The sequence below is a fragment of the Pseudomonas sp. R1-15 genome (assembly GCF_051132085.1).
Classification (GTDB): Bacteria; Pseudomonadota; Gammaproteobacteria; order Pseudomonadales; family Pseudomonadaceae; genus Aquipseudomonas.
The window spans coordinates 1,585,095-1,696,054 of sequence record NZ_CP071660.1 but is presented as its reverse complement, the minus strand read 5'-3'; the positions used below and the strand labels follow the sequence as shown (position 1 = coordinate 1,696,054).

Here is a 110,960-nt window from a genome sequence, read left to right as displayed (position 1 = left end):
TTCTCATTCCCCGAGCGCTATCGCCCAGGCGCATGAAAGTGCCCACCACATGGGCGATGGGTTGCGCGGGATCATCCTGGTAGGCAAAACCCCGGCTGAAAATCACGTCCGGCGTGACCCTATAGCACTGGGCGAAACCATAGATGGCTTTATCAGGCATGGCCGCGTGCATGTAATCGATGCGCAGATCCAGGGTCGGGCAGACCTCGAATTGCGGCAGCACGCACAAGGTCGACATGCCACAAGCGGTATCCATCAGCGTGGTCAGCGCTCCGCCATGGACGATGCCTGTCAGCGGATTACCAACGATAGATGGGCTGTAGGGCAACATCACGGTCAAACCTTCGGAATTGGCGCTGTGCAATGTCAGACCCAGCACCTGGCAATGCCTTAGCGCGGATAAGAAGCGTGTCGCACGCTCAAAAACGGAATCCTCAGCCATTTGTGTTAATGCCCTTATGTATGAAGAAGCCCAACAACCACCGTGGGCCATAAAGTTCCGCTGCGCTGCAAAGTTATATATCTAGAGCAAAAGAGGAACTTAACCCGAGGGGGCGCGCTCAAAAGGCCAGTAGTTATATCCATAAGGAGAAACACCCCATGCGTAAGACTTTTGCTATTGCCTTGATGTTGGCCGCCTCCCTCGGTCTCGCTGCCTGCGATAAGAAATCCGAGGACAAGGCTCAAGATGCCAACCAACACGCTGAACAAGCTCAGCAAGACATGAACAAAGCACAGGATAAAGTGAACGACGCGGCGAAAGAAAACGCCGAAGCTGCCAAAGCTCAGTCTGAATCGAACAGTGCCGCCCAGCAGGAACAAGCCCCTGCTACCGCGCCTAAAACCAACTGATACGGTTTCAGTGGTAAAAGAAAACCCGCCTGGTGCGGGTTTTCTTTTGCCTGCGATTTGAGAAAGCTGCGATCAAGCCGCTTCCTTGCCGGTTTCGGGCACCGGCGCTTCGGTAGGCGTGTAGACCATCACGTCCAGCACATCCGAATGAAACTCGCGTTGATACAACACAAACACCACGCCGGCGCTCATCAGCATGAACAGCCAGGGGCTGACGAACCATGCCAGCATGGTCATGCCGAAATAATAGGCACGCAAGCCGAAGTTGAACTGGTTGGCCGCCATCGAAATGACCCGCGCCGCCCTCGAAGCAAAGGCCTTGCGCTCCAGCTCGGACACATGCCGCTCGCCGATCATCGGCGCAGAACCTACCAGGACCGCGGCGAAGTTGTATTGGCGCATGCACCAGCTGAACGTGAAGAACGCGTAGACGAACACCAGCGCAAGACACAGCAGCTTCACTTCCGCCATGCCTTGGGAGGCCTGTTGTACCAACGGCAGGTCCGCAAGCAGCGATACCGCGCGGTCAGACGCCCCGAGCACGGTCAGGATACCGGCCAGGATGATCAGCGTGCTGGAGGCGAAGAACGACGCGTTGCGCTCCAGGTTGCCGATCACGCTGGCATCGGCAATGCGGTTGTCGCGCAGCAGCATGCGACGCATCCAGTCTTCGCGGTACAGGTGCATCACGCTGGCCAGGCACGCCGTGTCGCGGGCCTTCCAGGAGGCGTAACGGGTATAGCCGGCCCAGCAGATGATGAACCAGACGGCGGCGAGCAGATGGATCAGGTTGGCTTGGATGAATGACATGCAGTTCCCTGTGATGAAACAAAACCTGCGGCAATAATATCAGCGAACCCTGTGGGAGCGAGCCTGCTCGCGATAGGGATATAACTTTCGCTTCTATGTCAGCAGTTCGGGCTTTCGCGAGCAGGCTCGCTCCCACAGGTCCACGGAAAAAGACACTGTCCCAATAAAAAATGCCCCGCATCGATTGATACGGGGCATTTCGTTTTACCGATGGGCCTGCTGGAAGCCGCTTACGCCAACGCTTCGCTGCGCTTGCCCAGCAGTCGATCGCAGACCACTGCGACCACCAGGGTCATGACCGAAGGCACCAGCCAGGCCAGGCCCTGGTCGCTCAACGGCAGGTGGGCCAACTGCGTCGGCAGCCAATCCGCCAGCCCGGCGCCCTTGAGGGCGTCGATCAAGCCGAACAGGAACGACACCAGCATGACCGGGCCGACGATGCGCCCCTGCTCATGCCAGAAGTCCTTGCAGAAGCTCAGGGCGACCAATGCGATGCAAGGCGGATAGATCGCGGTCAGGACCGGAATCGAGAAAGCGATCAGCTTGGTCAGCCCGAGATTGGACACCAGCAGCGAAAACGCCGCGAGGATGATCACCAGCGTCTTGTAGGACAGCGGCAGGACGCGGCTGAAGTACTCGGCGCAGGCGCAGGTCAGGCCAACCGCCGTCACCAGGCACGCCAGGGAGATCAGTACCGCAAGGAAGCCGCTGCCCAGGCTGCCGAAGGTATGTTGCACGTAGGCATGCAAGACGGCCGCGCCGTTGGTCGCGCCCGCGGCAACTTCATGGCTGCCCGAACCCAGGCGGAACAGGCTGACATAGACCAGCGCCAGCCCCACCCCGGCGATAAGCCCGGCGATGATGGCGTAGCGGGTGATCAATGCCGGAGACTCGACCCCTCGGGAACGGATGGCGTTGACGATGACGATGCCGAACACCAAGGCACCGAGGGTATCCATGGTCAGGTAGCCATTGATGAAGCCTTGGGAAAACGGCGCCGCCACATATTCGGGAGTCGCCACGCCGATGTCGCCCGCCGGCAGGGCAAACGCGGCGATGCCCAGCACTGCCAGGGCGATGATTTTCAGCGGCGCGAGAAAGCGCCCGACGGTGTCCAGCAAGCGGCCCGGATAAAGCGAGATGAAGAACACCACCAGAAAGTACACCGCGCTGTACAGGAACAACGCCAACGGGCTCTCGCCGGTCAGCGGTGCCAGGCCGACTTCGAACGATACGGTAGCGGTTCGCGGGGTGGCGAACAGCGGGCCGACCGCCAGGTAGCACACCGCTGCCAGCAAACCACCGGCGATCTTGCCGATGGGGCTGCTCAAGGCGTCCATCGCGCCGCCGACCTTGGCCAGCGCAACGACCGTGATCACCGGCAGCCCGACCGCCGTGATGAGAAAGCCCAGCGCCGCCATCCAGACATGAGGCCCGGACTGCAAACCGACGATAGGCGGGAAGATGATGTTGCCAGCCCCGACGAACAGGGCAAATGTCATGAAACCAAGCGCCAGGATGTCCTGGCCTTTCAACACTTTCATTAAGGAAACCACACTACTGAATCGGAATTTAGAGAGGGATTTCCCTTATGGGTGAGGGAAATGCTGCCGATCCGTATGAGACCGACCCGTTTAGCGCGTCGCTTCCTTGTGGGCAGCGGTCGCAAAAATGGCTGCTAGCCTAACGAATTCAAGTGAAAAACGCACTGTTACAGGGCGAACTATCCGATACACGACATTGCTGTGTCGCATTTACGTATCTATTTTTCCAACAAGCCGCAGCAATGCCCCCGTGGCGAGGGAGCTTGCTCCCGCTGGGCTGCGCAGCAGCCCTCATTCAGGCGCCTGTATTTATTCAGACAAAATGCGCTGTCCAGTTTACGACTGCTACGCAGCCGAGCGGGAGCAAGCTCCCTCGCCACAAGAGCGAACCAGAAACGACAAAGGCCACCCGAAGGTGGCCTTTGTTGCTGGAACGAAGGGTCAGCCGAAGCTTACTTCTTCATTTCCCAGCCAGTCAGCTCGGCCAGGGCCTTGCCGATGTCTGCCAACGAACGCACGGTTTTCACGCCTGCGTCTTGCAGCGCAGCGAACTTCTCGTCCGCAGTGCCTTTGCCGCCGGAGATGATTGCACCCGCATGGCCCATGCGCTTGCCCGCAGGGGCAGTCACACCAGCGATGTAGGAAACGACCGGCTTGGTCACGTTTGCCTTGATGTAGGCAGCGGCTTCTTCTTCAGCGGAACCGCCGATCTCACCGATCATGACGATCGCTTCGGTCTTCGGGTCTTCCTGGAACAGCTTCAGGATGTCGATGAAGTTGGAGCCTGGGATCGGGTCACCGCCGATGCCGACGCAAGTGGACTGACCGAAACCGGCGTCAGTGGTCTGCTTCACGGCTTCGTAGGTCAGGGTGCCGGAACGGGAAACGATACCGACCTTGCCTGGCAAGTGAATGTGACCTGGCATGATGCCGATCTTGCATTCGCCTGGAGTGATCACGCCTGGGCAGTTAGGGCCGATCAGGGTAACACCCAGCTCGTCGCACTTGACCTTGGCATCCAGCATGTCCAGGGTAGGAATGCCTTCGGTGATGCAAACGATCAGCTTGATGCCGCCGAATGCTGCTTCCAGGATGGAGTCCTTGCAGAAAGGAGCTGGAACGTAGATCACGCTGGCGGTGGCGCCAGTGGCAGCTACAGCGTCTTTCACGGTGTTGAACACTGGCAGGCCCAGGTGCTCGGTGCCGCCTTTGCCCGGCGTTACACCGCCGACCATCTGGGTGCCGTATTCGATGGCTTGCTGGGTGTGGAAGCTACCTTGCGAACCGGTAATGCCCTGGCAGATAACCTTGGTGTCTTTGTTGATCAGGACGCTCATTATTTGCCCTCCGCAGCTTTGACGACTTGTTGAGCAGCGTCGGTCAGGCTGGTAGCAGCGATGATGTTCAAACCGCTTTCTGCCAGTACTTTAGCGCCCAGTTCAGCGTTGTTGCCTTCAAGGCGCACAACAACCGGGATTTTCACGCCGACTTCTTTCACGGCGCCAATGATGCCTTCGGCAATCATGTCGCAGCGAACGATGCCGCCGAAGATGTTGACCAGTACTGCAGCTACGTTGGAGTCGGACAGGATGATCTTGAACGCTTCGGTAACGCGCTCCTTGGTAGCACCGCCGCCCACGTCGAGGAAGTTGGCTGGCTTGCCGCCATGCAGGTTGACGATATCCATGGTACCCATGGCCAGGCCGGCACCGTTGACCATGCAGCCGATGTTGCCTTCCAGCGCTACGTAGTTCAGTTCGAACTTGGCAGCGTGCGCTTCGCGCGGATCGTCCTGCGACGGATCGTGGAAAGTCTTCAGCTTAGGCTGACGGTACATGGCGTTGGCGTCGATGTTGATCTTGGCATCGAGGCAGTGCAGATCGCCGTCGGCCTTGATCACCAGCGGGTTCACTTCCAGCAGGGCCAGATCGTGATCCTGGAACAGTTTGGCCAGGCCCACGAAGATCTTGGCGAACTGGGCAACCTGCTTGCCTTCCAGGCCCAGCTGGAAAGCCAGCTCGCGACCCTGGAATGGCTGTGCGCCAACCAGTGGATCGATGGTGGCCTTGAGGATTTTCTCAGGGGTGTCGTGAGCGATTTTCTCGATGTCCACGCCACCTTCGGTGGAAGCCATGAACACGATACGACGGCTCGAACGGTCAACGACAGCGCCCAGGTACAGCTCTTTAGCGATATCAGTGCACGATTCAACCAGGATCTTGGTGACTGGCTGACCGTTGGCGTCAGTCTGGTAAGTCACCAGACGCTTGCCCAGCCACTGCTGCGCGAAGGCTTTGGCGTCTTCTTTGCTGCGAACCAGCTTGACGCCGCCCGCTTTACCGCGACCACCGGCGTGAACCTGGGCTTTGACAACCCATTCGCTGCCGCCGATCTTGTCGCAAGCTTCTGCTGCCGCTTCCGGGGTGTCTACCGCGTAACCGGTGGATACTGGCAGGCCGTACTCAGCGAACAGCTGCTTACCCTGATACTCGTGAAGATTCATGCTTATTACCGTCTTCGTTAGGTACTGCGCATTCGGTGCTGCACCGTTGTGGTGCCGCACCACCTGTGACTGCTGCTTGCGTAGCGTTCCGGTTAACCGGTACCGCTACGCAAGACTGCGTCCAGCGGACATTCCGCGGTGAGTCTTGCACGCAAGGCTCGCGACGGGCCGCACCGCCGTGGTTTCTTATTATCCGTTAACGCTTCTTGCGGTTGGCCACGTGGATGGCGCCGCCATTCACGGCCAGGGCCGCTTCGTGCAAGGCTTCGGACAGGGTCGGATGGGAGAAGACCATCATGCCCAGGTCTTCAGCGCTGGTGCCGAATTCCATACCGATCGCGCCTTGCTGTACCAGCTCGGCAGCGCTTGGGCCAATGACGTGAACGCCCAATACGCGGTCGGTCTTGGCGTCGGCGATGACTTTCACGAAACCGCCGGTGTCGTTGGCTGCCATGGCGCGGCCGCTGGCGGCGAACGGGAAGGTGCCGACGTTAACTTCAACGCCTTCGGCTTTCAAGGCCTGCTCGGTTTTACCGACCCATGCGATTTCCGGGTGGGTGTAGATAACCGATGGGATCAGGTCGTAGTTCATCTGGGCCTTGTGGCCCTTGATGCGCTCGACAACCATGATGCCTTCTTCGGATGCCTTGTGCGCCAGCATCATGCCGCGAACCACGTCACCGATGGCGAAGACGCCCGGTACGGCGGTTGCGCAATGGTCATCGACCGCGATGAAGCCGCGCTCGTCGATTTCCACGCCGCAGTCGGCGGCCAGCAGGTCAGTGGTCACCGGACGACGGCCGACCGCTACGATCAGCTTGTCGAACGTGATGGTCTGTTCGCCGTTGGCGTCGGTGTAGTTGACCACGACTTCTTCGCCGTTGACCTTGGAGCCGGTCACGCGAGCGCCCAGCTTGATGTCCAGGCCTTGCTTGGTCAGGGTCTTCAGCGCTTCCTTGGAAACCGCGGTGTCGGCGGCCATCAGGAAGGTGTCGAGGGCTTCGAGCACGGTCACTTCAGCGCCCAGGCGCGACCATACCGAACCCAGCTCCAGGCCGATCACGCCAGCGCCGATCACGCCCAGGCGTTTTGGCACGGTCTGGAATTCCAGGGCACCGGTGGAGTCGACGATGACATTCTGGTCGACCGGAGCCGGCGGGATGTCGATCGGACGCGAGCCTGGCGCCAGGATGACGTTTTCGGCTTCGATCACTTCAACCGAGCCGTCCGGCTTGGTCACTTCGACTTTCTTGCCCAGCAGCAGCTTGCCGTGGCCTTCGATGGAAGTCACGCCGTTGGCCTTGAACAGGGTGGCAACACCGCTGGTCAGGTTCTTGACGATGCCGGCCTTGCGGCCAACCATCGCGGCGACGTCCATTTTCACTTCACCGGTAGAGATACCGTGAACGTTGAAGCTTTCTTTCGCTTCCTTGTATTTCCAGGAGCTGTCCAGCAGCGCCTTGGAAGGAATGCAACCGACGTTCAGGCAAGTACCGCCCAAGGCTTGCTTGCCTTCCTTGTCGGTGTATTTCTCGATGCAGGCAGTGGTAAGGCCCAGTTGCGCAGCCTTGATGGCCGCTACGTAGCCGCCAGGGCCCGCACCAATCACTACCACGTCGAATTTCTGAGTCATGAGTCATTCCTTTTCGAATCAAACCGGACGGTCACTTGTGGTGACCGTCGAGGGACGAAACCGGTTGTTTCAGCAAGAGGCCGGTCAACAGACCGGCCCTCGCGGCGAAAATCAGATATCCAGCAGCAGACGAGCCGGATCTTCAAGCAGGTTCTTGATGGTGACCAGGAACGTCACGGCTTCTTTGCCGTCGATCAGGCGGTGATCGTAGGACAGTGCCAGGTACATCATCGGACGAATCACGACTTGACCATTGATCGCCATCGGACGCTGCAGAATGTTGTGCATGCCGAGGATAGCCGCTTGTGGCGGGTTGACGATCGGGGTCGACATCATCGAACCGAATGTACCACCGTTGGTGATGGTGAACGTACCGCCGGTCATCTCTTCGATGGACAGCTTGCCGTCACGGGCCTTCTTGCCGAAGGTGGCGATGCCGCCTTCGATTTCGGCCAGACTCATCAGCTCGGCGTTGCGCAGTACCGGAACCACCAGGCCACGGTCGCTGGAGACCGCGACACCGATGTCGGCGTAGCCGTGGTAGACGATGTCGGAACCGTCGATCGACGCGTTGACGGCCGGGAAGCGTTTCAGCGCTTCGGTGGCAGCCTTGACGAAGAACGACATGAAGCCCAGGCGTACGCCGTTGTGGGACTTCTCGAACAGATCCTTGTACTTCGAACGCAGGGCCATGACTTCGGTCATGTCGACTTCGTTGAAAGTGGTCAGCATCGCCATGTTCGACTGGGCTTCGACCAGACGCTCGGCAACCTTGGCACGCAGGCGGGTCATCGGCACGCGTTTTTCCACGCGGTCGCCGGCAGCGAACACTGGTGCGGAAGCGGCAGGCGCGGCAGGCTTGGCTGGTGCTGCGGCCGGTGCGGCTTTCTTGGCGGCAACAGCTGCAACCACGTCTTCCTTGGTCACACGACCACCCTTGCCGGTGCCGGCAACGGAAGCGATGTTGATACCGTTCTCTTCAGCCAGCTTGCGAGCAGCAGGGGCAGCGACTGGATCGTCTTCGCCCGATGCAGCAGGAGCAGCGGCCTGAGCGGCAGCCGGTGCAGCAGCAGCGGCTGGAGCGGCGGCGGCAGCGCCGCCCTCTTCGATCGAGCCCAGGACCTGGTTCGACAGAACGGTAGCGCCCTCTTCGGCAATGATTGCACCCAGCACGCCGTCGGCTTCGGCCAATACTTCCAGCACGACCTTGTCGGTCTCGATGTCGACGATCAGGTCGTCACGCTTGACGGCCTCGCCTGGTTTCTTGTGCCAGGTGGCAACGGTGCCATCGGCAACCGATTCCGGGAATGACGGGGCTTTGATTTCGATAGCCATTATCTGTGGGTCCTTAAAATTCGGTTTCAGTCAGCACGAAGGCGTTAAACAGTGAAGGCATCTTGCAGCAGTTTTTCCTGCTGCTCGGCGTGCATCGACGCATAACCACACGCAGGGGCGGCAGAAGCGTCACGACCGGCGTACTCCAGGCCCAGGGCCTTGTTATGGTTGCCGATGCTGCGACGCAGGTGATGCTGGCTGCTGTACCACGCGCCCTGGTTCATCGGTTCTTCCTGACACCACACCACGTGGGTGAGGTTGGTGTAAGGCGCGATGGCCTCCATCAGGTCGTCTTCCGGGAACGGGTAGAGCTGCTCGATACGCACGATGGCAATGTCTTCGCGGCCTTCGGCACGACGTTTTTCCAGCAGATCGTAGTAGACCTTGCCGCTGCACAGGATCAGGCGAGTCACCTTTGCCGCGTCCAGGGTGTCGATTTCCGAGATGACGGTCTGGAAGGAGCCTTCGGCCAGGTCTTCGAGCGTGGAAATCGCCAGCTTGTGCCGCAACAGCGACTTGGGCGTCAGCACGATCAGCGGCTTGCGCAGCGGACGAATGACCTGGCGACGCAGCAGGTGGTAGATCTGCGCCGGGGTCGTCGGTACGCAAACCTGGACGTTGTGCTCGGCGCACAATTGCAGGTAACGCTCCAGACGTGCCGAAGAGTGCTCCGGCCCCTGCCCTTCATAACCGTGTGGCAACAGCATGGTCAGGCCGCAGAGACGACCCCACTTGTGCTCGCCGCTGGTGATGAACTGGTCGACTACCACCTGGGCACCGTTGGCGAAGTCGCCGAACTGGGCTTCCCAGATCACCAGCGCATTCGGCTCGGTGGTGGAATAGCCATATTCGAACGCCAGGACGGCTTCCTCGGACAGCAGCGAATCGTACAGGTCGAAACGTGGCTGGCCTTTGTACAGGTGTTGCAGCGGGATGTAGGTGCTGGCGTCTTTCTGGTTGTGCAGCGCCGCGTGGCGGTGCGAGAAGGTACCGCGGCCTACGTCCTGGCCGGTGATGCGAATCGGGTGACCTTCGAACGCCAGGGTCGCGTACGCCATGGTTTCGGCGTAACCCCAGTTGATCGGCAGGCCGCCGGCTTGCATCTTCTGGCGGTCTTCGTAGATCTTCGCAACCTGGCGCTGGACCACGAAGCCTTCCGGGATTTCCAGCAGCTTGGCGGACAGTTCCTGCAAGGTCTTGAGGTCGAAGCGCGTGTCGTGACGCGCGGTCCAGGCGTGGCCCAGGTAAGGACGCCAGTCCACGAACAGTTCCTTGTTCGGTTCCTTGACCAGGCTTTTTACAACGTGCAGGCCGTTGTCCAGGGCGTTGCGATATTCATCGACTTTTTCCTGGACGCGCGCGGCATCCAGAACGCCGCTCTGGGTCAGGCGATCGGCGTACAGCTCGCGGGTGGTGCGCTGCTTGGCGATCTGCTGGTACATCAGTGGCTGGGTACCGCTTGGCTCGTCGGCCTCGTTGTGGCCGCGACGACGGTAGCAGACCAGGTCGATCACCACGTCGCGCTTGTACTGCATGCGGTAGTCGATGGCCAGCTGGGTCACGAATAGCACGGCTTCCGGATCATCACCATTCACATGGAGAATCGGCGCCTGGATCATTTTCGCGACGTCGGTAGCGTACTCGGTGGAACGCGAGTCCAGCGGGTTGCTGATGGTGAAACCGACCTGGTTGTTGATGACGATGTGAACCGTACCGCCAGTCTTGAAGCCGCGGGTCTGCGACATCTGGAAGGTTTCCATGACCACGCCCTGACCGGCGAATGCCGCGTCACCGTGGATGGAAATCGGTAGGACCTTTTCACCGGTCGGGTCGTTGCGACGATCCTGGCGGGCACGGACCGAACCCTCGACCACCGGGGAAACGATTTCCAGGTGGGACGGGTTGAAGGCCATGGCCAGGTGGACTTCGCCACCGGTGGTCATCACGTTGGACGAGAAGCCCTGGTGGTATTTCACGTCACCGGAACCCAGCTCGACCTTCTTCTTGCCTTCGAACTCGTCGAACAGCTCGCGCGGGTTTTTGCCGAAGGTGTTGACCAGTACGTTCAGGCGACCACGGTGGGCCATGCCGATGACGACTTCCTTGGTACCGTAGGAGCCGGAACGCTGGATCAGCTCGTCGAGCATCGGAATCAGGCTTTCGCCGCCTTCCAGGCCGAAACGCTTGGTGCCCGGGTATTTGGTACCCAGGTATTTCTCCAGACCTTCACCGGCGGTGACGCGCTCGAGCAAGTGGCTCTTGATGTCGGCGGAGTACGTCGGACGGCCACGAACGCTTTCCAGACGCTGCTGGAACCACTGGCGCTGCTCGGAATCGGTGATGTGCGTGAATTCAGCGCCGATGGTGCGGCAATATGTCTGCTGCAACGCTTCGTGAATTTCGCGTAGGCTCGCTTCCTCTTTGCCGATGAACAGGTCGCCGGCACGGAAGGTCGTATCAAGATCGGCATTGGTCAAGCCGTAATGAGTGATCGACAGGTCTGCAGGTGCAGGACGCTGCCACAGCCCCAGCGGGTCCAGCTGGGCTGCCTGGTGGCCGCGCATCCGGTAGGCCTGGATCAGTCGCAGTACTTCAACTTGCTTCTTCTCGTGCTCGGAGCTCACGCTGCCGGCAGACACCGGTTGGGCGCGGCGCTGGTTCTTTGCCAGCAGCACGAAATGATCGCGAATCGTCGAGTGCGAAACATCGGTGGCAGAGTTACCGTCAGCCGGCAACTTCTGAAAGTAGGTGCGCCATTCTTCTGGCACAGCGTTAGGGTCGTGCAGGTAGAGCTCGTAGAGCTCTTCCACATAGGCAGCGTTACCACCGGAGAGGTGGGCACTGTTCCACATGCGCTGCATCACGCTTTCTTGCATGCTTGGTCACCCTCGATTAGGGGAACACCACCGGCGAAAACACCGAGCAAACTTGCAGAAGTCCGAGTGCAGCGACTAAAACAAGCCACTTAGGATCACGCTGATAGTCCGGGTACCAGCCCGGATGCCCCTGCTTGTCTCATTTCTTCAAAATAAGAACGGCCGCTTTGTGAGTGGCTGTTCTGGTTATAGCCAGGACGTGGGTTGAAGCCCACGCCCTCGCCTTTACGGGTACAGCGGTTCTACGGGTACAGCAGCTGAATCACACGCCGTTTTGCAGCAGCATGTTACGTACGTGACCGATGGCCTTAGTCGGGTTCAGGCCTTTCGGGCAGACGTTGACGCAGTTCATGATCCCGCGGCAGCGGAATACGCTGAACGGGTCATCCAGTGCGGCCAGACGCTCGGACGTCTTGGTGTCACGGCTGTCTGCCAGGAAGCGATACGCTTGCAGCAGGGCGGCCGGGCCCAGGAATTTGTCCGGGTTCCACCAGAACGATGGGCACGAGGTCGAGCAGCAGGCGCACAGGATGCACTCGTACAGACCGTCGAGCTTTTCACGCTCTTCAGGAGACTGCAGACGCTCGATGGCCGGAGCCGGCGTGTCGTTCTGCAGGAATGGCTTCACCTTCTCGTATTGCTTGTAGAAGATGCTCATATCGACGACCAGGTCACGGATGACCGGCAGGCCTGGCAGCGGCCGAACGATCAGCTTGTTGCCCTTGACCACGGCCGACAGCGGCGTGATGCAGGCCAGGCCGTTCTTGCCGTTGATGTTCATGCCGTCGGAGCCGCAAACGCCCTCGCGGCACGAGCGACGATAGGAAAAACCTTCGTCCTGCTCTTTGATCAAGGCCAGCACGTCCAGCACCATCAGGTCTTTACCACCGGTATCGACCTGGAAGTCCTGCATGAACGGCGCGGCGTCCTGATCAGGGTTGTAGCGATACACACTGACTTGCAACATAGCGGTCACCCTTAATAAGTCCGGACTTTAGGTTCGAAAGTCGGAACAGTCTTCGGCGAGAAGTTCACGGCACGCTTGGTAACGCGCTTATCACCCGGGAAGTACAAGGTGTGGCACAGCCAGTTTTCGTCGTCACGGTCTTCATAGTCTTCGCGGGCGTGGGCACCACGGGACTCTTTACGCACTTCAGCCGCGATGGCGGTGGCTTCGGCCACTTCCAGCAGGTTCTGCAGTTCCAGCGCTTCGATACGGGCAGTGTTGAACGCCTGCGACTTATCGTTGATCTTCACGTTGGCGATTCGTTCACGCAATTGCGCCAGCTGGGCAATACCCTTCTGCATGTATTCGCCGGTACGGAACACACCGAAGTAGTTCTGCATGCAGCTTTGCAGCTCGCGACGCAGGGTGGCGACGTCTTCGCCTTCGGTACGCTCGTTGAGACCGGCCAGGCGCTTGAGCGCCACGTCGATGTCGGTGTCGCTGGCGTCGCGGTATTCGATACCGTCGGTCAGCGCTTTTTCCAGGTGCAGACCGGCAGCGCGGCCGAATACCACCAGGTCGAGCAGCGAGTTGCCGCCCAGGCGGTTGGCACCGTGCACCGATACGCATGCCACTTCACCCACTGCGAACAGGCCAGGGATGATTTCGTCCACGCCTTCGGCGTTCTGGGTGATTGCCTGGCCATGAATGTTGGTGGCAACGCCGCCCATCATATAGTGGCAGGTTGGAACCACTGGAACCGGCGCAACGACTGGATCGACGTGAGCGAAGGTCTTGGACAGTTCGCAGATGCCTGGCAAGCGGCTGTGCAGCACTTCTTCGCCGAGGTGGTCGAGCTTGAGCATCACGTGGTCGCCGTTCGGGCCACAGCCGTTACCGGCAATGATCTCTTTAACCATCGAACGAGCCACGACATCACGACCGGCAAGGTCCTTGGCGTTCGGAGCATAACGCTCCATGAAACGCTCGCCGTGCTTGTTGATCAGGTAACCGCCTTCACCACGGCAGCCTTCGGTGACCAGTACACCAGCGCCGGCGATGCCGGTCGGGTGGAACTGCCACATTTCGATGTCCTGCACCGGCACGCCGGCACGCAGGGCCATGCCGACGCCGTCACCGGTGTTGATCAGGGCGTTGGTGGTGGACGCGTAGATACGGCCCGCACCGCCGGTCGCCAGCACGGTGGCCTTGGCGCGGATGTAGGTGGTTTCGCCGGTTTCGATGCAGATCGCGATCACGCCGACAAAGGCACCGTCCTGGTTCTTCACCAGGTCAACGGCGTAGTACTCGTTCAGGAACGTGGTACCGGCCTTCAGGTTGCCCTGGTAAAGGGTGTGCAGCAGTGCGTGACCGGTACGGTCGGACGCCGCGCAAGTACGTGCAGCCTGGCCGCCCTTGCCGTAGTCCTTGGACTGGCCACCGAACGGACGCTGGTAGATGCGGCCGGTTTCGGTACGCGAGAACGGCAGGCCCATGTGGTCCAGCTCGAACACGGCGGCCGGGCCTTCCTGACACATGTATTCGATAGCGTCCTGGTCGCCGATGTAGTCGGAACCCTTGACGGTATCGTACATGTGCCAGCGCCAGTCATCGTTCGGGTCGGCCGAAGCGATGGCGCAAGTGATGCCACCCTGGGCGGAAACAGTGTGCGAACGCGTCGGGAAGACCTTGGTGATCACGGCAGTCTTGTGACCGCCCTGTGCCAGTTGCAGCGCTGCGCGCATGCCGGCACCGCCACCACCAATGATGATGGCGTCGAAAGAAATCGTTGGAATGTTAGCCATGAATCAGATACCCCAGAGAATCTGCACACCCCAGACGAAGTAAGCGAACATCGCAACGCCGCATACTGCCTGGAAGAGGAAACGTACGGCAGTCGCCGACTTGCCGAACGCCATCTGCGTCAGGTAGTCGGTCGCGATGGTCCACATGCCGACCCAGGCGTGAGCGCCGAGGGCAACAAGGGCCAGCAGACTGAAGATACGCATCCAGTTGTTTGCAAAGAGTTCGTGCCATTGGGCGTAGCCCAGGCCGGGGTTGGCTACCACATATCCGATCAGGAAGATGAAATAAGCCGCGAGAACGACCGCAGAGACACGCTGCGCCATCCAGTCATAGAGGCCCGAACGCGAAAGGTTCGTGACGTTGGTTACCATATCCAGACTCCTGCCAGAACGATCAGCACCGCAGACACGGCGATAATGATTTTCGAGCCCAGCTTGCCGCCTTCCAGCGTCTCACCGATGCCCATGTCCATGATCAAGTGGCGCACGCCGGCTACCAGGTGATACAGCAAGGCGGACAGGATGCCCCAAATCACTAGCTTGGCTAGCGGACTGGTCAGACACGCTTTCACCTGACCGAAGCCTTCTTCCGAATCGAGCGACTTGTCCAATGCATAAAGCATGATGGCCAGGCTGACGAAGAGGATGACACCGGAAATACGGTGAAGAATGGACGTGTAAGCAGTGACTGGGAGTTTGATGGTCCTTAGGTCTAGGTTTACAGGTCGTTGGCTTTTCACGGCTTTTTTTTCACACTGAAGAGCCCCTAACAATCAGGGCAAAGTTGTTGGGGCGCGCACTGGTCAGGTACTCACCACCCAGGGAGTGACGACCCCCAAGAAAGCAGGCCCAAAAGCCCCTGGCGGTCGGTGGCCGAGTATAGACAGTTAGGCTACTAATGACAACGCGTTCACCTTCCCCTAATAGCGCATTGCACATGCAGGGCAAAAGGCGTAAACGGCAGGCAATTTCGCGGAAAAAGTCCGGTTAAAGCCTTCTGGAGCAAGACTTTAGGCAAATTGACATTCGGATTTATCTCACTATAGTGGTGCGGGCCCTGCGTGGGGGGTCTGTCTGATGATTCCAAGCATTAATAGGAGGCCACATGGCTGACAAAAAAGCGCAGTTGATCATCGAGGGCGCAGCCCCCGTCGAGCTGCCCATTTTAACCGGCACCGTTGGTCCCGATGTAATCGACGTACGGGGCCTGACGGCCACGGGCCGTTTCACCTTTGACCCAGGTTTCATGTCGACCGCCTCGTGCGAGTCGAAAATCACCTATATCGACGGCGACAACGGCATCCTGCTGCACCGCGGCTACCCGATCGAGCAACTGGCTGAAAAATCGGACTACTTGGAAACCTGCTACCTGCTGCTCAACGGCGAGCTGCCAACCGCAGAGCAAAAGGCCCAGTTCGTCAGCACCGTGAAGAACCACACCATGGTTCACGAGCAGTTGAAGACCTTCTTCAACGGCTTCCGTCGCGATGCTCACCCGATGGCCGTCATGTGCGGTGTTGTCGGCGCCCTCTCGGCCTTCTACCACGACTCCCTGGACATCAATAACCCCCAGCATCGCGAAATCTCCGCGATCCGCCTGGTGGCGAAGATGCCGACCCTGGCAGCCATGGTCTACAAGTACTCCATGGGCCAGCCCATGATGTACCCGCGCAACGACCTGACCTATGCAGAGAACTTCCTGCATATGATGTTCAACACCCCGTGCGAGATCAAACCGATCAGCCCGGTGCTCGCCAAGGCCATGGACCGCATCTTCATCCTCCATGCCGACCACGAGCAGAACGCCTCCACGTCCACCGTGCGCCTGGCCGGCTCGTCGGGTGCCAACCCGTTCGCCTGTATCGCCGCCGGTATCGCCGCGCTCTGGGGCCCTGCCCACGGCGGCGCGAACGAAGCGGTACTGACCATGCTCGATGAAATCGGCGATGTCTCGAACATCGACAAGTTCATCGCCAAGGCCAAGGACAAGAACGATCCGTTCAAGCTGATGGGCTTCGGTCACCGGGTCTACAAGAACCGCGACCCGCGCGCCACCGTCATGAAGCAGACCTGCGACGAAGTGCTCAAGGAACTGGGGATCAAGAACGATCCGCAACTCGAACTGGCCATGCGCCTGGAAGAGATCGCCCTGACCGACCCGTACTTCATCGAGCGCTCGCTGTACCCGAACGTCGACTTCTACTCGGGGATCATCCTCAAGGCGATCGGCATCCCGACCAGCATGTTCACCGTGATCTTCGCCCTGGCGCGGACCGTCGGCTGGATCTCCCACTGGAAGGAAATGCTCTCCAGCCCGTACAAGATCGGCCGCCCGCGCCAGCTTTACACCGGCTACGAGTCGCGTGACATCACCAAGCTGGAAGACCGCAAGTAAGGCTTGCCTTGCAGTAAGTCTCAAGCTGCACCGGAACAGCCCTGCTTCTTATAAAGAGCAGGGGCTGTTTTGTTTATGCCTTCAAAAAGCTTAGTGTCAGGACCGGCCTCTTCGCGAGCAGGCTCGCTCCCACAAGGATCGCATACCACTGTGGGAGCGAGCCTGCTCGCGAAGGCGTCCTCACAGACAACGCAAACATCACATGCAAAAAAATACCCCGGCCTCTCGACCGGGGTATTTCTTCAAACACAACGCTTCAACTTGAAGCTTTCAACTTGCAGCTGCCTCAGTGATTCACCGCCCCACTCGCCCCCAGGCCAGTCTGCGAACGCACGAATTGCGGGAAGAACAGCGCCCGCTCGTTTGCACCTTCAGCCGACTTGTCGGTGATGGAGAAGAACCAGATGCCGACGAACGCAATGGCCATCGAGAACAGCGCTGGGTATTCGTATGGGAAGATCGCCTTCTCGTGACCCATGATCTGCACCCAGATGGTCGGACCGAGCACCATCAGGCCCACGGCACTGACCAGGCCCAGCCAGCCGCCGATCATCGCGCCACGGGTGGTCAGTTTCTTCCAGTACATCGAAAGCAGCAGTACCGGGAAGTTGCAGCTCGCCGCGATGGAGAACGCCAGGCCCACCATGAACGCGATGTTCTGCTTCTCGAACAGGATGCCCAGGCCGATCGCCAGCACCGCCAGACAGATAGTGGTGATTTTCGAAACCCGAATCTCATCCTTCTCGTTGGCCTTGCCTTTCTTGATCACGCTGGCGTACAGGTCATGGGACACCGCCGAGGCACCGGCCAGGGTCAGGCCCGCTACCACCGCCAGGATGGTCGCGAACGCCACCGCCGAGATGAAGCCCAGGAAGATGCTGCCGCCAACCGCGTTGGACAGATGCACCGCCGCCATGTTGTTGCCGCCCAGCAAGGCACCTGCCGCGTCCTTGAAGGCCGGGTTGGTGCTGACCAGCAGGATCGCGCCGAAGCCGATGATGAAGGTCAGGATGTAGAAGTAGCCGATGAAGCCGGTGGCATACAGCACGCTCTTGCGAGCTTCCTTGGCGTCGCTCACGGTGAAGAAGCGCATCAGGATATGGGGCAGGCCAGCGGTACCGAACATCAGCGCCAGGCCGAGGGAGAAGGCCGAGATCGGATCCTTCACCAGGCCGCCAGGGCTCATGATCGCTTCACCTTTAGGGTGAACCTTGACCGCTTCGGCAAACAGCATGTTGAAGTCGAAGTTGACGTGCTTCATCACCATCAGCGCCATGAACGAAGCACCCGACAGCAACAGGACGGCCTTGATGATCTGTACCCAGGTGGTGGCCAGCATACCGCCGAACAGCACGTAGAGGCACATCAGGATACCGACCAGGATCACCGCAACGTGGTAGTCCAGGCCGAACAGCAGCTGGATCAGCTTGCCGGCACCGACCATTTGCGCGATCAGGTAGAACGCCACCACCACCAGCGAGCCGCAAGCCGACAGGCTGCGGATCTGGGTTTGCCCGAGGCGATAGGACGCCACGTCGGCAAAGGTGTATTTACCCAGGTTGCGCAGGCGCTCGGCGATCAGGAACAGAATGATCGGCCAGCCCACCAGGAAACCGATGGAGTAGATCAGGCCGTCATAACCGGACGTGAACACCAGCGCGGAAATACCCAGGAAGGATGCCGCCGACATGTAGTCGCCGGCAATCGCCAGGCCGTTCTGGAAGCCGGTGATCTTGCCGCCGGCCGCATAGTAGTCGGCCGCCGAGTTGTTTTTCTTGGATGCCCAGTAGGTGATGTACAGAGTCGCGCCGACGAAGGCCACGAACATCAGGATAGCCGCGACGTTGAGGGGTTGTTTCTGCACAGCCCCCGCCACGGCATCAGCCGCCCAGACGCTCGGTGCGAACGCAGCGATGCTCAAAAGAGCCAGTAGACGCCGGATCATTGCTGAGCCTCCTTGAGAATCGCATTGTTCAGGTCGTCGAACTCGCCATTGGCGCGTCGTACGTAAATGCCGGTCAGCACGAAAGCCGAGAGAATCAGGCCGATCCCGATGGGAATGCCCCAGGTGATCGTTCCCTCAGGCGTGATCTTGGCGCCGAGAATATGCGGCCCGTAGGCAATCAGCAGGATGAATCCCGAGTAAAGCCCTAGCATGATCGCCGAGAGAATCCAGGCGAACTTTTCCCTTTTACTCACCAGCTCCTTGAAGCGCGGGCTGTTTTGTATCGAGAGGTAAATGCTGTCGTTCATTGTTTTTATCCTCGCAGCACAGATTTAAGTTGGAACGACCCTACTCTATGCGGCTCAAGGCCAGGTTCCAGACGACCTTAGTATTAGAACGACATGACGGTTTTGCCAGTTTCCCGGATATTTTCGCAATTGCCCCTGCCCTCTGTGGGAGCGAGCCTGCTCGCGAAAGCTGCTTGCGGGTCAAATGCAGGGTTAGCTGGCAGATCGCTTCGCGAGCAGGCTCGCTCCCACAGGGGTGCGTCGAATTCAAAAATCGCGGGCACAAAAAAACCGCATGAACAACTCATGCGGTTTTTCGGAACAGTCAGACCAGGCCGATTACTTGCCGGTCCACTCCTTCACGCGGTCCGGGTGCTTGGCAACCCAATCCTTCGCGGCGGCGTCCGGCTTGGCGCCTTCCTGGATCGCCAGCATGACTTCGCCGATTTCGTCTTTCGAGGCCCACTGGAACTTCTTCAGGAACTCGACCACTTCCGGCGCCTTGGTAGCCAGCTCCTTGCTGCCGATGCTGTTTACGGTTTCAGCCGCGCCGTAGACACCTTTTGGATCTTCTAGGAAGCGCAGTTTCCACTTGGCGAACATCCAGTGCGGCACCCAACCGGTGACGGCGATGGACTCATTCTTTTTCTCGGCACGGGTCAGCTCGGCGATCATGCCGGCGCCGGAGCTGGCCTTGAGTTGATAACCGGTCAGGTCGTAGTCCTTGATCGCCTGTTCGGTCTTGAGCATCACGCCTGAACCGGCGTCGATGCCGACGATGCGTTTCTTGAAGGAATCGTCGGTCTTGAGGTCTTCCAGCGACTTGGCCTTGACGTACTCTGGCACGATCAGGCCGATCTTGGCGTCCTTGAAGTTCGGGCCGTAGTCGACCACGTTGTCCTTGTTTTTCGTCCAGTAGTCACCGTGAGTCACCGGCAGCCAGGCCGAAAGCATTGCATCGAGCTTGCCGGTGGCCACGCCCTGCCACATGATCCCGGTCGCCACCGCTTGCAGCTTCACGTCATAACCGAGTTTCTGCTTGATCACTTCGGCCGCCACATGGGTGGTCGCGACGCTGTCGGACCAGCCGTCGACATAACCAATGCTCAGGGTTTTGGTTTCGGCGCTGGCCAGGGTGGAGCTGATCGCCAGTACCAGTGCGGCACCTGCGCCCAAGAGTCGTCGCATCTTCATCGTTACTTCCCCGAAAGTGCTGCGCCCGACGGATGCCGAGCAGCGTCAACGTATTGTTATGGTGCACAGCGCCCCCATCACGCTCACCTGCAAACCGGTTCGAACGCCAGTGGAGTACTGACAGGCTGATCATCAACCTGCGCCGATCTGGAACCTGCTCTGTCTGCGACGCTGAGGCAGCGAGAAACGACATCAGAAAGCCAGCAAGCCAATCCAGGCGTTTCAGACCGCGGATTTCGATCAAATCTTGCATGCCTGAACCAGGCGAGCCGCCAGGTCACTAGCGGTCACCACGCCTCAACGTGTATCGTCCCGCTACTATCGCGACCCGTCCGCGCTTGTTTTGCAGCCGTCATGGCACTTGGCTTCACTTCGGTGGTCATAGGCTGCGAACTTCATTCGGCACCTTCCTCTTAAGGGATCCAGACATGCTCCGTTCCTTGCGCTTCGCTGCCCTCGCCGGCGGCCTTATCCTGAGTGCGTCCGCGCTGGCGGTGGATGTCGACGCCGCCAGCTATGGCTACCCCTTGACCAACCCGTTCGAGGCGACCATCGCCACCACGCCGCCGGACCTGCGCCCGGAGCTGCCGCTCAATGAGGACATCAACCAGTCGGACCAGAGCCTGACCCTGCGTCCGGAGCGCGAATTCATCCTGCCGGACAATTTCTGGCCGGTGAAAAGCCTCACCTACCGCATGGCTACCCAGGACAAACCCGCGCCGCTGATCTTCCTGATCGCCGGCACCGGCGCGCGGTATGACAGCACGCTCAATGAGTATCTGAAGCGCCTCTACTACAAGGCCGGCTACCACGTGGTGCAGTTGTCCTCGCCCACCAGTTTCGATTTCATGAGTGCCGCTTCGCGCTTCGCCACGCCAGGCATCACCAAGGAAGACGCCGAAGACATGTACCGCGTGATGCAGGCCGTGCGCGCGCAAAATCCGAAAGTGCCCGTCACCGAGTACTACCTGACCGGCTACAGCCTCGGCGCCCTGGACGCGGCCTTCGTTGCGCACCTGGACGAGACCCGGCGCAGTTTCAACTTCAAGAAAGTCCTGTTGCTGAACCCGCCAGTGAACCTCTACACCTCGATCACCAACCTGGACAAGCTGGTCCAGACCGAGGTCAAGGGCATCAACAGCACCACGACATTCTATGAACTGGTGCTGAACAAGCTGACCCGCTACTTCCAGCAGAAAGGCTACATCGATCTCAACGATGCGTTGCTCTATGACTTCCAGCAGTCCAAGCAACACCTGACCAACGAACAGATGGCGATGCTGATCGGCACCTCGTTCCGTTTCTCGGCGGCCGACATCGCCTTTACCTCGGACCTGATCAACCGTCGCGGCCTGATCATCCCGCCGAAGTTCCCGATCACTGAAAGCACCAGCCTGACGCCGTTCCTCAAGCGCGCGCTGCAATGCGATTTCGACTGCTACCTCACCGAACAGGTGATCCCGATGTGGCGTGCGCGCACAGACGGCGGCAGCCTGTTGCAACTGGTCGACCAGGTCAGTCTCTACGCGCTGAAGGATTATCTGCAGGCCAGCACGAAAATCGCGGTGATGCACAACGCCGACGATGTGATTCTCGGCCCGGGCGACCTCGGCTTCCTGCGCAAGACTTTTGGCGACCGCCTGACCGTTTATCCACTGGGCGGCCATTGCGGCAACCTTAACTATCGCGTCAACAGCGACGCCATGCTGGAGTTCTTCCGTGGCTAAATACCTCCTGCTTATCGCCGCGTTAATGAGCGCGGGCATGGTCCACGCCGATGACAGCAAGGCCAATGCGCCCGTGGTGGTGGATTCGGACGGCTTCAAGGAGCCGCTGACCAAACTCAAGTTCAACCCCGGCCTGGACCAGCGCGAATTCGAACGTTCGACGCTCAACGCCTTGAACGTCTACGACCCGCTGGAATCGTGGAACCGCCGCGTCTACCACTTCAACTACCGCTTTGACGAATGGGTCTTCCTGCCCGTCGTCGACGGCTATCGCTACGTCACTCCGAGCTTCGTGCGCACCGGCGTCAGCAATTTCTTCAACAACCTGGGGGACGTGCCGAACCTGATGAACAGCCTGCTGCAATTGAAGGGCAAGCGTTCGATGGAAACCACGGCGCGCCTGCTCCTCAATACCACCGTCGGCATCGCCGGACTCTGGGATCCGGCCACGGCCATGGGCCTGCCGCGCCAGAGCGAGGACTTCGGCCAGACCCTGGGCTTCTATGGTGTGCCCGGCGGCGCGTATTTCGTGCTGCCGATCTTCGGTCCTTCGAACCTGCGCGACACGTCGGGCCTGCTGGTGGACTACACCGCGGAATCGGCGATCAACTTCCTGAACGTCTCGGAAGTCAGCTCCAACCACCCGGAACTGCTGCTGTTGCGCGGCGTGGACAGGCGCTACCAGACCAGCTTCCGCTACGGGCAGCTGAACTCGCCGTTCGAGTATGAGAAGGTGCGGTACGTGTACACCGAGTCGCGCAAGTTGCAGATCGCCGAGTAACTTTCGGACACCGCAAAACCCACTGTGGGAGCGAGCTTGCTCGCGAATGCGGCCTGACATTCAACATTAATGTTGCCTGACAGGCCGCTATCGCGAGCAGGCTCGCTTCCACAGTTGCGTTGGCAGACTCAGCCTTTCAGCGCTTTCCAGATTTTGCCCACGACGAGCACACCCGCCAACACGGCCGCACCCGCGACAATCCCCGCCACCGCATTGAGCAGCATCGGCACGATGAACCCGGCGCCGCCGGCACCAGCCGCCACGCCTTCGATCCAGTGATGCACCGCCGGTACGCCATGGGTCAGGATGCCGCCGCCCACCAGGAACATCGCTGCCGTACCGATCACCGACAGGCTTTTCATCATGTAGGGCGCGGCGCGCAGGATGGCGCCGCCGATGCTTTTGGCGGCCTGGCCAGGCTTTTGGGTCAGCCACAAGCCCAGGTCATCGAGCTTGACGATCCCCGCCACCAGGCCGTACACGCCGACAGTCATGACAATCGCAATGCCCGACAGCACGATAACCTGCTGGGTCAGCGGCGCATCAGCGACAGTGCCAAGGGTGATGGCGATGATTTCCGCCGAGAGAATGAAGTCGGTGCGAACCGCGCCTTTGATCTTGTCCTTTTCGAAGGCCACCAGGTCCACCGCCGGGTCGGCCACCGCCTCCACCAGTTGCGCATGCCCGGCCTGGTCTTCAGCCTTGCTGTGAAGGAACTTGTGGGCGAGTTTTTCGAACCCTTCGAAACACAGGTAGGCGCCACCCACCATCAACAGGGGTGTCACCAGCCAAGGCACGAAGGCACTGATTGCCAGCGCCGACGGCACCAGGATCAGCTTGTTGATGAAGGAACCCTTGGCCACCGCCCAGACCACCGGCAGCTCCCGCTCGGCCCGCACGCCGGAGACTTGCTGGGCATTGAGCGCCAGGTCATCGCCGAGCACGCCGGCAGTTTTCTTGGCGGCCATCTTGGTCATCAGCGCCACATCGTCGAGCACGGTGGCGATGTCGTCGATCAAAACCAGCAAACTGCTTCCAGCCATGGAGGGGCTCCTTGAACAATAATGCTGCGCAGCATACCGCGAGCGGCGCCACCTTGGGGCATTCTTGAGCGGCCCGCGAGGCCGGTGCTACCATGCGCCACCGCCAGAACCGGCAAGGAACCCCAGGGTTTATGAGCACTATCCGCGAGCGCAACAAAGAACTGATCCTGCGTGCCGCCAGCGAAGAATTTGCCGACAAGGGCTTCGCCGCGACCAAAACCAGCGACATCGCGGCCAAGGCGGGCCTGCCCAAACCCAACGTCTATTACTACTTCAAATCCAAGGAGAACCTCTACCGCGAGGTCCTGGAAAGCATTATCGAGCCGATCCTCCAGGCCTCCACGCCCTTCAACGCTGACGGCGAGCCGGGCGAAGTATTGAGCCACTACATCCGCTCCAAGATCCGCATCTCCCGCGACCTGCCCTTCGCCTCGAAAGTCTTCGCCAGTGAAATCATGCACGGCGCCCCGCACCTCAGCGCCGACCTGGTCGAACAACTCAACGCCCAGGCCCGGCACAACATCGACTGCATCCAGACCTGGATCGACCGCGGCCAGATCGCCCCCATCGACCCCAACCACCTGATGTTCAGCATCTGGGCCGCCACCCAGACCTACGCCGATTTCGACTGGCAGATCAGCGCCGTGACCGGCAAGGCCAAGCTCGACGAAGCGGATTACGAAGCGGCGGCGCAGACGATTATCCGGTTGGTTTTGAAGGGGTGTGAGGTGGGCTGAATCACCGCGGCGCCCCATTCGCGAGCAGGCTCGCTCCCACAGGGTTTTGCTGTGAATACAGAATCTGCGAGCAACCTGAATCCCTTGTGGGAGCGAGCCTGCTCGCGAAGGCAACGCCTCGGTTTCAAGTCAAAGCCAAATGGCATCCCACAGCGGATAGTCGCCAAGCCGCTTCACCAGGCCTGCCCGCAGTGGGTTGGCGACGACATAGCGCGCCAGCTTGACCAGATTTTCCTCTCGACGGAGCGCCCGATCATGAAATCCGCGCTGCCAAAGGCAGATGTTATTGCCAAGGTGCAGATTCACAGTCTTGGCGGTCAATGATTTGGTCCTTTGCATCAACTCACTCAGGGATCCTTGGCGCAACTCGATCAGCCAATGGAAATGATCAGGCATGACAACCCAGGCCAATGAGTGGGCATAACCCTGCCTCTGGGCTTGTCGAAATTGATCGACGACATGCCGACCCATCCTGAAATCCCTGAAGATTGGTTCGCGACCGAAGGTGTTGGTGGTCAATAAATAGATCCGACTGGATTCGGAGTAGCGGCCGACTCGCAGCCGATGTGAAGCGGATAAGCCAGACATTCCATGTCCCTTCTCGATTAAGTCATGAAAGGCTAGCCGGTCGAATCCCAGTCGTAGCGCAGACTTTTAGCTGGATGTGTCTGCATGATCGCTTTCGCGAGCAGGCTCGTTCCCACAGTTTGGATCTGCGGCATTTGCAGAATGTCTGCCCCCCTCGATCCACCTGTGGGAGATTCTATGGTGCGGGACTAGCCCCTAAATGCCTTTTGGTAAGTATTCGCTCTGGTTCTTCAACAGAGCGAATACCACTCGGGCAAGCTTGCGGGCCAGCGCTACCAATGCCTCGGTTGTGCTGAGCCCTCGGGACCTCAAACCCTCGTAAAATCCCTTCCACGCCGCCGTGCGACTCGCCGACATCGCGGCGTTGTGCATCAATCGGCGTGCCTCCGGATCACCTCGCTTAGACAGGCAGCGGCGTCCCTTCTTTTTTCCCGAGTCCGATATGCGCAGGTCCAGACCCAGAAAAGCGATGAAGGCATCGGCATTTCTGAAATCTCCACGTTGAAACGACGTGAGCAAACGGGCACCGCTTAACAGACCGATGCCTTCGACTTTCATGCAGCGCTTGAGCTGACTGCCCAAACCGGCTGCATCCAACTGCGTCTGGATTGTTTTCTCAAGCAAAATCTCGAGTCTTTGCATTGCCTTTATCTGGTTCTCAAAGGCCGTTTTGAGCAACGGTTCGTTTGACCAGCTTTGCTTGAGGCTGACACGCGCCTGAACCAAGGCTGCCCGTCGCCGGAAAAGGCTTATAAGCCTGCAATACAGGGGCGATGGCGGGGACCAAGGGTGCAACTGGTGGCCTTCGTTGTTCAAGTAGCGAGCCAACAACCGAGCATCCAGCGCATCGGTTTTAGCGCGCACTTTCACACCTTTGCGGTAATGACTGAGTTCGTAACCGCCGATCATATAAATCACACAGCCATGCGCATAAGCCAGATCGGCGAAGTCCTGGTGATAGATATTAGTGGCTTCGATGGCGACATCCACTGGCGCAGGTAATGCCTTGAGCCACTTTTTGATATCAGCTTTGGTGTTGGGGATCGTTTCGAGTCGATCGGATTGGGCGTGATAAATCACCAACTCATCTTTGGCGACATCCACACCTACGATCGGCTGGGCGGTGGCGACGGGCATTGCCATTGAAAATCCTCCGGGCTAAGGTTTGAACACTTGAAGGGTTCACCCAGAGGCGCAGGCTTGTTCCTATCGTCGGTCTAGGCCAGATGCATTCTTTATCGGCGCTTGGGTGAAAGGAGGAGGGGTGAAATCTCCCACGGTCTGTACTGCGGCTAACAGTCAGAATCGAGCCTAGTCCCTCCTCCTCCCTTCAAGTCCTACCATACAAGCGAGCCTGCTCGCGAATACGCCAGTCGATTCAGCACCTAATCAAACAGCAACCCCCGTATCCGCCCTCAATCCCGACAGCTCCACCGCCCTCACCGCCACCTGCTCATCCACATCCGAAACATCCCCGCTGACACCAATCGCCCCCATCACCTTCCCGTCCTGATCCCTGATCAACACTCCGCCCGGCGCCGGCACGACGCTGCCTTGCCCCAAGCCGTTCAAAGCGGCAAAGAACGCCGGGCGCTGCTGGGCGTCCTGGGCCAGCAGGCGTGAGCCCTTGCCCAGGGCGATCGCGCCCCAGGCCTTGCCGATAGCGATTTGCGGGCGCAACAGGCTCGCACCGTCCTCGCGCTGCAAGGCCACCAGGTGCCCGCCGCTGTCCAGGACCGCGACGGTCAAGGGTGCCGCATTGACCTCACGGCCTGCGGCCAGTGCTTGTCCCGCCAGGTTGACGGCAACTTTCAAGGTTAGAACGCTCATGGGTGCTGTCCTTCTTTTGTTATGGGAAAGCCTTGGCGGCTTCACTTTCAGAAAAACCGAACACCACAAATAGAACACAACAATATATATTTTTGTATACAATAATTTACCCAAACCAGCTCTAGCGACAAAAGGCCGCAGCAGAATCAGGTTCCCAACGAATTAAACGCGTGCTTGAGGAAAGGGATTGACCTGCACCATTCGCCATGAATACACTCTGCCGCAAAGCCACTTGTATACAATTACAAAACGTAAGAGGCACAAAACAATGAGCAAAATGAGAGCAATCGAAGCCGCCGTCCTGGTGATGCGCCGTGAAGGCGTAGACACCGCCTTCGGCATCCCGGGTGCCGCGATCAACCCGCTGTACTCTGCCCTGCAAAAGGTTGGCGGCATCGATCATGTCCTCGCTCGCCACGTTGAAGGCGCCTCGCACATGGCCGAGGGCTACACCCGGACCAAGGCCGGCAACATCGGCGTGTGCATCGGTACTTCGGGGCCGGCGGGCACTGACATGGTCACTGGCCTCTACAGCGCTTCGGCCGACTCGATTCCGATCCTGTGCATCACCGGACAAGCTCCCCGCGCCCGCATGCACAAGGAAGATTTCCAGGCGGTGGATATCACCAGCATCGTCAAGCCCGTGACCAAATGGGCGACTACCGTGCTGGAGCCGGGACAGGTGCCCTACGCCTTTCAGAAGGCTTTCTTCGAGATGCGCTCCGGCCGTCCGGGCCCGGTGCTGATCGACTTGCCGTTTGACGTGCAGATGGCCGAGATCGAATTCGACATCGACGCTTATCAGCCGCTGCCCCTGGCCAAGCCGGCCGCCAACCGGGTGCAGATCGAGAAGGCCCTGGCGATGCTGAATCAGGCCGAGCGCCCATTGCTGGTGGCGGGTGGAGGCATCATCAATGCCGATGCCAGCGACCTGTTGGTGGAGTTTGCCGAGCTCACCGGCATCCCGGTGATCCCGACCTTGATGGGCTGGGGCACGATCCCGGACGATCATCCGTTGATGGTCGGCATGGTCGGCCTGCAAACCTCGCACCGCTACGGCAACGCCACCTTGCTCAAGTCGGACGTGGTGCTGGGCGTCGGCAACCGTTGGGCCAACCGCCACACCGGTTCGGTAGACGTCTACACCGAAGGCCGCACGTTCATTCATGTCGACATCGAACCGACCCAGATCGGCCGGGTGTTCACCCCCGACCTGGGTATCGTTTCCGACGCAGCCTCGGCCCTGACCGTGTTCATCGAAGTGGCCCGCGAATGGCAAGCCGCCGGCAAGCTGAAGAACCGCAGCGCCTGGCTTCAGGATTGCCAGCAACGCAAGGCCAGCCTGCAACGCAAGACCCATTTCGACAACGTGCCGGTGAAACCGCAGCGCGTCTACGAGGAAATGAACCAGGTGTTCGGCAAGGACACCTGCTATGTCAGCACCATCGGTCTGTCGCAGATCGCCGGGGCGCAGTTCCTCCACGTCTACAAACCACGCCACTGGATCAACTGCGGCCAGGCCGGTCCCCTGGGCTGGACCATTCCGGCCGCGCTGGGAGTGGTCAAGGCCGATCCGGATCGCAAGGTCGTGGCGCTGTCGGGCGACTATGATTTCCAGTTCATGATCGAAGAACTGGCGGTGGGCGCACAATTCAAGCTGCCCTACATCCACGTCGTGGTGAACAACTCCTACCTGGGCTTGATCCGCCAGGCCCAGCGCGGCTTCGACATGGACTACTGCGTGCAGCTGTCCTTCGACAACCTCAACGCACCGGAGCTCAACGGTTATGGCGTGGACCACGTCGCCGTGGCCGAGGGCCTGGGTTGCAAGGCATTGCGGGTGTTCGAGCCGTCAGGTATCCAGCCAGCGCTGCGCAAGGCCCAGGAAATGATCGAAGAGTTCAGGGTGCCAGTGATCGTCGAGATCATCCTCGAGCGGGTGACCAACATTTCCATGGGCACCGAGATCAACGCCGTCAATGAATTTGAAGACCTGGCGCTGGTGGGCAACGATGCACCCACCGCGATTTCATTGCTCGACTGACCTCCTCCTGTGGGAGCGAGCCTGCTCGCGAAGGCGATCTACTCTTCATTGAATGTTGACTGACATACCGCTTTCGCGAGCAGGCTCGCTCCCACAAGGGAGGCCTGCCAACTATTTACAGGAGACCACCATGCCGCGTTTCGCCGCCAACCTGTCCATGCTGTTTACCGAGCAGGATTTCCTCGCCCGTTTCGAAGCGGCCGCCAAGGCCGGTTTCAGTGGTGTCGAATACCTGTTTCCCTACGACTACAGCTCCGCTGAACTCAAGACCCTGCTCGATGCCCATGGCCTGACCCAGGTGCTGTTCAACCTGCCGGCCGGCGACTGGGCCAAGGGTGAGCGCGGTATCGCCTGCCTGCCGGACCGGGTCGAGGAATTCCGTGCCGGGGTCGACCTGGCGATTGCCTATGCCAAGGTGCTGGGCAATACCCAGGTCAATTGCCTGGCCGGGATCCGTTCGCAGAAGTGCGACGCAGCGCTGGCGGAAAAAACCTTCGTCGCCAACCTGAAATATGCCGCCGAAAAGCTCCAGGGCGCCGGCATCAAGCTGGTGATGGAAGCCATCAACACCCGCGATATCCCGGGTTTTTTCCTGAACAACACCGCCCAGGCCCTGTCGATCCGCGAACAGGTGGGCAGCGCCAACCTGTTCCTGCAATACGACATCTATCACATGCAGATCATGGAAGGCGACCTGGCCCGGACGCTGTCGGCGCACCTGGGCGAGATCAACCATGTGCAACTGGCGGACAACCCGGGCCGCAACGAGCCCGGCACCGGCGAGATCAACTACCGCTTCCTGTTCGAACACCTGGATCGCATCGGCTATCAGGGTTGGGTCGGCTGCGAATACAAGCCGCTGACCACCACCGAAGCGGGCTTGGACTGGTTGAAAAGCCATAACGCGATCTGACCTGACACGAGCTTTTGTGGCGAGGGAGCTTGCTCCCGCTCGGCTGCGAAGCAGACGCATGTTTTTTCACCGATGGATTTCTGGGGCCGCTTCGCGGCCCAGCGGGAGCAAGCTCCCTCGCCACAGAGTCCGCGGGGCACCTTAAACAAGAGAGGATTTTCCACATGGCTAAAATCGGATTCATCGGCACCGGCATCATGGGCCACCCCATGGCACTGAACCTGCAAAAGGCCGGTCACAGCCTGTTCCTGACCCAGCATCACGACGCTGCCCCGGCCGACCTCGTGGCAGGCGGCGCGGTGGCGCTGGCCAACCCGAAGGAAGTTGCCCAGGAGGCCGAGTTCATCATCGTCATGGTCCCGGACACACCGCAGGTCGAGGATGTGCTGTTGCGCGCCGACGGCGTAGCGGCCGGCGTGGGCGCGGGCAAGGTGGTGATCGACATGAGCTCGATCTCCCCTACCGCCACCAAGGCGTTCGCGGCGAAGATCAATGAAAGAGGCGCGCAGTACCTCGACGCCCCGGTGTCGGGCGGTGAAGTCGGCGCCAAGGCCGCGACCCTGAGCATCATGGTCGGTGGCGACAGCGCCGCGTTCGAGCGCGCGCTGCCACTGTTCCAGGCGATGGGCAAGAACATCACCCTGGTGGGCGGCAACGGCGATGGCCAGACCGCCAAGGTGGCGAACCAGATCATCGTCGCGCTGAACATCCAGGCCGTGGCCGAGGCCCTGCTCTTCGCCTCGAAGAACGGCGCGGACCCGGCCAAGGTCCGTGAAGCGTTGATGGGCGGTTTCGCCTCGTCGAAGATCCTCGAAGTGCACGGTGAGCGCATGATCAAGGGCACCTTCGACCCGGGCTTCCGCATCAGCCTGCACCAGAAGGACCTGAACCTGGCCCTGCAAGGCGCCAGGGAGCTGAACATCAACCTGCCCAACACCGCCAACGCCCAGCAAGTGTTCAGCACCTGCGCGGCCATGGGTGGCAGCAATTGGGACCACTCGGCGCTGATCAAGGGGCTGGAGCATATGGCCAATTTCTCGATTCGCGACAAATAGGCCCTGCCCTGCCCCTGTGGGAGCGAGCCCGCTCGCGAAGCGGTGTGTCAGTCAATGCTTGATTGGCAGGTTGACCGCCTTCGCGAGCAGGCTCGCTCCCACAGGTAACCGAGTCGCCTCAGCCAATAATAAAAATCGGGAGCCCGCCATGTCGGTCGATCCGCAACAATTGCTGCGTGAGCTGTTCGCCACGGCCGTCGACGCGGCCCATCCGCAGCACGTCCTCGAACAGTACCTGCCCGCTGACCGCAGCGGTCGGGTGATCGTCATCGGTGCCGGCAAGGCCGCCGCGGCCATGGCGCAAGTGGTCGAGCGCTGCTGGCACGGAGAAGTCAGCGGCCTGGTGGTAACCCGCTACGGCCATGGCGCGCCCTGCGAGAAAATCGAAGTGGTCGAGGCCGCTCATCCAGTACCGGACGCCGCTGGCCTGGAAGTGGCCGGACGGGTGCTCGAACTCGTCAGCAACCTCAACGAAGACGACCGAGTGATCTTCCTGCTCTCCGGTGGCGGCTCGGCGTTGCTGGCCTTGCCGGCGGCCGGCATCACCCTGGCCGACAAGCAATCGATCAACAAGGCCCTGCTCAAGTCCGGCGCGACCATTGGCGAGATGAATTGCGTGCGCAAGCACCTCTCGGCGATCAAGGGCGGCCGGCTGGGCAAGGCCTGCTGGCCGGCGACCGTCTACACCTACGCGATTTCCGATGTGCCCGGCGATCTCGCCACGGTCATCGCCTCCGGCCCCACCGTGGCCGACCCCAGCACTTCGGCCGACGCGCTGGCGATTCTCAAGCGCTACGACATCCAGATCCCGGCCTCGGTGCGCACCTGGCTGCAAAGCCCGGAATCGGAAACCGTCAAGCCCGGCGACCCGAGCCTGGCGCGCAGTCATTTCCAGCTGATCGCCCGTCCCCAGCAGTCCCTCGAAGCCGCAGCGGTGAAAGCCCGCCAGGCCGGTTTCAGCCCACTGATCCTCGGTGACCTGGAAGGCGAATCCCGGGACGTGGCGAAGGTCCATGCCGGCATCGCCCGGCAAATCGCCCTGCATGGCCAGCCCTTGGCTGCACCGTGCGTGATTCTCTCTGGCGGCGAAACCACGGTCACCGTCCGCGGCAGTGGCCGTGGCGGGCGCAACGCCGAGTTCCTGCTGAGCCTGACCGACAGCCTCAAGGGCCACCCCGGCATCCATGCACTGGCGGGCGACACCGACGGCATCGACGGCTCCGAAGACAACGCCGGCGCCATCATGACCCCGGACAGCTATCGCCGCGCCACCGAGCTGGGCCTGAACGCCAGCGATGAACTGGATAACAACAACGGCTACGGCTACTTCGCCGCGCTGGACGGGTTGATCGTCACCGAGCCGACCCGCACCAACGTCAACGATTTTCGCGCCATCCTGATCCTCGAGAACCCGAAAAATGACGCCTGACAAGAAGGTCAAGATCCTCGCGACACTCGGCCCCGCCACCGGTGGGATCGATGACATCCGCGAACTGGTGCAGGCCGGAGTGAACATCTTTCGCCTGAACTTCAGCCACGGCGACCACGCCGACCACGCCCAGCGCTACCAGTGGATCCGCGAAGTCGAGCAGCAGCTCAATTACCCGCTGGGCATCCTGATGGACCTGCAAGGACCAAAACTGCGGGTCGGCAAGTTCGCCGATGGCAAGGTGCTGTTGCAGCGCGGTCAAGCCTTGCGTCTGGACCTGGACCCGACGCCGGGCGATCAGCGTCGGGTCAACCTGCCCCACCCGGAAATCATCGCCGCGCTGGAGCCGGGCATGGACTTGCTGCTCGATGACGGCAAGCTGCGCCTGCGGGTAACCGCCAGACACACCGACGCCATTGATACCGAGGTGCTCAACGGTGGCGAACTGTCGGACCGCAAGGGCGTGAACGTGCCCCAGGCCGTGCTCGACCTGAGCCCGCTGACCGCCAAGGACCGCCGCGACCTGAGCTTCGGCCTGGAGCTGGGCGTGGACTGGGTGGCGCTGTCATTCGTGCAGCGTGCCGAGGACATTCGCGAAGCCCGCGCGTTGATTGGCGACAAGGCGTTCCTGATGGCCAAGATTGAGAAGCCCTCGGCCGTCGCCCAACTGCGGGAAATCGCCGAACTGAGCGACGCGATCATGGTTGCCCGAGGTGACCTGGGCGTCGAGGTGCCGGCCGAGAGCGTGCCGCAGATTCAGAAAAACATCATCGGCACCTGCCGCGCCCTCGGCAAACCGGTGGTGGTGGCGACACAGATGCTTGAGTCGATGCGCTTCTCCCCGGCGCCGACCCGCGCCGAAGTCACCGATGTCGCCAACGCCGTGGCCGAGGGTGCCGACGCGGTGATGTTGTCGGCGGAAACCGCCTCGGGCGACTATCCCCTCGAAGCCGTGCAGATGATGAGCAAGATCATCCGCCAGGTGGAAAACGGCCCGGACTACCAGACACAACTCGACGTCAGCCGACCGAAAGCCGAGGCCACGGTGTCGGACGCCATCAGCTGCGCGATCCGCCGGATCAGCAACGTGCTGCCCGTGGCGGTGCTGGTCAACTACAGCGAGTCGGGCAGCTCCAGCCTGCGCGCGGCGCGGGAACGGCCGACGGTGCCGATCCTCAACCTGACGCCCAACCTGCAGGCGGCCCGTCGCCTGACCGTCGCGTGGGGCGTGCATTCGGTGGTCAACGATCGGCTGCGGCAGGTGGACGAAGTGTGTTCCACCGCGCTGGAAATCGCCCAGGCCCAGGGCATGGCCCAGCGTGGCGACACCCTGCTGATTACCGCCGGCGTGCCGTTCGGGCAGCCGGGGTCGACCAACTCCTTGCGCATCGAGACCCTCATCTGATTTTCCGTGGCGAGGGAGCTTGCTCCCGCTGGGTCGCGTAGCGGCCCCTTTTTTTGCGGTCGCTACGCAACCGAGCGGGAGCAAGCTCCCTCGCCACAATGTTCCCTTATCCCTGACCCATATGCCCAACCATTCTTCATCCTCCCACTGCCCAGACTGGGCTACCGCCCTGCTCAACGGCTTCAGCCAGATTTTCCTCCAGCGCCATCCCCTGTGCGGCCTGTTCTGCCTCTTGGCGATTCTGCTCACCGCGCCAGCGTTGTTCGGCGGCGCGCTAATGGGCGGCGTGGCCGGATTGCTGACGGCCCAACGACGTGGTTATGCCAAGGAGGATCGGCAGGCCGGGCTGTTCAGTTATAACGGCATCCTGCTGGGTTTGCTGCTGAGCCTGGCATTGCCTTGGTCAGCCCTGTTGCCGCCATTGATCATCGCCGCTGGCGGCCTCAGCGCAATGCTGACCCAGCAGTGGCTCAAGCGCACCCGAGGCCCACGCTGCCTGCCCGCCTACACCGCGCCTTTCGTCGGGCTCGGCTGGTTGCTGCTGGGTCTCGCCCCGCCTGCGCCCTTGCCCGCTGCACTGGAGCAGACACTCCCCAACCTGTTGCTTGCCCCGCTGAACGGCCTGGGCCAGGTCATGTTTCTCGACCAGCCCCTGGCCGGTGTGCTGATCACCATCGGCCTGCTGATCGCCAACCGTCGCGCCGCCGGCTGGGCGCTGTTCGGTTCCGTCGCAGGCTTTGCCTTTGCCTGGCTGCACGATTGCCCGCACACCTTGTCCGGCCTGGGCGGCTACAACCCGGCGTTAGCGGCCCTGGCCCTCGGCCAACACGCACGCGGGCCATGGCAGCCGCTGGCGGGCGTGCTGCTGGCGGTCCTTCTCGCACCGGGTTTCGCGGCGCTGGGCGTGGCGCCGCTGACGGCGCCTTTCATTCTCGCGTGCTGGCTGGTGCATGCCACCGCGCGGCTTTGGCACCCAGCCTGTCTCGACATCGCGCCTTGCGCTCTGCGGGGCAATCACCCTAGGCTGCGCTGATCATTGGTTCAGGCGAAGGTTATGGACAGCAACAACAACTGGCGTGAACGCCTCTACGTGATCATTTTCCAGACCGACACGGTGGCCGGCCGGCGCTTCGACAGCACGCTGCTGTTGATCATCTTTGCGAGCCTGGTGATTGTGATGCTCGACAGCATCGACAGCGTGCACAAGAACTACGCGGCCCTGCTGGCCTACATCGAGTGGGGCTTCACGTTGATTTTCATCGTTGAATACGGCCTGCGCCTGTACTGCTCGCCCAAGCCGCTGCGCTATGCGTTCAGCTTTTATGGCCTGGTGGATCTGCTGGCGATCGTGCCGGGCATCCTCGCGTTGTACTACAGCGATGCCCAGTACCTGCTGATCGTGCGGATCATCCGCATGCTGCGGATTTTCCGCGTCCTCAAGCTCAGCCCGTACCTCAAGCAGGCCAACTATCTATTGGCCGCACTGCGCGGCAGCAAGCAGAAAATCATCGTGTTCCTGGTCAGCGTGTCGACGCTGGTGACGGTGTTTGGCACCCTGATGTATGTCATCGAAGGCCCCGAGCATGGTTTCACCAGCATTCCCAAGGGCATCTATTGGGCTATCGTGACATTGACCACCGTAGGCTTCGGCGACATCGTGCCGAAGACGCCGCTGGGCCAAGTGGTTTCGTCCCTGGTGATGATTACCGGCTACTCGATCATCGCCGTGCCGACGGGTATCTTCACTGCGGAACTCGCCACCGCCATGCGCGGTGACCAGCTCAAGCACAATTGCCCGGTGTGCAGCAAAAACAACCACGAACATGGCGCTGCATTCTGTTCTCGTTGCGGTAACGCACTGTTTAAAAAATTGGAATAAGCAAAGCACTTTTTAATTCTTGATGACCTATAAGCTAATCGCTAGGGTGCTGGCTTATCGCCCGCATCCCTTGCCAATAAAAAGGACCTCGCAGTGAAGAATTTCTTTGGCGCCTCCCTCCTCGCCGCCGGCCTGGCGTTCGGCAGCCTGGCCCACGCCGCCCCGACTCTACTCAACGTTTCCTACGACGTGATGCGGGATTTCTATAAGGACTACAACGCCGCGTTCCAGAAACACTGGCAGGCCGAGCACAACGAAAGCATCACCGTGCAGATGTCCTTTGGCGGTTCGAGCAAGCAGGCGCGTTCGGTAATCGATGGGCTGCCGGCGGATGTCATCACCATGAACATGGCGACTGACATCAATGCCTTGGCCGACAACGGCAAGCTGGTTCCGGATAACTGGGTCACCCGTCTGCCGAACAACAGCGCGCCGTTCACCTCGGCCACCGTGTTTATCGTGCGCAAGGGCAACCCGAAAGCGTTGAAGGACTGGCCGGACCTGCTCAAGGACGGCGTGCAAGTGATCGTGCCCAACCCGAAAACCTCGGGTAACGGCCGCTATACCTACCTTTCGGCCTGGGGTTATGTGCTGAAGAATGGCGGCGATGAAAACAAGGCCAAGGATTTCGTCGGCAAGCTGTTCAAGCAGGCCCCTGTGCTGGATACCGGCGGTCGTGCCGCGACGACTACGTTCATGACCAACCAGATCGGCGATGTGCTGGTGACCTTTGAGAACGAAGCGGAAATGATCGCCCGTGAATTCGGTCGCGACCAGTTCGAAGTGGTCTACCCAAGCGTCTCCGCCGAAGCCGAGCCACCGGTTAGCGTTGTGGATAAAGTCGTCGAGAAGAAAGGTTCCCGCGCCGCTGCCGAGGAGTACCTCAAATACCTGTGGTCGCCCGAAGGCCAGGAAATTGCCGCCGCCAACTACCTGCGCCCTCGCGACCCGGCGGTGCTGGCCAAATACACCGACCGTTTCCCGAAAGTGGATTTCCTCTCGGTGGAAAAAACCTTCGGCGACTGGCGCACCGTGCAGAAGACCCATTTCAACGATGGTGGGATTTTTGACCAGATCTATAGCGGGCAATAAGCCCCGGCTCGGCTAACCAGTCAGAACCTGTGGGAGCGAGCTTGCTCGCGATTGCGTCTGTATATTCAACATCACTGATACAGAAAGACCGCTATCGCGAGCAAGCTCGCTCCCACAGGAGTCTGAAGACCACCATTAATTCCGGGCATGACTGCTATCAACCCCAAGCCCTGTTCCAGAGCCCTGCAAGTCTTTAGCCTCTCGCCATCCCTTTCAATCGATCGATGAGATTGCCATGAGTGCTCATTCACCCGCCTCGCCCGCTGCCCTGACCCAGGGCATGGTCCTGCTGTTTGCCTTCTGCTGCGGCGCCATCGTTGCCAATATCTACTACGCCCAACCCATCATCGAACTGATCGCGCCCGACGTCGGCCTGTCCAGCACCATGGCCAGCCTGATCGTCTCGCTGACCCAGATCGGCTACGCCCTGGGCCTGTTTTTCCTGGTGCCGCTGGGGGATTTGCTGGAAAACCGGCGCTTGATGATTCTCACCACCGTGGTGGCAATCGCCAGCCTGCTGGGCGCGGCGTTTACCGAGCAGCCGAACGTGTTCCTGCTGGTGTCATTGCTGGTAGGGTTCAGTTCCGTCTCGGTGCAAGTGCTGATTCCGCTGGCCGCGCACCTGGCACCGGAAGAATCCCGGGGACGGGTCGTGGGCGGGATCATGGGCGGCCTGCTGTTGGGGATCCTGCTGGCGCGGCCGGTGTCCAGCCTCGTCGCCGATCACCTTGGCTGGCGGGCGATGTTCATGATCGCCGCCGCGTTGATGGCGGCAATCAGCATCGTCCTGGCATTCACCGTGCCCAAGCGCCAGCCCGAGCACCGCGCCTCCTACGCGCAACTACTGGGCTCGCTCGGCACCCTGTTACGCCAGCAGCCGCAGTTGCGCCAGCGGGCTTTGTACCAGGCGTGCATGTTTGCCACGTTCAGCCTGTTCTGGACCGCCGTCCCCCTGGAGCTGTCGCGCAACCATGGCCTGTCCCAGACTGAAATTGCGCTGTTTGCGCTGGTCGGCGCCATCGGTGCCGTCGCCGCGCCGATTGCCGGCCGCCTCGCAGACGCCGGCCACACCCGAATTGCTTCGCTGCTGGCCATGCTGTTCGCAAGCCTGAGTTTCCTGCCGGCGTTTATCCATCCCGCTTATAGCGTGATCGGCCTCGCGGTGACCGGCGTGGTCCTGGATTTCTGCGTGCAGATGAACATGGTCCTGGGCCAGCGCACCATCTACGCCCTTGACGCAAAAAGCCGCAGCCGCCTGAACGCGCTGTACATGACCAGCATCTTTGTCGGCGGCGCTTTCGGTTCGTCCATCGCCAGCGCCGTCTACGAGCATGGCGGCTGGCTGTGGGTAGTGATCGTCGGCAGCGCCTTCCCGTTGCTGGCCCTGTTGCGTTTCCTGAGTGTTTCGAAGAAGGCTTCGCTGGCGACGGCCTGATACCGTCGAACAAAAAAATGCCCGACAGGCCAGGACCTGTCGGGCTTTTTTCATGGAGCGGTCAGACCCGCACGTTGCCCCGCGGCCCGGCAATCGCCCAGATGATCAGGCCCAACACCGGCAGCAGGAGAATCAGCAGCACCCACAGGACTTTCGCCCCGGTGCCCGCGCCACTCTTGAGCACATTGATGATCGCCCAGATATCGAGCGCCAGGATGATCAGGCCAATCAGGCCGTTGAAAGTGGAACCCATGGTGTCGCTCCCGAATGGTGGTATGCACACTTAGGATAGCGGGGTCCGGGTAAGGGTTCCGTTTATTGTTTCAGACGTGAACCGCGATCTTGAGCGCTTCCAGGGCGGGGGCCGCGGCGATGCCGACTTCGCCACACAGTTCCAGCACACGCGGCACGTCGTTGCCGTACACCAGCACCATCTGCAATTCATCGTCGAGCAACTGGCTGAAGTTCATCAGCACGTAGCCGCCGCTCTCCTTGTTCAGGCTGCTCATCTGGATCTGGATACGATTGAGCGCGGTCAGCGCCTCGGTCTTCGCCAGTTGCTTGGGCTTGAGGTTGAACGCGACGCCAGGGCCGAACGAGGCGACGATCTGCTCGAACAGGTCGACGTAGGAGTCGGCCTGGAACAGCACGGTGTCCGGCAGACTGCCTACCACCACCCACTCCCCCAGCGGGATCGGGAAGGTGTCGTCATAGTTGATGTCCGGGTTCGCCGCCAGGAACGTCACCGGGTCGGCGTAGGCCTGGGCCGCTTCGTCGGCAATTTTCTCGATGTCCGCCTCGCCCAGGCAGCCGGAGCTGATTTTGCTGATGAGTTCGACGAGTGCGGCTTTCATTGGGCGGATCCTGTGGCTGAATTTTCAGGCGCGCAGGATAGCGCATCACCCCAGGTCAAGTCAGGAACCCTGTGGCCAGGGAGCCAGGCTTCAGCCCAACAACTTTTCCAACTGCGCCGTGGTGTCCACCGCGCCCATGGTCCTGGCCGCGTCCAGCGCCGATACGCCGTTGGCATCCTTGGCCTTCGGGTCGGCGCCTTTGCTGATCAGGTAATCGACTATTTCCACCCGGTTGAACATCGCCGCCATCATCAGCGCCGTGCGGCCATCGAACGAGGAGCCTTCGACTTGCGCGCCGCCATCGACGAGGGCCGAAACCACCGCCAGATCCCCCTTGAACGCCGCACCGGCAATCGGGCTCTGGCCGTTGTCGTTGCGGATTTCCGGATCGGCCTTGTTCTCCAGCAGCACCTTTACCGTCTCCACGTGCCCGTGGTACGCGGCCAGCATCAGCAAGGTGTCGCCCTTGTGATTGCGCAGGTTCGGCGGCAGGCCCTTGCTCAACAGCGCGGCCATCATCGCGGCATCGCCCTGACGAGCGACGTTGAATACCTGCTCGGCAAACTCCGCAGCCTCTTCCGGGGTCATCTGGCGGCTTGTATCGGACATGGACAACTTCCTCTGGCTTTTGCAAAGCCGCTAGTTTCCCGAGGGACTCAAAGCCTGTCATCCCTTTTTTCTCTGCAAGGGCCATAGCCACAATCAATAGCGGTACTGCCCACCCTGGATCTGCGTCGCCAGTTGGCGGTCCACCCGCACGTAGGTCGAGGTGTCGGGGAGCCAGGCGTAGATCGGTTCCTCGCCCGTGAGGCAGGGGTCAAAGGCTTCGGTCTTGAGGCGGGTTTTCTGATACTTGAACGTGCCGGTCGTTTCCATCTTTACCTTGATCCGCAGGAACAGCGGCACCGCGTAGGCCGGCAGCTTGCCTTGCAGAAATTGCAGCAGCTCGCTGAAATCCAGGGTCGCCAGGGACTCGGCCGGGGTGATCGCGGCCATCCCGGCGCGGCCGTTGGTGCCGGTGATCTCCACGCCATAGGCCACCGCCTCGGCGATCTGTGGATGTTGCAGGAGCACGTTTTCGACTTCGGTGGTGGAGACGTTTTCGCCTTTCCAGCGATAGGTGTCGCCGAGGCGATCAACGAACTGCCCGTGGCCGAAGCCGATATTGCGCAGCAGGTCGCCGGTGTTGAAATAACAATCGCCTGGGACGAAGACGTCCCGGCAGACGGTTTTTTCGGTCTTGGCCGGATCGGTGTAGCCATCCAGCGGCGCCTTTTCGTCGATGCGCGCCAGCAGCAGGCCCGGCTCGCCTTTTGGGACTTTCTGCATGCGCCCTTGCAGGTTGCGCAAGGGCGCACCGCTGTCATGGTCGTACTGCACCAGTTCCCAACCCATCAGGGAAAACCCGACCGTATTATCGAAGTTCAGGATGTTGGTGAAGCCGATATTGCCGTCGCTGGCCGCATACAGTTCACAGATATGGCCAATCCCGAAGCGGGTCTTGAAGGCCAGCCAGGCGCCCGGGCGCAAGCCGTTGCCGATCATCTTCCGGACCTCATGCCGCCGGTCGTCGGCGCTGGCGGGCTGCTCGATCAGGTAGCGACACAGTTCGCCGACATAACCCAACGTGGTCGCCCGGTAGCGACGCACGTCGCTCCAGAATTGGCTGGCGCTGAACTTGCGGCGGATGGCGAACCCCGAGGCACCGCAAACTGCCGCGCCCCAGCAAACACACAGGCCGGTGGCGTGATACAGCGGCAGCGTGCAATAAACGACGTCATCGGGCTGCATGTCCAGGGCGATCAGGCCAAAACTGGTGGAGGTGCGCATCCAGCGTCCATGGCGGAATACGCCGGCCTTGGGTAACCCGGTGGTGCCCGAGGTGTAGAGATAAAAACAGGGATCGTTGAAAAACACCTGTCTGCCAAGCGGGTTATCGCCTGGGTAATCCTCGCTGCCGACCATCAGGTCGACGAATCCGCACGGAACCGCGCCACTGTCCTGGTCGGCAACCCACCAGGTCCGCGCATCCGCCAGCGCCGTTCGGCCGCGCACGTCGTTGAAGACAGCGACCCGTTCATCCCCGACCACCACCGCCACCGGCGCGACCAGCGCCAGGCTGTGCACCAGGGCGTCTCCGGTTTGCGATGTATTGATCATCGCGCTCACCGCCCCGACCTTCGCCACCGCCAACACCGTAATCAGCAACTGCGGGCGGTTTTCCAGAACAATCGCCACGCAGTCGCCCTTGCCAATACCTTGCGCCAGCAAATAATGGGCAATGCGATTGGCCTGTTCGTTGACCTGTGCATAAGACAGCACCGTGTCGCCGCAGAGCAGCGCCGGGCCGTGGGGATTGCGTTGCGTGGCCTGTTCGAAACACCAGCCAAGGCCGCAAGGCTGGGTGGGGTCCTGGACGTTGGCGAGTTTCAGGCCTTTGATGATTCGGGGAACAACTCTGGCGATGACGGGCAGTTTGCGCAGCATCATGCCCCAGGTAATAGCGTCGCTGGGTGTACGACTCATGGACGATCCTTCCCCGTTCGACCTTGTGGGCCGCGGTTCTTGTTATGGGTTGGGCGAATCTGGAGGGAAATTACGCCAGCGATTCCAGTGCTGTACATGCGGTTTTTGCAATGTTTTGTATCCGCTGTGGGGAACAGGCGAAGCGGGAGCGCCAGGATGCGGTTTGGTTCCAAAAATAATCAAGCATCCCCGCAAAATGCAGGATGCACGATGGCCGTTCATGCAAGATGCACGAATGCAAAAAAACCTTAAAAGATTAACTTATTGTTTTTAAAGGAGTTTTTCATTATTACAATGCTGGCATAGACACTGCAACTACCCCTCCACGGTTTGCCATACCATGGAGCAGTCAACTATGAACATGATTCAAGAGAAGTTTGCATCGCTGTTTTCCAACTACGAAGTCACCACGCAGCCTCGCCCGGACGGCGGCATCCTGCTGACCTTGCGTAACAGCGATGGCAAACTGTTCAAGCGTACGATTTCCTACGCTCAGCTGCATGCCGGGGATCAACTCTCCTGGGCGATCAGTGCCATTCGCCGTGATCTGGCTGAACAGGCCAGCGAACTGCCACCGGTCGCGATGCTGCAGAGCCAGCACCGTTTCGCGCTGCCGACCTATCACAGCGCCTGACAGCAACCAGCTTCAAGCTCTGAACAAAGACAGGCCATGGAACCCAGCGGTTCCATGGCCTGATTTTTTTAGCCGCGAGAAGGCGTTCAGAAGCGCGAAGGTTCGATCTGCGCGAAGCTTTCAACCGTCGTGTGGCCGGCCAGATCACCGCCCTCGCGGGCCAATCCACAGGTTGCCATTCCGGCATTCCTGGCCGCGTCCAGTTCCTCGACGATATCCGACAGAAACAGGATTTCCTGCGGCGCGATCCCCATCGCCTCGCTGATTCGCCGATACGACTGCGCATCCCGCTTGGCTCCCGACGTGGTGTCGAAATAACCGCTGAACAACGGCGACAGGTCGCCAGCCTCGGAACAGCCGAAAATCAGCTTCTGTGCCTGGATCGACCCTGAGGAATAGACAAACAACCGGTAACCTTGCCGATGCCAGGCTTCGAGCGCCTGCGCCGCGTCAGGATAAACGTGCCCTTTCAACTGACCGGCCGTGTATCCCTGCTCCCAGACCATACCCTGCAACGCCTTGAGAGGCGTGGCCTTGCGGTCTTCGGCAATCCAGCCCAGCAGGATCGCGATGACCCGTTCGACGTCTGCGTCCGGCTCGGCACTGTCGCGGCGCACGGCGTCCAGTTGCTCCGCGACGTCGGCGCGCCCGGCGTTGTGCCGGACAAAATCCGGCAGGTGTCGGGCGGCATAGGGAAACAGCACGTCGAATACAAAACTTACCGCGCTGGTGGTGCCTTCGATGTCGGTGAGGATAGCCTTGATCGTCACGGGCTCAGTCCTCCAGGCGCGGGAAACGGCTGGCAATTTCATCACCGGTGAACTTGGCGACCCAGCCTTCCGGATTATTGAACAGCCGAATGGCGACGAAATGTGGGTGCTCGCCCATGTCGAACCAATGCGGCGTACCGGCGGGCACCGAGATCAGGTCGTTCTTTTCGCACAGTACCGCGTAGACGTAGTCGTCGATATGCAAGGTAAACAGGCCACGACCGGCGACAAAAAAGCGGACTTCGTCCTCGCCGTGACGGTGCTCATCAAGAAACTTGGCGCGCAGTTCGGCTTTTTGCGGGTGGTCGCTGTTGAGGCTGATGACATCCACCGTGACGTAGCCGCGCTCGCTCATGAGCTTGTCGATCTGGGTCCGGTAGGCGCCAATCACTTCCTCCTGGCTGGCGCCGGGCTGGATCTTCGTCGCAGCCTCCCAACGATCGAAGCGCACGCCTTTTTCGGCGAGGGTCGCGGCGATGTCTTCGAAATGGGTCAGGACCTTGTTCGGAATCTCGGGACTTGAAACGTGATAGACGGACAGGCTGCTCATGGTCATGGCTCCAGCAATTTAACGGTTCAGGACTGTGCGAGTCTTGAGCTCGCATTCAAACAGGAACTCGAACGCCTCGATTTGCCGCAGCGCATCGTTCATGCCCGGCCCCCAGGTGTACAGGCCGTGCCCACGGATCAGATAACCGACGCAATCGGGGTGCGCGTCGAGCCAGGGCTGAACCTTGGCGGCGAGGCGCGCGATGTCCTGGTCGTTGTCGAAAATCGGCACGCGAACCTGGGACTCATGGGTCGTGACTCCGCTGAAGGCCTTTTGCAGCTCGTAGTCCTCGAAGTCGATAAAGGCTGCGCCGGTCAGGCGCGAGAGCACCGTGGCATTCACCGAATGGGTGTGCAGCACCGCGCCGATCTGCGGCCGCCAGCGATACAGCTGCGTGTGCAACAGGGTTTCGGCAGACGGTTTCTTGCCCGGCTCCAGGCTGTTGCCGTCCAGGTCGGTGGCAAGCACATCGTCGACGCCCAGTTGCCCCTTGTGTTTGCCGGAAACGGTAAGCAGGGCCTGGTCGGAAGACAACCGGGTCGAATAATTGCTGCTGGTGGCCGGCGACCAGCCGCGACCATACAGAAAACGCCCGGCGTCGATGATTTCCCGGGTGAGTTGTTCACGGGTAAGGCTCATGGCCTGTCCTCTTGCATGCGTGTGGCAATGATAACGGCTGCAGCGAAGGCTGCGAGACTGGCGATGTTGAAAGTCCAACCGGCGCCCAGGGCATTCCAGCTGTAGCCGGAATACAGTGCGCCCAGCGCCCCGCCGGTGCCGGCCAGCGCGGCGTATAGCGCCTGCCCCTGACCTTGCTGGCGTGAGCCGAAGCTACGTTGCACGAAATGGATGGCAGCGGCGTGAAAGCTGCCGAACGTCGCTGCGTGCAAGACCTGGGCAAGCAACAGCACCCAGAGAAACTCCGCCAACGACCCCAGTAGCAACCAGCGCAGCGCCGCCAGCAGGAAGCTGGCCATCAACACCCGGCGCACGGAAAACCGCGCCAGGATCCGGCTCATCAGCAGGAAAACCAGCACTTCCGCGACCACGCCGACGGCCCAGAGCATGCCGATCAATCCGCGGCTGTAGCCCAGGCGTTCCAGGTGCAACGTCAGGAAGGTGTAATACGGCCCATGGCTCAGTTGCATCAGGCCGACGCAGGCATAAAACGCCAGCACGCCCGGATTGCGCAACTGCCGCAGGAAACCGTCCCCGGCCACCCGCGGCCCCTGAACGGGCTGGGCGTTGGGCACCCAGAAACTGCTGAGCACGATGCCACCCATGATCAACGCCAGCGCCACGGGGTAGATGTCCAGGCTCAACCATTCGAACAACCGACCGAGCGCGACCACGGTGATGATGAAGCCGATGGAGCCCCACAGGCGGATCTGGCTGTAGCGCGCCGCCTGCCCGCTCAAGTGGGCCAGGGTGATGACTTCGAATTGCGGCAGCACCGCGTGCCAGAAGAACGCATGCAGCGCCATGACCATCGCCAGCCAGGCGTAGCTTCTGTCGATGAAGATCAGCAAAAAACTGAGCAGCGTACAGATCGCGCCAAACCGCACGATTGCCAGGCGCCGGCCGGTGTAGTCACCCAGCCAGCCCCAGAGGTTCGGCGCGACGCAACGCATCAGCATGGGAATAGCCACCAGCTCGCCGATGCGCGCGGCGTTGAACCCGAGGTGATCGAAATACAGCGCCAGGAACGGCGCGGTCGAACCGAGCAACGCAAAGTAAAACAGATAGAAGCTGGAAAGCCGCCAGTACGGCACTGCCGCCATGGTCGTCAGGCCACGGCGGTCGGCAGGCCAGCCATCAAAGCTGACCCAACACCGGCGTGCCGACCAGAACGTCGGCGTTCTGTCCGCGATGACGCAACAGGTGGTCCATCAGCACGATCGCCATCATCGCCTCGGCAATCGGCGTTGCGCGAATCCCCACGCAAGGGTCGTGGCGGCCCTTGGTGATGACGTCCACCGGGTCGCCGTGGATGTCGATCGAGCGTCCCGGTGTGGTGATGCTGGACGTCGGCTTCAACGCCAGGTGGGCAACAATCGGCTGGCCCGAAGAGATGCCGCCAAGGATGCCGCCGGCGTTGTTGCTCAGAAATCCCTGGGGAGTCAACTCGTCACGGTGTTCGGTGCCACGCTGGGCGACACAGGCGAAACCGGCGCCGATCTCCACGCCCTTGACTGCGTTGATGCTCATCAGCGCGTGGGCCAGTTCGGCGTCGAGACGGTCGAAGATCGGCTCGCCCAGGCCAGGCATCACGCCCTCGGCGACCACGGTGATTTTCGCGCCGACCGAATCCTGGTCCCGGCGCAACTGGTCCATGTAGGCTTCAAGCTCGGGTACTTTGTCCGGGTCGGGACTGAAGAAGGCGTTCTGCTCCACCGAATCCCAGGTCTTGAACGGGATTTCGATCGGGCCCAGCTGGCTCATGTAGCCACGGATGATGATGCCCTGGCTGGCCAGGTACTTCTTGGCGATTGCCCCGGCCGCTACGCGCATGGCGGTTTCCCGGGCCGAACTGCGACCGCCGCCGCGGTAGTCGCGCTCGCCGTATTTGTGATGGTAGGTGTAGTCGGCGTGGGCCGGGCGGAACAGGTCCTTGATGGCCGAGTAGTCCTTGGACTTCTGGTCGGTGTTGCGAATCAGCAAGCCGATGGCGCAACCGGTGGTGCGACCTTCGAACACACCGGAGAGGATTTCGACTTCATCGGCTTCCTGGCGCTGGGTGGTGTGGCGGCTGGTGCCGGGCTTGCGGCGATCAAGGTCACGCTGCAGGTCCTCCAGGGAAATCTCCAGGCCCGGCGGGCAGCCGTCGACAATGGCGACCAACGCCGGGCCATGGCTTTCGCCCGCGGTGGTGACGGTGAACAGCTTGCCGTAGGTATTGCCGGACATGCAGGGTGCTCCGTGGAATCGCTGAAAAATCGAGATGGGCGCCAGTATACGCAGGCTCCCCGAGTAGTTCATCCTCGAACCTTATCGGTGCGCGCCAGTCCAACCGGCACCTTCGCAACTAATGGCGTCATGATGTTAAAACTGTTTGCCTTGAGTCTCGCCCTCTTGACTGGCCTGGTTTGCGGCCAGGCCCAGGCCACCGTCCTGCAACGCCCCATCAGCCTCGACACCGGCAACGGTGAACTTTTCGGCTCGCTGCTGCTGCCCAAGTCCGACACACCGGTGCCCGTTGTCCTGATCATTTCCGGGTCAGGTCCTACGGATCGTGACGGAAACAACCCCGAGGGCGGGCGCAACGACAGCCTCAAGCGCCTGGCCTGGGTACTCGCCAGGCACAACATCGCCAGCGTGCGCTACGACAAGCGCGGCGTGGCCGCCAGCCTCGCCGCCACGCCGGACGAGCGCAACCTCAGCGTCGAGGCCTACGTTGCCGACGCCGTGGCCTGGAGCCACAAGCTCGCCGCCGATCCGCGACTGGGCCGGTTGATCCTGCTGGGCCACAGCGAAGGCGCCCTGATCGCCAGCCTCGCCGCGCCCCAGGCCAACGCTGCGGCAGTGATTTCGGTGTCCGGCAGTGCACGGCCGATCGACCAGGTGCTACGGCAACAACTGAGCAGCCGCTTGCCACCGGCGCTGATGTTGCGCAGCAACGAGCTACTCGACAGCCTCAAGGCCGGGCGCCCCGACGCGGACGTTCCTGCGCAGCTGCAAGTGATTTTCCGTCCCAGTGTGCAGCCTTACCTGATCTCGTTGTTCCGCCAGGACCCGGCCCAAGCCTTCGCGGCGTTGAAGATGCCGGCGCTGATCATCCAGGGCAGCCATGACATCCAGGTCAGCGTCGACGATGCCAGGCAGCTGAAAGCCGCCAAGCCTGACGCACAACTGGCCCTGATCGAGGGCATGAACCATGTGATGCGCATTGTGCCCAACGACGTGAAGCGGCAACTGGCGTCCTATAAAGACCCCAATCTGCCCCTGGCGGCTGAACTGGGTGTGCAGATCCTGCGCTTTATCGGCTCGATCGGTTCCCATTGAGCGGACTTGATCGCCATACCGGCCAATTGCCCTCCAGTCCTGGCGAAAACGGCCGATAAACCGACGTCGGGCAGCGCAATGGCTGTCGACAAGCCGGCCTGGACAGGATTTTGCCGTTATGACTGAGACTCAAACTTCTCCCGACACCGTCGCCGAACCGGCCGCCGCGCCTGCGGTGGAGCAGCCTTGGGCGGATGTGCAGGCTGAGCAGCATAAAATGCTCCGGCTGGCCCCGCTCAAGACCGATCGCGCCACCGGTGTGCGGCCCTTGCGCTTTGTCGAGTTCAGCTACGCCGAGCGTCACAGCAAGGAGCGCAGTTTGCTGCGCATGAGCATCAAGTTGCCGGGCCAACGGGTGCGCAAGGAACAGAACCATCTGGACGTCTGGGCCGACCACGTCGAGAAACGTCTGTCTTTCTCCCCTGACAACTTGCAAGTCGAGCCTTTGAATCGTGGGCTCGGACGCTTTCTCGCCGCTCAGGGCATCACCTGGGCGAAGAAGCGCTGGTCGAGCTATCGGGTGGACGGCAGCGACCTGAACAACAAGGACGCGCTGAACGAAGACACGCGCCTGCGCCGCGATCACTTCCTCAAGGCCCACGGCTTCGAGGTGGTCTACGCCGACGCCCAGCATCTCAAGGGCAGCGTCAAGGCCGCCCAGGTTGGCGACCTGGTGGGCGACTGGAACACCGAGAAGCTGCAGTTCGTCGAGATTCTCGAAGCCGCGCAGATGCTGCAACAAGCCGAGCAGAACCTGGCGGAGCAGGAAGTCAAACTCAAGAAGCAGGAAGAGAAGGTCAACAAGTTCAAGCGCGAAGACACCGGCTTGCGCTTTACCATCACTTGCCTGGTGGCGTTTGCGATGTTCCAGGCGGGATTGCTGATCTGGATTGCGACTCGGCATTGAATCCAAGCGCGTGAATAACCCTGTGGGAGCGCGGCGGAACGCAGAAACCGTGGCGAGGGAGCTTGCTCCCGCTCGGCTGCGCAGCAGTCGTAAACCGGGCGACTCCTATCTCAAGCCTTTGAAGCGGGGGCTGCTTCGCAGCCCAGCGGGAGCAAGCTCCCTCGCCACAAAAGCAGCACAGCGTCAAATCCTTGAAGCAAACAACGCCTGGTGCTCACGGCACTGTCCGGCGCTGAGCATGAACACGCCATGCCCGCCGCGTTCGAAGTCCAGCCAGGCGAAGTCGACTTCCGGGTACAGTGCCTCGACATGCACCTGGCTGTTGCCCACTTCGACAATCAACAGGCCCTTCTCGGTCAGATGGTCGGCCGCCTCGGCCAGCATCCGGCGAACCAGGTTCAAGCCGTCATCGCCACAGGCCAGGCCCAACTCAGGTTCGTGCTGGTATTCCTGGGGCATGTCGGCGAAATCCTCCGCGTCGACGTAAGGCGGGTTCGACACGATCAGGTCGAAACGTTGCCCCGGCAAGCCATCAAAACCATCGCCCTGGACTGTGAACACCCGCTCATCGACGCCATGGCGCTCGATATTCTGATTGGCCACCTCCAGCGCTTCGAACGACAGGTCGGCCAGCACCACTTCGGCCTCCGGGAATTCATAGGCACAGGCGATCCCGATGCAGCCGGAACCGGTGCACAGGTCGAGGATCCGCGCAGGCTCCTGGCCCAGCCAGGGCTCGAAGCGTTTTTCAATCAGCTCGCCGATGGGCGAACGCGGGATGAGCACGCGTTCGTCGACAATGAAAGACATTCCGCAGAACCACGCTTCACCGAGCAGGTAGGCAGTTGGAATGCGCTCGGCAATACGTCGGCGCAGCAGGCGCTGTACATGCACCAGCTCTTCGTCTTCGAGACGGCAATCCAGATAGCTGTCGGCAATTTCCCAAGGCAAATGCAGCGCGCCCAACACCAGTTGGCGAGCCTCATCCCAGGCATTGTCGGTGCCATGGCCAAAGAACAGATCCTCGCCATGGAAACGGCTGACGGCCCAACGAATATGGTCGCGCAGGGTACGAAGGCGGGAAGTGATCACAGCGGCAAACTCCAGAGAAATCGACGGGCGAGTCTACCAGCCAAACCCGCACTCTCCCAAACACCCCCCGCGGGAAACGAAAAACTCCGATCCAGCCGTAGGATCTGTCCTTTTTTTGCACCGCCCGTTGAATAAGATGGCGATCTTGATAAGGCTGTAGGCCAGCAACGACGGCCCTTGCGATGGAAGCGATTCACAGAACCGCTCAGCCGGAGGAGAATGTCGCAAAAGCCCCACTCGAAGGAGCCCCAGAATGTCCGTTCCAAAAACGATGTTTCAACTCAGCGGCCGCGGTTATGCAGCGGCCAACCTGAGTCAAGCGACGCTGATCATCATCGATGCCCAGAAAGAGTATCTCGCCGGCCCCCTGGCCCTCAGCGGCATGGATGCGGCGGTCGCGAACATCAAGCAACTGCTCGGCGCAGCCCGCACCGCCGGCCGGCCCATCGTGCATGTACGCCACCTCGGTACCCACGGCGGGCTGTTCGATCCACAGGGCGAACGGGGAGAATTCATTCCAGGCCTTGAGCCGCGGGACGACGAAACCATTATTGAAAAGCTCTTGCCGAGTGCTTTCCACGGCACCGAACTGAAGAAGCGCCTGGAAGATTTCGGCCCACTGGATCTGATCGTCTGCGGTTTCATGAGCCACTCCAGCGTCAGCACCACCGTGCGCGCCGCCAAGAACCTGGGCTTTCGCTGCACCCTGGTCGAAGACGCCTGCGCCACTCGTGATCTGCCGCACAAAGGCGGCGTGCTGAGCGCCGAACACGTCCACCAGACTGAAATGGCGATCATGGCGGACAACTTCGCCACCCTGGCCATGACCCGCGACTTCACCTGAAACAACCGATGAGCGGCTGGTTGCGCCGCTCATCCGCAAAAACGTCTCATTTGCTGCAATTGTCCCGGCGTCAGGAACAACCCGAACATCTTCCGGTCGAAGGGCCGATACCCATTGAGGAAGGTCGGAATGAAGTTATCCGATGGTTTTGACGCACGTCGCTTGCGGCCCAAGGGCCCGAGCAACTGGCGATTTCGTATCGGCGCGGGGATCGCGGCGCTGCTGGCAACGCTCGGTGTGCTGCTGGCGATGGCCGGCGCCGCCAGCCTGCTCGGCCGTCCGCCCGCGCTGGGCGAGTTGAACGCCACCCCGTTCGGCTCGGCGATCATCCTGGCAATCGGTCTGTTGGTTCTGCTATTGGGCATCTGGCTCTGGCGCCGTTGCCGCCGCCGCGCCCGCCAATCCCTGGAGCTGGCCATGGCTCCCCATCTGATGAAAAAACACGACTGATCCGCCATCCGACGTTTTGTCGCGCCCTATCCCAGCGGAGTTGGGTAAACTGGCCGGCCTTCGCGGAGGCTGACATGCAAGACGACGACTTTTCCCTGTTCAAAAGTGCGATCCAGGGCGTAAAACCGATCAAACACGATCGCGCCGAAACCGGCAAGCCAAAGGCCGATCGCGCGCAGATCGCCAAGTTGCGCCAGGCCGCCACCGTGCGCACCGATGCAACGACCGTGGATGGCCTGTCCGATCAGTTCGTCATCGACGTCGGCCCTGAAGACGAGTTGATGTGGGCGCGCGACGGGGTCCAGGAAAGCCAGATGCGCAAGCTGAAGGTCGGTCAGATCCCCTTCGAAGGCAGCCTCGACCTGCACGGTATGACTGTCGAAAAGGCCCGGGAAACCCTCTGGGCCTTCCTCGCCGAAGCCACCCGATTCGAAATCCGCTGCGTGCGCGTCACCCACGGCAAGGCGGTGCGGCTGGACGGCAAGCGACCGATGATCAAGAGCCACGTCAACACCTGGCTGCGCCAGCACCCGCAAGTGCTCGGCTTCACCTCCTGCCAGGCCAGGCACGGCGGCGCCGGGGCGCTCTACGTGATGCTCAAGCGCACCATGATGGAAGGTCGCGACGAGTAACCCTCGATTGCCGAGCTTGCAGCGCCGTGTCCGCCACCGTACCCTTGCCCTTTGCGTAAAATCCCACAGGTAGTTTCATGTCTCTGGAACAGAATTACACCGCGATGCGGTGTGGGGTCTGCTTAGTATCCTGAGGTAGTAAAATCAACGGGTTAGCGCCCCTGCTTACCCGATTTGCCCTTCTAAAACACACTCGTCGGTACGAGAATTGGTACGAGTCAATCCTCCGTCACACTGAAATTTCGTGGCAGCCTGGCACTGACCGCGAAGTTCCACGATCAAGCACTTCAACTGCTACTTCTCCTCTCCCTTTAGCCAGGGTCGCGCGATCGCTTACAAATTGCCATCAGCTTCGATGCAGACGCTCTCAGCGCCTCATCCAGTAATCGCTGCTGCGCTTGAGCGATACACGCTTCGCAAAAAGGCTCGGTGGTCGGCGGTACGTCCAAGCCTTCTTTCAGAACGGCATTGTACGAAACCCCACATTCTGCGCACTTTACGACCTCATATGACTCAGCCATAAGACACATCCTTCTATCCAAACAATTCCTTTTTTAATACTATGTCTAGTCCTGAAATAGGTTTACACCTGTTTCATCTCAAAGCGCCCGATGCACCGCATCGGGCGTTTTGTATTTCAGAGCCAAATGAGGTCGCTTACGGTTATAAATTTCTATCGACTCCTCGACCACGCGCTTGGCTTGGGCAAGGTCTTTGGGACGGTGTAAAAGAAACTCCGTTTTCAGAATCCCATTCACCCGTTCCGCTAGGGCGTTCTGGTAGCAGTCATAGCCATCAGTCATCGAGCATTTGATGCCGTGCTTGGCATGCAGCCTCTGGTAGAGATCAGAACAGTATTGCGAGCCCCGATCAGAGTGATGTACCAGCGGCTGATTGCTTCTTCGATGCCGAAGGGCTTTGGTCATTGCCTGGATGACTGACTCGGTATGCAGGCTTTCATGCACATGATGGCCGACTATTTTGCGCGAGAACGCATCAGTGACCAGGCTCACATAAGCGACGCTTTGTTCGGTAGGCAAGTAGGTTATATCTGCTACCCATACCTGTTCAGGACCCGTGGCAGTGACTTGGTCAGGGCCGGGTTTGAGCCGATTCGGATGTCGACGGAAGCGATGATGACTATCGGTAGTCTTGTGATAAGCGCGTTTGCGTAGGACCAGTTGTCGATGGTCTCGCAAGATATCGAACAACCGATCTCGACCTACCGTTCGCGTCAGTTCAGGTTCGGCTTGCATAAGGCCATGCAGCTTACGAGTGCCCAACCGGGGCATTTCAAGACGAGTCTCCAACACAAATCCCAGCACTCTTTGCGTATGTCTGGCTTGTGCGTCGTAAGCTCGATTGCGCTTGTAGTAGGCCTGCCGAGAGATGCCTAGAAACTGGCAAGCCCTGGTAATGCTCAGGCCTTCGATTTGCCCTTGGGTGAGGACTTGCCGGATCGCTTTTTTACGACAGAAACACCGTAATCGTTTTTCAGCACGTCAACGACAGCTTCAAAAAATTGGGCTTTCTGGTTGGCAAGGGCCAGCTTTTCTTCCAGCTCCTTGATTCGCTGCTCTGGTGTCAGCGGCAAATTTGGCTCGGCCATCGGTCGGTTCCTCTGGGCACGAATGGAGGCGCCTTGACTCCAGTCCTGCCGTCCATGCTTGCGTAACCACACCAACACAGTCGACCGACCCTGAATCCCATAACGCCGTTGAGCCTCTTTATAACTCAGTTCGCCCTTTTCAACTTGATCGACGACCGCCAATTTAAAGCCCAGCGTGTAGTCACGCTGACTGCGCCTTTTTCCTGATTCCATTGGTTCCTCCTGAGGATAGGTCAGAAGGTGTAAACCTTATTCAGGACGAGACACTAAACCTAAATAAAGCGTTGGAGCGATCGGCTTTTTTTGCCGAGTGGCGCGTTGCCAAGCGTGGTAGCAACACTTTTTCAACGTGACAAAGTGGGGGCGCATCGCCACCATGAAGCGTGGGATCAATTGCATCACTCAACTGGTGCGAAAAAATTTGGGTCCAGTACAAGTTCGCGAAGCGGCTTCAAACGCTCTTCTGCGTCTTTGGCTTGAGATCGGGAAAGCTCCGCATCTTCCTTAGAGCCTTGCGCTTCTGCCAGATCGCCCATTTGACGAAGCAGCATGATTCTTTCTTCAATCGCCCTAAGCGCGTCCCACAGCCCGGTATCAATCGCGGCGTTAACTTCAGCAATTAGCGTCTTGATCGAAAAAGCATGGCCCGTGTGGCAGCGAAACCTGACAATCGATCCTTCCTTTACTTGTACCAAAACTCCGTGACAATCGGGACATGTGTAATTTGAGATATTCCCTATATTCATGACGCCAGCTTCTAGGCCGTTACCGTGTTCACTGATGCTCGTCTCGATCAGATGGCGCTCGTTCAATGGGCTTATAACCCGTTGCTCGATAGGCAATCTAACTCGCGTCGCAATCTGATCCGCCAGCTCAGCGAGCGTGCCTATAAAGTCTGTTTCGACGTGTTCTATTGCACTGCGTGGCATGGAATCATAAGTAGCTTCAGAAGGGTCCTGCACGAGTGCCGTACCGTTTCTGTCCTTTATCGCCCAAAGGCCAGCAGTTCCGTCGTCCAGAGCGCCGGTCAATATCACGCCGATCACCCTAGAATCATAAGCCACCGACGCTGAGCGAAAGAGCACATCGATAGCCGGACGAACTCTGCACTCCTTGGGGCCGCGGGTAAGACGAACACCTTCCTTCGTCAAAAGCAGATGGTGATCAGCGCTGGCTACGTACACGGTTGAGGTTCTGAGAGATTGACTGGCTTGGACCGAAATGACGTCCATTCTGGTTTCACGAGCGAGTATCCTGCTTAACTCACTCGGCGAGTGTGGTGGAATATGTAGCACAACCAAAAACGCCGCTGGCAAGTCAGCGGGTAAGGAGCGAAATAGGCTTCTCAACGCTTCGACTCCGCCGGCGGAAGCGCCGATAACAATAATATTCCGACCCAGACTATCGAGCTGCATACAAACTCACCTCCCTTTATCAAAGCAAAACGTCAGATGACCGGCCCGCCCTGGTGGAAAACGATAGATCTTAAGGGCAACTATGTACGTTTATGAAGGTCTGGCTACCGTCACCGTGCTGGCCCGCTATGTCGGGTTGCAGCCGGTGGAGTTGACCGCTTTGGAATGTCCAGTGCGGCTCCTCGATGCCGGACTCGGTCGCGTCCACGTCGAACTGCGGGATTACCTGCTAGGCTCCGGGGTACCCTAACACGCTGCCGGTGATACTGCCGCACGGAATGGTGCAAGGCCCCTTTTCGACGGTTGCAACGAACCCAAGCTCTTTTATCTGAGGGGAGCTATCCTCATATGCTCGACTCAGGCGGAAGACGATCATATGGCTGACGACTATTCTCTCTCGAACTTATTAGAAAGGATGTACCTCAATCAGCTGGCGCTGGAGGCTGGGCTGATGGAACTGGCTATTCATCTAGAAACGAGCGGGGCAGCTGAGACCGGAAGTAATATCAGAGGAGCTCTGGAGACGCTCGGAGAAAACGCAGGGTTTATCAAACAAGGTTTGGCTCGACTTAGGGCTCAAGAGATCGAGTAATCCTTCTAACACGCCCTCCCGAAGACCAGCCCATGGCGAAAGGCCTGGCGCTCTAGTCTTCGACGTAGTCACTGCTTGGCGATGTCTGTCACGACCTCGGCTCTATCTTTTCGATAGCGTGCGCGTACATTGAACTGGCTCGCCAAGGCTTAAAGACTCAAAAAATGCAGATGGTCTCGCCTTCGTCCTTCCGAACCAAGGCAGCGCCAACGCTTAACGAAGCTTTCCATTGAGCATGCTTCATGCCTGAGCAACCTGTTGCCAAGTCCCATACCACTGCCAGCCATAGCACGGTGGTAGCTTACTGAACACCTCAGCAGGACCTGGCAAATGGAGTGATTCTCATGGGGCCGGCTCACTTTCAACACATCCTGCGATCCAGCTGCGGAGCGGCTGCTTCATTTGCATGAACAAGGGTATCTACCGAGCAAGAGATGTAGGCTGAAGTACATCCCACATCAAAGCTACCAAATCGCTGACGGCCCAAGGTTTCTGCAAATATCGGGTTGGGCGAGGTACTGTTTCCGGTAGAAATGGATACCCTGATGTGAGTATCGAACCTATGGCAGGCCATTTCCCCCTTACCATCCGGATGAAATCCATACCATTGATTTGCCCAGGAACACCGTAGTCAACAATCACAAGGCAACATTGGACTTGAGATTGAAGAAGGTAAATCAGTGCGTCATCGGCTGATCCGAAAGCGACAGTTCTTGCTCCGACGTCTTCCAAGATTTCGACCATGATCAAACGCAGCGTTTCATCATCCTCGACGATCAACACTTCGCCTTCAAAGCCGATCTTTATCCAATTTTTGATCATAGTCTGTCCCTGCCTGAACCGGCTTTCAGAAGCAGCCACCACAAACGAATATTCCCTTATATCGCGATTCCACTACGATCACGTAACGCTTAGCTAAGCGTAGCGCACTCAACTTTTGCTGCGTCGCTTCCTACGCCTCTCGTGCAGAAAGACGGTCGTACAGCCAGAACGAAGAAAGCAGAGCGGTGGGTACGGCTATTAATCATCCACAGGACACCTGCCACAGCTGATCCAGCTTGGTCGTGTAGCTCTGGCTCATCATCTCCCGGCGCATGGCCCATTCAGGATTTGCAGGCACGCAGGCTGAACGCAGCGTCCCCCTGCCCCAGCGTCCGTTGATCTGGTCCAACACCGCCATCAACTTCGTGGCGTCGACAGGCTGCGAGGTGGCAAACAGGTCGTCGGTGTACTCTCCTCGCTGACAGAGATTCATCAACAGCACCTCGGCCTTGCTGTACTTGAAGCCTGGTCGGAAAACCCGGTCAAGTGCATCTACCGCAGCCTTGGTCAGCAGCCGCCCATCGTCCGTGGGGTACGGCATGTCGATCAGCACACCGTTGGCGTACTTCGCCTCCTCCGGGTTGAACATGCCGGTGCGGATGCTGACACGGACCTTCTTACACAGCGACTTCTGCGCCCTGAGCTTTTCCGAGGCTCGCATCATGTAGGTGGCCACCGCCTCCTTGATCGGCGTCAGCTCCGTGAGCCGCTTCCCGAACATCCGACTACAACAGATCTCCTGTTTCGGCGGGTCCGGCTCATCTAGCTCCAGGCATGGCGTGCCGGCGAGTTCGCGTGCCGTCTTCTCTATCACCATGCTGAATTTCTTACGTAGTGTCCAAGGGTCGGCCTTCGCCAGATCCATCGCGGTTTTGATGTCCATGGCGTCCAGGTGAAGTTTCATCTTGCGACCGACTCCCCAGACTTCGGACACGTCGGTGTTGCGCAGCACCCAGTCGCGCTTGAACGGGTCGCATATATCGACCACGCCGCCCGTTTGCACCTGGAGCCGCTTGGCGGTGTGATTGGCCAGCTTCGCCAGGGTCTTGGTGTGAGCGATCCCTACCCCGACGGGAATACCAGTGCAGCGCAGCACCTGACTACGGATCTTCCGGCCAAGGGCATCCCGGCCGTCAATGCCGGTCAGATCCGCGAAGGCTTCGTCGATGCTATAGACCTCAACTGCGGGCACCATCGATTCAATGAGCGTCATGACCCGCTCACTCATGTCTCCATAGAGCGCGTAATTCGACGAGAACGGGACAATGCCGTGTTTCTGCAGCTTGTGCTTGATCTGGAAATACGGCTCGCCCATCTTCACGTAGGGCTTGGCGTCGTAGCTGCGAGCGATCACACAGCCGTCGTTGTTGCTCAGCACCACAATGGGCACGCGGGCCAGGTCCGGACGGAACACTCTTTCGCAACTGGCGTAGAAGCTGTTGCAGTCGATCAGGGCGAAAACGGGCTGGGCTTTAGACATGGCTGCGCACGCTGCAGGTGATGACGCCCCAGATGACCAGGTCGTCGCCCTCGAGCACGTACCTCGGTGGGTACTTTGGGTTCTCCGACAGGAGAATCACCTCCTTCCCACGTATGCAAAGGCGTTTGCATACGGGTTCGTTGTTCAGCAGCGCCACGACGATGTGGCCATGCGCAGGTTCAATCGCACGGTCCACGACGGCTAGGTCCCCTTCAAAGATCCCAGCCCCTTGCATGCTTTCCCCGGCGATGGACACCAGGTAGACATGCGGGGCGCGTATGTTGAGAACCTCATCCAACGAGATGTGCGCTTCGATGTGGTCCGCTGCCGGGGACGGAAACCCGGCGGGTACTCGAAACGAACAGAGAGGCAGCTTTAAGCCGCCTTCGGCGATAGGACCTAAAATTGAAAAGCTCATCACGCACGACTTCCAAAACCTGTACAGATATACAGTTAACGTTGTACAGGTTTTGCGGTCAATTTCTTTGTAGGGGAATTCGGACAAGTGGATGAGTCGTACCGCCTCTACAGGTGGTAGTCGTACACTGCCTTGGTCCGCATCTGCATTTCGTCGGCTTGCTATCGTCCAGCGCTTACTGCCTCGATTACTGTATATCCAAACAGCTATACAAGGTATCGGTCATGGACCAGTACGAATTGAAGACACAGACCACTGGCTCGGCTCGCCGACACTCGAAGAAACGCGGGCGCATTATGTGAACATGCTGGAGGGCGAAATGGCCGACCTGCGCGTTCTGCTCCGTAACGCACAGAGGAATATCACAGGCCTAATCGAGATGAACGCACAGCTATCTGCTGAGAGAGTTGCGCTTGTCCGAGCGGTCCAAAAATACAGGACCGGGAAAGACATCATGAATGTCGACGGGGAAAACTAGCTTCGTGGACTCGCCTTGGTGATTAAAAAAGTCCTCCCAACGATGCAGATTCCCAGTTCATGATCACGAGTTCGCCGCTGACCTCGGCCGTGCCCTGACGCTGGTTCGTGTTGCTGTAGCGAATGTCCAACGTCTCGAAGTGAAAGCCTTCAAACACACGACGGATGTCCGAGTGGTCGTTGATGCTGACCATTACCTTGCCCTTGCAGCGACGCATGAAGTCAGCCATCCGCTCGTAATTCTCGAACGGGAAATCCACGCCATATCCAGCGGTCTGCCAGTACGGCGGGTCCATGTAGTGGAACGTATGAGCGCGGTCGTAGCGCTCAGCGCAATCAAGCCAGGGAAGGTTTTCGACGTAGGTACCGGACAGTCGCTGCCATGCGGCCGAGAGGTTTTCCTCAATCCGCAGCAGGTTAATGGCCGGGCCAGTGGTTGCGGTGCCGAACGTTTGCCCGGTGACCTTGCCGGCGAAGGCATGGTGCTGCAGGTAGAAGAACCGGGCGGCGCGCTGGATGTCGGTGAGGGTTTCAGGACGGGTCATTTTCTGCCACTCGAATACCTGGCGCGAGCTGAGCGCCCATTTGAACTGGCGCACGAACTCTTCCAGGTGGTTCTGCACGACGCGATAAAGCGTCACCAGGTCGCCGTTGATGTCGTTCAGAACTTCAACCGGGGCGGCCTGGGGTCGCATGAAGTAAAGCGCGGCACCGCCCGCAAAGACTTCGACATAGCATTCGTGAGGCGGAAAAAGCGGAATGAGGCGGTCGGCTAGGCGGCGCTTGCCGCCCATCCAAGGGATGATGGGAGAACTCATTGAAAGCAAGACCTTTACTGTATGGATAAACAGGTGCTAGGCTCGCCGCGCTTTGTGCACGGAGCAGGAGCCTTGGCTGGACTTGCAGGGACATCTGCAGGGACGGCGACCGGATCGGATGTTGGCGCATCCGGTCCGGTCGCTCCTTTTTACTTCGGTGTTGAAACTTCTTTGGCGTAGGCCTGAGAGACTTCCAGAGCTACCAACCCTCGGCCGGCATCGGTGATGCCGATGTTGAGCATGCGCGGGGTCAAGTCGGGCGCGTGTGGCTCTATGAACCGTAGGGCCGGTACCGGTGAAGGAATAACGGGTTTGAATGGGTAACGTTTAACGTGGGTCGCACCGTTGGAAAGCGCAACCATAGGCTGAAATTGGTTCCACTCCCTTGGATGACAAGGCCCCCAGCTCAACGTCTCGTCAGGCCATCCAGGCAATCTTGAAGGACCCGTATTAACTAACGCATCCAATCCTGAAAGCATGGTATACACAACATGGATCTGCCCGAGCAGTAAGTCTCTTTGCACGGCAAAGTCCTCGCATAGGGCTGTTACGCGAGCGTTCCAAGCGTAAGCCACATCACTTTGATAATCCCCCGAGGGCGTAGGTAAATCTCGTCTTCGCATGGCTGCAACTCAAGTCATTGAACTGAACTCTTGGAGGCTCGTTGCTCCTTTATGAGCTGACCTGACGCCCCTAAAACCTTCTCAACCAATTAGACAGGCGGATGATTTGAGGAATAGCCCCTCACGTGCGCGTCGAGAAATTAATGCGCCCTATGGGCGATTCCCCGAAATGCACACCTCATAGGACTAACCGATGGACGCCACTGAGCGACTACATTCGAAGGTTATTCAATACGCCCAAGCTGAGATTCACAGCATTTTGCTAGGCGACGGGGAAGCGCAAAGACACTTCGACCAACTGATGGGGATGCTTAATGGCTATGTCCACTGCGGCATAATCTCCCAAGCTGAAGCCGACGCGCTAAAGGGCGATGCCGAAATGGCACTGAGTAACGCTTTGCGCCGTTAAAGTCCTTGCGACACCTCTCTGGCATAGGCTTGGCAGGCTTTCAGCGCTATCAACCCCCGGTCCCCGTCGTCGGTGATGCCGACAATTCGTTGAGCATGCGCCGGGTCAAGTCGGGCGCGTGTGGTTCCATGAACCACGCCGCCGGCGCTGGTTGTGGTTGGCACTGCACAACCGCTGGCGGTATCGGTGGCGTCGAGTAGGACTGACAGCCGGACATCAGCAGTAGCGAGGCGATCACGCAGGCGATCTTGATCACGTTGGGCATCGGTTAGGGCTCGATAGTGGGTTTGGTCTTTGGCGGCCAGCCGCTGTTCCAGGGCCAGGCGCTTGTCCTGCTCGGTGCGCTGCAGCGCGGCCGAGGCCAGGGTGATTTGGTTGAGGGTTTCGGTGTGGAGCCGGGCTTGTTTTTCCAACTGCTGGCCGTATCGCCAGCCCTGGACCGTCCAGGCGAGAACCGCCGAAGTGGCGACCAGAGCGAACAGTAGAAGCCCGGCGACCAGCACGCGGTATTGCAGCGGGATCAGGTCGACGAGACGCATAGCACCGCCCTCGCCCGCTTGTGTCTTGCACCGCGATTAGACTGAGGGTGAGAGCGGTGGGTGGCAAGCTGAACGCCCGAAGTGCTTAAAGCACGTGTGGGAGCCCATGCTGCCACTCACCTCTCCACTCTGGTCATTGAGCCCGAACAGTTGAACGAGCCCACCTCGAACAGTTACAAGCGTGGGCCAAGCCAGAGCGCTCTCACCTTGAGTGTAAGAGGGTTTGGCTATGTTTTCCTATCCAGCGGGTATTGATGTTTCAAAAGACAGTCTTCAGGTGCAGGTTGATCTGTTAGATGTCGGGGTGAGTTGCCCTAACGCCGAGGGTGATTTTCCTGGATTAATTAGTTGGCTGCTGCTCCATCAGGTCGGTCGCGTGTTGCTGGAAGCCACAGGCGGTTACGAACGAAACGTCATGAAAGCGCTTCAGGCAGCAGGGTTTGAGGTCATTCGGATCAACCCGTGCCGAGCCAAAAGCTTTGCCAAGGCAATGGGACAACAAGCTAAAACCGACCCGATAGATGCGCGCCTCCTGGCGCAATTTGCAGCGGTTATCAAATCTGCTAACAGCCGGATCACAAGTGTCGAACAGGACGACTTGCGCGCACTGGTCCAGCAACGGGAAAACTTTGTTCAGCAGAGAGATGACGACAAGCGCAGGCTTAAGACAGCGTCGTCTGAGGCAGTCAAACCCGCGTTGCAGAGTCATATCGACTATCTGTGTGAAGCCGTTAAGTTGATAGAAAAATTGATCCGTCAAAGCGCTGAAAGCCTGGACCGTGAAAAAGTTACTCATCTGCGTTCGGTTAAGGGGATCGGTCTGGTTACGGCGGCCAGTGTAATGGCCTATCTTCCTGAGCTCGGCGAGGTTGGCCGGCATCAGATCGCAGCATTGGCAGGCATCGCCCCCTACAACGACGATAGCGGCACGCACAAAGGCAAACGCTACATCAGCGGAGGTAGGTTCGCCGCTAGGCGCGCTTTGTACATGGCCTGCTGGTCAGTGATCAGGTATCAGCCTGACTTCAATGCCCGGTATAAGGCGCTTCGCGAGAAAGGTAAATGCGCCAAGGTTGCGCTCATCGCATGCATGCGTGTCTTGCTGGTACGTCTAAACGCAATGATCCGGGATGGTTCTGAGTGGAAGGGCCTTGTCGCCTAAAGTGCGATCACGGAGATCCCCTCAGATTTTGCATGGCCTGGAGCTGTGGGAGTCTTGCTGTCCCTGGAAACGATGGCTAAATAAATCATCCAAGACAGTTGCTCCCACAGCTGCAGGCGATCCTGCAGACCATTGAGCCCGCCGTTGATTTTCCGGGTGATCATTTCGAACTCATCACGATCAGCCAGCACGTTCAGTTCCCTGACCCACCAGAACCATGCAGCCGACTCGGCCGCCCATTGGGGCAGCTCCAGTAGTTCAGGCGTACGCAACAGGCGCTCGTCACCGAACAGCGCCAAGCTGCAGCGTAGGTAGTTGTGGGCACCGGTAATCTGGATTAAGCCGCGACCACGATAGCGCTGGCCATCTCCGTCGAGTTCGGGGGTGTTGCCGAGTTTCGAAGCCAGCGAACCGGTGTCGTATTTGCTGAGGTATTGATCGCCGCCCAGCTCCCGCACGTACTGCAGTTGGCCGGACTCATGCCCAACCTGGGCCAGGAATGCGGCCTGCCGCTTGGGCGTGTCAATCTGTCGGTGGGCCATGGCGGCGTTCAGGGCCGAAACAAAAACGCCCGCTTGGCGGCGGGCGTTGGGCATGATGCGCTGTAATTGCTGCTCAGTGAGTGGCATGGGGGCTCCAAAAAAAGCCCGCTCGATGGCGGGTTGCGGTTGTGTTTGAGGCTGGTGCTCAGTGCGCCTAAAGCTGGACGATCTTGACCGGCTTGGCTTCCTTCTTCTTTTTCTTACCTTTGGCATTGGCCTTGCCCTTCTTGCCACCGTTGCACTCGACGGTGGTGGTCCAGCCACTGGAGGTGAACAGTTGCTCCACCGCCTCAGCCAGATACTCACCATCAAGCCCGGGCTTGATGCCCTGGACAATGATGGACCGTTCGGCAAACACATCGGTGCGGCCGGCCATTTCCAGGCGAACCCCGGCGCTGCTGCGATTGAAGGCGGCCAAGCGCGCCTTGGCGGCTTGCTCGGCGGCTGACTTGTTGGGGTAGATATGCCGGTCGGTATGGACCGCTGGCAGGCCGTTCGGCAGGTCGTCGTTGTCCAGCTCGACCACCTTAAGCGCGCCGGACTTTTTGTCCTGGTGCTTGGTGCGTACTGCCTTTTGCGTATTGCGGTCGCCGAGACGGAATTGATAGCGGCTCAAATCAGCGCGCCTCAGAACCACAGGGCTCAGGTTCTTACCGCTGGCTGTCTGGCCACCTTGCCGAGGCATGACCAACAGCTTGCCGTCGGCCAGCTTAGCCGTGCAGTCATATTGTTTGGCAAGGCGGGTGATGAAGTTGTAATCCGACTCGTTGAGCTGGTCGACTCGAGGCACCTTGGCTTGCACCGGGCACACCGGCTGCCAACCATTGCGAGCGGCTACGTCGCGGACAATCTGCTGCAGGGGCACGTTTTCCCAAGACCCACTGCGCACGGTCTTGCCGCTGCCACGCATGTCACTGGCTTTACCCCGGATCACCATCGTGTCAGGCGGCCCCGACAACTCGATCTCGTCGACGGTGTAGCGCCCCAGACGGGTCAGGGCCTGACCGGTATATCCCAGATAAACCTCGATACCCGCCCCCCGCGTAGGCAGCGCAACCGCTTGATCACGATCATCGATCCGCAACTCGAAGTCATCCGAATCCATGCCCGGCTTGTCCGAGGTGCGCAGACTCAATAATCGATCATTGATCAACGCGGTGATGTCCTTGCCGTCCGCAACGATGCGATAGGTCGGCTTCATGGTGATACTCCAGAAAAGAGAAACCCCGCACGGAGCGGGGCTTGTGACGTGCGACGGTGCTGGTTAATCCCACAGCTGGATATCCTCCAGCGTCTGCGCCGGCAGATCCGGCAGCACGATGATCACCCCAGCGCGAAACGGTTGAGGCTCATCGGCCAGGCCTTGATTGGCGGCGAGCACGGCCTCCACCGTGCCATTCAGATGGCCGTAGTAGTGATGACAAACGGTGTCCAATAGATCCCCGTCAGACGTTCTGCAGGTCGTCGCCATAGCTCACAAACTCCAGTGAAAAGGATTGCTTACGCGGAATACCACCCGCCAGCAGGTTGCTTTGATCTTCCTCAATGTTGAGCAGGCACCAGGTGCCGAGCACTTCGCCGTAGCCGGTAGTCAGGTTTACCGGCTGCAGACGTCGCCCGATGGTGCGCAAGGTGTCCAGCTGTTTGAGCCCACCTTTGAAGCCCGGAAAAATCACGCCCTTAAGGTTGATCTTGTCCTCTCCCTGGCCGACCGCCTGCTGAGCGATGCTGCGTGTCAGACGTTCCTGGCCTGCCCAACGAAACGACGTTTGCCGACGTAGTTCCTCGAAAGCCGCCGTATCCAGGTTGAAGTAGTACGGCTGCGAGTTCGGCTCCAGGGGCTGCATGATCAGCAGGTGCGGGAACGGCTTCACCGCCTCGGCCACAGGCGTCAGCTGTGGCGCAAATGAACCCGTGGGCATGATGTTGCTCAGCGAGGGGCTGACCTGGCCAGCGATGCGATTAATTGCTGCACCCGCCTTTCCGGCCTGCTCCTTGAGCGAACCCAGCCGCTCTTGGACTTGGCCGGCAGCGGTGACGGCTTGGTTGTACTTCGCCGCCACCTGGCCCACGGTGGACTGCGCCGCGTTGATTGCCCGCATGGTCCGCTGCATCTTGGCGCCGATGGCAGGCCCAATGAAGGGCACCCCTTCCAGCTCCGAGGCGGCGCCCGTCATGTCGCTGATGGCGCCGTTGAGCGGACCCAGCATCCCGTCGAGACTGGTACGGCCGGACTCCCCCGCTGCAAGCAGCGACTTCAGCACCGATTGCATTTGCTCCATGTAGGCCATGGCACCTCCTTAAACGTGGGGGGCATCGAACAACTGGCTCGACGACTGTCGAGCGAGCGTCTCCCGAGAGAAAGCTTCCATGAGCTGACGCAAATGCGGCTCCAGCTCCCGAGCCAGCTGCGCAGGATCTTTAACATCGCCTTGGACGGTGATGGAGACATTCGGCGCAAAGCTGAAAGCTTGCTCAACCTTTGGCAGCACGGGCGGTGTGGGATCAGCTGGCTTGGCGACCTCGGGAGGCTTGGCCTCTTCCGCCTTGGCCTCACTGCCAAACCAGGACTTACCCAAGAAGCTGCCGATGCTTTCGCCGCCCAGGCCGCCCAGCGCGGCACCGATTGCGCCGCCGATGGCCGTACCGATGATTGGCACCACCGAACCGATCGCGGCCCCCGCTGCACCGCCGGCCAGGGCGCCCGCAAAACCACCCGCAGCACCGCCATACCCCTCGGCTTTTTCGTCTTGAGTCGTGGCATTGAGCGCGGTATCGATAACTCCCACCCCGGCATCCAATACCGAACCGCCGGGGAGACGCTTGGTGGCTCGGGTGACGCCCCTGAACGATTGAACCGCACGGCCGAGCGAGCCATCGGGCACCGCCTCCGCTGCAGCGGCGATAGGCGCAGCAGCCAACAGGCCAACCTTTGGCATCATAGAGACGGCGGCAGGAGCCGATACGGACGGGATGCTCGACGCCCGGCCGGGCAATCGGCGACGTGGGAGGGTCCCGATGCCGGAACGGCGGCCACGTCGCCCACGCTGACGTCTGCCTGCACCGTCGGCGCCTGAGCCTGGACCAGAGCCTGCTCGACCTATCGCATCGGCGTTGACGACGAATACACGTTGCGGCTCAGTGCTCAGCCCCCCACTGGAATCATTGCCCGCTCCCATCAGCTTACCGAGTACGCCGAGGCCCTTATCCACCGTCTTGATACCGGTTTTCGGAGCTTTGGCAGCAGCATCACCAAGGGCACCCACGCCTCGCTCCATCGCCCGGCCACGCGAGATGTTGTACAACCCCTTGCCAATCTTCACCGCGCTGGCGGCCGTCTTGAGGGCCAACAAGCCGGCGGTGATGGCAGCAATGCCCAGCACCACCGGCTGCGAGCCATCGGAAAGCTTGGTCAGCCCACGCACGATTGAGGTCAGCCCCTGGGCGACCGCATCGGTCGCCGGGCGGATGGCGTCTCCCACGCTGCGCATGCCATCGCTAACCGCCTGGCCTAGCTCGTCCCACATCTGTTTCGACGTTTCGCGCCGCTCGGCCAGGTTCTTATCGAGGATCCCCCCAGAAGACTGCGAATCCTTTTTCAACTGCTCGTACAGCGACTTGTTTTGCGAGTAGGCCGTGAGCGCTGCCTTGACCTGCATGTCGGCGAACAGGTCACCGGTACGTAGGGATTTCTCCAGCGCATCGAGCGCCGCCTTGGCCTTCTCCGGATCCGTCTCCTTGCTGATCTTGGCCTGGGCCTCGGCCATCTTCGCGGCTTTCGCCGGGTCGGTGGCCTGGATGTATTTCATCGCCAGGGCGAAGCTGGATTCCAGGGTCGACATGCCCTTCTGAATGCCAGTGTTCAGGGAGCCTTGATAGTCAATGCCGGCGTCCTTGTACGCCTTGACCACGTCGCCCGAACCGATTTTCTCCATCCAGTTTTTCAGGTTGTTGGCCGCTTCGTCCGAGCCGCCGGCCGTTTTCATCTGGACTTGAAGCATCGCGCCCAAGGAGCTGACCGCCTCCATGCCGGTGCTTCCGTTCTTCTCCATGCTGGCCAGCAGTTGCGGGAACCACCGGGCCATATCACTGGCCTCGAAGCTACCAGCCTGCCCTTGGTAGGCAATGGCCTCCAGGGCCTGCTGCATCACCTTGGGATCAGTGATCTTGGCGTTCTGCTGCAGCGCCATGATCATGCTGGCCGTGTCGACGCCGGAGGCGCCCTGGCCGATGGCAAACTTCGCCGCCGTCGGCGCGTAGGCCATGGCCTGCTTGAGGTCCATACCGGCACCGACCAGCTGGTTCACCAGGTCTGCGACGTCGTTACGGGCCATGCCGGTATCGCGAGAGGTCTGGATTACTGTCTGGCTAAGCTGTGTTTCTTGCGGCTTGTTGACCACATCCGCCTTGATCGCGATGTCGCGGATGATCGCCTGATAATCCGCGCTGACCTTGGTCGGAATCGCCGCCAGGCCTGTGGCGACAACACCCTGACCAATGCTCGACGTGATTCCTTTCTTGCCGGCATCGAGCTGCTGGTGACCTTTGAGCTGCAGATCGGCGGCTTTAGCTGCACGGCCGAGGCGCTGGTACTCCTGCCCCAGCCTGCCCACCTCCACGCCCTGTTTACGCAGGGCGTCAAGGTTGCCGTTGAGCTTGCGCAACAGACCATCCGCCGAAGCAGCACCGGTGTCGTGCGCCCGCTTCCATTCATCGCGCAGGCGGATGGTTTCGCCAATGGTGCTCTTGAGCACCTTGGCCTTGCTGCCTTTTTCCTCCAGCTTTTTGATGTGGCCATCGACCGTGCGGAAGGCAGACGCCATCGTCGAACTGACGGCGCCACCAATCACCAGCGATAACGCCAGTTTGCTAGCCATCGTCTACCCCTTTTTTCAGTCTGAGAGCCACCAGACCATGTCGGAGAACGGCATGGCGAGAATTTCAGCGGCGGAAAAATTCAGTTCGGCGGCTAGACGCTTAGCCAGTTGCTTCTGCACCTTGGGGTTGAAATTCATCTTCTCGCACCAGGCGAAAATAGCCGGCCTGTATGCGGTTGAAGTCCTTCAGCGTCAAGCCATCCAGATCCTTAATCCCGACTTCGGCCAGGGAGGCGAACAAGTTCAGATCTTGTTGCTCCTCATCATTGGGCGCTGTCTGGCGGGCAATGCGAAGGTCACGCACGGTCGGTGTTCGGAGGCTCAGCGTATCGACACGCACGCCGTTGGCTTCTGATGGCACAGTCAGTTTTACGGTGACGCGGTCAGCGCTCAGGGTCATCCAGCTTGGGATTGCAGTACTGCTCATAGAGGTGTGTCCTTAAACAGAGGAACCATCGCCCAGGCGACTCGCCAGGCGGGATATCAAGAAGGGTTAAAGGCCCAAGGCGGAACGCTGCGCGGCCAGCTGATCAACGCCATTAATTACGCGGCGCATGCCGATGGGGTCGATCTCGTAGACGGTTCGGCCGTCCACTTCGAGCTTGTAGTACGTCAGCCCGATGGAGTGCTTGATCTCGGCCTTGTCGCCCGGTTTCCAGTCGCCCATGTCGACTTCTTTCAACGTGCCGCGCAGGGTGACGATGACCGGCGTGACTTTGCCCTTGAGCCCTTTATAGGCCCCTCGGAACGTACCGTTGAACGCCGTGCCGTCGGCCAAGCCGAAGAACTTCAACGACTCACGGCGTACGCCAGTGGTAGTAAAGTTCGCTTCCTGTTTTTCCATGCCCATGTCCAGCTCGACCGGCGCATCCATGCCGCCGCCGCGATGCTCTTCCATCTTGAGCGTGAGCTTGGGCAGCGTCAGGCTCGGCACATCGCCCTGGAAGCTGACGCCGTCAGCGAACAAGTTCAGGTTCGCCAGGGTTTCGGGAATCATTGCCATTGAGGTCGCTCCTTAAGCGGCGGTGTCGAGCACTTCGGTCAGCCATTGATTGGTGACCTCTACGCGGAAGTTGGGGTTTTCTGCCGGCGGAACATCGGTGAAGCGGATGTTCCAATACACCTTGCCCTGTTCCAGCTGGCTGGCCGTGTTCAGCTCCGGGTCGGCATACACCTCGAAGTTGATGATTGCGCCTTGGGCTTTCAGGTCGCGCATGAACGCTTGCAGACCTTCGGTCACGTCCTTGATGTAAGTCGCGGTGATGGAACGGTCGACCGCCCATTTGTGGCCGTAGAGGATCGCGTCCATGACGATGTCCATCGTCCGTACGCGAGTGACGAACGCCCACTTCGGATCGCTCGACAGCGTGCGGTTGCCCCAAAGGCGGAAACCATCATCACGGATAATCGTGGTGATGTTGGCGTTGTTGAGCAGGTTGGCCCGGCAGGTTTCGTCACCATCCAAAAACTCAATCGGGCGAGAGGTGCCGGTGATACCGACAAACTCCTTGTTCGAAGGCGAAGCCCAGAAGCCGTATTCGCTGTCGGTCCAGGCAAACAAGCCAGCCACCCAGGCCGAGCCCGGTGCATCGACCGTGGCGTCCGCCGTGGTGTCCCAGTACTGCACGCCTGGATCAACCAGGTACGCCCGCTTGGCGCCGAAGTTCTCGGCGTAAGCCATCACCGCCTCATCGGTGGTGTTCGGGCCGTCGAGGATGGCGAGCCCTCGCAACTTGTCGGCCAGCGCGACCAACGCGGTACCGACAGCCTGTGTCGCGCTGTGCTTGGGCGTTACCAACAGCCGCGGCTGCGCGTTGAACCGGCTCTTGCCGTCCAGCAGCGCCTGTAGGCCGGTACGCTTGCCGTCAGCCAGAACGCCGCCGATGATTGCCGAGGTCTGTGCAGCCGGATCGGCCAACTGGGCCACACCACAGGCGACGATCACCGCCTTGGCCCGGGTGTAAATGGCCTTGCAGGCTTTGGTGATCGCCGAGTCGGCGCCGAAGGCTGCCACTGCTTCGCGCTCATTGGTGATCACCACCAGGTCATTCGGCTGCGCGCTGTAGGCCGGCGCCGGCACGAAGGTATCAACCAGTCCAATGATCGAGGACGAAGGCAACGCAATGACACGAGCGCCGGTGTCGACGTTCGTAGTGGTAACGCCGTGAAAGAAGCTCATAGATTCTCCAGATACGAAAAAGCCCCGCAGTGCGAGGCCTTGTTTTTGGTGAAGCGGAAAAGAAAACGCCCCGTCAGTGCGGGGCGCTTATTGGACCTGGCCAGCCAGCCAAAGGGGCGGCGGCGGTCGATGATCAATCAACGGGAACTCGCCCGCTTCCGGCCAGTTGCGAAGCGCGCGACGGTACGCCTGAAGCTCGATATATTGGTCGGCAGCCAATGTAGGCTCTACGCCTTCTTCCAGTTCATCGCGATGGCGTGTCACAACCCCATCAGTAAGCGAAAGTTGATTATCACGCCAAGCCCGCTCGATACCCGCTAGCTCCTCTACGGTCGGCTGTGGCGGGTCCTGCAACTCCGGTCGGCCATCAGCACCCTTTCCAATGATCTTGACCTCCTGGCGCCGCTCGAATAGTGCTGCGTGATCTTCTTCAGATATTTCGATGCCCCCGTTATCCGTTACCTCGAAGGCAAATCGACCATCTTCCTCAATCCATTTAGCGAACATAGGTACCCTCAATAGCCAATGGCTAGCCAGTTGTAGCCACCCACAGTTACAGACGAACTATTGCTCGCCACACTCGTTATGTAGCCCGTAAAACCTGTACGGGTCGGTTGTCCGCACTGACAAACGCTTGGATTCGGTGCCCCACTGGCCCCGGCATACATGGCCCCCACGAACATACAAGCTGTAGGAAATGCAGTCGGAAAAGTTACCGGCACTGTTCCTGTTGCGGTGTCCGTTGATGCGTGTCCAATTTTGAACGTCCAGCCACTGGGCAAAATTTGGTGGCCGTTAGCTCCGAAGATCGCTGCAAACAACGATGACGATCTCAGACATTCAAGGCTTGCGTGGGCACGCCACATCGCACCGTCCGACACCAGCAAAATGTCAGACCCAACGGCCATGGTGTAAGGCGTCGGGACGGAAACGTTATTGATAGCCAGTGAGTCACCTGCCAACAGCGCCAACTTGGCCGCATCGACCGCGCTTGAAGTCGTAATAAGAATTGCCGCCCCCTTGGGTAGGGTACTTGCCTTCGGCAATGTCAACGTGCCGCCTGCTGACATTTCAATTCGTGTGCCGACGTGCGCCGCCGTTAAGGTGACATTGCCTCCTGCAATCCCTGCACTACTGGCAAAACTGCCCTTTTCGCGCTGTACGAACTCTGAAGTTGCCAACAATTTGCTGTTGTCGAATTGCGCCGGGGTGGTCCAGTTGGGGCCAGACATGACGGCCGCGTATTTCAGCGAGACACTGCCGCCCATTAGCCGCCACAGCGAGTCGATGCGAATAAACTCGGCGGTATCACCTTGAGCCATGGAGATGTTGCCGACGAAGTTAATGGCATCGATTGAATCGCCAGCGGCGGCCTTTACCGTTACCGCGCCCATGCTGCACAGTATCTTGACCACCGCTCCCCGTGGAATTAGCCCGCCAGTTGGGAGAGTGGCGGTCACTGACCCAGCGCTACCAAACGCAGCCACTTTGCCAATGTCAGCGGCGGTTAGTGTCGTCGTCGCCGTGTAGTTGGTGTAATCCCGGTATTCAAGCCCCATCCTCTTTACAAACTCGGAAGTGGCCAGCGCCTTCGAGTTATCAAACTGAGGCGGAGTGTTTGCCGTTGGGTTCACCAACGCCGGGGAATTTATGGTTGCGAACCCCTGGGTGATGTTCTGAAAAGTCAGCGACGTGGTACCTAGGACAATCGCCCCATCCGTTACCAACTGCCACCGAGTGTCGGCCAGCGTAGCGCCTTGCTCAACGGACAGAATCATCGCCGAGGTAACTTCAGCACTGCTGTCAGCATCCGGCGCACGCTGCCATGCCGCTACGCCAACAATGTAGATGCCGTTGTCCTTGGAGGCCGCTTGATTCTTCACCAACACCCGGTCGCCTGCTAGCAGGCTCACGCCGTCGATGGTCTGAAGCCCAGTCAACGCTATATTGGCCGTGGTCGCTACGCGCACCGACTGCTTGTTATCGAGTTTGTTCAGTTCTTCCTGGATTCGTCTTTCGACAAACTCCCGTGTCGCCAACACCACAGAAGGGTCAATCTTCAACGTGATGTTGCCCGTGCTGCTGACAATGAAGTTCATCCGAACGACTTGGGTCCTGCCCGAGCCCTGCGACATGATCGGCTTAAAACTCGGCGGGCAGTTCGCGACCGCCACCAGGTCCCCGTCAGCGTCGTACAGACCGATTTCACGAATCCAGTATCCACCCTCATCGGCCGGAATCACTTGCTCGGCGACAATCACCGCCGGATTGACTGGGTCAATAAAAAGCTGATTCAGCGGTCGGCGGCGCCATTCGTTGATAAGAGACGTTTGCGCAGCGCTTGGAACCGGGTCGGTGCCGTTGGCGTCACCCACGCCCATTTCGGTAAGTTTCCACGGAACGCCAAGGGCATCGGCGTTCGCCTGTTTCGCCGCTCCCACGTTCGTGAGAATCGCGAAAAATTGCGAGGTCTGATCAATCATTAGTAAACGTCCAAGGTGTCTATGGTGTGTTCGCGCCCTACCACGCCGATGGATCCGGTGACTTCAATGTCACGCAGGATCGGCGGGTACACGTCGATTTCGTCGCCCTCATACAGGGCAACACCGATGTTCAATTTCCCTCGGGTTTCGAGGCTGATCGCTAATCCGGTCATGTGGCGACTGACCGGCCGGGCGTCATCGATCAGCCACGTCAGTTCCTGATAGGTTTCTTCGCTGATGCCTTCATCGGAAACACCGATCTTCAAGGCGAACGTTCCCGGCACCCCCATAGGTTGAGTCTTGAACCACTCCACTACCTCGATGAGATAGCCGAACGGCTCCACCACACGGCGCAAGGCGCCTATGGTGCCCTTGTGGGCATGGACGTAGAACGAAGAGCGAATCACCGAGCGCTTGACCTCTTCGGGCCAGGCCTCGTCCCAGCGGTCCACGGACCAGGCCCAAGCCAGTTGGTAAAGCAGGTGCGCCGGGCAGGTGTCCGGGTTGTATAGGGTTCTGAGCGGTATTTCCGTTGTTTCGTCGATAGCCGCCTCAATGGCCCGCTCAAGCTGAGTGCTGTTGAGGGGAAGCAAACTTTTCATTTACCACCCCGCTTTATGGTGAACCCCGCGCACCACGCTGCCTGGGCCTTGGTTGGACGGATGTCTACCCATCCAGGAATCTCGACTCGGGCCACGCCGCTGACGTGGATCTGTGCATCAATCGCCGAACGGGCCACCTCAACGCCCAAGCGGCGCCGGGGGTTAATCCAGGCCTGCAAGCGCGCATTGCACTCGGCAAGTGCTGCCTCGTTTTCAGGGCCTGTACCGGCCATGTACACCACGGCATCGATTCGATAAGGCAGGATCTCGGCGCCCTGCACTGTCAGCCGATCAGCAACAGGCCGCCGATCCTCGTCGTTGAGGTGAGTGTCGACTTCGGCCAACAACTCGGGGCTGGCCGTACCATCGCCCTCCAGGGACAGCACCGTCACGACCACCTCGGCCGGCGCCGGGCTTTCGGCCGTGGCATCGGCCACCAGGCCCGAGGCGTTACGGGCATGCAGGATGTAACTGTTCCGTGGCCCGGCAGTGGTCAGCCCTTCGTACCTCAATTGGATACGCTCGCGCAGTGCGTCGTAGCTTTCCAGCACCGCCGATACTGGCGGCACGGCGGTCAAGTCCTCAGCCTGAATGACCAGGCGCTCAAGATTCACGTTGGCGGCCAACTGCACCAGGTCAGCACCAGTGGCATGAGCCACAAACAGTGCCTTGGCCGCGTCGTTGACCCTCGCCCGATTCTGCATGCGTCGATAGGCGCCCAGCTCCAGCAGCTTGGTCACCGGATCGCTTTCAAGGAAAGCGGTCCAGTTGTCGCCCATGTACTCGCGGAACGTCGCCAGCTCGCCCTGATACAGCTCTTCAAAATCCAGACTCTCCAGCACCTGTGGCGCCGGTAATGCCGAAAGGTCGATAGTGCTCATGCGTTCACCTCCAGCACCACGCCATCACCAATGTAAGAGCCCGTCAGTTGCAAGGTGATCTGTCCATCCACCACCGCAACGACCCGGACACGCTCAAGCTTCAAACGGGGCTCCCAGCGCCCTAGGGCACGAGCAACCTCGGCCTGTACCGCGCTTTTCCAGCCCTCATTAACTGACAGGTCGACATAGCGACGCATTTGGCTGCCGTACTCTGGCCGCATGCGGCGGCTGCCGACAGGCGTGCTCAAAATGTCCTCAATGGACTGCCGCAAATGCGCCTGCCCGGACAGCGGCTGCCCCGTGCGACGGTCCACTCCGATCATGGAATTACTCCGTCAGCTGTTGCATATCCGGGTGGGCCTTGAGAAAGGCGTATTGATCATCGCCGCAGGCTGTGACCTGGCCGGCGATGATCGGCAAGCTGCTGCCGTCCGGCATGATCAGCGTGCGTGAGGTGTATCGGGTGTCACGAAACACTCGTGCCGGTCCGATGGGGGCCGACGACTCGGTTTGGACGGGCTCAGGCACCGTCGCGACGGCAGTTGGCCGCTCGGTGTCTGTTCGCGTTTTGCTCATTTGGGTAGCTCCAGAAATGCGAAAGCCCGCACTTGGCGGGCTGTGGATAAATGTCGGAGTCAGTGTTTGTGGTTCGGCGTGTTGCCACCGGTATCGATGATTTTTCCGCCGCCGTTGATATCGCCCGTGACCTGCAACGGGCCGTTGATCAGCACATTGCCCGTCAGGGTGATATCGCCTGCCGTGGCGTTTATCTCGCTGTCCGTTACGACCACTTCGGTTCCGCCGACTTTGATCGTCACGGTACCGCTTGGCACGGTGATGGTGTAGGTGCCGGCCTGCCAGTCATAGACCAGCGAGCCCCCATCCTCGAAACGCCATACCTCGACGTGGTCGCGGTTGTCCGGCGGTGCCCCGGCATCGCCATAGAGGCCGGGGATAAATGTGCCCTGCGCCACATCGCCGCTGGCACTTACCAGAGTTCCCTGCTCGCCCATGCTGGGCGCTCGCCAATGACGGGCTTTGCCGGCTGCGATGCTGTGCCATCGCACCCAGGCACTGACCCAGTCCCCATCCGACACCCGACATGCGGGTGGCGAAGCGGTCAGATCCAGCGCGACCACATAACAATCCTTGACCAGGCCGGCCAGCATGCGGTCATGCTGCGCGCTGGGGTAGCTCATGCCATTTCCTCCGGTGGCTGATAGCTTCCTTCGCTGCCAGGGCCAGTGTCTGGGCTGAAGCCCCAGAGTAAAGTACCCGGCGGTTGATTCGGCCACGGCCACTCTTCCTTGCCTAGGTAAATGCCCTGGGTCCACTCGACGACCCACACCGCATAGCTGTCGAGCTCCGGCCGGGTCCAGTCCTGTGATGCCTGGATGAACTCTGCAGGCTCGACCGCCAATCCCCACGTCTGCATGCGCAGCAAAATAATCAGCTGAGCCGCGATGAATGCCGCTACCTGCTGACAGCGTTCGTGATCGCTGCCGACAATGATGCGTGCTTCGAATCGCGCCTCGACACCGACTTCGCCAGTGCCGGGGTCCCGACCGGGCTCCAGTTCGACCAGTTCGAGCACCACAGCGGGAATGGGTACGTGCTGCAACATGTCAGGCATGGTGCAGATGTATGCCAAGCCGGGGATAGCCTGGGCGATCTGTTCTTCGATGGCTGAGTAAAGATGGCCGAGAGGAATGATGGGATCAGACATGGGCTGATTTCCTCAAGTATTTTTGCAGCTCGAAATTCATCTCCTGCTCCAGGATCTCAAGCAGTCGCTGATGCGCACGACGCGACCATTCCTCAAAGTGAGGCCGCACGTCGTCGAGCGATATTTTGGCCTTGGCCAGTGGATAGCGGCTGCCGTTCTCGGCAATCCAGCCCGAACTTGGCCCACCGCCGCCTGACACGTCACTGTCGGGATAGTCGCTTGCTCTGAAGTGTTTACTGGCGGTACGAATCCATATGTCAGGCGCGCCGCCATAAACGGTCTTATAGAACGCCCCCTGATACTTGCGACCCGCGACAGATACGCCAGAGCGGCCCTGTCGTACCCTGCCTGCGCGACTGGCCTCAATGGGATTGACGCCAAACCACAACTTGGCTTGCTCGTTGGAGTTGACTGGGTAAGCCTTTAGTCGCTGACGCACAGCGGCGATGGCGATTCGAGCTTGCCGGCCTACCGTTCGTGCAACGTGAGTGCGCAACCAACGCAGCGTCTTATTCAGGGCTCGCCGTTGAGCTGCACGGGCGGCTTGTGGAACAAGAGCGGCAAAGTCGGAGAACGCCTCCTTATCGGCTTGAGCCAGTTGCAGCGTGAACAGACCGGAACTGGCCGAGGATTTGACATGACTGCCGACGCTCATCGCACCTCCCGAAGAATCAAGTTGACCCAACCGGTGCCATCCGGCTCACGTTTGACGATGACATAACGCCCGCCACCGTCTTCTGGCATCAGTTGGACAGTGATTAACTGGCCATCCGAAATGAGGTGGGCATCAACAATACGGACGGCGAACACTGGCTCGCGTATACCGGTATTGATCCTTCCCACCTTTGGTTGCAACCAGGGCGCCGCGAAGAATCCCGGCACTGGTAAGTCGCGACCGTCGACCAGAGCCTCGTCGCCCAGGACATCCAGTAACTGCGCATCCATCGCTGCCACCTGGTCACGGAAAGCCATCAGCTATCTCCGTCATCCGATGCGGCGGATCCGGACTCCAGCTTGCCGCGCTTGGCAATGACGCCTTCTTCGAGCAACAGATCCCGGATCTCAGTGCTGGGCGGAACGTACACTTCACCTTTTCGCACCAGCTTGGCACCGTCCTGCACACAGCCTTCGATCACTACGTACTCAACTTTCGCGGCCATCTCACACCACCTTTGCAAAGACGAAGGCATTGGGCTCCAGCATCCCGGCCAGGGCTGCGCTTTGCAGCTTCAACCACCGTGCGCTTGGATCCTGAGTCACCCAGCTTTTAGGGAAACGGGCCGCTTCGACGAGGCCACTTTCAATGGCTTCGATGTCCTTGATCGCGCCATACAGCATCGCGTTTCGAGTCGAGGTCGAGCCCAGCATCAAGCCGCCGCTTGGCACCATCTGCTGTTCGTCACCGTCATCGTCCAGGTACCACTCGTCGTAGACATACAGGTCGATGCCGGGGTCGTTCAGATAGCCAAGATAGGTCACGCCATCTGGCAGCTCTTCAGGCTTGATCACGCCCATGTCCACCCGGCGAGAGTTGAGTTGCTTCAACACTGTCTCGTTGCGCTGGAAAGCATCCTGGGCTTCGCCACTGAGCACAGCGACGTTGCCGGTGCGCCCGGAATCCTTGGCAATCTGGCGCTTCCACTGCCGCAAGTTGGCAATAGGGTCGGAGTCCGCCGTGTTCCAACGCCCGGCCCCCAGCACGATTTTGTGGCTGTCCTCCATCAGAAAATCGATGGTGTCATCGACGCCATCGCCCAGCACCCGAACGCGCCCAGTGCTCAGCGCCTGGGCGCACATCCACTCTTCACGGCGAGTGATCTCGTCGTCCAGGTCGATCAGGTCGCGCCCCAACTGCTCGCCCGCTCGCTCCAGGGGAGTCCGCGAGGAGAATGGGTTATCGCCGGCAGCACGCTTGAGGATTTGTTCTGCTCGCGTCTCGCGCTTGGGCTGGATGTAGGGCGGCTTATACGTCTCAGAACTGAAGCCGTTACGCAGCGAGACACTGCCGGGCAGCGACGGGTGTACGAAAGGCGCCATCTTGCGCTGGCCCTTGATGATGTCGATGGTCACCGCCTCGGTGCCGAAGGTAACGGGGTTGCCGCCGTTGAAGAAAGTGTTCATCAAGAAGCGACGAGGCGTATTCATCTGCTCAACGGCTTCGAGCATGGTGAGGGTGTCAAAAATATCAGTCATCAGATGCTCCGGTCAGCGGATGAAAATGCAGAAAGGTCGAAGAGCGGCTTTGGCCGCAGCCAAGGTCAGGCCCTCACCGAGGTGGAGCTGGGTGCCCAGCACTTGACCCGTCAAACGAACGGGCGCGCTCTTGGCCCCGCCCGTGGTGTCTACGTCGTCGTCGAGGATGGCCGAAGGTACCTGAGAGCCGTCTTCAGCAGCGGTTTTGCACAGCACGAACTCTTTCGAACTGGTTACCTGCCCCAGGACAGAACCCCGCAGCAGGGTCTGGCCAGCTGCGATCAAGCCGGTGTCCATTGCAATGGGAAAGTCACCGGCAGAAAGGTGGCTCGGCTGGTAGGTTTTACGTTCCGGGTTGCTCATGAATGTCTCCTGTCAGCGGCGCGAAGCGCCCGCAACGATTGCACTGACGGCTGCCTGGCGTTCGCCCTGCTTGCCATCACCGCTTGGGGTTGTAGCCGTGACGCCCTGTGCATCGTTCTTGATCGCAGAAAGGGAAATCCCGCGATCCTGGGCGGCTTTGAACAATTGCAAGGCTGTGGCCTCGACCGTAGTGCCCGCGTCAATCGCCGCTTCGATATCTTTCTCGAAGCCTTTGCTGGCCAGGGCGTTAATGCCCTTGATGCGATCACGTTCTGCAGCGGCGCCTTCGGCTCGAATGGCGCCGAGGTCGGGCTGCTGGGCCTGGGCGATTTCGATGGAGTTCGGATCAGTGCCGGCGGCCAGCGCAGTACGCAGCTCCGCCGTGGTATGTACGGTGGTCATGGTGGTTTTCCTTGGGACAGTGATGGCCGGTTTGGCCAGTTCGGTGATGAGGGATTCAAGCGAGCCCAACCGATGGGCCAGACCCGACTCAACAGCGGCGGCTCCGACGCGTAATCCGCCGAAGTCACCCATTGCGGGGACCTTGGCGGCGTCGGTGCTCAGGTTTCGCGCCACCTTGCCGACGAAGACTTCACCGAGGGCATCCACGGTTTCACCGATCTTGGCGCGCCCTTCTTCGGTTGCGAGATCGGGCCGCTTGTTCGGGGCGTTGCTGCTAACGATCTGATAGCGTTTGCGACCGTTGGCAGCGTCACTTTCAACGACAGCCTCAACGACAACGCCGATGCTCCCGGCCAGACTGGCTTCGTCGATGACGATCTCGTGCGCTGCCGAGGCGATCCAGTACGCAGCGCTGGCCCCAATGCCGCCGATGTACGCGACGATCCGCTTGCGCTCTCGACCCGCGAATATCATCTCGGCCAGTTCATTGATGCCGGAGGCAACACCGCCTGGGCTGTCGATGTTTAGCACAATCGAACGGACCTTGGGATCGTCCAGCGCTCGCTGGATGTCCGTGCCCAGGACCTGGGTGCTGGTAGCGCCACTGATTTCAGTGAACATGTTTGCGTAGCGAAAGATTGGCCCAGTGATGGGAATCACCGCCACGCCGTTTCGCATCGTGACTTTACGGGTATCTTCAAGCCGCTCGCCGCGCCGGGTTGCCAGGGCCATCGGATCGCCCATGCGGTCGGCGATGGTCAGCAAGCTATCCAGGGCGTCAGGCAGCATTAGCCAGGGCTGCGACGCAGCCAGCTCAAGTGCTCGAGGCATATTCAGTCCTCTTCGGATTTAGGGTCGGGCGGGTTCTCCAGCCCGCCCTTGGGCAGGGCCTGCAGGTTTTTAGCGCGGCGTTGCTCCACTTCCCGTACACGCTGACGGAACACCTGCTGCCAGGGCTCGCCGGTCATGGCCGCTGTTTCGAGGGTTTCGTTGCTAACGCCAATTTCGATGCGCTTACCGGCCGCGTTGGCTTCCTTCAGCTCATCAATAGCCCCACGGGCCGGACCGATCCAAATGGCCTGACAGTAGGCCTTACGTTTGGCTGGGTCGCCGTAGCCCGGTAGGTCGATCAGGCCCCTAGCCACGGCTTCGTCGATAATCAGCTCACGGCTTGGCTGGCAGAAATCACAGGCAAGCCACCAACGACGCAGACTGTAGAAACGCCAAGCCTGAAGCATGGCGGCGCGGGCCGCGCTGTAGCTGCTACTGTAATGGAGCAAGAGCTCTTCAAGTGGCAGCTCCAGGGCAGCGCCGATCTCTTTCACCACGGCGGTGAAGAAGGGATCAAACTGGGCATTGGGTCGGCCTGGGTTCGCTACGACTGGCTCTTCACCAACGCCGAGATCAATCACGGCCCCCTCGCCTAGGGCCAGCTCGCCATCGGTGGTGTCATCGCCTTCAGGGCGCTCGTCCGCCAACGCAGTCATCGGCAGGTTGCCGGTTGGGAAATCAGAGCTCTTTTTGATGAACACCGTCAACATTGCCGAGATCACAGCGGCCATAAGCTCCGCGCTGCTGTAACGCTCCAGCTTTTGCAGCGGCTCCAGCACAGGCGCCAGGTAGGGAGCCCCGCGCTTCTGACCTGGACGTTCCTTGTCCGCCAGGACGTGCAACACACGCCGTCGGCCTGTCTCCTCACCGAACGCGGTAAGTCGCTCCCAGCTCAGTGGCTTGCCGGCCAGATGCTCGCCGGGATAGCCAGTACAGACGTGATAGGCCACGGGCGCGCCCAGCGAATCGAACTCAACGCCATCAACCAGATTGACCCGGTCCATACCGCCGTTCGGATTGCCGACCCGATCCGACTCGATCAGTTGCAGTCGCGTGCTGAAGACACAGCCCGGCCGCTCCTGATCCGGGCTGGCAACCAACACATCACCAGCGACCAGCGACGACACCAAGACCAAGGCTTGCAGCTGGTAATGATTGAGGGTCGCTTCGGCATCACACTCCCTCGGATCATCGGCATACAACGACCAAAGCCGGTCCAACCGGCCATTGAGTTCATCTGCCTGCTCTTCGGTAAGGCCTAGGGCCTCATGGTCCACCTGGGCGCGGCACACCAGCCCGGTGCCCACGACATTGGTGCGCAACCGGGTGATGGCAGCGCGGGCTATCAGGTGGTTACGCATGGCGTCCCTGGACCTGGCCACCAGCATTCGCCGCTCGCTCTGATTGAAGTCTCGTCGCGGACTCCCGAGGCCAGGTATCCAGCTGGCCATGCTGCGCAGCATGCGCGAAGCGCCTCGCCAGCGAGTTTCAACACCGCCGCCACCGCCCTGAGCAACAATCTGCTGGCCGCCCACCGAAGCCCTGGCCACCTTAATGGCCTCGCGCATCAGCAGATCGGCCGGGCCTTCACGCTTACTGAATGGCCACATGATCAAATCCCCAGATACGAGACACGATTGCGGCCTCGGCCACGCAGCGCAGCCTGTTCGTTGGCGACTTCCTGGGCATATTGTTTCTCCAGCAGGCGCAAGCTGTTGAGCTCTGCCAGCTGTACTTCACGATCAGCCCGGCGCAGGCGCTGACCTTTTTTCAGGACGTCAGAAATTGCCGCCCTAACTTCAGCTAGGCGCTGTTGTGCGTCAGTCATGGTTGATTTCCTTAATAGCCCGCTCGACTGCGGGTGCCCCGCCCACGAGCGACTACTCGGCGCGGTACCGGTGCGACCGGTTGTTCGGTGTTGAACAGCGTTGGCTGCATCAGTTGCTGTTCCAACTGGTCCCACTCGTGGTCACGTAGCAGATGAGTTTTCAAGCTACGTGCGGCGTGCAGGGCATACACCTCGCAGTCCAGGGCTTCGTTGCGGCGCCCGGCTTTTTTCTGCCAGACCATCTTGCTGGGGTTACGCGCATGCGGCGCCAGCACTTCGTTGGTGAGCTGTTCGTAGTAATCCGAACGAATCTCGCTGTACCAGTGCATGCGCCCCGGTCCGATACCCTTCAAGCGCAGACGGCCATCGATCAGCGTCTTGGCCTTGTGCGTGCCAACGATGTGCACCCGCAGGCCATATTTCGCCGCTTTGGTGTTGTCCTGCGATGTGTCCACAGACTGCGGTGGTTTGGTAAAGATTTCCTTATCGCGGCTGTCAATCGAAGCGCCCTTGATCGCCATGATGTTGAAGCGCTGCCGATCACGGACATAGCTGTAAACGGCATCGCTTGTATTACCGTCCGAGCTGTCGATGCTGACCGCCGACACCGCGAGGTGCGCGCCGCCCTCGGTAGGGATTGGCTGAGCGATGACCCGATCCAACTCCTGCCAGACGCTGTCGTGGGGGTCGATTGGGTTGCCGTGTAGCTCACCCCAATAGAGCCGCCAGGACTCTTCGCCGCGCCCCCATCCGGTGATGACCAACGCCAGACGATCACCTTGCACATCCACACCCACGGTGACCAACAACACGCCCCTGGGCGCTGTCAGTTCGGCATATGGCTCGGCCCGCTTCTCCAGTTCGTCTGTCTTGGGCGCGTCGCTTTGGTACTCGTAGCTTTCGCCCTTGGAGCTGTTCACAAAGGCAATCATCGGGCCGATGTTGCCTTGCGCCGCTGCGTGTTCGGCCTGGAGCTTTTTCTCCATCAACGCCTGGAAGCGTGAGCCCCAAAAGGTAGCGTACAGCTCATTGAGGATGTAGCCGGCTATCCCGCGAAACTCAGCCGTGGCCTGCCAGCGCCCGTGCTTGAGGTTCGCGTTCTTCTGGTTGTCGTCCCAAATCGCACCGCAATGTGGGCACGAATAGAACGCCTTCTCCGGCCGTTTTTTGCCGTAGACCTCGTGGTGATACTCGGGGTCTTCATCGCAGTGAAGGTTGTCAAAGCTCAGCGCATGTTCCTGGCCGCATTCGTGACAAGTCACCAAGCCGATGCGCTTGTCTGACAGCTCCAGCTCCGCATCAATCGCCGACAGCCCTTTGATCGTTGGTGTGCCGCCGATGATGATCTTGGAACGGCGAAAGGTTTTCAGACGCTCCTTGGCGAGCTTGATGCTATCGCCCTGCCCGCGCAGGTTGAGGTTGCAGTCATCGGGCTCTTCAATGGCTACACGCGGTACCGGTGTAGATTTCACGCTGGCCGGGCTGTTGGAGCCCACCATCTTGAGGAAACCGCCAGGGAAGCGCTTAAAGTCTTGGCGCTGCTGCAACTTGCGGCTGCGCAAATCGACCTTCTTGCGAAGCCGTGGTGTCGCCTCGATCATGGGTTCGAGCTTCTCACCCACGTACTGCTTGGCGGCTTCGGCCTTGGGAAACAACACTAGTATTGGCGACGGATCGATGTCGATCCACTTGCCCAGGGCGTTACCGAGAACGCCCGACGTCCAGGCTACCTGAGCCGATTTGCGGCCGACGATCTCGGTGACCGTTGGATCGTCCAGCGCCTCCAGAGGGCCGCCGGGCCAGGTCAGGTGAGGCGTGACGTTGAAGCGATATTTGCCGGGGCGGGCTGACTCTTCTGGCGCCAGCCAGCGGTATTTTTCCGCCCATTCGATAATGCTCATGCGCGGCGGCGGTGCCCACTTCCGGCAGGCGCCGCGCAGCGCGTTAATCGCCGTCTTTTTCAAGGCCCTCCGGATCGTCCGGTTCGTCAGAATCTCCATCTGACTGGGCATCATCCTTGTCATAGTCTGACAGCCTCCTCAGGATGGTTTCGATGGGGTCGGCGATCAGGCGCTCGTCAACTTCAACGCCGTAGCGCGCCGACAGTTGCTCCGCCAACTCATCCGGAAATGAATTGAGCAGCTCGACTTTGGCTGCCGTGATCATTGCCTCAAAGCGTCCGATCAGATCCGCCGCGATTACGACTTCGCCCAAATCCTTGGCCAGCGCCAGCTCTTCACGATTGGCCCTGACCCGGTCGAGCCGGTCACGAGAGGATTCTTTTTTGCCGTTGAGCGCGGCCTGTTGCATCAGCCACTGGATCACCGCTTCGGTGTCGTACTGGTTTTCGTTGCCCCGGCCCAGGCCGAACTCGATTACCGGCATGCCGTCGCTCTGCCAACGGGTCAGCGTGCGTTCATCGCGGCCGACGATCTCGCTCAACTCGGCTTTGCTGACTGTTCTTCCCATCGCTAACCCCTTGAAAAGACGGACATCCCTGCAAAAAACTCAGCTGCAGGGAATCCGCGAGTTCGGTAACCCGTGTAGGGGGCGGGCCAAGGGGAGGACCCAGAAAACTCCCCTCCCCCTACCCCTGCCCCGCGTTGCTTGATGCCTCGGTGACACCCAATCGTTTCGCTACCCAGCGTTCGTACAGGCCAATCGCAACGTCGGCGCCGGCCATCGCCGTCAAACATCCCAAGGCGCCCGCCGTCCATATCGACATGCCGGCGGCGATCATCAACATCATCGCCGTCACCCCGCAGGCGATACAGGCACCGGATCGAAGGGCGAGGCGCCGCAGCAATGCCCAGCCCCGCGCCCCGTCCTTGTCGGCCCGCCACATCTCCCCCGATACGCCGCCAACCAAGGCCAGGAGAATCACTAACCAGATCGGCATCTCTGCCAGTGCTTGCTGTTCGTTCGTCATTGCCCCGCCCCTTAAACGCAAAAACCCGGCGCAAGGGCCGGGTTTGGTGTGTAGTGCCTGCCGCTTTATGCGGTCGCACCTATCGAAGATGAGTACTTTTTACAGGTCGATTCCGGTGGCAGCAAGCCGGTTTTAATGCCACCCCATCAATAAGGGGTCAACGCAAGGTCAATGTGGGGGTAATGCACGGGTAATGCGCGGCGGGGCATAGTTATCGCGGCTTCCAGCGCCTTTTGGCGCTGTCCTTCCTGTCCCACTATCTAGGGTCGAAGTAGGACAGCTACAGACGCCTAGAATCGGGGCCTGCCCCACTGTCCTACTTTATTTCTCTTCTCTCCCGTAAAGAGAAAAAGCTAAGAGCACGCGTGCGCGCCATGGGCGCGTATGCGCTCCCGCTACGCTCACACATGGGCGGGACGTGCGGAAAGGCTGGACAGTAGGACAGCTCAACAACAGCGCGGCCCGCGCTTGTCCAACTGCATCAAACAGCAGTGGGACAAGGCGAGCCGGTAGGACAGCCACGGACGCAAACAAGGTCAAGCAGCGACCCCCATCAGCAGCCAATAGATGCACAGGTGCGCGTCGTGCAGGCGCTGGTAGTAGGTGTCACGCCCGCAGTTGCAGTGGGCATACTTCAGGCGCATGTCCGAGTCCTGATTACAGTAGTGTTCACGCACGATCTGCACATGCAGCGGATCGAGATGCTTGGTCACAATCAGCTCGATATCCAGCGAGCCCTCCAACGGGGCACGAAACGCCCGCCGGCCTCGAATCAGTTGCCCATTGCTCTCCATCATCATGGCGACCATGTTCCCACCGGCGAGCCCGCCGGCACTCAGGCCGCAATGCAGATCCTCGGCCCATTTACGCAGCCGCGCATCGATCTCTTTAATCATCGAAACATGGCTCCTTGACCGGCTGCACTTTCAGGTTCGATGCCCTGCCCCAATCTTGTGGCTTCTTGTATCCCCATGGCCGAACGCCGCTCTTAGGCAACGCGGGTAGCCGGACCTTACGCCAACCCAACCGGTGCATAATCGCCCCAACTCGCATCTGCTCTGGCTTGCCCCAGTGGCCGTAATCCAGCTTCAACGCCCCCAGCAGAATGTCGGTGCCGGTTGCGGTCTCGCCAATCTGAGACTCTTCGAGCCAAGACAGGATCGGGCCTTCCCATTCATCCACCACAAAGCGCTCTTCCTGCGCCTCGGCGAACAGCGGCGCCTCCTCCCGGTTGACCCACCAGATATCGCCGGACTGATAGCAAAACATCGCCTCGGCCCACAGCTGGTCGCGGATCTCGCGCAACTTATCAAGGTCCACCTTGGTACAAGCAACCGGCCAATATCGACGGTTGCCGGTGGCATCCTTCAGGTATTCATCCTGGTTCGTCGTACCCACGAAAACACACTGGCGTGGCACGTCCATCGTTCTGCGGCCATAGCTCTCGCGGTAAGTGTCCGTCGAGGCGGAGAAGAACTGCTTCGCCTTGGTGGACTCGGCCTTGTTGAAACTGTCCAGCTCCCCCAGCTCAACGATCCACTTGCCGCGAATCGCCTGGAATCCATCCTTGTCGCCCAAGGCGAAAGGGGTATCCATAAACCAGGCACCACCCAGCACCGACATGGCCGTGGATTTACCGGCGCCCTGCGCGCCTTCGAGGATCATCACCGAGTCAGCCTTGCAGCCCGGCTGCATCACCCGGCCGACCGCCGACACCATCCAGCGCTTACCGACCTTGGAGCTGTAATCTGTCGGGGCTACGCCCATGATGTCTGTCAACCAGGTGTCGAGCCGGGGTACCCGATCCCACTCCAGGCCATTGAGATAATCGCGTACCGGGTGAAAGGCATGGTCATGTGCCACAACACTGACAGCCTCAATAACGCTGCTCGCCTTGACCCGCAGATTGTACTGTTGCGCGAGCCACTTCATGACCAGCATGTCATCAATATCAGCCCAATCGCCGACACCGCCGCCATACGGGGCAGCACGCAGCTTGACGATCTTGGAGCTGAACGCACTGAAGCCAATCACACCGGCCCAACGTTCGTCGTTGCCCAGGATCAGCTCTACGTTTTGCATGTGCGCGATCAACATGCCGTTTTCCGTGCGGGCCAACTGGTCTTTCCAGCCGCCCGCTGCAGGTGGCTTGACCACTGCCAGAATCTGGCGGCGCACCGCCTCCAATCCTTCAGCACAGTGCAGGTCGTTGAAGTCGGTCCACTTGTCCTCTCGCTCCCCCGAAAAGATCGGGCCTACTACCTGACCACCTACAACCGTTGCCGCGTTGTTGGCCTTCTCCTCACCTGGGTTCCAGGGCTCGCCATTCGGGCGCTTGGTTTTCCAGTCATCATCCCGGCAGATGATTAGTGGACGCCCCGGGAACCGCTCGCGCATTGCCTTGGAGACCGTCATGAGGTTGCCCGCATCAAAGGCAATGGCGACCGTCAACGAGGTCGCCATGTGCAGGCTCGCACCGGTGGCATAGCCCTCACACACCAACACTGGCTCGCCCGGTTCAGGGTGCGGCCCAATGAGGTGGAAGGCGCCTTCCTTCGCCATCCCATAGGGCCAGTAAGACTTGTCGCGGCCAGTGTCCTCTTGCTTCTCGGGGAATATCACTTGTAACCCGACGATCTGGTCCCGAGCGTTTTGCATGGGCACCAAAACCGCGCCGGAGCGCGGGGCATAACGAACACCGAGGCCTACAATCTGCTTTCGATCCAGATAAGCGCTACGACCTTTCTCGGGCATCCGCTTGAACAAACCAGCAGCACGGTTAGCCGCTCGACGGGCAGCGTTGGCAGCCTTCTCGGCGGCCTTGCGCTTGGCTTCCTCCTGACGAGCGCGCATGACTTCACGCTCTTCAGGCGTCATCCGGCCGGGCTTCACCTTGATCTTTTGCGTTTCGCCTGTACGCCAGTCGCCGAACGCACCGAAGATCAAAGTTTCGCCTTTCTCGGTGTGGTGCTCGTGTAGAACGTACCAGCCGTTTTTCTCTTTGCCCTTATCCAGCGCGGTCTTGCATCGAGTCAGCTTGCCGTAAAGCAGTGGCTGCGCGGGCTCCAGACCGAAGTCCGCAAATTGATTCAGCACGTCATCGAGCATGGCGAGCCTCTCGCATCTCATCAATGGACTGGCAGTTCACACACTGCGTGCAACCCTGCTGGGCCAGTCGCCGCGCCTCGGGGATCGGATCGTCACAGCTTTCACAGAACAACAACGAATGTCCAGGCAACGCCGGCTTGAATGCACTGCGTGCAGCAAGCGCCTGATCGATGCGCTCCTGCACCAAGTCATTGGCGAAATCAGCAATGTCAGCCACGGCCGTCACCCCGCGTTGTCTGGTTGACGTACGTGGCCCGGTTGAACAAACCCAGCAGCCCTTGGATCCCTCGAAACACCTGCAGGCGGATCGCTGCCAGCTCATGATCGCTGACCACCCCATCGCCAATGCTCTTGGCCCAGGTATCAGCCAGATCAGCCACCTGTCGAAAATATTCGGCGAGGCCGATGGTCAGGGTTTCCGGCATGTCAGTGGTGTACACCTCAGACAGCTCATGCCAGATCGTATCGCCGACCAAGGCATGCACCGCATCCAGAATGCGCCTGTCCTTTGTCAGCTCGAGGATCTCGCCAAACTCTTGAATGTTTACCGAGTGGCTGGGGTGCGTGGGGGACAGCTTGTGCTGCAGCGTGGTGGGGTTTCGTCCGGTGGTGGCAGCAATTGCAGCGGCGCCGCCTGGGTAGTCCCGTGCGGCATGGTAGAGCGCCAGATCGAGCGGCAGAACTTCCCGCTGTGCTCGTTCGACGCAACTCAGAGCGATTCGGCTCATGGCATTAATCCTTATAAGTTGCCAGTGCCGCGCGACATGCAGTGGTGATACATTTGCCGCGTGGCTTGAAAGGGCCCAAACGCCGGCTAGATCTTAGGGATCGACACCGGCACCGTGCCGGGGCGAACAATCCGTTGCTCACCCCTGGCGCAACAGCTGCCCAATCTGTGCTGGAGAAGGCAGCAACACCAAGGCTTCCGAGCCTTGGGAAAGCGCGATAAGGGAGGTGGTTTGCATGTGGTGTGCCCGCCTACCTTTTCGCGACCCGACAGCGCTGTGGTGGTGCGTGTCGGGAGGAACTGGGCGACCTTAGGTCGCCTTTTTTCTATGCCGCTTGAGGGGCTTCGATTTCTGGAGGAAATACATCGTCCAATGTGCACACAGATCCAAGCCTGTTCAACGCAGCAACAATTGCCCGGCATTCCGCTAAACCGGCGGTGCGCCTACCGGCTTCGTAGTTGCTAACCCTGGTTTGGGTCCAACCCAATGCAGCAACCAGTTCGCGCTGTCGAATACCGGATCTCTCTCTGTGCTCAGCAATGCGGTTCATACTTTGACCTCAGATGACTCGCGCCCATCTTAAGCACGAATCGTGAACTTTTCAACACGCAAAGTGCAAAAGAAATATTTCACTACGTGGTAAAAAAAGCACATGAACACATTAGGCCTACGCATCAAAAAACTCAGGAAAGCGAAGGGCATGACTCAGGAAGATCTTGCCCACGCTTGTCAATGGGAATCCCAGTCTCGGATAGGGAACTACGAGCGCGGAACCCGCCAACCGAACCTACAAGATCTGGAAAAGCTAGCTCAGGCTTTGGATGTGACTCTTCCTGACCTAGTAGCAGGACGTGATCGATCAGAACTCGAAACGTTACCTGATGCCATTCAGGGGCGCGTCCGGTCAGAAGATCGCTCCGTGCAGGCCTTTGGCCGTTCTAAGGATCACGGACAACCTGTAAGCAGTAATGCGGGATGGGCTAGAGAAGGAAGAGTCCCAGTGGTAGGAAACGCACAACTTGGAAATGAAGGATATTTTGAAGCCTTGGATTTCCCCCCGGGACATGGGGACGGCTACCTGAATATTCATAGTGACGACCCCGACGCTTATGGGCTTCGCGTCACCGGAGACAGCATGCTGCCTCGTATAAAAAACGGTGAATTCGTACTTGTAGAGCCGAACAAAAGCTTCTATAGCGGCGACGAGGTAATGGTGCGAACCACCACTGGACGTACGATGATCAAGGAATTCATCTATTTGCGCGACGGGATGTATCGGTTGGACAGCGTCAATGCCGAGCACAACTCTATTCATATTGCGGAAAGCGACGTCCTAGAGATCCATCTCGTAGGCGGGATCTTGAAATCATCACGCTTTTTACACAGTACTGGTGATATTTAAGCACGATACGTCTTGACGATAATTGCACGATACGTGATATTCGCCTCACTCTTCCACCACAGAGCGAGGCAAAACCATGCACACCACAGCATCCCTGCACGTCCATCCGGCCGTTGCCGACCTATCCCGCATCTTCGAAGTAAGGCGCCTGGCCCGCATCTACGGCTGCACCTTCATTCCGTCTAAACCCAAGCAACACGCCCGTACCGCACCGACTTCCTTCGATCCAAACGACGGAGGCCGAGCAGCATGAGCAAATTCCTGATCGACAACCGCACACTGACATTGCTCAGCGCCCAGGTGCACCTGAGCGGAACTTTCAATCACACCCTTCGACGTCTGTATCGACGCGATGTGTTGGCGTTTCGGTTGAACGTTGAACGCAACAAGACTGACAGCACCTTCACCGTTGAGCTGGGCGCAGAGCGTCACACGCTGACCGTGCCCAACACCAAAAAAACACACCTGAAGCTCGCCGATTTCATCGAGGAGGCCGTTAACGGCCCTTCAGACCTGAAAGGCGACGCCCAGTCGAAACGACATGCTGAACGCGAGTACGGCGCTTTCAGTAGCCAGCAGCGGAAACAGGTTTACAGACTGGTTTCCACAGGCGGGTTTATCGACCTGGACCTGGGCTTTGAACTGCCGATCCGGCTCGCCGTGCACCGGACACGTACACGCTCGGGCATCACCGTAGTCATGAGCATCGGCGTTAAAAGCCCGCGTACCAAGTGCTTCACCGTGTACGGCACCGACGCCGAGATGTACGAGCAGGTTTGCGAATCCATCAACCACCTGGCTGCGCTGGCAACACCCGCCGCGCACGCCGCTTAGGAGGTCTGACATGGAGCGCAATCTCGAAAAGACCGCCAAGCACTTCGGCCTGACCCGCCCCGCCCTGATCAAGCTCATGCGTGAGAAGGGTCTGCTCACCGACCGCAACCTGCCGGCGTTCCCCGTCCGTGACCGTGAATACCTTCGGGTCAAGGACAGCAATTGGTACCACGACACGCTGGGCATGCAGTACAGCCAATCGACACGTGTTCGGCAGGCCGGCATCCCCTGGCTAGCGGAGCAACTGGGCCTCGACCTTCCTGCCATCCCGGCAGACAACCGTGACGTGGCCTAGGGAATACGCCCGCCAGATCATCGCCCTACGCACCCGAGAGGAGCGCAACGCCGCGCTCCTTGAGGTGCCGGAGCATCTGCGCGAGCTGACCAAACGCCATTGCCTGAATGCCTGGAACCACCCGGCCCGACACAAACACATGGAGAGCCAAAAACCTCATGAGTAACCAGCCTCAAAATCCGCTGCGCCTGATGCCGGCACCAGAGACGGCCACCATCGAGCTGCTGTATCGCACCTTCGGCGACGTGCTTATCCCCCTCGAAAAGCTGCGCGTGCAGTACTTTCGCAATATCAACGCTGAGCGATTTGCTGCGGAGATCAACAGCGGACGCATACAGCTTCCAGTTACGACCCTGGACGGTAGTCGTAAGGCCTTGAGGTACGCACACATCCGCCACGTTGCTGCACTCATCGACATCCAGGCGTACAAGGCCGACGAAGTCCACGCGAAGACCCACGCCGACGCAATTGAAGAAACCCAACCGTAACGGCTGCCACCACCAGCCACCCAAAACTATCTGGAGCACACCACATGACTGCAATTCAAATCTGCGCATTGATCGGCCTGATCCTAGGCTACGGTCTCATCTACTGGACCGGCTACCGAGGCGGGCTCATCGATGGCCGCGTCGAAGGCATAGAAGAGGGCACGAACAACGAACGCGCCGCCAACGGGAAAACCATTCGTGAACTGGAGGCATCCCTTCAATCCATTCGCGCCGATCACAATCTCCTCGCAGCCCATGCGAAGCGGCTGAGAGAAAGCCAAGCCTTCGGACCTCAAGAGCGCCAAACGCTTATGCAGATCGCCGAAAAACTTAGGCTGGCCTCTGACACCTTCCGTGCCATGAGTTCGAAGGCGCAGGCACAGCAGGCGCTCGACCTGCGCGAAAAAGCGCTGGGCATGGCCGCTCTGCTGGATCAGGCCAAAGTGGAGAACGCAGCATGAGCCGTCATAGCCCGATGCTACGCCTCTCACCTCAAGATGCCGGCGTGCTGCACCAGCAACACGCCAAAGCCACCGCCGAACTGCGTGAAGTGACTCGTTTCCGTAAAGAGTTCGACCGGCAGCTGTTGCTACTGATCGGCCACGACGCCCTGCGCAAGTTGCACAAGGACACCCAGAACGCCCTGCTGCTCGCCGACCTGGTTAAGGAGGCAGCATGAACTGGATCCTCACCCAAACCGGCAAACGCTTTGACCTGTTCGAGCCCGATGCCGACATGATCGACCCGCGGGACATTGCTCACTCGCTGGCTCACCTGTGCCGCTTCAACGGCCACACCCGCGAGTTCTACAGCGTGGCCCAGCATAGTTGCTTGGTTGCGGATCTGGTGCCGGCTGAGCACAAGCTCGCCGCTCTGCTCCACGACGCCACCGAGGCGTACCTGGGCGACATGACCCGGCCGCTCAAAGAGTGGATGCCTTACTACCGTGGATTCGAGGACGTCATATGGGGGCGTATTTGCGAGCGCTTTGGCTTGGAGAACGACCTCCCCGCAAGCGTGCACCAAGCCGACCTGATCGCCTTGACCACCGAACGGCGCGACCTGATGCCGCCCGATCCGGACCCATGGGATTTCCTTGTCGGTATCGAACCCGCGCCCGGACGCATCCGGCCATGGTCACCCACCGAAGCCCGGCTCACCTACCACCAGCGCCTGATGGACCAGCTCGCTATCGAACACCGGAGGAAAGCGGCATGAAGCAAGTACAGAACCACACCCAATCCCAGGCCGCTTTGCTCCGCAGCGCCAGTTGGGTCGACGTGCCTGTAAACAACAGTCTCTGCTGCGCAGCAGCAGGCATTACTGCTTCTTTCCAAGCCACCGCCGAGGCACTTATACCCCACGAAAGGCTGCGCCGGGCAGCACCACCTGAAGCCACGCTGATAGCTCAGCACCGCCCGCCCGCGCAGCCTGCCTTGGGGTATACGCACTTCGACACCGCAGCGGATCCGCCACCGCTGCAGTACCAAGTGGACAAGATTCCCGAGGACAAAATGGCCGAGCTGGTCGGTACGACTCGCCGAGCTCTGCAAGGCAAACGCGCCAGAGGGGTCATCCCTAAAGGCGTCTGGAACACCATCGACAACCGCATCTATTACAGCATCAGGAGATATGAGGCATGGCTCGAAAGCCAATGGGATTGCCCACCGGAGTTGAATTTGTCGGCCAGTCCGTCAGGATTCGCTTCACCTGGAACGGGCAACGCCGTTGCGAAACCCTCCCCTATCCCCAGACACCGAAAGGCATTAAAGCGGCATCCGATCTACGCGCTAACGTAACCAGCCTGATCAAGCATGGCGTTCTCGACGACCAACGTTATGCGGAGCTGTTTCCCAACTCCACTTATGCCACCTACCCGGCTACTCCCCGCTTCGGGGAGTATGCCCAGGAATGGTTAAACAGTCGGGAGGTCGTAGCAGGCACACGCAAGAACTACCGGGCATCCCTCAATCTGTACTGGATGCCTCACCTAGCCTTGCTACCCGTCGATAGCATCACCTCGGTGCTGCTGCGCAAAATCGTAGCCAGCACTGAATGGAAATCGCCGGGCGTTAAGCGCTCGGCAATCCAGCGACTCACTACAGTGTTCAGTACCGCCGTTAAAGATGGGCTGATCAATCGCAACCCGGTCGAGTCCATCGAACTTCCCGTGAAAACGAAAAAGCCCATCGACCCCTTCACAGTGGCGGAAGCCAACGCCATCATCGAACACCTCTATAAGACGCTGACCCATTCGATGCGGATCTACGCGGCTTACTTCGAGTTCGCCTTCTATACCGGAATGCGCCCTAGCGAGATAGCAGCCCTTCGCTGGGGCGAGGTAGACAAGGACAAGCGCCTAGCCAATGTGTGTCGGATCGTCGCGGACTATAAGATCGAGGAGCGCACCAAAACCCGCAATGAACGGCAAGTCATGCTCAACAGCCGTGCCCTGCACGCCATTCAGGTGGCGGAGCAAATCGCCGAGCAGCGTGCGAAACAGAGCCGCAGGAAGCAGCCGAAATCGCCCTATGTGTTCCCACCCACAAAAAATTTCGAGTTCATCCAGCAGTCCAGCGTCACCGACAAGCACTTCCAGGCGGCGCTGACCGAATTGGAGATTCGCGCCCGCCGGCAATACAACTGCCGACACACATACGCTACCATGTGCCTCATGGCGGGTATGAACCCTGCGTTTATTGCCACTCAGCTGGGTCACAGCGTTCAGATGTTGCTCTCGACCTATGCCCGATGGATCAACTCCAGCACCGACTGGGGCGAACTCGGGAAACTCGAAAACAGCTTGATTGGTACAAAATTGGTACAGACAGAACAAGTACCCTCCTGAAACCCTTATGGAATCAGCCTCTGTGACACTGGAACAGAATTACACCGCGATCCTCGGCCAACTCGGCGAGGACGTTTCCCGCGAGGGCCTGCTCGACACGCCCAAGCGCGCTGCCAAGGCCATGCAGTACCTTTGCCGCGGTTATGAACAGACCCTGGAAGAAGTCACCAACGGTGCCTTGTTCAGCTCCGACAACAGCGAAATGGTGCTGGTCAAGGACATCGAGTTGTACTCGCTGTGCGAGCACCACCTGTTGCCTTTCATCGGCAAGGCCCATGTGGCCTACATCCCGAGTGGCAAGGTGCTGGGCCTGTCGAAAGTCGCGCGTATCGTCGATATGTATGCGCGTCGCCTGCAGATCCAGGAAAACCTCAGCCGCCAGATCGCCGATGCGGTCCAGCAGGTGACGGGGGCCATGGGCGTGGCAGTGGTGATCGAAGCCAAGCACATGTGCATGATGATGCGCGGTGTGGAAAAACAGAATTCTTCGATGATCACGTCGGTGATGCTCGGTGAATTCCGTGAAAACGCGGCGACCCGCATGGAATTCCTCAGCCTGATCAAGTAACGCGATGCATCAAGAAAACCGGCATTGATCGCCGGTTTTTTTTCGCCTGGCAAAAATCAGGTAAGCTGCGCGCCCTCTTCTTCCCTGCTTCGAGGCTTGCACCGTGATCGTCAAAGCGCTTCGAGTTGGTCTGGGCCAGCTCATCATCTTCATCGATTTCACCACTCGCCCCGGCAAGAAAAAGCGCTCGGCCGAGGCCCAGGCGCAAGTCGACCAGGCGGCCCGCAGCCTGACGCTTTATCAGTTCCATGCCTGCCCGTTCTGCGTGAAGACCCGCCGCGCCCTGCACCGCCTCAACGTGCCCGTGACCCTGCGCGATGCGAAAAACAACGAGCAGGATCGCCAGACGCTGCTGGAACAGGGCGGCCGGATCAAGGTGCCTTGCCTGCGCATCGAAGAAAATGGCGAGACCACTTGGATGTATGAGTCCAAGGTGATCATTGAGTATCTGGATAAGCGGTTTTCGGCGGTCTGAGATTTTTGCCGGGGTTGATGGCCCCTTCGCGAGCAGGCTCGCTCCCACAGGAGGCCGGTGTTGATTACAAGTTTGCAATCACCCAGAGATCCGTGTGGGAGCGAGCCTGCTCGCGAAGAGGCCGGTCGATCCAACCCAAGCCTCAAGCCGCCTCGGCAGCCAAAGCCCCCCGCACCACCCCCGCCAGTCGCCTGAGCCCTTCATCCAGCCGCGCCGGATCGATATGGCTGAAATTCAACCGCAAGTGCCCGGGATGCTTGTCCGGCTCGGGAAAAAACGGCTCTCCTGGCATGAACGCCACGTCCTCCGCCAGGGCTGCGGCAAGCAAGGTCCGGGTATCCAGCGGTTGCTTGAGGGTCAGCCAGAAAAACAGCCCGCCCTGGGGCACGTTCCAGTCGGCGATGTCGGCGAAATGATTTTGCAGCGCGGCCTGGAACCTGTCGCGGCGATCCCGGTAGAAATCCCTCAATTCACTCAAATGGCTGCGGTACTGCTCGGTGCCGATCCATTGCAACGCCTGCCACTGGCCGATGCGATTGGTGTGCAGGTCCGCTGACTGCTTGAGCCGTAGCAGATGCGGGAACAGGTCAGGGCTGGCAATCAGGTAACCCACACGCAACCCAGGCAGCAACGTCTTCGACACCGTGCCGGTGTAGATCCAGCTGGCCTTTTTCAAACGGCTGGCAATTGGCGTGGCGCTGCCGCCATCGAAGGTCAGTTCGCGATAGGGCTCGTCTTCCACCAGCGTCACGCCGAACTCGTCCAGCAGTGTCGCGACCGCATCGCGCTTGGCCTCGCTGTAGCGTACCGCCGAAGGGTTCTGGAACGTTGGGATCAGGTAGATGAACGCCGGTCGATGCTGCTGCAGCCGGGCCCGCAATTGCTCAAGGTCCGGACCATCCGCTTCAAGGGGCACGGTGATGCAATTGGCGCCGAACAACTGGAAAATCTGTAAAGCCGCCAGGTAGGTCGGCGCTTCGAGCAGGATCTCGGTGCCGACGTCGATGTGCAGCTTTGCCGCCAGATCGAGGGTTTGCTGGGAACCGCTCACGACCAATACCTGACCGGCCTCACAAGCCAGGCCCAACGATCGCGCCTGCGCTGCCAGCGCTTCACGCAAGGCCGGCTCACCTTCGCTCATGCCGTATTGGCCCATGGACAGCGGCATGTCCTCCCACTGCACCTTCGGCAGCATGGCTTCGGCCGGCAGGCCGCCGGCAAACGACATCACTTCCGGGCGCTGCGCCGCGGCGAGAATTTCACGGATCAAAGAACTCTTAAGGCGCGAGACACGTTCGGAAAAAGCCATGGGGTCACCTGTAGCGAGGCGTTGGAAAAATGAGTCAAACTGTTTGACCGAAATTACCGCGCCGCCTCTGGAAACGTCAATATGCTTGACCTTAAAAATCCGACCTCCCAACAGATGGCCATGGAAGCGTTCTTCTTCGGTTATCAGGCGTTCACCGCCAAAGCCGATGAAATGCTTGAGCGCCGGGGCTTGAGCCGCGTGCATCAGCGCATCGTTTTTTTCATTGCCCGTTATCCATCATTGAGTGTGAAGGAGCTGCTGGCGCTGCTTGGCGTGAGCAAACAGGCGTTGAACATGCCGCTGCGGCAATTGATGGAAATGCATTTGGTTAACAGCGTTGCCTCCGAGGCCGACAAGCGCAAGCGGCTGCTGGAACTGACTGCCGAGGGCGCGCGCTTTGAACAGGCGTTACGGCGCGAGCAGGTGAAATTGCTTGAACGGGTGTTTGCCGAGGCGGGGGAAGCGGCGGTGGATGGATGGCTGGCGGTGAATCTGGGGTTGGGGAAATCCAGCGACTAGGGAACTCGTTTAGCCATGCGGCCCCTTCGCGAGCAGGCTCGCTCCCACACTGATCTCATTGAACATGGCATTGGTGTTCGACAAGGCTCCTCATGTGGGAGCGAGCCTGCTCGCGAAGGCGTCTTCAAGAACGATATATCCCTATGCACAGATATTTCGTCAACAAAACAGAAAACATTATTTGCTTTATTTGTATACAAAAGCATAATTCGCTTCGTGCGAGTTCCTGACCAAAAGGTCAACTACTTCGCCAGCCTTACCGCCTCAATGCCTCGCAGCCTTCCTCAGGGAGCACGCGGTGCTGAAATAACAATAAGACTCTTGAGGAGTACTCGCTGTGGAAAGCCGCAAACCCGAAGCCCAGACCCTGGACCTTTCGCCGCCACTACGCAGTGGCTGGCTGGAGCGAATCTTCAAACTCAGCTTGCATGGCACCACGGTGAAGACCGAGCTGATCGCCGGCCTGACGACCTTCATCACGATGGCCTACATCATCTTCGTCAACCCAAACATCATGGCCGACGCGGGCATTGATCACGGCGCTGCGTTCGTCGCTACGTGCATTGCCGCCGCCCTGGGTTGCCTGTTGATGGGCCTGTATGCCAATTGGCCGGTAGGCCTGGCGCCGGGCATGGGCCTGAATGCTTTTTTCACCTACACCGTCGTCGGGACCATGGGCTACAACTGGGAAACCGCGCTGGGCGCGGTGTTCGTTTCCGGGGTGTTGTTCATGTTCCTGACCCTGTCGCGGGTGCGTGAGTGGTTGCTCAACAGCATTCCGGTGAGCCTGCGCTACGCCATGGGTGCGGGGGTCGGATTGTTTCTCGGGCTGATCGGCCTGAAGACCGCCGGAATCATCGTCGACAGCCCGGCGACGCTGATCAGGCTGGGTTCCTTGCATGAGCCAGGACCGCTGCTGGCCGCCGTGTGTTTCCTGATGATCGCCGTGCTGAGCTACCACCGCGTGTTCGGCGCGATCCTGATCAGCATCATTGCCGTGACCCTGGCCGGTTGGGGCCTGGGACTGGTGCAATACAACGGCGTGATGTCGACGCCGCCGAGCCTAGCTCCGACCTGGATGGCGATGGACGTCGCCGGCGTGTTCAACGTCAGCATGATCAGTGTGGTACTGGCCTTCCTGTTCGTGCATATGTTCGACACCGCCGGCACCTTGATGGGCGTCGCCCAACGCGCTGGCCTGGTAAAGCCCGACGGCAAGATCGAAAACCTGTCCAAGGCCCTCAAGGCCGACAGCGCCTCCAGCGTATTCGGCGCGATGGTCGGTGTTCCGCCGGTGACCAGCTACGTGGAAAGCGCGGCCGGCGTCGCAGCCGGCGGCCGCACGGGGCTTACGGCGGTGACGGTCGGTGTGCTATTTATTGCCGCCATGTTCTTTGCCCCGCTGGCCGGGATGATTCCTGCCTATGCAACGGCCGGCGCCTTGATTTATGTGGCCATGCTGATGATGGGCGGCATGGCTCACATCGAGTGGGACGAAGCGACCGACAGCATCCCGGCCATCGTCACTGCCATCATGATGCCGCTGACCTTCTCGGTCGCCGATGGCATCGCGCTGGGTTTCATCACCTACGTGGTACTCAAGGCCGGCACCGGTAAACACAAGGAAATATCCGTCAGCCTGTGGGTGCTCTGCGCGATCTTCATCGCCAAGTTCATCTTCTTGTAAGCGGGCCCCGTCTGTATCCGCCTCACCCCGTCGGGTGAGGCTTTTGTGCATCAGGAGCAAAGCAATGAATCTGGAAACCTGGTTGTTGTTCAGTGGCGCCGCCTTGGTGGTGATCCTCATCCCCGGCCCGCTGTCGCTGCTGATGATCAGTAACAGCCTCAACTACGGTCTGCGTCGTTCTTATCCGGCGTTCCTCGGTGGGGTGGTCGCCTCGATCTGCCTGTTGAGCGCCTCAGCGCTGGGGCTCGGGGCGCTGTTGCTGGCGTCGGAACAATTGTTCAGCGCCCTGAAAATTGTCGGCGCGCTGTATCTGTTCTACCTCGCCTGGCAGAGCTGGCAGCAATCGCGCCAGCCATCTCAAGGTGCCGAAGTGCCCCAGGCTACCGCCACTCCAAGGTTTCGCGCCCTGTTCGGCCGGGCATTCGTGCTGGGCGCGAGCAACCCGAAAGACATCCTCTTCTTCGCGGCGTTCCTGCCGCAATTCCTGAGCGCCGAACAGCCATTCCTGCCGCAACTGCTGATCATGATCGCCACCTGGACCCTGCTCGACCTGCTGTGCAAACTGGCCTATGGCCTGGGTGCCCACGGCGCTGCCCGGTATCTGCGTACCGGCAAGGGGCAGAGCTGGTTCAACCGGGTCAGTGCGGGGTTGTTCAGTGGGGCGGGGGCGGCTTCTTTGTTGAGCCGCTGATAAGCAAAAGCTTCGCGAACAGGCTCGCTCCCACACTGGATTACTGGTGTTCACGAAACCTTGTGGGAGCGAGCCTGCTCGCGAAGGGCGGCCTCGAAGACAACCTCTTTTTCAAGGCAAAAAAAGCCCGCAGTGTGAGCGGGCTAAAAACCAAAGAAGCTCTATGCGCAGTCGCTTCCAGGGCAAGGCAGCTGCTTGGGGGCTCAGCTGCCTCGATAGGTTGAATAGGCGTAAGGCGAAATCAGCAGGGGCACATGGTAATGCTCCTGCTCCTGCGAAATACCGAAGCGCAGCACCACCACATCAAGGAACGCCGGCTCGGCCAGTTGCACGCCACGGGCGCGGTAGTAGTCGCCGGCGTGGAATTGAATCTGGTAGACCCCGCTGCGGTAGTCATCCCCTTGCAGAAGCGGTACGTCGCAACGGCCATCGCTGTTGGTCAATGCACTGGCGACCAGCTGCAATTGCGAACCTTCGACGCGGTACAGCTCGATCCTGATCGAGCTGCCCGGACAACCGTGTGCAGCATCCAAAACGTGTGTAGTCAGACGTCCCATTGATTGTGCGTGCCTTGCCGCAAGGCGACCAGGCACGGCGCCTCCTGAGTCAGTTGAAAAAGACAGGCCGCACCATTCTGAAGCATTAACGCTGCGGCAATTCTCGAATTAAGACACTTTAAACATAAATTGTACACAATAAAAAATGAATTTTTCTCGTGCATGCCACCTGACGATGGTTCCGCCCGACTCCCGGTCCGCCCCTGCTTTGACAAAGGCTTATGAAGGGCAAATTGACCAAGTGGGCAGATTTCTTGCAGTGGAGACAAACCGACGGTCGCGATGAAAAATGCAAAAAACAGGCTTACAAGTCGAATATAAAGTTGTATACAATCAGCCCATCGTCGTGACGCCAGCCTATGATCCCCCCCAAGGCGCCACCTACATGGTTCGAAGAAGAAGGAAGACTGCAGTGAGCGCTGACTACCCACGCGACCTGATCGGTTACGGCAGTAACCCTCCCCACCCGCAATGGCCGGGCAATGCCCGAATCGCCCTGTCTTTCGTACTCAACTATGAGGAAGGCGGCGAGCGCAACATCCTGCACGGCGATCGTGAGTCCGAAGCGTTCCTCTCGGAAATGGTTTCGGCGCAACCGTTGCTGGGCGAGCGCAACATGAGCATGGAGTCGCTATACGAGTATGGCAGCCGTGCCGGCGTCTGGCGGATCCTCAAGCTGTTCAAGCAATTCGATATCCCGCTGACTATCTTCGCCGTGGCCATGGCCGCCCAGCGCCATCCGGACGTGATCCGCGCCATGGTCGCCGCCGGCCACGAAATCTGCAGCCACGGCTATCGCTGGATCGACTACCAGTACATGGATGAAGCGCAGGAACGCGAGCACATGCTCGAAGCGATCCGCATCCTCACCGAACTTACCGGCGAGCGGCCGTTGGGCTGGTACACCGGCCGCACCGGCCCCAATACCCGGCGATTGGTAATGGAAGAAGGCGGCTTTCTCTATGACAGCGACACCTACGACGACGACCTGCCGTACTGGGAGCCGAACAACCCCACCGGCAAGCCGCACCTGGTAATCCCTTACACACTCGACACCAATGACATGCGCTTCACCCAGGTGCAGGGTTTCAACAAGGGCGACGACTTCTTCCAGTACCTCAAGGATGCCTTCGACGTACTGTATGCCGAAGGCGCCGAAGCACCGAAGATGTTGTCCATCGGCCTGCATTGCCGCCTGATCGGCCGTCCTGCCCGCCTCGCCTCCCTCAAGCGCTTCCTGGAATACGTCAAGGGCCACGAACAGGTGTGGTTCAGCCGCCGCGTCGACATTGCGCGCCACTGGCAGCAGACCCACCCGTATCCGGGAGCTTCGAAATGACTGCCTTCCAGACCCTCAAGCCTTCCAGCCTGAGCCGCGAAGCGTTCGTCGAAGCCTTCGCCGACATCTACGAACATTCGCCATGGGTGGCCGAAAAGGCCTTCGACCTGGGCCAGGATCCCTCGATCGACCAGATCGAAACCCTGCACCAGCGCATGAGCGACATCCTGTTGAGTGCCGACCACGCCAGCCAGCTGGCGCTGATCAACGCTCACCCGGACCTGGCCGGCAAAGCCGCCGTCCAGGGCCAACTGACCGAAGCCAGCACCAACGAACAGGCTGGCGCCGGTATTCACCAATGCACGGCCGAAGAGTTCCAGCGCTTCACCGAGCTGAACGAGGCCTACAAGGCCAAGTTCAAGTTTCCCTTCATCATGGCGGTAAAAGGCAGCAACCGGCACCAGATCCTTGCCGCGTTCGAAACGCGCATTCACCACTCGGCGGATGCCGAATTCAAATGCGCATTGGCAGAGATCAACAAGATCGCGTTGTTCCGATTACTGACCCTTTAGCGAGCAGCACCTCAAGACCAGGTCCTGCAAGCATCCCCAGCCAACTTATCAAAGGCAGACAAGAAGAATGAAAGCTTACGCCGTACCGTTCGAGAAATTCGTCAACCTGGCCGACGCCCGCCTGGGCACCAGGATCATTTCGGTGACCGATGACTGGTTCGCCGATGCCAACCGCCTGTTCCAGCCGACCCCGGCCGTATGGAAGGAGGGTGTGTTCGACGATAACGGCAAATGGATGGACGGCTGGGAGTCGCGCCGCAAGCGTTTCGAAGGCTACGACAGCGCGGTGATCCGCCTGGGCGTGCCGGGCTCGATCAAGGGCGTGGATATCGACACCTCATTCTTCACCGGCAATTACCCACCGTCGGCCTCCCTGGAAGCCTGTTTCCTGGCTGAAGGCGAGCCGGATGAAAACACCCAATGGACCGAAGTGCTGTCGGCCGTCGAGCTGAAGGGCGACAGCCACCACTACCACGAAATCAGCAACGACCAGGCGTTCAGCCATCTGCGTTTCAATATCTATCCGGACGGTGGCGTGGCCCGCCTGCGGGTCTACGGGGTTCCATACCGCGACTGGTCCGCCGTCGGTGACAACGAACAGATTGACTTGGCTGCCGCCCTCAACGGTGGCCGTGCCCTGGCCTGCTCCGACGAACACTTCGGCCGCATGAGCAACATCCTCAACCCGGGCCGTGGCGTGAACATGGGCGACGGCTGGGAAACCGCCCGTCGGCGCACCCCCGGCAATGACTGGGTGATCGTCGCCCTGGGCCATGCCGGCATTGTTGAGAAAATCGTCGTCGATACCCTGCACTTCAAAGGCAACTACCCGGACAGCTGCTCGATCCAGGGCGCGTTCGTCAAAGGCGGCACCGACAGCCAGATCGAAACCCAGTCGCTGTTCTGGCGTGAACTGCTGCCGAGCCAGAAGCTGGAAATGCACGCCGAACATACCTTCGCCGAGCAGATCAAGGCGCTGGGGCCGATCACGCACATCCGCCTGAACGTGTTCCCGGACGGTGGCGTGAGCCGCCTGCGGGTATTGGGCAAGGTGTCGAAACAAGGGTGAATCCCAATCGCGAGCAAGCTCGCTCCCACATTTGAAATGCGTTCCCCTGTGGGAGCGAGCTTGCTCGCGATGGCGGCATAACAAACAACACAGAATTCAAGGTTAAGAAGACCAGCATGCGCACACTCAATATCGAACCATTGACCAAAGAAGCCTTCGCCCCGTTCGGTGACGTGATCGAAACCGACGGCAGCGATCACTTCATGATCAACAACGGTTCGACCATGCGCTTCCATCGCCTGGCGACGGTCGAGACCGCCACGCCGGACGACCAGGCGATCATCAGCATCTTCCGCGCCGACGTGCTGCAGATGCCGTTGACCGTGCGCATGCTGGAGCGCCATCCGCTGGGCAGCCAGGCCTTCATTCCGCTGCTCGGCAACCCCTTTCTGATCGTGGTCGCGCCACTTGGCGATGCACCTGTATCAGGCTTGGTCCGCGCCTTCGTCACCAACGGCAGGCAGGGCATCAATTACCATCGCGGCGTCTGGCACCACCCGGTGCTGACGATCGAAAAGCGGGATGACTTCCTGGTGGTTGATCGCAGTGGCACAGGCAACAACTGCGATGAACATTTTTTCCAAGAGGATGAGTTACTGATCCTCGCCCCCCACCAATAAGAGAAGGTCCGATCACCCGAAGACAAGGGTGACGGGCGAGAGGTAAAGACTGTGGAAGCACATATGCTGGAATGGCTGAACCTGAGCGTGCGCTGGGTTCACATGATCACTGGCGTGGCCTGGATCGGCGCGTCGTTCTACTTCGTCTGGCTGGAAAACAACCTCAATCGCGTCAATCCCCGGAGCGGCCTGGCCGGTGATTTATGGGCCATCCACGGTGGCGGCATCTACCACCTGGAAAAATACAAACTCGCGCCGCCGTCCATGCCGGACAACCTGCACTGGTTCAAATGGGAAGCCTATTTCACCTGGATGTCGGGCATCGCCCTGCTGTGCCTGGTGTTCTATTGGAACCCGACCGTCTACCTGCTGGCTCCCGGCAGCAGCCTGAGCGGCGCTGAGGGTGTTGCCCTGGGCATCGGTTCATTGTTCGTTGGCTGGTTCGTCTATTCGGCACTCTGCGACTCGGCACTCGGCAAGCGCCCCGCCCTGCTCGGCCTGATTCTGTTCGTGCTGTTGATCGCCGCGGCCTACGGCTTCAGCAAGGTGTTCAGCGGTCGCGGCGCCTACCTGCATGTCGGCGCCGTCATCGGTACGATCATGGTCGGCAACGTGTTCCGCATCATCATGCCGGCCCAGCGCGCCTTGGTGGCGGCCATCGCCGAGAACCGCACACCTGACCCGGCGTTGCCGGCCAAGGGCCTGCTGCGTTCGCGCCACAACAACTACTTCACCCTGCCGGTGCTGTTCATCATGATCAGCAACCACTTCCCGAGCACCTACGGCAGCCAATACAACTGGCTGATCCTGGCCGGGATTGCCGTGGCGGCCGTGTTGGTGCGTCATTACTTCAACACCCGCCATGACAGCAACCGGTTTGCCTGGACGCTGCCGGTCGGCGCCCTGGCGATGATCTGCCTGGCTTATGTCACCGGGCCCAAGCCAATGCCAACGGCACCGGAAGTCGCCAAGGCTCCTGGCGTGATCGAGTATCAACCGTTGCCGGAAACGGCAGTGGGCGGCGGGGCCAAACCGGCCACGGCGCCAGCCGCTCCGGCAACCGCGCCCGCCCAGGCGTCCAGTGCGCAGGCCCCGTCATTTGAAAAGGTCCACAGCGTGATCCAGGAGCGCTGCTCGGTCTGTCATTCGGCCAAGCCCACCAGTCCGCTGTTCAGCGCCGCGCCAGGCGGGGTGATCTTCGATACGCCGCAGCAGATCCAGCAACAGGCCGCACGCATCCAGGCCCAGGCCGTGACCACCCAGATCATGCCCTTGGGCAACATCACCCAGATGACCCAGCAGGAACGTGACCTGATTGGCGCCTGGATCACCCAGGGCGCACGCACCAACTAGTCCGGCCAGACACACCCCGCTCCACCCGCAATACCGCAGACAGGCAGGCCGGCACACGACCGGTCGCCTGTCAGCGGCCGCCTGCGCCTCAACAATAAGAACAAGAGGAAAGCTTTATGCATGCGCTCCATCGTCACGCCTCCAGATGCGCCGTCGCAGCGCACTTGAGTCGCTCCAGGCAAGTCCGTATCCTGCGCGGCCGTTCAAACCCGGACACCTCAAAATAATCATCAGGTCCTGAGCGACCCACCGACTTTCAGCCACTGCCACAAACAAAAAGCTGACCGAACGGATGTTTTGTCCGTGGAAAAAGGCGCCACACCAGAGCGCTGACGACAACAACGCGGTACCACTTACCTTTGGGAGCAAACCGAATGAAACGTACGTGCACCAGCCTGATACTCGCAGGATCGTTGCTCGCCGGCAGCCAAGCCATGGCCGGCGATCTGTTGCAGTGGCAGAACAACAGCCTGAGTTACCTCTACGGCAAGGATTTCCAGATCAATCCGCGTATCCAGCAGACCGTGACGTTCGAACACGCCGATGCCTGGACATACGGCGACAACTTCTTCTTCCTCGACCGGATCTTCTACAACGGCGAAGACGACAGCAATTCCGGCCCGAACACCTACTACGGCGAGTTCAGCCCGCGCCTGTCGTTCGGCAAGATTTTTGATCAGAAGCTGGAACTGGGCCCGGTCAAGGACGTGCTGCTGGCCATGACCTATGAGTTTGGCGAAGGTGACAACGAGTCCTACCTGATCGGCCCGGGTTTCGACCTGGCGATTCCCGGCTTCGACTATTTCCAGTTGAACTTCTACAACCGCCAGACCGAAGGCTCGCGGGCAGGCGACAACGTCTGGCAGATCACCCCGGTCTGGGCCGTCACCGTCCCGGTGGGTTCATCCGACATTCTGTTCGATGGGTTCATCGACTGGGTCGTCGACAACGACAGCAACGCCAAGGGCACGTACCACGCCAACCTGCATATCGTCCCGCAGATCAAATATGACCTGGGCAAGGCCTTGAAGCTCGGCGCCAAGCAGCTATACGTGGGCGTGGAATACGACTACTGGAAGAACAAGTACGCCATCGAGGACAGCGAAAGCTTCAAGACCAACCAGAGCAATACCAGCTTGCTGGTCAAATACCATTTCTGACCCGGCGTACCCATAAAAAAACCGGACCCAAGGTCCGGTTTTCATCTGGATAGAACGATACACCGTGTAGATACAACCATGCACCGTGGCGAGGGAGCTTGCTCCCGCTGGGCTGCGTAGCGGCCCTTTTTTGTGAGCGCTTCGCACTGGAGCGCCAGCCCGGTCAAGCGGGAGCAAGCTCCCTCGCCACGGGTCTGTTTCCACCCGGGTTCTCGTTCATGGGCTTATTCAGCCGCCGGCGCCTCGGGCTTGCGGCGTTTGAGCGGGGCCATGCCGTCCTTGCTGACCAGCGATGGCGCGTCGCTCTTCGGGCGGTTGGCGGTCTTGCGCTTGGTCGGGGCCTTGGCGCCGGTTTTCTTCTTGTCGCCCTTGGCGTCGACCTTTTTCTTCTTCACGCCAACGGCTTTGCCCGACGCCTTGACCTTTTTCGGTCCGCCGTAGGTGCCTTTGACTTCCTTGATGGTACGGCGCTCGAAGCTCTGCTTGAGGTAGCGCTCGACGCTCGACATCAGGTTCCAGTCGCCGTGGCAGATCAGCGAGATCGCCAGGCCATCGTTGCCAGCGCGACCGGTGCGGCCGATGCGGTGCACGTACTCGTCGCCGCTGCGGGGCATGTCGAAGTTGATGACCATGTCCAGGCCATCGACATCCAGGCCACGGGCGGCGACATCGGTGGCAACCAGGATCTTCACACCGCCCTGCTTGAGGCGGTCGATGGCCAGCTTGCGATCCTTCTGGTCTTTCTCACCGTGCAGTACGAACGCCTTGTATTCCTGGGCGACGAGACGACCGTAGATGCGGTCGGCCATGGCCCGGGTGTTGGTGAACACGATGGCTTTTTCGTAGGTCTCGTTGGCCAGCAACCAGTTGACGATCTGCTCTTTGTGCTGGTTGTGGTCAGCGGTGATGATCTGCTGGCGAGTCGTGGAGTTCAGCTGGCTGACCGCGTTGAGCTGCAAGTGCTCAGGGTTGTTCAGGACCTTGGCGATCATCTCGCGCAGGCCCGAACCGCCAGTGGTCGCGGAGAACAGCATGGTCTGCTGGCGATTGACGCATTCATCCACCAGGCGCTGCACGTCTTCGGCAAACCCCATGTCCAGCATGCGGTCGGCTTCGTCCAGCACCAGCACTTCGACTTCCTTGAGGTCGAGGTTGCCGGCGTTCAGTTGCTCGATCATCCGCCCCGGGGTGCCGATCAGGATATCCGGCACCTTGCGCAGCATGGCGGCCTGGACCTTGAAATCTTCCCCGCCGGTGATCAGGCCGGACTTGATGAAGGTGAACTGCGAAAAGCGCTCCACTTCCTTCAAGGTCTGCTGGGCCAGTTCGCGGGTCGGCAGCAGGATCAGAGTCTTGATGCTGACGCGGACCTTGGCCGGGCCGATCAGGCGATTGAGGATCGGCAGCACGAACGCAGCGGTCTTGCCGCTGCCGGTCTGCGCCGTCACCCGCAGGTCACGCCCCTGGAGCGCGAGCGGAATAGCCGCTGCCTGCACCGGCGTTGGCTCGACAAATTTAAGCTCGGCCACGGCTTTGAGCAGGCGTTCGTGCAGGGCGAATTGGGAAAACACGGGTGCTACCTCGAAGAAATGCAAAAAAACAGCTGCATAGGTTACCGGTTTCGAGCGCGCAGGCCGAGTTTCTTTATACAAACGGCTGCAAATCAGTGTGTTTTCAAGACCGGATTTGTCATCAACGGTCACTTCGCCACGCTTAAATGCTCTAATTCGCCCATCGCGCTCATAGAAGACCGTCTCGCCCATGGATATCAAACAATTCTGGCTCAACCTTCAGGATTTCTGGGGGGCCCTGGATCAGCACCCGCTCCTGCATTCCGGTCTCGCCCTGGCCCTGCTGCTGGCGATCGCGCTGGTGCTCGGACGCGTGGCGCGTTACCTGATCCTGCACGGCGCCAAGCTGATCGGCCGCCAACCGGCCCTGCACTGGGTCAACGACCTGCGCCAGAACAAAGTCTTCCATCGCCTGGCGCAGACGACGCCGTCGCTGATCATCCAGTTCGGCCTGCACCTGGTGCCGGGGCTGAGCAAGACCAGCATGGTCTTCCTAGGCAATGTCGCGCTGGCCTTTACCATCCTGTTCATGCTGCTGGCCGTCAGTGCCCTGCTCAGTGCGCTACTGGACGTCTATGCGCGCACCGAACACGCCCGCACCCGCTCGATCAAGGGCTACGTGCAGCTGACAAAAATGGTCCTCTACGTGTTCGGCGCGATCATCATCGTCGCCACGCTGATCGACCGTTCACCGCTGTTGCTGCTGTCGGGCCTGGGTGCGATGTCGGCGGTGATCCTCCTGGTCTACAAGGACACGCTGCTGTCGTTTGTCGCCAGCGTGCAGTTGACCAGCAACGACATGCTGCGGGTCGGCGACTGGATCGAAATGCCCCAGGTGGGCGCCGACGGTGATGTGGTGGACATCACCCTGCACACGGTCAAGGTGCAGAACTTCGACAAGACCATCGTCTCGATTCCGACTTGGCGCTTGATGTCCGAATCGTTCAAGAACTGGCGCGGCATGCAGCAATCCGGCGGACGGCGGATCAAGCGCAGCCTGTTCATCGATGCCAGCGGCGTGCGCTTCCTCCACGACGAGGAAGAACAGCGCTTGACGCAGGTGCGCCTGCTGACCGATTACATCGGCCGCAAGCAGGCCGAGCTCAAGGCCTGGAACGAAGCCCAGGGCAACGTCGCGGCGATGTCGGCCAACCGCCGGCGGATGACCAACCTGGGCACTTTCCGCGCCTATGCCCTGGCCTATCTGAAAAGCCACCCGGAGATCCAGCCGAACATGACCTGCATGGTCCGCCAGCTGCAGACCACTGCCCAGGGTATCCCGCTGGAAATCTACTGCTTCACCGGCACCACCGTGTGGGCCGACTACGAGCGCATCCAGGGGGATATCTTCGATTACCTGCTGGCGGTGATGCCAGAGTTCGGGCTGGGCTTGTACCAACAGCCGAGCGGTACGGATCTGCGGACGGGGTTGCTGCCGGCGGTGTTGGGGGCAAGCCATATTCAGGAGCCGAAAAAGCAGGTGGTCTGAAGCAAACCCGATTCCCCTGTGGGAGCGAGCTTGCTCGCGATAGCGGTGTATCAGAAACATAGATGTTGACTGATAGTGCGCCATCGCGAGCAAGCTCGCTCCCACAGGGTTCAGGGTGAAGGCTGGGGCTGGCGTATCCCCAACCGACTGATCCACACCGCCGCGAGTATCACCGACCCACCCAGCAGCAACCGACCCAACGCCTCATGCTGGTTCCAGATCAGCAGGTTCGCCAGCAACCCCACCGGCACGTGCAGGTTGTTCATTACCGCCAATGTCCCGCCGTTCACCAGGCACGCGCCCTTGTTCCACCAATACAGCCCCAGCGCGGTGGAGACCAGGCCGAGGAATACCAGCACGCCCCATTGCAACGGCGCTTCAGGCCAGAAATCGGCCTTGCCGAACAGCAGGAAGGCCGGCAGCGCGACCATCAGCGCGCCGAGGTAGAAATAGCCGAAACGCCGATAGTGCGGCAGGTCGCTCGGATGCCGCGCCACCAGGTGCTTGTACAACACTTGTCCGGCCGCATAGGTGAAGTTGGCCAGTTGCAGCAGCAAAAAGCCCATGAAGAAATCCGGGTTGATCCGGTCATAACGAATCACCGCCGCGCCGGCCACCGCCACCAGCGCCGCAATCAAGGCCCAGGGGTTGAAGCGTCGATTGAGTGCATCTTCGATCAAGGTCACGTGCAGCGGCGTGAGGATGGTAAACAGCAGCACTTCCGGCACCGTCAGTACGCGGAAACTCAGGTAGAGGCAGACGTAGGTCACGCCGAACTGCAGGGCGCCGATCAACAGCATGCCGCGCATGAACGACGGCTCAACCTGGCGCCAGCGGGTCAGTGGAATGAACACCAGCCCCGCCAGCACGACGCGCACCAGCACCGCGAAATAACTGTCGACATGCCCGGCCAGGTATTCGCCGATCAGGCTGAAGGAAAACGCCTGGATCAAGGTCACAAAAAGTAGATAGCCCATACCGCCCCTCGTTTCGAATGGCGGCGAAGATAGCGGTTTTTGGGGTTTGTCGCGAGTTACCCCAACACCGGGAACCCTGTGGGAGCGAGCCTGCTCGCGAAAGCGGAGTATCAGGCAGCAGATGTATTGACTGACGTGACCCCTTCGCGAGCAGGCTCGCTCCCACAGGGGATGTGTGGCTGTCACCAGGTGGCGGGCAAAAAAAAGCCCGATCTCGCTTCAGCGTTCAATCGGGCGGCTGCACTCAGGAGCAATAAGTGCCAAGGGAGGTTCAATGCGCAAAACGGTTTGAAGGGAAGCGCCAAGTCACTAGAGCACCTGGCGATTACCCGAGGATTAACGCTCAGGCCACTTGGGATAGCTTGGCGTTGGCCTGGTTCAGGCCCTTCTCCTGGAAGTCGCCGCCCAGGTTCATGCCTTCGGCATGGATGAAGGTCACGTCGTGGATACCGATGAAGCCCATGACCTGGCGCAGGTACGGTTCCTGGTGATCGGTGCTGCCACCGGCATGAATGCCGCCGCGGGCGGTGAGCACGAAAGCGCGCTTGCCGGTCAATAGCCCCTGGGGACCGGTGGGGGTGTACTTGAAGGTCACGCCGGCGCGCAGCACGTGGTCGAGCCAGGCTTTCAAGGTGCTCGGGATGGCGAAGTTGTACATGGGCGCGGCCATCACCAGTACATCGGCGGCGAGCAGCTCATCGGTCAACTGGTTGGAGCGGTCCAGCGAAGCGTTCTCGATGTCGTTGCGCTGCTCGGCCGGTTTCATCCAGCCCCCCAGCAGATGGGCGTCCAGGTGCGGAACCGGGTTGACTGCCAGGTCGCGAACGTTGATCTCATCGGCCGTATGCGCGGCTTTCCACTGGCTGATAAAGGTCTGGGTCAGTTGACGGGAAACCGAGTCTTGCTGGCGGGCACTGCTTTCGATGATCAGAACGCGGGACATGGCTTGTAGGCTCCATCTGAGAATGTTGTAAGTCGATGGAGTGAAGGTTAAGCGCGATCATATCGATGAAAAAGCGCAAATAATTGCTGCAAAACATCGATTATTTCGTTTATAAGCGGAGCACGCCTTGTGACGCTGCCCCGCCGCTGGTTATTTCGGCTTGCAGGTCAGCTCGATGCGCAGCTTGATGATGTTGCGGTTGAACTTGGCGGTAGCGTTCTTGAACTTGCCGGCGGCGACTTCGATCTTGCGGGTTCGCGGCGCTTCGGGGCCGTTGCGAAACACCACGCTGCACGCCGCGTCGGTGCTGCCGTAGTTGTTGACCTGGATCGAGCCGATGTCGGCATCGGTGTCGTAGGCGGTGTAGTCGATGCTCAAGCCGTTGAGGTGTTTTTCCACGTCGATCGGGTAGGCAAAGGCACTCAGCGGCAGCAGGGCCAGCAGCGCACAACAGATTTTTTTCATTCGGCAGTCTCCACGAGGGGACCGCCAGCTTAGGACAAGAGGAGCTCAATATGAAAGCGCCCCGCGTGACCCTTGATCAATGGCGAACGTTGCAGGCGGTGGTGGACCATGGTGGTTTCGCCCAGGCCGCCGAAGTACTGCACCGCTCTCAATCATCGGTGAGCTACACCGTGGCCCGCATGCAGGATCAGCTCGGCGTGCCGTTGCTGCGTATCGACGGGCGCAAGGCCGTGCTGACCGAAGCCGGCGGCGTGCTGTTGCGCCGCTCCCGGCAACTGGTGAAACAGGCCAGCCAGCTGGAAGACCTGGCCCACCACATGGAGCAGGGTTGGGAAGCTGAAGTGCGCCTGGTGGTCGACGCGGCCTACCCCACTGCCCGCCTCGTCCGCGCGCTGACCGCGTTCATGCC

The 110,960-nt window shown here is 59.9% G+C and carries 120 protein-coding genes and 1 pseudogene (2 of these 121 cut by a window edge); 46 read left to right on the top strand and 75 right to left on the bottom strand.

Features of this window, described 5'->3' with window-relative positions; translation table 11 throughout:
• Positions 1-442, bottom strand: the 5' portion of a protein-coding gene (locus J3P97_RS07675) for a PaaI family thioesterase (RefSeq protein WP_434569405.1). 35 nt of this gene lie to the left of the window's left edge; the window shows 442 of its 477 coding nt (coding positions 1-442); it begins with the start codon at positions 440-442; its stop codon lies off the left edge, out of view.
• A gap of 158 nt (positions 443-600) precedes the next feature.
• On the opposite strand from J3P97_RS07675, the gene J3P97_RS07670 reads away from it, so the two are divergent.
• Positions 601-852 carry a hypothetical protein gene (locus J3P97_RS07670; RefSeq protein WP_030138335.1) on the top strand — a complete coding sequence of 84 codons (252 nt, stop codon included), beginning with the start codon at positions 601-603 and terminating at the stop codon, positions 850-852.
• A gap of 72 nt (positions 853-924) precedes the next feature.
• Here J3P97_RS07670 and J3P97_RS07665 read toward each other — a convergent pair whose 3' ends face one another.
• The 11 genes from J3P97_RS07665 to sdhC form a co-directional block, all read right to left on the bottom strand.
• Positions 925-1,662 (bottom strand): DUF599 domain-containing protein, encoded by a 738-nt coding sequence (locus tag J3P97_RS07665; RefSeq protein WP_434603187.1) that lies wholly within the window; start codon positions 1,660-1,662, stop codon positions 925-927.
• 230 nt (positions 1,663-1,892) lie between these two features.
• Positions 1,893-3,206 carry a branched-chain amino acid transport system II carrier protein gene (brnQ, locus tag J3P97_RS07660; protein ID WP_305496103.1) on the bottom strand — a complete coding sequence of 438 codons (1,314 nt, stop codon included), beginning with the start codon at positions 3,204-3,206 and terminating at the stop codon, positions 1,893-1,895.
• A 452-nt stretch (positions 3,207-3,658) separates the two neighbouring features.
• Positions 3,659-4,543 carry a succinate--CoA ligase subunit alpha gene (gene sucD / locus J3P97_RS07655; protein ID WP_305496104.1) on the bottom strand — a complete coding sequence of 295 codons (885 nt, stop codon included), beginning with the start codon at positions 4,541-4,543 and terminating at the stop codon, positions 3,659-3,661.
• Positions 4,543-5,709: an ADP-forming succinate--CoA ligase subunit beta gene (gene sucC / locus J3P97_RS07650; RefSeq protein ID WP_305496105.1), complete on the bottom strand. Its 1,167-nt coding sequence runs from the start codon at positions 5,707-5,709 to the stop codon at positions 4,543-4,545. Before sucC ends, sucD begins: the two co-directional genes overlap by 1 nt.
• A 196-nt stretch (positions 5,710-5,905) precedes the next feature.
• Positions 5,906-7,342, bottom strand: coding sequence for a dihydrolipoyl dehydrogenase (lpdA, locus tag J3P97_RS07645; RefSeq protein ID WP_434569407.1), 1,437 nt, complete (start codon positions 7,340-7,342; stop codon positions 5,906-5,908).
• A gap of 111 nt (positions 7,343-7,453) precedes the next feature.
• Entirely contained in the window at positions 7,454-8,677 is a 1,224-nt protein-coding gene (odhB, locus tag J3P97_RS07640; RefSeq protein ID WP_305496107.1) for a 2-oxoglutarate dehydrogenase complex dihydrolipoyllysine-residue succinyltransferase, read from the bottom strand.
• A 44-nt stretch (positions 8,678-8,721) separates the two neighbouring features.
• Complete coding sequence (locus tag J3P97_RS07635) at positions 8,722-11,553, bottom strand: 2-oxoglutarate dehydrogenase E1 component (RefSeq protein WP_305496108.1); 2,832 nt, start codon at positions 11,551-11,553, stop codon at positions 8,722-8,724.
• Positions 11,554-11,815: 262 nt separating this feature from the next.
• Entirely contained in the window at positions 11,816-12,520 is a 705-nt protein-coding gene (locus J3P97_RS07630; protein WP_039594133.1) for a succinate dehydrogenase iron-sulfur subunit, read from the bottom strand.
• 11 nt (positions 12,521-12,531) lie between these two features.
• Entirely contained in the window at positions 12,532-14,304 is a 1,773-nt protein-coding gene (gene sdhA / locus J3P97_RS07625; RefSeq protein WP_434569408.1) for a succinate dehydrogenase flavoprotein subunit, read from the bottom strand.
• A gap of 3 nt (positions 14,305-14,307) precedes the next feature.
• Positions 14,308-14,676: a succinate dehydrogenase, hydrophobic membrane anchor protein gene (sdhD, locus tag J3P97_RS07620; RefSeq protein WP_003179222.1), complete on the bottom strand. Its 369-nt coding sequence runs from the start codon at positions 14,674-14,676 to the stop codon at positions 14,308-14,310.
• Entirely contained in the window at positions 14,670-15,044 is a 375-nt protein-coding gene (gene sdhC, locus J3P97_RS07615; protein ID WP_003179220.1) for a succinate dehydrogenase, cytochrome b556 subunit, read from the bottom strand. Before sdhC ends, sdhD begins: the two co-directional genes overlap by 7 nt.
• A gap of 365 nt (positions 15,045-15,409) precedes the next feature.
• Here sdhC and gltA point away from each other — a divergent pair, with 365 nt between their 5' ends.
• Entirely contained in the window at positions 15,410-16,699 is a 1,290-nt protein-coding gene (gene gltA, locus J3P97_RS07610; protein WP_003172803.1) for a citrate synthase, read from the top strand.
• A gap of 286 nt (positions 16,700-16,985) precedes the next feature.
• Here gltA and J3P97_RS07605 read toward each other — a convergent pair whose 3' ends face one another.
• From J3P97_RS07605 to J3P97_RS07595, 3 genes are all read right to left on the bottom strand, one after another.
• The gene (locus tag J3P97_RS07605; RefSeq protein ID WP_434569409.1) at positions 16,986-18,644 is read right to left on the bottom strand and encodes a cation acetate symporter; all 1,659 of its coding nucleotides are present in this window, start codon (positions 18,642-18,644) and stop codon (positions 16,986-16,988) included.
• On the bottom strand, positions 18,641-18,952 hold the full coding sequence (locus J3P97_RS07600) for a DUF485 domain-containing protein (RefSeq protein ID WP_305496111.1): 312 nt from the start codon (positions 18,950-18,952) through the stop codon (positions 18,641-18,643). The genes J3P97_RS07605 and J3P97_RS07600 overlap by 4 nt, the downstream gene beginning before the upstream one ends.
• A gap of 318 nt (positions 18,953-19,270) precedes the next feature.
• Complete coding sequence (locus J3P97_RS07595) at positions 19,271-20,125, bottom strand: glycine betaine ABC transporter substrate-binding protein (protein WP_434569410.1); 855 nt, start codon at positions 20,123-20,125, stop codon at positions 19,271-19,273.
• A gap of 428 nt (positions 20,126-20,553) precedes the next feature.
• On the opposite strand from J3P97_RS07595, the gene J3P97_RS07590 reads away from it, so the two are divergent.
• Positions 20,554-21,852, top strand: a complete 1,299-nt coding sequence (locus tag J3P97_RS07590; RefSeq protein ID WP_434673843.1) for a serine/threonine protein kinase — start codon at positions 20,554-20,556, stop codon at positions 21,850-21,852.
• Positions 21,845-22,633: an MlaA family lipoprotein gene (locus J3P97_RS07585; protein ID WP_434673842.1), complete on the top strand. Its 789-nt coding sequence runs from the start codon at positions 21,845-21,847 to the stop codon at positions 22,631-22,633. Before J3P97_RS07590 ends, J3P97_RS07585 begins: the two co-directional genes overlap by 8 nt.
• 128 nt (positions 22,634-22,761) lie before the next feature.
• Here J3P97_RS07585 and J3P97_RS07580 read toward each other — a convergent pair whose 3' ends face one another.
• On the bottom strand, positions 22,762-23,676 hold the full coding sequence (locus J3P97_RS07580; protein ID WP_434673841.1) for a DUF808 domain-containing protein: 915 nt from the start codon (positions 23,674-23,676) through the stop codon (positions 22,762-22,764).
• A gap of 131 nt (positions 23,677-23,807) precedes the next feature.
• On the opposite strand from J3P97_RS07580, the gene J3P97_RS07575 reads away from it, so the two are divergent.
• Positions 23,808-24,413: a TetR/AcrR family transcriptional regulator gene (locus tag J3P97_RS07575; RefSeq protein ID WP_305496116.1), complete on the top strand. Its 606-nt coding sequence runs from the start codon at positions 23,808-23,810 to the stop codon at positions 24,411-24,413.
• Between the two features lie 129 nt (positions 24,414-24,542).
• On the opposite strand, the gene J3P97_RS07570 is transcribed toward J3P97_RS07575, so the two are convergent.
• From J3P97_RS07570 to J3P97_RS07560, 3 genes are all read right to left on the bottom strand, one after another.
• Positions 24,543-25,001 (bottom strand): REP-associated tyrosine transposase, encoded by a 459-nt coding sequence (locus J3P97_RS07570; RefSeq protein WP_434673840.1) that lies wholly within the window; start codon positions 24,999-25,001, stop codon positions 24,543-24,545.
• A gap of 195 nt (positions 25,002-25,196) precedes the next feature.
• Positions 25,197-26,144, bottom strand: coding sequence for an IS110 family transposase (locus J3P97_RS07565; RefSeq protein WP_434623735.1), 948 nt, complete (start codon positions 26,142-26,144; stop codon positions 25,197-25,199).
• Positions 26,145-26,390: 246 nt separating this feature from the next.
• Positions 26,391-26,831, bottom strand: coding sequence for a GlcG/HbpS family heme-binding protein (locus J3P97_RS07560; protein ID WP_434673839.1), 441 nt, complete (start codon positions 26,829-26,831; stop codon positions 26,391-26,393).
• A 268-nt stretch (positions 26,832-27,099) separates the two neighbouring features.
• Between J3P97_RS07560 and gcl the strand changes: the two genes are divergently transcribed.
• The 9 genes from gcl (at position 27,100) to J3P97_RS07515 (ending at position 38,083) form a co-directional block, all read left to right on the top strand.
• The gene (gene gcl, locus J3P97_RS07555) at positions 27,100-28,875 is read left to right on the top strand and encodes a glyoxylate carboligase (protein WP_305496119.1); all 1,776 of its coding nucleotides are present in this window, start codon (positions 27,100-27,102) and stop codon (positions 28,873-28,875) included.
• 130 nt (positions 28,876-29,005) lie between these two features.
• Entirely contained in the window at positions 29,006-29,788 is a 783-nt protein-coding gene (hyi, locus tag J3P97_RS07550; RefSeq protein WP_434673838.1) for a hydroxypyruvate isomerase, read from the top strand.
• Between the two features lie 164 nt (positions 29,789-29,952).
• Positions 29,953-30,843, top strand: a complete 891-nt coding sequence (locus J3P97_RS07545; RefSeq protein ID WP_434569418.1) for a 2-hydroxy-3-oxopropionate reductase — start codon at positions 29,953-29,955, stop codon at positions 30,841-30,843.
• 148 nt (positions 30,844-30,991) lie between these two features.
• Positions 30,992-32,272, top strand: a complete 1,281-nt coding sequence (locus J3P97_RS07540) for a glycerate kinase type-2 family protein (RefSeq protein ID WP_434673837.1) — start codon at positions 30,992-30,994, stop codon at positions 32,270-32,272.
• The gene (gene pyk / locus J3P97_RS07535) at positions 32,262-33,677 is read left to right on the top strand and encodes a pyruvate kinase (protein WP_434673836.1); all 1,416 of its coding nucleotides are present in this window, start codon (positions 32,262-32,264) and stop codon (positions 33,675-33,677) included. Before J3P97_RS07540 ends, pyk begins: the two co-directional genes overlap by 11 nt.
• A 121-nt stretch (positions 33,678-33,798) precedes the next feature.
• Entirely contained in the window at positions 33,799-34,710 is a 912-nt protein-coding gene (locus tag J3P97_RS07530; RefSeq protein WP_434673835.1) for an urea transporter, read from the top strand.
• A gap of 21 nt (positions 34,711-34,731) precedes the next feature.
• On the top strand, positions 34,732-35,556 hold the full coding sequence (locus J3P97_RS07525) for an ion transporter (protein WP_434673834.1): 825 nt from the start codon (positions 34,732-34,734) through the stop codon (positions 35,554-35,556).
• 93 nt (positions 35,557-35,649) lie between these two features.
• Complete coding sequence (locus J3P97_RS07520) at positions 35,650-36,648, top strand: sulfate ABC transporter substrate-binding protein (protein WP_434569423.1); 999 nt, start codon at positions 35,650-35,652, stop codon at positions 36,646-36,648.
• A 235-nt stretch (positions 36,649-36,883) separates the two neighbouring features.
• Positions 36,884-38,083 carry an MFS transporter gene (locus J3P97_RS07515; RefSeq protein WP_434673833.1) on the top strand — a complete coding sequence of 400 codons (1,200 nt, stop codon included), beginning with the start codon at positions 36,884-36,886 and terminating at the stop codon, positions 38,081-38,083.
• Between the two features lie 61 nt (positions 38,084-38,144).
• Here J3P97_RS07515 and J3P97_RS07510 read toward each other — a convergent pair whose 3' ends face one another.
• The 4 genes from J3P97_RS07510 to J3P97_RS07495 all read right to left on the bottom strand — a co-directional run bounded on the left by J3P97_RS07510 (position 38,145) and on the right by J3P97_RS07495 (position 41,463).
• Positions 38,145-38,336: a PLDc N-terminal domain-containing protein gene (locus tag J3P97_RS07510; protein ID WP_053149901.1), complete on the bottom strand. Its 192-nt coding sequence runs from the start codon at positions 38,334-38,336 to the stop codon at positions 38,145-38,147.
• 70 nt (positions 38,337-38,406) lie between these two features.
• On the bottom strand, positions 38,407-38,937 hold the full coding sequence (locus tag J3P97_RS07505; RefSeq protein ID WP_434673832.1) for a hypothetical protein: 531 nt from the start codon (positions 38,935-38,937) through the stop codon (positions 38,407-38,409).
• Positions 38,938-39,027: 90 nt separating this feature from the next.
• Entirely contained in the window at positions 39,028-39,546 is a 519-nt protein-coding gene (locus tag J3P97_RS07500) for an ankyrin repeat domain-containing protein (RefSeq protein ID WP_305496129.1), read from the bottom strand.
• 93 nt (positions 39,547-39,639) lie between these two features.
• The gene (locus J3P97_RS07495; protein ID WP_434673831.1) at positions 39,640-41,463 is read right to left on the bottom strand and encodes a long-chain-acyl-CoA synthetase; all 1,824 of its coding nucleotides are present in this window, start codon (positions 41,461-41,463) and stop codon (positions 39,640-39,642) included.
• Between the two features lie 355 nt (positions 41,464-41,818).
• Here J3P97_RS07495 and J3P97_RS07490 point away from each other — a divergent pair, with 355 nt between their 5' ends.
• The gene (locus tag J3P97_RS07490) at positions 41,819-42,097 is read left to right on the top strand and encodes a DUF3509 domain-containing protein (protein ID WP_186637286.1); all 279 of its coding nucleotides are present in this window, start codon (positions 41,819-41,821) and stop codon (positions 42,095-42,097) included.
• 86 nt (positions 42,098-42,183) lie between these two features.
• Here J3P97_RS07490 and mtnC read toward each other — a convergent pair whose 3' ends face one another.
• The 5 genes from mtnC to aroC are packed head-to-tail and all read right to left on the bottom strand — an operon-like array spanning position 42,184 to position 46,324.
• Positions 42,184-42,867: an acireductone synthase gene (gene mtnC, locus J3P97_RS07485; protein ID WP_434673830.1), complete on the bottom strand. Its 684-nt coding sequence runs from the start codon at positions 42,865-42,867 to the stop codon at positions 42,184-42,186.
• A 4-nt stretch (positions 42,868-42,871) separates the two neighbouring features.
• The gene (locus tag J3P97_RS07480) at positions 42,872-43,417 is read right to left on the bottom strand and encodes a 1,2-dihydroxy-3-keto-5-methylthiopentene dioxygenase (RefSeq protein WP_434603153.1); all 546 of its coding nucleotides are present in this window, start codon (positions 43,415-43,417) and stop codon (positions 42,872-42,874) included.
• Positions 43,418-43,435: 18 nt separating this feature from the next.
• Positions 43,436-44,056 (bottom strand): methylthioribulose 1-phosphate dehydratase, encoded by a 621-nt coding sequence (locus J3P97_RS07475; RefSeq protein ID WP_434569429.1) that lies wholly within the window; start codon positions 44,054-44,056, stop codon positions 43,436-43,438.
• Positions 44,053-45,198: an MFS transporter gene (locus J3P97_RS07470; RefSeq protein WP_434673829.1), complete on the bottom strand. Its 1,146-nt coding sequence runs from the start codon at positions 45,196-45,198 to the stop codon at positions 44,053-44,055. The genes J3P97_RS07475 and J3P97_RS07470 overlap by 4 nt, the downstream gene beginning before the upstream one ends.
• A gap of 34 nt (positions 45,199-45,232) precedes the next feature.
• Entirely contained in the window at positions 45,233-46,324 is a 1,092-nt protein-coding gene (gene aroC / locus J3P97_RS07465) for a chorismate synthase (RefSeq protein ID WP_434673828.1), read from the bottom strand.
• Between the two features lie 129 nt (positions 46,325-46,453).
• Here aroC and J3P97_RS07460 point away from each other — a divergent pair, with 129 nt between their 5' ends.
• Both J3P97_RS07460 and J3P97_RS07455 read left to right on the top strand, forming a co-directional pair.
• Positions 46,454-47,419 (top strand): alpha/beta hydrolase, encoded by a 966-nt coding sequence (locus J3P97_RS07460; RefSeq protein WP_434673827.1) that lies wholly within the window; start codon positions 46,454-46,456, stop codon positions 47,417-47,419.
• A 118-nt stretch (positions 47,420-47,537) separates the two neighbouring features.
• Positions 47,538-48,326 (top strand): hypothetical protein, encoded by a 789-nt coding sequence (locus J3P97_RS07455; protein WP_434569433.1) that lies wholly within the window; start codon positions 47,538-47,540, stop codon positions 48,324-48,326.
• Positions 48,327-48,509: 183 nt separating this feature from the next.
• Here the strand turns inward: J3P97_RS07455 and prmB are convergent, their stop codons facing one another.
• Positions 48,510-49,418, bottom strand: coding sequence for a 50S ribosomal protein L3 N(5)-glutamine methyltransferase (prmB, locus tag J3P97_RS07450; protein WP_434569434.1), 909 nt, complete (start codon positions 49,416-49,418; stop codon positions 48,510-48,512).
• A gap of 253 nt (positions 49,419-49,671) precedes the next feature.
• Between prmB and J3P97_RS07445 the strand changes: the two genes are divergently transcribed.
• From J3P97_RS07445 to J3P97_RS07435, 3 genes are all read left to right on the top strand, one after another.
• Positions 49,672-50,262, top strand: a complete 591-nt coding sequence (locus tag J3P97_RS07445; protein ID WP_305496139.1) for a cysteine hydrolase family protein — start codon at positions 49,672-49,674, stop codon at positions 50,260-50,262.
• Between the two features lie 129 nt (positions 50,263-50,391).
• Complete coding sequence (locus J3P97_RS07440; RefSeq protein ID WP_434653294.1) at positions 50,392-50,712, top strand: hypothetical protein; 321 nt, start codon at positions 50,392-50,394, stop codon at positions 50,710-50,712.
• 74 nt (positions 50,713-50,786) lie between these two features.
• A complete protein-coding gene (locus J3P97_RS07435; RefSeq protein ID WP_434673826.1) occupies positions 50,787-51,344 on the top strand; it encodes a Smr/MutS family protein in 558 nt (185 codons plus the stop codon).
• 599 nt (positions 51,345-51,943) lie between these two features.
• Here the strand turns inward: J3P97_RS07435 and J3P97_RS07430 are convergent.
• Positions 51,944-53,166, bottom strand: a protein-coding gene (locus J3P97_RS07430; protein ID WP_434673180.1) for an IS3 family transposase whose coding sequence is annotated in 2 segments (ribosomal slippage) — positions 51,944-52,815 and positions 52,815-53,166 — 1,224 coding nt in all. Because the reading frame shifts where the segments join, the coding sequence is not laid out codon by codon here.
• A gap of 185 nt (positions 53,167-53,351) precedes the next feature.
• Complete coding sequence (locus J3P97_RS07425) at positions 53,352-54,368, bottom strand: chemotaxis protein CheB (protein ID WP_434673825.1); 1,017 nt, start codon at positions 54,366-54,368, stop codon at positions 53,352-53,354.
• Positions 54,369-54,450: 82 nt separating this feature from the next.
• Here J3P97_RS07425 and J3P97_RS07420 point away from each other — a divergent pair, with 82 nt between their 5' ends.
• Entirely contained in the window at positions 54,451-54,618 is a 168-nt protein-coding gene (locus J3P97_RS07420) for a hypothetical protein (protein WP_434673824.1), read from the top strand.
• Between the two features lie 126 nt (positions 54,619-54,744).
• Positions 54,745-54,960 (top strand): hypothetical protein, encoded by a 216-nt coding sequence (locus J3P97_RS07415; RefSeq protein WP_434573133.1) that lies wholly within the window; start codon positions 54,745-54,747, stop codon positions 54,958-54,960.
• 420 nt (positions 54,961-55,380) lie between these two features.
• Here J3P97_RS07415 and J3P97_RS07410 read toward each other — a convergent pair whose 3' ends face one another.
• The 5 genes and pseudogenes from J3P97_RS07410 to J3P97_RS07390 all read right to left on the bottom strand — a co-directional run.
• Positions 55,381-55,782 (bottom strand): response regulator, encoded by a 402-nt coding sequence (locus tag J3P97_RS07410; RefSeq protein WP_434673823.1) that lies wholly within the window; start codon positions 55,780-55,782, stop codon positions 55,381-55,383.
• 202 nt (positions 55,783-55,984) lie between these two features.
• Positions 55,985-57,262: a translesion error-prone DNA polymerase V subunit UmuC gene (gene umuC, locus J3P97_RS07405; protein ID WP_434673822.1), complete on the bottom strand. Its 1,278-nt coding sequence runs from the start codon at positions 57,260-57,262 to the stop codon at positions 55,985-55,987.
• Positions 57,255-57,680 carry a LexA family protein gene (locus tag J3P97_RS07400; RefSeq protein WP_434673821.1) on the bottom strand — a complete coding sequence of 142 codons (426 nt, stop codon included), beginning with the start codon at positions 57,678-57,680 and terminating at the stop codon, positions 57,255-57,257. The genes umuC and J3P97_RS07400 overlap by 8 nt, the downstream gene beginning before the upstream one ends.
• Before the next feature lie 500 nt (positions 57,681-58,180).
• On the bottom strand, positions 58,181-58,975 hold the full coding sequence (locus tag J3P97_RS07395; protein ID WP_434673820.1) for a DNA adenine methylase: 795 nt from the start codon (positions 58,973-58,975) through the stop codon (positions 58,181-58,183).
• Positions 58,976-59,124: 149 nt separating this feature from the next.
• Positions 59,125-59,272 (bottom strand): annotated as a pseudogene (locus J3P97_RS07390) (lysis protein); the annotation flags it as partial.
• Positions 59,273-59,791: 519 nt separating this feature from the next.
• Between J3P97_RS07390 and J3P97_RS07385 the strand changes: the two are divergent.
• Positions 59,792-60,007 (top strand): hypothetical protein, encoded by a 216-nt coding sequence (locus J3P97_RS07385; RefSeq protein ID WP_434673819.1) that lies wholly within the window; start codon positions 59,792-59,794, stop codon positions 60,005-60,007.
• Here J3P97_RS07385 and J3P97_RS07380 read toward each other — a convergent pair.
• On the bottom strand, positions 60,004-60,546 hold the full coding sequence (locus J3P97_RS07380; protein WP_434673818.1) for a lysis system i-spanin subunit Rz: 543 nt from the start codon (positions 60,544-60,546) through the stop codon (positions 60,004-60,006). The genes J3P97_RS07385 and J3P97_RS07380 overlap by 4 nt on opposite strands.
• A gap of 229 nt (positions 60,547-60,775) precedes the next feature.
• On the opposite strand from J3P97_RS07380, the gene J3P97_RS07375 reads away from it, so the two are divergent.
• Positions 60,776-61,708, top strand: coding sequence for an IS110 family transposase (locus J3P97_RS07375; protein WP_434673817.1), 933 nt, complete (start codon positions 60,776-60,778; stop codon positions 61,706-61,708).
• On the opposite strand, the gene J3P97_RS07370 is transcribed toward J3P97_RS07375, so the two are convergent.
• The 32 genes from J3P97_RS07370 to J3P97_RS07215 form a co-directional block, all read right to left on the bottom strand.
• On the bottom strand, positions 61,705-62,337 hold the full coding sequence (locus J3P97_RS07370) for a glycoside hydrolase family 19 protein (protein ID WP_434673816.1): 633 nt from the start codon (positions 62,335-62,337) through the stop codon (positions 61,705-61,707). The two genes, J3P97_RS07375 and J3P97_RS07370, sit on opposite strands and share 4 nt — an antisense overlap.
• Positions 62,338-62,404: 67 nt before the next feature.
• Positions 62,405-63,451, bottom strand: a complete 1,047-nt coding sequence (locus J3P97_RS07365) for a phage late control D family protein (RefSeq protein ID WP_434673815.1) — start codon at positions 63,449-63,451, stop codon at positions 62,405-62,407.
• Positions 63,452-63,514: 63 nt separating this feature from the next.
• Entirely contained in the window at positions 63,515-63,721 is a 207-nt protein-coding gene (locus tag J3P97_RS07360) for a tail protein X (protein ID WP_135846590.1), read from the bottom strand.
• Entirely contained in the window at positions 63,696-64,541 is an 846-nt protein-coding gene (locus tag J3P97_RS07355) for a phage tail protein (RefSeq protein WP_434673814.1), read from the bottom strand. The genes J3P97_RS07360 and J3P97_RS07355 overlap by 26 nt, the downstream gene beginning before the upstream one ends.
• A gap of 9 nt (positions 64,542-64,550) precedes the next feature.
• Positions 64,551-67,127, bottom strand: a complete 2,577-nt coding sequence (locus J3P97_RS07350; RefSeq protein WP_434673813.1) for a phage tail tape measure protein — start codon at positions 67,125-67,127, stop codon at positions 64,551-64,553.
• Positions 67,128-67,227: 100 nt separating this feature from the next.
• A complete protein-coding gene (locus J3P97_RS07345; RefSeq protein WP_434673812.1) occupies positions 67,228-67,554 on the bottom strand; it encodes a phage tail assembly protein in 327 nt (108 codons plus the stop codon).
• A gap of 66 nt (positions 67,555-67,620) precedes the next feature.
• Complete coding sequence (locus J3P97_RS07340; protein ID WP_043041982.1) at positions 67,621-68,130, bottom strand: phage major tail tube protein; 510 nt, start codon at positions 68,128-68,130, stop codon at positions 67,621-67,623.
• Between the two features lie 12 nt (positions 68,131-68,142).
• Positions 68,143-69,306, bottom strand: a complete 1,164-nt coding sequence (locus J3P97_RS07335; protein ID WP_434673811.1) for a phage tail sheath subtilisin-like domain-containing protein — start codon at positions 69,304-69,306, stop codon at positions 68,143-68,145.
• An 87-nt stretch (positions 69,307-69,393) separates the two neighbouring features.
• Entirely contained in the window at positions 69,394-69,813 is a 420-nt protein-coding gene (locus J3P97_RS07330; protein WP_434673810.1) for an ATP-binding protein, read from the bottom strand.
• An 8-nt stretch (positions 69,814-69,821) separates the two neighbouring features.
• Positions 69,822-71,789 (bottom strand): phage tail protein, encoded by a 1,968-nt coding sequence (locus J3P97_RS07325; RefSeq protein ID WP_434673809.1) that lies wholly within the window; start codon positions 71,787-71,789, stop codon positions 69,822-69,824.
• Positions 71,789-72,391: a phage tail protein I gene (locus J3P97_RS07320; protein WP_434673808.1), complete on the bottom strand. Its 603-nt coding sequence runs from the start codon at positions 72,389-72,391 to the stop codon at positions 71,789-71,791. Before J3P97_RS07320 ends, J3P97_RS07325 begins: the two co-directional genes overlap by 1 nt.
• Positions 72,388-73,272 carry a baseplate assembly protein gene (locus J3P97_RS07315; RefSeq protein WP_434673807.1) on the bottom strand — a complete coding sequence of 295 codons (885 nt, stop codon included), beginning with the start codon at positions 73,270-73,272 and terminating at the stop codon, positions 72,388-72,390. Before J3P97_RS07315 ends, J3P97_RS07320 begins: the two co-directional genes overlap by 4 nt.
• Positions 73,269-73,595, bottom strand: coding sequence for a GPW/gp25 family protein (locus tag J3P97_RS07310; protein ID WP_434673806.1), 327 nt, complete (start codon positions 73,593-73,595; stop codon positions 73,269-73,271). Before J3P97_RS07310 ends, J3P97_RS07315 begins: the two co-directional genes overlap by 4 nt.
• 4 nt (positions 73,596-73,599) lie before the next feature.
• The gene (locus J3P97_RS07305) at positions 73,600-73,848 is read right to left on the bottom strand and encodes a hypothetical protein (RefSeq protein WP_434673805.1); all 249 of its coding nucleotides are present in this window, start codon (positions 73,846-73,848) and stop codon (positions 73,600-73,602) included.
• A 59-nt stretch (positions 73,849-73,907) separates the two neighbouring features.
• On the bottom strand, positions 73,908-74,471 hold the full coding sequence (locus J3P97_RS07300; protein ID WP_081352406.1) for a phage baseplate assembly protein V: 564 nt from the start codon (positions 74,469-74,471) through the stop codon (positions 73,908-73,910).
• A complete protein-coding gene (locus J3P97_RS07295) occupies positions 74,468-74,998 on the bottom strand; it encodes a hypothetical protein (RefSeq protein ID WP_434673804.1) in 531 nt (176 codons plus the stop codon). Before J3P97_RS07295 ends, J3P97_RS07300 begins: the two co-directional genes overlap by 4 nt.
• Positions 74,991-75,653, bottom strand: coding sequence for a hypothetical protein (locus J3P97_RS07290; RefSeq protein ID WP_434673803.1), 663 nt, complete (start codon positions 75,651-75,653; stop codon positions 74,991-74,993). Before J3P97_RS07290 ends, J3P97_RS07295 begins: the two co-directional genes overlap by 8 nt.
• Positions 75,650-75,970 (bottom strand): head-tail joining protein, encoded by a 321-nt coding sequence (locus tag J3P97_RS07285; RefSeq protein ID WP_434673802.1) that lies wholly within the window; start codon positions 75,968-75,970, stop codon positions 75,650-75,652. The genes J3P97_RS07290 and J3P97_RS07285 overlap by 4 nt, the downstream gene beginning before the upstream one ends.
• Positions 75,970-76,158, bottom strand: a complete 189-nt coding sequence (locus tag J3P97_RS07280; protein WP_316912881.1) for a hypothetical protein — start codon at positions 76,156-76,158, stop codon at positions 75,970-75,972. The genes J3P97_RS07285 and J3P97_RS07280 overlap by 1 nt, the downstream gene beginning before the upstream one ends.
• A gap of 1 nt (position 76,159) precedes the next feature.
• On the bottom strand, positions 76,160-77,191 hold the full coding sequence (locus J3P97_RS07275; RefSeq protein WP_176688289.1) for a major capsid protein: 1,032 nt from the start codon (positions 77,189-77,191) through the stop codon (positions 76,160-76,162).
• 12 nt (positions 77,192-77,203) lie between these two features.
• On the bottom strand, positions 77,204-77,554 hold the full coding sequence (locus tag J3P97_RS07270) for a head decoration protein (protein ID WP_434673801.1): 351 nt from the start codon (positions 77,552-77,554) through the stop codon (positions 77,204-77,206).
• Between the two features lie 12 nt (positions 77,555-77,566).
• Entirely contained in the window at positions 77,567-78,787 is a 1,221-nt protein-coding gene (locus J3P97_RS07265; RefSeq protein WP_434673800.1) for a S49 family peptidase, read from the bottom strand.
• Between the two features lie 2 nt (positions 78,788-78,789).
• On the bottom strand, positions 78,790-80,397 hold the full coding sequence (locus J3P97_RS07260) for a phage portal protein (RefSeq protein ID WP_434673799.1): 1,608 nt from the start codon (positions 80,395-80,397) through the stop codon (positions 78,790-78,792).
• A 2-nt stretch (positions 80,398-80,399) separates the two neighbouring features.
• Entirely contained in the window at positions 80,400-80,615 is a 216-nt protein-coding gene (locus tag J3P97_RS07255; RefSeq protein WP_135846607.1) for a hypothetical protein, read from the bottom strand.
• A gap of 11 nt (positions 80,616-80,626) precedes the next feature.
• Positions 80,627-82,516 (bottom strand): phage terminase large subunit family protein, encoded by a 1,890-nt coding sequence (locus J3P97_RS07250; protein ID WP_434673798.1) that lies wholly within the window; start codon positions 82,514-82,516, stop codon positions 80,627-80,629.
• Between the two features lie 43 nt (positions 82,517-82,559).
• Positions 82,560-83,084 carry a terminase small subunit gene (locus J3P97_RS07245; protein ID WP_434673797.1) on the bottom strand — a complete coding sequence of 175 codons (525 nt, stop codon included), beginning with the start codon at positions 83,082-83,084 and terminating at the stop codon, positions 82,560-82,562.
• Between the two features lie 118 nt (positions 83,085-83,202).
• Positions 83,203-83,544, bottom strand: a complete 342-nt coding sequence (locus J3P97_RS07240) for a phage holin family protein (protein WP_135846610.1) — start codon at positions 83,542-83,544, stop codon at positions 83,203-83,205.
• 536 nt (positions 83,545-84,080) lie between these two features.
• Complete coding sequence (locus J3P97_RS07235) at positions 84,081-84,440, bottom strand: hypothetical protein (protein ID WP_434673796.1); 360 nt, start codon at positions 84,438-84,440, stop codon at positions 84,081-84,083.
• On the bottom strand, positions 84,433-86,652 hold the full coding sequence (locus J3P97_RS07230) for a VapE domain-containing protein (protein WP_434673795.1): 2,220 nt from the start codon (positions 86,650-86,652) through the stop codon (positions 84,433-84,435). Before J3P97_RS07230 ends, J3P97_RS07235 begins: the two co-directional genes overlap by 8 nt.
• Positions 86,642-86,869: a TraR/DksA family transcriptional regulator gene (locus J3P97_RS07225; RefSeq protein ID WP_014339657.1), complete on the bottom strand. Its 228-nt coding sequence runs from the start codon at positions 86,867-86,869 to the stop codon at positions 86,642-86,644. Before J3P97_RS07225 ends, J3P97_RS07230 begins: the two co-directional genes overlap by 11 nt.
• Complete coding sequence (locus tag J3P97_RS07220) at positions 86,862-87,380, bottom strand: phage regulatory CII family protein (RefSeq protein ID WP_014339658.1); 519 nt, start codon at positions 87,378-87,380, stop codon at positions 86,862-86,864. Before J3P97_RS07220 ends, J3P97_RS07225 begins: the two co-directional genes overlap by 8 nt.
• A gap of 325 nt (positions 87,381-87,705) precedes the next feature.
• Positions 87,706-87,930, bottom strand: a complete 225-nt coding sequence (locus J3P97_RS07215; protein ID WP_434673794.1) for a helix-turn-helix transcriptional regulator — start codon at positions 87,928-87,930, stop codon at positions 87,706-87,708.
• A 102-nt stretch (positions 87,931-88,032) separates the two neighbouring features.
• On the opposite strand from J3P97_RS07215, the gene J3P97_RS07210 reads away from it, so the two are divergent.
• From J3P97_RS07210 to J3P97_RS07160, 11 genes are all read left to right on the top strand, one after another.
• The gene (locus J3P97_RS07210) at positions 88,033-88,782 is read left to right on the top strand and encodes an XRE family transcriptional regulator (protein WP_434673793.1); all 750 of its coding nucleotides are present in this window, start codon (positions 88,033-88,035) and stop codon (positions 88,780-88,782) included.
• 249 nt (positions 88,783-89,031) lie between these two features.
• Entirely contained in the window at positions 89,032-89,616 is a 585-nt protein-coding gene (locus J3P97_RS07205; RefSeq protein WP_434673792.1) for a hypothetical protein, read from the top strand.
• A 10-nt stretch (positions 89,617-89,626) separates the two neighbouring features.
• A complete protein-coding gene (locus J3P97_RS07200) occupies positions 89,627-89,911 on the top strand; it encodes a phage antirepressor KilAC domain-containing protein (protein WP_072348346.1) in 285 nt (94 codons plus the stop codon).
• Complete coding sequence (locus J3P97_RS07195) at positions 89,898-90,077, top strand: hypothetical protein (RefSeq protein WP_135846618.1); 180 nt, start codon at positions 89,898-89,900, stop codon at positions 90,075-90,077. The genes J3P97_RS07200 and J3P97_RS07195 overlap by 14 nt, the downstream gene beginning before the upstream one ends.
• Positions 90,070-90,399 (top strand): pyocin activator PrtN family protein, encoded by a 330-nt coding sequence (locus J3P97_RS07190; RefSeq protein ID WP_316912870.1) that lies wholly within the window; start codon positions 90,070-90,072, stop codon positions 90,397-90,399. The genes J3P97_RS07195 and J3P97_RS07190 overlap by 8 nt, the downstream gene beginning before the upstream one ends.
• Before the next feature lie 44 nt (positions 90,400-90,443).
• Complete coding sequence (locus J3P97_RS07185) at positions 90,444-90,860, top strand: hypothetical protein (protein WP_434673791.1); 417 nt, start codon at positions 90,444-90,446, stop codon at positions 90,858-90,860.
• Positions 90,857-91,078 carry a hypothetical protein gene (locus tag J3P97_RS07180; protein ID WP_434673790.1) on the top strand — a complete coding sequence of 74 codons (222 nt, stop codon included), beginning with the start codon at positions 90,857-90,859 and terminating at the stop codon, positions 91,076-91,078. Before J3P97_RS07185 ends, J3P97_RS07180 begins: the two co-directional genes overlap by 4 nt.
• The gene (locus J3P97_RS07175) at positions 91,075-91,617 is read left to right on the top strand and encodes a phosphohydrolase (RefSeq protein WP_434673789.1); all 543 of its coding nucleotides are present in this window, start codon (positions 91,075-91,077) and stop codon (positions 91,615-91,617) included. Before J3P97_RS07180 ends, J3P97_RS07175 begins: the two co-directional genes overlap by 4 nt.
• 421 nt (positions 91,618-92,038) lie before the next feature.
• Positions 92,039-93,247 (top strand): tyrosine-type recombinase/integrase, encoded by a 1,209-nt coding sequence (locus J3P97_RS07170; RefSeq protein ID WP_434673788.1) that lies wholly within the window; start codon positions 92,039-92,041, stop codon positions 93,245-93,247.
• 22 nt (positions 93,248-93,269) lie between these two features.
• Complete coding sequence (gene folE, locus J3P97_RS07165; RefSeq protein ID WP_434625333.1) at positions 93,270-93,815, top strand: GTP cyclohydrolase I FolE; 546 nt, start codon at positions 93,270-93,272, stop codon at positions 93,813-93,815.
• Between the two features lie 103 nt (positions 93,816-93,918).
• Complete coding sequence (locus tag J3P97_RS07160) at positions 93,919-94,290, top strand: glutaredoxin family protein (RefSeq protein WP_434673787.1); 372 nt, start codon at positions 93,919-93,921, stop codon at positions 94,288-94,290.
• A gap of 142 nt (positions 94,291-94,432) precedes the next feature.
• Here J3P97_RS07160 and J3P97_RS07155 read toward each other — a convergent pair whose 3' ends face one another.
• Complete coding sequence (locus J3P97_RS07155; RefSeq protein ID WP_434673786.1) at positions 94,433-95,599, bottom strand: PLP-dependent aminotransferase family protein; 1,167 nt, start codon at positions 95,597-95,599, stop codon at positions 94,433-94,435.
• Positions 95,600-95,680: 81 nt separating this feature from the next.
• Between J3P97_RS07155 and J3P97_RS07150 the strand changes: the two genes are divergently transcribed.
• The 3 genes from J3P97_RS07150 (at position 95,681) to J3P97_RS07140 (ending at position 98,496) form a co-directional block, all read left to right on the top strand.
• A complete protein-coding gene (locus tag J3P97_RS07150) occupies positions 95,681-96,118 on the top strand; it encodes a MarR family winged helix-turn-helix transcriptional regulator (RefSeq protein ID WP_434625339.1) in 438 nt (145 codons plus the stop codon).
• Positions 96,119-96,455: 337 nt separating this feature from the next.
• The gene (locus J3P97_RS07145) at positions 96,456-97,805 is read left to right on the top strand and encodes an NCS2 family permease (protein WP_434569438.1); all 1,350 of its coding nucleotides are present in this window, start codon (positions 96,456-96,458) and stop codon (positions 97,803-97,805) included.
• A gap of 64 nt (positions 97,806-97,869) precedes the next feature.
• Positions 97,870-98,496: a LysE family translocator gene (locus J3P97_RS07140; RefSeq protein WP_434673785.1), complete on the top strand. Its 627-nt coding sequence runs from the start codon at positions 97,870-97,872 to the stop codon at positions 98,494-98,496.
• Positions 98,497-98,699: 203 nt separating this feature from the next.
• Here the strand turns inward: J3P97_RS07140 and uraH are convergent, their stop codons facing one another.
• Complete coding sequence (uraH, locus tag J3P97_RS07135) at positions 98,700-99,053, bottom strand: hydroxyisourate hydrolase (protein WP_434673784.1); 354 nt, start codon at positions 99,051-99,053, stop codon at positions 98,700-98,702.
• A gap of 412 nt (positions 99,054-99,465) precedes the next feature.
• Here uraH and puuE point away from each other — a divergent pair, with 412 nt between their 5' ends.
• From puuE to J3P97_RS07105, 6 genes are all read left to right on the top strand, one after another.
• A complete protein-coding gene (gene puuE, locus J3P97_RS07130) occupies positions 99,466-100,392 on the top strand; it encodes an allantoinase PuuE (protein WP_434569441.1) in 927 nt (308 codons plus the stop codon).
• A complete protein-coding gene (gene uraD, locus J3P97_RS07125; protein WP_434569442.1) occupies positions 100,389-100,904 on the top strand; it encodes a 2-oxo-4-hydroxy-4-carboxy-5-ureidoimidazoline decarboxylase in 516 nt (171 codons plus the stop codon). Before puuE ends, uraD begins: the two co-directional genes overlap by 4 nt.
• 67 nt (positions 100,905-100,971) lie before the next feature.
• Positions 100,972-101,973 (top strand): allantoicase, encoded by a 1,002-nt coding sequence (alc, locus tag J3P97_RS07120; protein WP_434673783.1) that lies wholly within the window; start codon positions 100,972-100,974, stop codon positions 101,971-101,973.
• Between the two features lie 116 nt (positions 101,974-102,089).
• Positions 102,090-102,593, top strand: coding sequence for an ureidoglycolate lyase (locus tag J3P97_RS07115; RefSeq protein ID WP_434673782.1), 504 nt, complete (start codon positions 102,090-102,092; stop codon positions 102,591-102,593).
• 51 nt (positions 102,594-102,644) lie between these two features.
• A complete protein-coding gene (locus tag J3P97_RS07110; protein ID WP_434673781.1) occupies positions 102,645-103,946 on the top strand; it encodes a urate hydroxylase PuuD in 1,302 nt (433 codons plus the stop codon).
• Positions 103,947-104,320: 374 nt separating this feature from the next.
• The gene (locus tag J3P97_RS07105) at positions 104,321-105,106 is read left to right on the top strand and encodes an outer membrane protein OmpK (RefSeq protein WP_434569445.1); all 786 of its coding nucleotides are present in this window, start codon (positions 104,321-104,323) and stop codon (positions 105,104-105,106) included.
• 224 nt (positions 105,107-105,330) lie between these two features.
• Here the strand turns inward: J3P97_RS07105 and J3P97_RS07100 are convergent, their stop codons facing one another.
• Complete coding sequence (locus J3P97_RS07100; protein ID WP_434673780.1) at positions 105,331-106,677, bottom strand: DEAD/DEAH box helicase; 1,347 nt, start codon at positions 106,675-106,677, stop codon at positions 105,331-105,333.
• 190 nt (positions 106,678-106,867) lie between these two features.
• Here J3P97_RS07100 and J3P97_RS07095 point away from each other — a divergent pair, with 190 nt between their 5' ends.
• Positions 106,868-108,166 (top strand): mechanosensitive ion channel family protein, encoded by a 1,299-nt coding sequence (locus tag J3P97_RS07095; RefSeq protein ID WP_434673779.1) that lies wholly within the window; start codon positions 106,868-106,870, stop codon positions 108,164-108,166.
• Between the two features lie 110 nt (positions 108,167-108,276).
• On the opposite strand, the gene J3P97_RS07090 is transcribed toward J3P97_RS07095, so the two are convergent.
• The 3 genes from J3P97_RS07090 to J3P97_RS07080 all read right to left on the bottom strand — a co-directional run bounded on the left by J3P97_RS07090 (position 108,277) and on the right by J3P97_RS07080 (position 110,551).
• A complete protein-coding gene (locus tag J3P97_RS07090; protein ID WP_434673778.1) occupies positions 108,277-109,143 on the bottom strand; it encodes a carboxylate/amino acid/amine transporter in 867 nt (288 codons plus the stop codon).
• A 343-nt stretch (positions 109,144-109,486) separates the two neighbouring features.
• Positions 109,487-110,086, bottom strand: a complete 600-nt coding sequence (locus J3P97_RS07085; RefSeq protein WP_434673777.1) for an FMN-dependent NADH-azoreductase — start codon at positions 110,084-110,086, stop codon at positions 109,487-109,489.
• Positions 110,087-110,236: 150 nt separating this feature from the next.
• Positions 110,237-110,551: a 3-phosphoglycerate kinase gene (locus J3P97_RS07080; RefSeq protein WP_305496159.1), complete on the bottom strand. Its 315-nt coding sequence runs from the start codon at positions 110,549-110,551 to the stop codon at positions 110,237-110,239.
• 50 nt (positions 110,552-110,601) lie between these two features.
• Between J3P97_RS07080 and J3P97_RS07075 the strand changes: the two genes are divergently transcribed.
• Positions 110,602-110,960, top strand: the 5' portion of a protein-coding gene (locus J3P97_RS07075; RefSeq protein ID WP_305496160.1) for a LysR family transcriptional regulator. The gene runs 565 nt beyond the window's last position; 359 of the gene's 924 nt are visible here — the first part of the coding sequence; it begins with the start codon at positions 110,602-110,604; its stop codon lies off the right edge, out of view.

What these genes read in the sequence shown, in the direction of transcription:
- J3P97_RS07670 (WP_030138335.1), top strand. Translation starts at nt 601, where the DNA reads ATGCGTAAGACTTTTGCTATTGCCTTGATGTTGGCCGCCTCCCTCGGT.
- J3P97_RS07665 (WP_434603187.1), bottom strand. Translation starts at nt 1,662, where the DNA reads ATGTCATTCATCCAAGCCAACCTGATCCATCTGCTCGCCGCCGTCTGG.
- brnQ (WP_305496103.1), bottom strand. Translation starts at nt 3,206, where the DNA reads ATGAAAGTGTTGAAAGGCCAGGACATCCTGGCGCTTGGTTTCATGACA.
- sucD (WP_305496104.1), bottom strand. Translation starts at nt 4,543, where the DNA reads ATGAGCGTCCTGATCAACAAAGACACCAAGGTTATCTGCCAGGGCATT.
- sucC (WP_305496105.1), bottom strand. Translation starts at nt 5,709, where the DNA reads ATGAATCTTCACGAGTATCAGGGTAAGCAGCTGTTCGCTGAGTACGGC.
- lpdA (WP_434569407.1), bottom strand. Translation starts at nt 7,342, where the DNA reads ATGACTCAGAAATTCGACGTGGTAGTGATTGGTGCGGGCCCTGGCGGC.
- odhB (WP_305496107.1), bottom strand. Translation starts at nt 8,677, where the DNA reads ATGGCTATCGAAATCAAAGCCCCGTCATTCCCGGAATCGGTTGCCGAT.
- J3P97_RS07635 (WP_305496108.1), bottom strand. Translation starts at nt 11,553, where the DNA reads ATGCAAGAAAGCGTGATGCAGCGCATGTGGAACAGTGCCCACCTCTCC.
- J3P97_RS07630 (WP_039594133.1), bottom strand. Translation starts at nt 12,520, where the DNA reads ATGTTGCAAGTCAGTGTGTATCGCTACAACCCTGATCAGGACGCCGCG.
- sdhA (WP_434569408.1), bottom strand. Translation starts at nt 14,304, where the DNA reads ATGGCTAACATTCCAACGATTTCTTTCGACGCCATCATCATTGGTGGT.
- sdhD (WP_003179222.1), bottom strand. Translation starts at nt 14,676, where the DNA reads ATGGTAACCAACGTCACGAACCTTTCGCGTTCGGGCCTCTATGACTGG.
- gltA (WP_003172803.1), top strand. Translation starts at nt 15,410, where the DNA reads ATGGCTGACAAAAAAGCGCAGTTGATCATCGAGGGCGCAGCCCCCGTC.
- J3P97_RS07605 (WP_434569409.1), bottom strand. Translation starts at nt 18,644, where the DNA reads ATGATCCGGCGTCTACTGGCTCTTTTGAGCATCGCTGCGTTCGCACCG.
- J3P97_RS07600 (WP_305496111.1), bottom strand. Translation starts at nt 18,952, where the DNA reads ATGAACGACAGCATTTACCTCTCGATACAAAACAGCCCGCGCTTCAAG.
- J3P97_RS07595 (WP_434569410.1), bottom strand. Translation starts at nt 20,125, where the DNA reads ATGAAGATGCGACGACTCTTGGGCGCAGGTGCCGCACTGGTACTGGCG.
- J3P97_RS07590 (WP_434673843.1), top strand. Translation starts at nt 20,554, where the DNA reads ATGCTCCGTTCCTTGCGCTTCGCTGCCCTCGCCGGCGGCCTTATCCTG.
- J3P97_RS07580 (WP_434673841.1), bottom strand. Translation starts at nt 23,676, where the DNA reads ATGGCTGGAAGCAGTTTGCTGGTTTTGATCGACGACATCGCCACCGTG.
- J3P97_RS07575 (WP_305496116.1), top strand. Translation starts at nt 23,808, where the DNA reads ATGAGCACTATCCGCGAGCGCAACAAAGAACTGATCCTGCGTGCCGCC.
- J3P97_RS07570 (WP_434673840.1), bottom strand. Translation starts at nt 25,001, where the DNA reads ATGTCTGGCTTATCCGCTTCACATCGGCTGCGAGTCGGCCGCTACTCC.
- J3P97_RS07565 (WP_434623735.1), bottom strand. Translation starts at nt 26,144, where the DNA reads ATGGCAATGCCCGTCGCCACCGCCCAGCCGATCGTAGGTGTGGATGTC.
- J3P97_RS07560 (WP_434673839.1), bottom strand. Translation starts at nt 26,831, where the DNA reads ATGAGCGTTCTAACCTTGAAAGTTGCCGTCAACCTGGCGGGACAAGCA.
- gcl (WP_305496119.1), top strand. Translation starts at nt 27,100, where the DNA reads ATGAGCAAAATGAGAGCAATCGAAGCCGCCGTCCTGGTGATGCGCCGT.
- hyi (WP_434673838.1), top strand. Translation starts at nt 29,006, where the DNA reads ATGCCGCGTTTCGCCGCCAACCTGTCCATGCTGTTTACCGAGCAGGAT.
- J3P97_RS07545 (WP_434569418.1), top strand. Translation starts at nt 29,953, where the DNA reads ATGGCTAAAATCGGATTCATCGGCACCGGCATCATGGGCCACCCCATG.
- J3P97_RS07540 (WP_434673837.1), top strand. Translation starts at nt 30,992, where the DNA reads ATGTCGGTCGATCCGCAACAATTGCTGCGTGAGCTGTTCGCCACGGCC.
- pyk (WP_434673836.1), top strand. Translation starts at nt 32,262, where the DNA reads ATGACGCCTGACAAGAAGGTCAAGATCCTCGCGACACTCGGCCCCGCC.
- J3P97_RS07530 (WP_434673835.1), top strand. Translation starts at nt 33,799, where the DNA reads ATGCCCAACCATTCTTCATCCTCCCACTGCCCAGACTGGGCTACCGCC.
- J3P97_RS07525 (WP_434673834.1), top strand. Translation starts at nt 34,732, where the DNA reads ATGGACAGCAACAACAACTGGCGTGAACGCCTCTACGTGATCATTTTC.
- J3P97_RS07515 (WP_434673833.1), top strand. Translation starts at nt 36,884, where the DNA reads ATGAGTGCTCATTCACCCGCCTCGCCCGCTGCCCTGACCCAGGGCATG.
- J3P97_RS07510 (WP_053149901.1), bottom strand. Translation starts at nt 38,336, where the DNA reads ATGGGTTCCACTTTCAACGGCCTGATTGGCCTGATCATCCTGGCGCTC.
- J3P97_RS07505 (WP_434673832.1), bottom strand. Translation starts at nt 38,937, where the DNA reads ATGAAAGCCGCACTCGTCGAACTCATCAGCAAAATCAGCTCCGGCTGC.
- J3P97_RS07500 (WP_305496129.1), bottom strand. Translation starts at nt 39,546, where the DNA reads ATGTCCGATACAAGCCGCCAGATGACCCCGGAAGAGGCTGCGGAGTTT.
- J3P97_RS07495 (WP_434673831.1), bottom strand. Translation starts at nt 41,463, where the DNA reads ATGAGTCGTACACCCAGCGACGCTATTACCTGGGGCATGATGCTGCGC.
- J3P97_RS07490 (WP_186637286.1), top strand. Translation starts at nt 41,819, where the DNA reads ATGAACATGATTCAAGAGAAGTTTGCATCGCTGTTTTCCAACTACGAA.
- J3P97_RS07480 (WP_434603153.1), bottom strand. Translation starts at nt 43,417, where the DNA reads ATGAGCAGCCTGTCCGTCTATCACGTTTCAAGTCCCGAGATTCCGAAC.
- J3P97_RS07475 (WP_434569429.1), bottom strand. Translation starts at nt 44,056, where the DNA reads ATGAGCCTTACCCGTGAACAACTCACCCGGGAAATCATCGACGCCGGG.
- J3P97_RS07470 (WP_434673829.1), bottom strand. Translation starts at nt 45,198, where the DNA reads ATGGCGGCAGTGCCGTACTGGCGGCTTTCCAGCTTCTATCTGTTTTAC.
- aroC (WP_434673828.1), bottom strand. Translation starts at nt 46,324, where the DNA reads ATGTCCGGCAATACCTACGGCAAGCTGTTCACCGTCACCACCGCGGGC.
- J3P97_RS07460 (WP_434673827.1), top strand. Translation starts at nt 46,454, where the DNA reads ATGATGTTAAAACTGTTTGCCTTGAGTCTCGCCCTCTTGACTGGCCTG.
- J3P97_RS07455 (WP_434569433.1), top strand. Translation starts at nt 47,538, where the DNA reads ATGACTGAGACTCAAACTTCTCCCGACACCGTCGCCGAACCGGCCGCC.
- J3P97_RS07445 (WP_305496139.1), top strand. Translation starts at nt 49,672, where the DNA reads ATGTCCGTTCCAAAAACGATGTTTCAACTCAGCGGCCGCGGTTATGCA.
- J3P97_RS07440 (WP_434653294.1), top strand. Translation starts at nt 50,392, where the DNA reads ATGAAGTTATCCGATGGTTTTGACGCACGTCGCTTGCGGCCCAAGGGC.
- J3P97_RS07435 (WP_434673826.1), top strand. Translation starts at nt 50,787, where the DNA reads ATGCAAGACGACGACTTTTCCCTGTTCAAAAGTGCGATCCAGGGCGTA.
- J3P97_RS07425 (WP_434673825.1), bottom strand. Translation starts at nt 54,368, where the DNA reads ATGCAGCTCGATAGTCTGGGTCGGAATATTATTGTTATCGGCGCTTCC.
- J3P97_RS07420 (WP_434673824.1), top strand. Translation starts at nt 54,451, where the DNA reads ATGTACGTTTATGAAGGTCTGGCTACCGTCACCGTGCTGGCCCGCTAT.
- J3P97_RS07415 (WP_434573133.1), top strand. Translation starts at nt 54,745, where the DNA reads ATGGCTGACGACTATTCTCTCTCGAACTTATTAGAAAGGATGTACCTC.
- J3P97_RS07410 (WP_434673823.1), bottom strand. Translation starts at nt 55,782, where the DNA reads ATGATCAAAAATTGGATAAAGATCGGCTTTGAAGGCGAAGTGTTGATC.
- umuC (WP_434673822.1), bottom strand. Translation starts at nt 57,262, where the DNA reads ATGTCTAAAGCCCAGCCCGTTTTCGCCCTGATCGACTGCAACAGCTTC.
- J3P97_RS07400 (WP_434673821.1), bottom strand. Translation starts at nt 57,680, where the DNA reads ATGAGCTTTTCAATTTTAGGTCCTATCGCCGAAGGCGGCTTAAAGCTG.
- J3P97_RS07395 (WP_434673820.1), bottom strand. Translation starts at nt 58,975, where the DNA reads ATGAGTTCTCCCATCATCCCTTGGATGGGCGGCAAGCGCCGCCTAGCC.
- J3P97_RS07385 (WP_434673819.1), top strand. Translation starts at nt 59,792, where the DNA reads ATGGACGCCACTGAGCGACTACATTCGAAGGTTATTCAATACGCCCAA.
- J3P97_RS07380 (WP_434673818.1), bottom strand. Translation starts at nt 60,546, where the DNA reads ATGCGTCTCGTCGACCTGATCCCGCTGCAATACCGCGTGCTGGTCGCC.
- J3P97_RS07375 (WP_434673817.1), top strand. Translation starts at nt 60,776, where the DNA reads ATGTTTTCCTATCCAGCGGGTATTGATGTTTCAAAAGACAGTCTTCAG.
- J3P97_RS07370 (WP_434673816.1), bottom strand. Translation starts at nt 62,337, where the DNA reads ATGCCACTCACTGAGCAGCAATTACAGCGCATCATGCCCAACGCCCGC.
- J3P97_RS07365 (WP_434673815.1), bottom strand. Translation starts at nt 63,451, where the DNA reads ATGAAGCCGACCTATCGCATCGTTGCGGACGGCAAGGACATCACCGCG.
- J3P97_RS07360 (WP_135846590.1), bottom strand. Translation starts at nt 63,721, where the DNA reads ATGGCGACGACCTGCAGAACGTCTGACGGGGATCTATTGGACACCGTT.
- J3P97_RS07355 (WP_434673814.1), bottom strand. Translation starts at nt 64,541, where the DNA reads ATGGCCTACATGGAGCAAATGCAATCGGTGCTGAAGTCGCTGCTTGCA.
- J3P97_RS07350 (WP_434673813.1), bottom strand. Translation starts at nt 67,127, where the DNA reads ATGGCTAGCAAACTGGCGTTATCGCTGGTGATTGGTGGCGCCGTCAGT.
- J3P97_RS07345 (WP_434673812.1), bottom strand. Translation starts at nt 67,554, where the DNA reads ATGAGCAGTACTGCAATCCCAAGCTGGATGACCCTGAGCGCTGACCGC.
- J3P97_RS07340 (WP_043041982.1), bottom strand. Translation starts at nt 68,130, where the DNA reads ATGGCAATGATTCCCGAAACCCTGGCGAACCTGAACTTGTTCGCTGAC.
- J3P97_RS07335 (WP_434673811.1), bottom strand. Translation starts at nt 69,306, where the DNA reads ATGAGCTTCTTTCACGGCGTTACCACTACGAACGTCGACACCGGCGCT.
- J3P97_RS07330 (WP_434673810.1), bottom strand. Translation starts at nt 69,813, where the DNA reads ATGTTCGCTAAATGGATTGAGGAAGATGGTCGATTTGCCTTCGAGGTA.
- J3P97_RS07325 (WP_434673809.1), bottom strand. Translation starts at nt 71,789, where the DNA reads ATGATTGATCAGACCTCGCAATTTTTCGCGATTCTCACGAACGTGGGA.
- J3P97_RS07320 (WP_434673808.1), bottom strand. Translation starts at nt 72,391, where the DNA reads ATGAAAAGTTTGCTTCCCCTCAACAGCACTCAGCTTGAGCGGGCCATT.
- J3P97_RS07315 (WP_434673807.1), bottom strand. Translation starts at nt 73,272, where the DNA reads ATGAGCACTATCGACCTTTCGGCATTACCGGCGCCACAGGTGCTGGAG.
- J3P97_RS07310 (WP_434673806.1), bottom strand. Translation starts at nt 73,595, where the DNA reads ATGATCGGAGTGGACCGTCGCACGGGGCAGCCGCTGTCCGGGCAGGCG.
- J3P97_RS07305 (WP_434673805.1), bottom strand. Translation starts at nt 73,848, where the DNA reads ATGAGCAAAACGCGAACAGACACCGAGCGGCCAACTGCCGTCGCGACG.
- J3P97_RS07300 (WP_081352406.1), bottom strand. Translation starts at nt 74,471, where the DNA reads ATGAGCTACCCCAGCGCGCAGCATGACCGCATGCTGGCCGGCCTGGTC.
- J3P97_RS07295 (WP_434673804.1), bottom strand. Translation starts at nt 74,998, where the DNA reads ATGTCTGATCCCATCATTCCTCTCGGCCATCTTTACTCAGCCATCGAA.
- J3P97_RS07290 (WP_434673803.1), bottom strand. Translation starts at nt 75,653, where the DNA reads ATGAGCGTCGGCAGTCATGTCAAATCCTCGGCCAGTTCCGGTCTGTTC.
- J3P97_RS07285 (WP_434673802.1), bottom strand. Translation starts at nt 75,970, where the DNA reads ATGGCTTTCCGTGACCAGGTGGCAGCGATGGATGCGCAGTTACTGGAT.
- J3P97_RS07280 (WP_316912881.1), bottom strand. Translation starts at nt 76,158, where the DNA reads ATGGCCGCGAAAGTTGAGTACGTAGTGATCGAAGGCTGTGTGCAGGAC.
- J3P97_RS07275 (WP_176688289.1), bottom strand. Translation starts at nt 77,191, where the DNA reads ATGACTGATATTTTTGACACCCTCACCATGCTCGAAGCCGTTGAGCAG.
- J3P97_RS07270 (WP_434673801.1), bottom strand. Translation starts at nt 77,554, where the DNA reads ATGAGCAACCCGGAACGTAAAACCTACCAGCCGAGCCACCTTTCTGCC.
- J3P97_RS07265 (WP_434673800.1), bottom strand. Translation starts at nt 78,787, where the DNA reads ATGCCTCGAGCACTTGAGCTGGCTGCGTCGCAGCCCTGGCTAATGCTG.
- J3P97_RS07260 (WP_434673799.1), bottom strand. Translation starts at nt 80,397, where the DNA reads ATGTGGCCATTCAGTAAGCGTGAAGGCCCGGCCGATCTGCTGATGCGC.
- J3P97_RS07255 (WP_135846607.1), bottom strand. Translation starts at nt 80,615, where the DNA reads ATGACTGACGCACAACAGCGCCTAGCTGAAGTTAGGGCGGCAATTTCT.
- J3P97_RS07250 (WP_434673798.1), bottom strand. Translation starts at nt 82,516, where the DNA reads ATGAGCATTATCGAATGGGCGGAAAAATACCGCTGGCTGGCGCCAGAA.
- J3P97_RS07245 (WP_434673797.1), bottom strand. Translation starts at nt 83,084, where the DNA reads ATGGGAAGAACAGTCAGCAAAGCCGAGTTGAGCGAGATCGTCGGCCGC.
- J3P97_RS07240 (WP_135846610.1), bottom strand. Translation starts at nt 83,544, where the DNA reads ATGACGAACGAACAGCAAGCACTGGCAGAGATGCCGATCTGGTTAGTG.
- J3P97_RS07235 (WP_434673796.1), bottom strand. Translation starts at nt 84,440, where the DNA reads ATGATTAAAGAGATCGATGCGCGGCTGCGTAAATGGGCCGAGGATCTG.
- J3P97_RS07230 (WP_434673795.1), bottom strand. Translation starts at nt 86,652, where the DNA reads ATGCTCGATGACGTGCTGAATCAATTTGCGGACTTCGGTCTGGAGCCC.
- J3P97_RS07220 (WP_014339658.1), bottom strand. Translation starts at nt 87,380, where the DNA reads ATGAGCCGAATCGCTCTGAGTTGCGTCGAACGAGCACAGCGGGAAGTT.
- J3P97_RS07215 (WP_434673794.1), bottom strand. Translation starts at nt 87,930, where the DNA reads ATGAACCGCATTGCTGAGCACAGAGAGAGATCCGGTATTCGACAGCGC.
- J3P97_RS07210 (WP_434673793.1), top strand. Translation starts at nt 88,033, where the DNA reads ATGAACACATTAGGCCTACGCATCAAAAAACTCAGGAAAGCGAAGGGC.
- J3P97_RS07205 (WP_434673792.1), top strand. Translation starts at nt 89,032, where the DNA reads ATGAGCAAATTCCTGATCGACAACCGCACACTGACATTGCTCAGCGCC.
- J3P97_RS07200 (WP_072348346.1), top strand. Translation starts at nt 89,627, where the DNA reads ATGGAGCGCAATCTCGAAAAGACCGCCAAGCACTTCGGCCTGACCCGC.
- J3P97_RS07190 (WP_316912870.1), top strand. Translation starts at nt 90,070, where the DNA reads ATGAGTAACCAGCCTCAAAATCCGCTGCGCCTGATGCCGGCACCAGAG.
- J3P97_RS07185 (WP_434673791.1), top strand. Translation starts at nt 90,444, where the DNA reads ATGACTGCAATTCAAATCTGCGCATTGATCGGCCTGATCCTAGGCTAC.
- J3P97_RS07180 (WP_434673790.1), top strand. Translation starts at nt 90,857, where the DNA reads ATGAGCCGTCATAGCCCGATGCTACGCCTCTCACCTCAAGATGCCGGC.
- J3P97_RS07175 (WP_434673789.1), top strand. Translation starts at nt 91,075, where the DNA reads ATGAACTGGATCCTCACCCAAACCGGCAAACGCTTTGACCTGTTCGAG.
- J3P97_RS07170 (WP_434673788.1), top strand. Translation starts at nt 92,039, where the DNA reads ATGGCTCGAAAGCCAATGGGATTGCCCACCGGAGTTGAATTTGTCGGC.
- J3P97_RS07155 (WP_434673786.1), bottom strand. Translation starts at nt 95,599, where the DNA reads ATGGCTTTTTCCGAACGTGTCTCGCGCCTTAAGAGTTCTTTGATCCGT.
- J3P97_RS07150 (WP_434625339.1), top strand. Translation starts at nt 95,681, where the DNA reads ATGCTTGACCTTAAAAATCCGACCTCCCAACAGATGGCCATGGAAGCG.
- J3P97_RS07140 (WP_434673785.1), top strand. Translation starts at nt 97,870, where the DNA reads ATGAATCTGGAAACCTGGTTGTTGTTCAGTGGCGCCGCCTTGGTGGTG.
- uraH (WP_434673784.1), bottom strand. Translation starts at nt 99,053, where the DNA reads ATGGGACGTCTGACTACACACGTTTTGGATGCTGCACACGGTTGTCCG.
- uraD (WP_434569442.1), top strand. Translation starts at nt 100,389, where the DNA reads ATGACTGCCTTCCAGACCCTCAAGCCTTCCAGCCTGAGCCGCGAAGCG.
- alc (WP_434673783.1), top strand. Translation starts at nt 100,972, where the DNA reads ATGAAAGCTTACGCCGTACCGTTCGAGAAATTCGTCAACCTGGCCGAC.
- J3P97_RS07115 (WP_434673782.1), top strand. Translation starts at nt 102,090, where the DNA reads ATGCGCACACTCAATATCGAACCATTGACCAAAGAAGCCTTCGCCCCG.
- J3P97_RS07105 (WP_434569445.1), top strand. Translation starts at nt 104,321, where the DNA reads ATGAAACGTACGTGCACCAGCCTGATACTCGCAGGATCGTTGCTCGCC.
- J3P97_RS07095 (WP_434673779.1), top strand. Translation starts at nt 106,868, where the DNA reads ATGGATATCAAACAATTCTGGCTCAACCTTCAGGATTTCTGGGGGGCC.
- J3P97_RS07090 (WP_434673778.1), bottom strand. Translation starts at nt 109,143, where the DNA reads ATGGGCTATCTACTTTTTGTGACCTTGATCCAGGCGTTTTCCTTCAGC.
- J3P97_RS07085 (WP_434673777.1), bottom strand. Translation starts at nt 110,086, where the DNA reads ATGTCCCGCGTTCTGATCATCGAAAGCAGTGCCCGCCAGCAAGACTCG.
- J3P97_RS07080 (WP_305496159.1), bottom strand. Translation starts at nt 110,551, where the DNA reads ATGAAAAAAATCTGTTGTGCGCTGCTGGCCCTGCTGCCGCTGAGTGCC.